Here is an 87,375-nt window from a genome sequence, read left to right as displayed (position 1 = left end):
AAATAATTTAGTAAATTATTTATTAGAATTACAGCTATCACATTATAAAATTGAAAAAATTTCTAAAGAAGAGCTTGAAAATGAGTTGCAATTTATTAGTTCTATTTTTTAAAATTAATTGGATGGTCTAAATAAGTGCAAAAACCAGGTAATTTTATTCACTTAGTTTTTTGTTGCTTTTTGGGATATATTAAAAATTAAAGTAATTATTTTTTGAAAAGTGGTTACCTATTTTGAAGCATGATTTGTTTATAAAATATTGTTTGTTAAAATAATATTTAAACCTCATTTAGACACATCGTGGTGAGCCTTATCATAAGCAGGGGAAAATACTAAGGGATTCGAGCGCACGCCTTAACGTTTCTGCCAATGAAAGTGGCTAATCCATAGAGGATGTATCAATTGGTGCAATGAAAATGAAATTAATGTCAGTCAATCTATGGCGAATTACTTCTGTGCTTCCTTGAAGGGACTCTAGAGTAAAATCAAAAATAAGATTAATTCGAGTCACTTGACGACTAGTACTTTCGATATAAACTGGAGTTTGCCTCTTAATGACTAAGCTGATTCCCACTAATAGTTCTGTTAGAAATCAATGTTACCTTTGATACTATACTGTGTGCCGATTGATTTAATTTGTCAAGATTGTTGGATTAAAATTTAACAATATGTCTTCACCTATAGATTACATCGTAATTGCTGTAAGCCGTTAGTTAGCAGATATTATTGGTTTTGATTTGTTCCAAGGTAAGAGCATATACCAGATGATGTGAGGGCGTTACCTAATAAGAGGTGGTAGTATGAACTGGGTTGAAAGGGTCAAGAAAAATATCTTTCCATTGAGTAATGAAAAGTATAATATTAGAAAAGCTCTTGATGAATGGGTATACGAAGGTAGTATGTATGATGTAGAAGTTGCAGATGAGACATGTGAGTTATGTGATCAGCCTAATATAAGATATCAATTTGAAATTGTTAATAAATTAAATAACAATTCTCTATTGATTGGATCAGAATGTATTATGAGATTTAAAATTTCGGTGATAGATAGGTCAGGTAAGAAACTATCATTTGATGATGCAAAGAAAAAAGTAATCAAAGACAAGAGTAGACTTGTTACTGAAGCAAAGGAAAAAAGTGTATTAAATACTTTAGTAGCTTTAGCTGCAAAAGATCATGAGTTTAACATAGAAAATTTTATCGAATATTTCAAGGAAAGAAAAGCGTTTACGCCGAATCAGTTAACGCTCCTTATATGGAGACTTGAAAGGGCAAATATTGACTTTAAAAAGGCCCATTTTAAATTAACAATAAGAAGAAATCGTGAAAAAGAACAATTATTGAGTTTAGAAAATTGGAAATTAAAGCGTATCTGGGATTGTCTATCAAGTAATCAGAAACAATTTGTTTTGGATAGGAAAAATGTATTCTGATTAAGAGGTATTTTGATAATATTAATTATTTATAAGCTAAATTATACTAAAATTAAAGGGAATAACCGTTACAAAGTTGAATTTAGTACATTAGAAATTATGATAGGAGGAGTTTTGAGAGTATCGCTGGACAATTCTTTGATATTAAATTTTTCCAAAAATCAAATCCTTTTATTGCTGATAATGTTCGTCTTTGGGAACCCCAAATATTAGCTTATTACGATATTTATACTCATTTCAAGTCATCTAAAGGCAATGAACATGCTGTGGTAATTTTACCCACTGGTACAGGGAAAACTGAAGTAATGGCATTAGCTCCTTTTGGAATTAGTGATGGACGGGTTCTTATCATTACCCCTCAACTAGTTATTAAGGATCATGTAGTTGATTCATTAGATCCAACTAACCCGACGAACTTCTGGATGAATCAACGTGTCTTTAATAGTTTTGATCAATTACCTATCGTAGTAGAATATGATAAATATATCAAACAGAGTGATCTTGATTATGCCAATATTGTAATTCTAAATGTACATAAACTACAATCTAGAAGTCGAAATAGTTTACTAGAACAGGTATCTAAGGACTTTTTCGATATGATTATTATTGATGAAGCTCATCATTCACCATGTCCCGTCTGATAGAACAGCCCGGAGGTGACTTTTTTCGTCTTCCAAAAGGCGCCAATCTCAGGATTTCCGGCTCGGTTCGGGCAGTGGGTTCACCTTGCGGATGGCGTCTACGAGTTCGTCGATCTCTCTGTCTTTGAGCAGATAGCCGTGGACATTGCCTTTGGTGGCTCGTTCGAAGTAGCCGGGCGGGCAATTGTTGTTAGAATGGTGATTTTGTTTTGCTAGCTCCCCTGACACCTCCAGGCTGCTTTTTGCCGACGTTTCAATATCTATTAGGAAAGATGGTCCACCATATCAACAAAAATCCTTGGTTAATAAAATGACAAGGAGTGTCTTAACCATTATTTTTAACCGGATACTTCCTCCCATTCTTCACAATCTTCTCTTCTACAATCTCTTTTACATCCAATCCAAGATCGTTACACAGCATGAATGAGTAGATCAAAACATCTGCGATTTCTTCACGGATGTTTTCTTTATTTGCTTTGAGTGCTTCTTCACTGCTGATCCATTGGAAGTCTTCGAGCAGTTCTGCTGCCTCGATGGAGATGGAGATGGCGAGGTCCTTTGGGTTATGATATTGTCTCCAGTTTCGTTCATCTCTGAATTCATTGATTGCGTTAATAAGGCTTTGAATATCACTCATGATCATTTTCCCCTTTCTAACTCAAGTAGTCTCTTTCTTAATTTAGGGTCTGTTGCATAAATATATAGGCCGTGGATGCCCCGTTTCATCAGGACATTTATTGAATTTAATACGATTTCTTCTTTAATTTGCTGGTTTTCTTCCGGCGACAAATCCGTACGTGAAATGAATGCACCTGTATCTTTGTATTTGGAAGTATCAATTAATAGTTCGTCTTTTTCTTCATCGTAGCTCACGGAGGGGCCAAGAACGACGCCGACGTAATTTAGGTCAAACCCTTGCACGGTATAAATGGAGCCGACTTCTTTAATGGTATTCGGATTTTCGGCCCATGAAACCTTACTCTGGGTGCTGTGCCATGGCATGTTAATTCCTTCTTCATCAACGATGTGTAAATAATCAAAGGTCGAGACAATCCGAGAGAGCCCGTCTTTGTTGTTTTTATTTTCAATGACTTTCTTAAACGCAGCAGCATCTTCGAATATTTTTAGCTCGAAGGAGGAGCCTTCAGTCGGCAAGGGAAGAACTTTCTTTTCAACAAAGCTGTCAATCCACTTCATCGTTTCTGGATTGGCGTTCATTCTCATTTGATCCGTAAGTTTCACAGTCTTTGCATCATACTGATTGATGATTTCTTCGAGCAATCTGTCGTTCCAATAACTTCTAATCTTTATAACTTGTTTTGGATCAAAGAAGGCAATTGTAATTCTACTGCGCTTAATGATCTCATCCAGTTGGTTTTGGCAGCGGAAATTGTTATAGGAATCTTCCTGTGTCAGAAGCAGATGAGCTTCGTCAACTAATACGATATCTGCTATTGCTCCCGTCTTAGTTTTCTCATTAATAAATGGTGTTGGCTTCAAGTAAATCTTTTTCTTGAAATTCGGTAAGCTGTTTGCGATGTTTTTATAAGTCTTCAGTATTTCGCTGTGATTCACCACCAAGTAATTATCTGTTTCTCCCAAAAAAGGGTCTTCGCTCTTAGCCAAATCTTGAATCGTATTAAACAGAGAGCTTAATAAGACACTTTTACCTGTACCGGCATCTCCTTCAATGACAATGACATGATTTCCTTCTTTCTGTATATTTTCTTTACAGAAATTAAGGATCTTATTTTTTATATCAAGCTGCTGGGGCGAGAGTTCCTTATAGGGAGATAACTTATAAATGTCTTTATTCCTAAGGTTTTCAAGGGAATCGCCCACAATTTTCTCTTCTCTAAGTTTCTCCCAAATGACTTGAAAGATCTCTTCATTATAAAAGGGTTTCTGATAGTAGTTGTGCATTTCCCTGGATCTGGTCTGGCTTACGTTTTGCAGCTGGTAGCGGTTATCGGCAATAAAATAGTTAATTAGATTTGACTCGATATTGTACGTCGCAGACTGATGAAATTTCTCATGGCCGATTAAAATAAAGCGATTCAAACTCTTTCGCTGTTCATCATCTATATGATTTTTCAAACGCCGTGCAGCTTGAACCGTTTGCCCAATATATGCAGTCGGTTTCTTTTGCTCATTATAAAGGATATATACAATCGGATAGTTATTTATATGCATTGCTTTTACAACATTCACATGGTCTGGAGTAAATTCTCTCTTTTCAAACACAAGTTCATTCATTGTTTCTGCCTCTAAATCTCCTTTTTAAAATAATAGTACCATATTTATGATAAATTAATCTAAATTTTAACAAACAGGAAGTTTTCTGAGGGCATATCGCATAGAAAGGCGGGGGACTGAAAGGAAACAGCAATCCTTATATTGACGCAATATTCCTTCAAGGATATAATATGGAAATCATTTAAGGGGGGATGGCAGGGTGTTTAAAAAACCAAAAGTTTTCATAACATCGGTTATCTTAGCTCTCAGCAGCTTTGCGGGGGCGGCTGCATATGCGCAATCAGGCTACTTTAATACGTATACCGATTATGTTTCCATGTCAAATCCGGGGTATTTCACGGCGATGCAGGGGATGTGCGTCGACCGTAATAACAATGTGATTTACGCTGCAAAATTGAATAATGCGAATCACACGACGCAGTTATTCTCTGTTAAAATGAGCGGTACGGCAAGCAATAGAACCGTTACACTTCTTAAAAATTCGGATACCAATACCACGAGCTATGATTTAGGACACGCCAATGACTTGGCTGTCAAAGCTTCTGCAGGCGATAAAAACGTCAGCGTTTATGTGGCGCCGATGTCTGACGGCACTAAGTATGCCGATAAAATCGTGAAGCTCAGCATCGATACAACGAAAAATACTTATAAAGTGGCTAAAACGTATGTGCTGAATTATCAAGGTTCGAATTTGTCGATTGGCGGTATCACATACTCGGTTGGGACAGATAAATTTATCGTAAGATCTGGAAAAAGGTTTTTTATTGGGACATTCAATGATACTACCGGAAAATTTGACTATGAAGCAACGTTTAAATTAAACTATTCGAAAGCGGTTGTGAATCATCAGACAATGGATGTTTCCAATTTCATTCAGCAAGGAATCTCCTTTTACCAGGGGACATTGTATGTGCCGCTGACAAAACCGGACAGCAATGGCAATGCTTCGAATGTGAGCATTATATTGACGTATCCTTTAAATATCAATGAAATGATTAAAGAGCAAAAAACAAACCTGATTCCGGATTTTTCGAAGGAACTGTTTACTCGCAGCGATTTATCTTTCAGAATTACAAGCAGTGCTTACACGCTTTTTGAGATAGAGGGTGTCGATTTTGATGACGGGACGCTTTACTTTAATACGAATCGCGGAAAAAGCGGGACGCAAAACGATATGATCGCGACATTTAATGATTATAATTATTATAAGTAAATGACGTGTTATTTTTGGTGCAAGGGAGTATTCTCTTGCACCATTGTAATATAGATGTAAGTTAAACTCACTTTGTTAAAAGAAAAAGTATCCCGCCTAACATACAAATGATGATAAAGAAAGCAGTTGAGTTCATAAAAGACTTTTCTTTTTCCATTTTAAGTAACCTCTATTCATGATGACTAATATTAACACTATTTATATCTATAGTACCAAATTATTTAGAAAGAAGATGAGAAAATGTATTCTATTGTAAGGGGTTATGACTACAAGATGATTACTTGCCGAGAGGACGCCTCCGTGCCGAGGTGCGCTGCTTGAGGGATGGCTTCCATTGGCATAATCTAATGAGCCGTGATTGCGGGAATACAGAAAAACGCTATGCTGAAACTTCAGCATAGCGTTTTTTATAGATTAATTCCGAATCAGGTAATCAAACGCTCCTAACGCAGCATTCGCACCAGATCCCATCGAAATGATGATTTGGTTATACGGGCTGTCTGTGCAGTCGCCTGCAGCGAACAGGCCTGGGATGGTTGTTTCGCCGCGTTTGTCGACTACGATTTCGCCGATGCGGTTGCGTTCGACGGTTTCAGGCAGCCATTCCGTGTTTGGTACGAGACCGATTTGGACGAAGACGCCTTGGAGTTCGACGTGTTTTTCCGCTCCAGTTTCGCGGTCTACGTACGTGATGCCGTTTACGTTTTCTTCGCCTGTGATTTCTTTTGTCTGTGCGTTTTTCACGACAGTCACGTTAGGGAGGCTGTAGAGACGTTTTTGCAGAACTTCGTCAGCTTTCAGCTCCGGCGCAAACTCAAGAACAGTGACATGATTGACGATGCCTGCGAGGTCAATCGCTGCTTCGATTCCGGAGTTGCCGCCGCCGATGACGGCTACGTCTTTGCCTTCAAACAATGGTCCGTCACAGTGAGGGCAGTATGCGACACCTTTGTTTTTGAACTCTTGTTCGCCGGGTACGCCGATATTGCGCCAGCGCGCTCCTGTTGAAAGGATCACGGTTTTGCTTTTCAGAACAGCGCCGTTTTCGAGTTCAAGCTCGAACAGATCTTTTTTCTCGAGATGTTTTGCGCGCTGAAGATTCATGACGTCAATATCATAATCCTTCACGTGTTCTTCAAGACTTGCTGCGAGCTTCGGTCCTTCGGTGCGTTTTACGCTGATGAAGTTCTCGATGCTCATCGTGTCAAGGACCTGACCGCCGAAGCGTTCAGCGACAATGCCTGTGCGGATGCCTTTGCGGGCCGCATAGATCGCTGCGCTTGCACCGGCCGGACCGCCGCCGACGACAAGGACATCGAACGGATCTTTGTCAGAAAGCTCAGAGGTGTCTGTGCCGCTGCCCATCTTCGCAAGAATCTCTTCGATTGTCATGCGGCCGCTTCCGAATGATTCGCCGTTCAGGAATACGGTCGGCACTGCCATGATGTTTTTGCTTTCAACTTCAGATTTGTATGCCGCGCCGTCGATCATGGTGTGTGTGATATTCGGGTTGAGCACGCTCATCATGTTCAAAGCTTGGACAACGTCGGGGCAGTTGTGGCACGTCAGGCTGATATAAGATTCAAAGTGGTATTCGCCGCTGATGTTTTTGATTTGATCGATGATTTTTTGATCGACTTTAGGCGGTCTTCCGCTCACTTGCAAAAGCGCCAGCACTAATGAAGTGAATTCGTGTCCGAGCGGTACACCGGCGAATGTGATGCCGGTTTCTTCTCCGGCACGATTGACGCTGAAGCTTGGCGTTCTGTTTAATTGCGCTTTTTCGACAGTGACTTTGGATGACATGGATGCCAGCTCTTCAACGAGAGCCAGCATATCCTTTGAGACGTCATCTTCGCCTGCGCTAACTTTGAGAACAATGTCATTCTCAATTAGCTGCATGTATTGGTTTAATTGTGCTTTGATATTTGCTTCAAGTACCAATTGAATGCACTCCTTAGATTTTGCCTACCAGGTCAAGGCTTGGCGTAAGGGTTTCAGAACCTTCTTCCCATTTAGCCGGGCAAACTTCACCTGGGTTTTGGCGAACGTATTGTGCCGCTTTGACTTTGTTGATCAGGATGCTTGCATCACGGCCGATACCGCCGGCGTTGATTTCAACAGCTTGGATCACGCCGTCTGGATCGATGATGAATGTTCCGCGGTCAGCAAGTCCTTCTTCTTCGTTAAGTACTTCAAAGTTGCGGGAGATCGTTTGAGACGGGTCACCGATCATCGCGTAAGTAATTTTGCCGATTTTTTCAGAGCTGTCATGCCAGCCTTTGTGTACGAAGTGAGTGTCAGTAGAAACAGAGTACACTTCAACGCCAAGCTCTTTTAGGGCAGCGTAATGGTTTTGCAGATCTTCAAGCTCAGTTGGGCATACGAATGAGAAATCTGCCGGATAGAAGCAGAAAATGCTCCATTGACCTTTCAGATCCTCGTGTGTTACATCGATAAACTCACCGTTTTTGTAAGCTTTCGCTGCAAATGGTTTTACTTCTTTTCCGATTAGAGACATAATATCGTCCTCCTATATGTTAATGTAATAAATAACAAAAGTTAAAACTTTAGTTATCTAAAATAATTCTAATCATGTACAAATTATTAAATAATATATTTTATTTGTCAAGGCAGAAAAACTATATTTTTATGTTTATTTCTGCATCTGTTTCTGTTTTATCTTGCGAAGTGAAAGGGTTGTACCGGGTTTCAGCTTTAATTGTTACAATCGTGTTAAAAATTATGATTCTCAATTAGTAAGTGTATTTGAGGTTACAAGAGGGATGATATGTACAGATCAACAAAGAAAAAAATCAGGGGCTGGAAAAGGCATAAAAGAAAAATTGACGTGTGGAAGGAGCGTCATCTTCGGCTGGATATGGAGCATGTCAGAGACCGTCACAGGGATTATGCAAAACTGTGGATATACCCTTTTTACGGTATTCCAAACGTGAATCCTCCTGTTTGGTATAGCCGTTTGTTAGTAAGAGCCATGATTGATGTTTATGATGAATGGCACAGGCAAATGGAGGCCGAGAATGAAGATTTCTATTTGAAAATCTGGCTGTTTGAACACGATTTTATCAGGTCGCAGATTGTGGTCGTCTATAAAGAAGCGATCGATTTTTACAGCGGTGCTTTTGACAAGCAGAAAAGAGGTCAATCGTTCCCTATGAAACGATTTGAACCGCTGCAACACGAGCTGAACCGTTTTGATTGGCAGCTGCATATTGATGCTCACCACTGCTGGCTTTCAGAAATGGAGGAAGACGCGGCAGCCGGGCTTATCGCCCGGGAAGATATTCTCGATATAAAAGACGCTTCTTATCAAAAAGTGACTTACGATCATGACGTGTTGTATAAAGTGAAGGCGGGAAATGTATGGATCGGCTCCTTAACGGAAGAGCCATCCTCTTAAGGATGGCTCTGGAATCTCTAAACGCCTTTAAATGCAGAGCGGTACACTTCAGCCAATTCGGATACTAGCGGAAGCTTTGGATTGGCTGTTGTGCATTGGTCCTCAAAGGCCCGGTCTGCCATGATATCGATCTTGCTTTCAAATTCAGCGGCATCTATGCCGTTTTGTTTGAGGCTCATCGGGATATCAAGCTCTTTGGCAAGCGAGATGACGGCCTGGATCAGACTTTCGACGCCTTCTTCGGTTGTTTTGGCCGGCAAGCCGAGCGTTCTGGCGATTTCCGCATAGCGCTGATCGGCTACGAAATGATTGTATTTCGGGAATGCCGTGAATTTTGTCGGTTTAGCCGCATTGTAGCGAATGACGTGCGGGAGAAGCACGGCATTTGCGCGTCCGTGGGCGATGTGAAACTCCGCGCCTAATTTATGGGCCAGGCTGTGGTTAATGCCCAGGAACGCATTGGAGAATGCCATGCCGGCGATTGTTGATGCATTGTGCATCTTTTCGCGGGCGATTTCGTCGCTGCCGTTTTTGTACGCTCTCGGCAAGTATTCAAATACAAGCTGGATGGCTTTCATTGCCAAGCCGTCGGTATAGTCGTTGGCCATGCAGGATACATAGGATTCAATCGCATGCGTCAAGACGTCCATTCCGGTATCAGCCGTGATATGCTTAGGCACGGTCATGACAAACTGCGGATCAATGATCGCCACATCCGGCGTTAGTTCATAGTCGGCCAATGGGTATTTCGTATTCGCCTCTTTATCTGTAACGACGGAGAATGAGGTAACTTCAGAGCCGGTGCCGGATGTCGTCGGAATAGCAACGAATTTTGCTTTTTCGCCTAATGGCGGATATTTGACGATGCGCTTGCGGATGTCTAAGAATTTTTGCTTTAAATCAAAGAATTCAGCATCAGGGTGCTCATAGAACATCCACATTCCTTTTGCGGCGTCCATTGCAGAGCCTCCGCCAAGCGCGATGATGACGTCAGGCTGGAATTTGGCCATCGCCAGGGCGCCGTTCATCACCGTTTCGATTGATGGATCAGGTTCTACGTCGGAGAAAATGTCGCAATGAACGTAATCCGGGCGTTTTCTTAAATAGTGAAGGACGCGGTCGACGTATCCAAGCTTCACCATTCCCGGGTCTGTCACGATAAACGCTTTTGAGATATTCGGCATTTTTGCTAAATATTGCGTTGCATGTTTTTCAAAATAAATTTTTGGCGGTACTTTAAACCATTGCATATTGACATTCCTCTTTGCCACTTTTTTCGTATTGATTAAATGAACCGCACCCACGTTTGTCGAAACGGAGTTCCCGCCGTAAGTGCCGCATCCGAGCGTCAAGGAAGGCATGTAGGCATTATAAATATCGCCGATCGCTCCTTGGGAAGACGGCGCGTTGACGATGATCCGCCCGGCTTTCATCCGTAAACCGAATTGCTCAATGGCTTCACGGTCGCTGGTATGGATGACCGCGGAGTGTCCGATGCCGCCGAATTCCAGCATTTCTTCGGCCCGTTTTAACCCTTCCTGGAGTCCGCTTACTTTGTAGCAGGCTAACACAGGACTTAATTTTTCCCTTGAAAGCGGGTATTCCGGTCCTACGCCTTTTAATTCGGCGACGAGGATTTTTGTATCCTCCGGAACCTTTATACCGGCCATTTCGGCGATTTTATAAGCCGGCATTCCGACGATGTCAGGGTTTACCGCACAGGTCGTTTCGTTGATAACCAATTTTTCCAATTTTGCTATTTCCGCCTCATTTAATAAATAGCAATTGTTGGAAGTCAGTTCTCTTTTCACGTCTGAATAAACGTCTTTATCGATAATGACTGCCTGTTCTGAAGCACAAATCATTCCATTGTCAAACGTTTTTGATAAGATCAGGTCGTTGACGGCTTGTTTCAAGTTCGCAGATCTCTCAATGTAGCATGGGACGTTTCCCGGTCCGACGCCGAGAGCCGGTTTGCCTGAGCTGTAAGCGGCTTTCACCATTCCGGCCCCTCCTGTGGCAAGAATCAGGGAAATCTTCGGATGAGTCATCAAAGCTTGGGTTGCTTCGCGCGACGGCGTTTCGATCCACTGAATGCAATGTTCAGGCGCCCCTGCTTGAACGGCCGCATCCCTCAAAATCCTTGCAGCTTCAATGCTGCATTTTTGAGCGGATGGATGGAAAGCAAACACGATTGGATTTCTTGTTTTTATCGAGATCAGGGATTTGAACATGGTCGTGGAAGTAGGATTTGTCACCGGCGTAACCCCTGCGATGACGCCGACAGGCTCGGCAATTTCAATGACTCCGTCGTGTTCATTTTCGCTGATGATTCCGACGGTTTTGTCGTATTTGATATTGTGATAGACATACTCTGTGGCAAACATGTTTTTAATGATCTTATCTTCGTATACGCCGCGTTTTGTTTCCTCTACAGCAAGCTTGGCAAGGTGCATATGCTGATCAAGGCCGGCAAGCGCCATCTGTTTGACGATATCATCGATCTGTTCCTGATCAAACCTGCGGAATTCTTCCAATGCTTTAAGACCCTTGTCGACTAAACGGTCAATCATTTTTGAAACGTTTATTTTTTGTTTAATTTCCTTTTCTTCAACTGCCATTGTATAACCCTCCAATGAAGTGATAGGATTTTCCGAAAAGAGTGCAACGGCTTAGATTTGTGAAACATTTCACAAATGGTGTTAAAAATTTTTATGGCGATATGGGGATTTGCTGTGAGAATATAAAGTTCCTCATGACACCTCACTTCTTGTTTTTTATGAATCTTATCATAGCACGGATTTAATATAATAATTTGTGAAATGTTGAACAAAGTATGAAACATGAGTAAAAACGGGAAGATTTACTTAAGAGTGTATTTTTTGGAAAGCGCTTTCGATTAGCACGACTAGATCATAAGTCATTAAAAAACTATTTTAAAATAATAAAAACTGCACTTCCGATTGTTAACACAATCGGGTGCAGTTTTATTTCAAAAAAGCTTACTCATTCCATTTTGTGTGAAACACACCTTCGATATCTGTCCGCTCATACGTATGGGCGCCGAAGTAATCGCGCTGTGCCTGCAGCAGGCTGGCGTTGGAGCGGCCCGTCCGGTAGCCGTCATAATAAGATAGAGCGGTGCTCAAGGCTGGGAACGAGATGCCTGAAGTGATACCTTCGCAGACGACTTTCCGAAGTCCTGTCTGGTAGTCTTTGAGCTTTTCTGCAAAGAAAGGTGCGATCAATAAGTTTGACAGGTCGGGCTGCTCGTTGTACGCTTCGCTGATCAGGTTTAAAAATTCGGCGCGGATGATGCAGCCGCCGCGGAAGATCAGAGCGATGTCCGAAAGCTTCAGGTTCCATCCGTAAAGCTCTGATGTCATTTTATACTGGGCGAAGCCTTGTGCATAGGCGCACACTTTTCCCATATATAATGCCTGTCTGACGTAGTCGATCCACACGTTTTTATCCAGATGCCAGTCTTCTTCCGCCGGACCGGCGAGAATTTTTTCCGCAGCCACCCGCTCTTCTTTTAAAGATGACAGGTAGCGGGCGAATAGCGATTCCGTGATAATGGACGACGGAATGCCGTTGTCGATCGCCTGCATGCTCGTCCATTTGCCTGTGCCTTTTTGGCCTGTTTTATCAAGGATGACGTCGATCAGCGGACCGCCTGTCCGGTCATCCTTTTTCCTTAAAATTTCGGCAGTGATTTCGATTAAATAGCTTTTCAGTTCGCCTTGATTCCACGTTTCAAAAATGTCGGCGATTTCATCGATGGACAGATGCAGTTTTTCTCTTAAAAATGTATAGGCTTCTGCGATCAGCTGCATATCCGCGTATTCGATCCCGTTATGGACCATTTTCACGAAGTGTCCGGCTCCTTTCGGCCCGATGTAGGTGCAGCAAGGGTCATTGCCGACTTGGGCTGCGATTTTTGTCAAGATCGGAGCAGCTTTTTCATAGACGTCCCGATCTCCCCCGGGCATGATCGAAGGACCTGTTAACGCTCCGACTTCGCCGCCGGAAATGCCGATTCCCAAATAGCCGATTCCTTCAGACTTCAGCCTGTCGTATCTTCGTTCTGTATCTTCGTAGTGGGAGTTGCCTCCGTCCATGATGACATCGCCTTCTTCAAGCAGCGGCACTAATGAATCGATCACTGAATCGACCGCTTTGCCCGCTGTTACCATGAGAAAGATTTTCCGCGGCTTTTCTAAAGACTGGACGAAATCCTTCAGCTCGTAGTACGGGCTGAGAGGCTGTCCTTCAATTTTCTCCATCAGTTTATCGGTTAAATCCCTTGTGTAATTGTAGACGGCGACTTGCTCTCCTTTGCCGGCCATGTTCAAGGCAATATTGCTGCCCATCACTCCAAGGCCGATGACGCCAATTGTATTGACCATAATTCCAGCTCCTTCAATAATGTTATACAAATAGACTTAGCAATAACGTAAATCCTAATCCGGCTACAGCGATGATCGTTTCGAGCAATGTCCATGTCGCAAATGTTTCTTTCATGCTTAAACCGAAGTACTCTTTGAACATCCAGAATCCGGCATCATTCACATGGGAAGCGATTACACTTCCGGCCCCGGTAGCGAGCACGACCAAGGCAAGGTTGACGTCAGAATGTCCAAGCATCGGAATGACGAGCCCCGTCGTCGATAAGGCTGCGACTGTGGCGGAGCCTAAAGAAATGCGCAGGATCGCCGCGATTAACCAGGCAAGCAGGATCGGCGACATCGACGTGCCTTTGAACAATTCGGCCACGTAGTCGCCTACCCCGCCGTTGATTAATACTTGTTTGAAGGCGCCGCCGCCCCCGATGATCAACAGCATCATCCCGATTTGCGAAATGGCTGTCGAACAGGAATCCATTACCGTTCTAATCGGAATGTTCCTGGCGATGCCCATCGTATAAACCGCGACTAATAAAGAAATGATCATTGACGTAGATGCATTGCCGATCAAACGAATACCTGCAAGAATGCTATTATCTGCAAACCCCATCGTTTCTTGAAGCAGCGTAATGATCGTAGAAATGGACATGATGATGACCGGAAGCATTGCTGTGAACACGCTGATTCCGAAACCGGGCGTATCTTCAAGTTTGAACGTTTTCTGCTCGCCTAAAGACGCGATATTTCCTGTTCTCGTAAACGAATCGGGTACGATTTTTTTCGCAAGCTTCGTAAATACAGGTCCGGCGATCAGCACCGTCGGAACTGCGATAATGAAGCCGTACAGTAGTACTTCCCCGATGTTTGCCCCGTATTCCCCGGCGATCGCCGTCGGCCCCGGATGCGGCGGCAGGAAGCCGTGCGTGACGGATAAGGCGGCCGCCATCGGGATGCCGAGGAACAGAATTGAAATTTTTAATTCTCTTGAGATCGCGAATACAATCGGAATTAATAATACCAGTCCTACTTCAAAGAATAAAGCCACACCGATAATGAATGAGGCGATCACGACCGCCCATTGGATATTTTTTTCGCCGAATTTGTTGACGAGAGTCATTGCAATGCGCTGCGCGCCCCCTGAATCTGCGATCAGTTTGCCAAGCATGGCGCCGAGTCCAAAAATCAAAGCGATGTGTCCGAGCGTTCCGCCCAATCCTTCCTCAATCGTGCTGACGATTTTGTCAAGCGGCATGCCGAGCGCTAAAGCAACGCCGAACGAAACGATGATTAAGGAAAGAAAAGTGTTAAGTTTTAATCCCATAATGAACAGCAATAATACGACAATCCCGATTGCTACAATGATTAATGGCATGATAGCGCCTCCATTCCCTTTATTCGTTTATTAAGCTTCTTTGATAGTTTGCAATTTGTGCATACTCGTTTTCCAATGATCTTGATAAATTGATGAAAATCGGCATCAATTTCCGGTACTCTTTCGCCGAAGCTTCAATTGGCGTATGCCGGTTGGTGCTGCCGATCATGCCGGATGCGACATCGAAAGATTCGATTTTTCCCATGGCGTACAGACCTAAAATGCACGCGCCGAGACAGGAGCTTTCATAGCTTTCCGGAACGACGACTTCAGACTCGAATATATCGGCCATCATCTGCCGCCAAACGGCAGACCTCGCGAATCCCCCTGTCGCTTGAATCCTTGCGACGGGACCGTCCATACATTCTGTCAGCGCCAAAAATACGGTATACAAATTGTAGATGACCCCTTCCAATGCGGCCCGGATCATGTGCTCTTTTTTGTGGGACATGGTCAGGCCGAAAAATGAACCGCGCACATCCGGATTCCATAAAGGAGCGCGTTCGCCTGCGAGATATGGATGGAACAGCAGGCCGTCGGCACCGGGTCTTACGCGCTCGGCGATTTTGGTCAGCACGTCGTATGGATCGATTCCCAGTCTTTTCGCCGTTTCGATTTCTGAAGAGGCAAATTCATCTCTGATCCAGCGAAGCACGATTCCTCCATTGTTAACCGGACCGCCGATGACCCAATGCTTTTCCGTCAAGGCGTAGCAAAAGATTCGCCCTTTTTCGTCGGTTTGCGGCTTGTCGATGATCGTGCGGATGGCGCCGCTTGTCCCGATCGTGACTGCGATCTCGCCCTTCTTAATGGCATTGACGCCAAGGTTCGACAGCACGCCGTCGCTTGCCCCGATGACAAAAGGCGTTTCCGGATCAATTCCCATCTGCCTCGCGATATCCGGGTTGCAGCTGCGAAAGATCTCTGTCGTTGGCACGAGTTTAGATAAATGGTCAGGTGTGATGCCTGCGATCGTTAATGCTTCTTCATCCCAATCCAGCTTTTTGAGATTCATCATCCCCATGGCCGAAGCAAGTGAATAATCGACCACGTATTGACCGAAAAGTTTATGAAAGATGTATTCTTTGATCCCGATATATTTTTTTGCCTTGGAAGCGATTTCAGGATGTTCATGCACAATCCAGGCAATTTTGCTTAAAGGCGACATCGGATGAATCGGCGTCCCGGTCCGTTTGTAGACTTCGTGCCCGTTCAATTCGTCCTTGATTTTGCGCGCCCAGCCTTCGCTTCGGTTGTCCGCCCATGTGATGCAGGGCGTAAGCGGCCGTCCGTCTTCATCCATGGCAATGACGCTGTGCATGGCGCTGCTGAATGAAATAAATGATATCTTTTTTTTCTGGTGATGTTTCATGATGCCGGCAACCGCTTGCATCACCGCCTGAAAAATCTCTTCCGGCTTTTGTTCAGCCGTTGAGATATCCGGTGTGTAAAGCGGATAGCCGATATTTTCTTTTTGGATCACGTCCCCGTTTTCGCTGAATAAAACGGCCTTCGTGCTCGTTGTGCCGATATCGATGCCTAACATGTAACTAGTCATTTTCCTGTTCAGCTCCCTTCGTCAGCATTTGTTGCGACAGCCAAAGATCTTCTACTTTATCTTGAACATCATCAAAATTTTGATGTAAGGACTTTATCATCAAAGCCCGATCTTTCGTTTCGATCGCTTGAATATAAAGCTCGTGATTATCAAAAATTCTTGTGAAATCTTCGTATTTTTCTTTTAAACGGGCCCGCATCGACAACAGAATAAAGCTCTCCATAACGGGTTTTAAATTATTCCATATCATCTGAATGTACGAATGATTGATGGAGCGGACGATCGTCTCATGGAACAAAACGTCCTGATATGAGAACTCATCAGCATCTTCGTATTTGATCGAGACTTTCATCATTTCCAGTATCTTGCGAAGATCCTTGACTAACTGATCGGTGTCTATTCTGACAAGCCGCTCAAAGACGAATGTCTCGATCAGAAGGCGGACATCGTAAATCTCTCTGATCTCTTTTTCCGTTAGGCCGATGACAACTGCGCCCATTCTTTCCAGCCGGATGATTTTTTCGGTTGCCAATGTCCGCAGAGCCTCCCGTACGGGGGAGCGGCTTACCGAAAAATCGGCAGCAATTTTATTTTCAGACAGAATGGTACCGCTTTCAATCATTCCGGAAATAATCCGCATCCTCAGTTCGCTCGCCACGCGAACCCCTGTTGAAGCTTTTGAAAGCCATTTGACGGGATATAAAAGGTCATTTGATTCGATCATAAACTCACCTTCCCACACAATGAGTATACTTGTATACAAGTATGATAACTCTAATTTTATATTTGTGCAAACACTTTCATTTCTAATTTTTCGAAAAATTTTTTCCAGAAGAGGAGACTTAAGTGATTCCAGCATCTATATTAATTGTAAAATAAAAGGTTGGAGAGGAGGGTGAATATTATAATAGAAAAATGAATACACAAAGCTGATAGGAGGCAAGGAGCAGGAAGGAAGGGGGCTTTTATGAAAGGTTAAGAATTAAAACTTTCGAGAGCATAGTGGTTGTGCTTCAGAATTCATTAGCAAGAAAGGTCCTGATCTCTCAAGTAAGTCGCGAAATCTTGTAATGGTTTCGACAGCCTTTTTAAAGGACTAGCAATTGATTATAAATATCCATTCATTAATTAAATTAACTAATTATGTTACAATAAATCCAATGATATGTTCACTTGGAGGTTTTCCATGCAGCGCGGCACATTTCAATTAATGAAATCAGTCAATAAATCGATCATTTTAAATAAAATTCGTACGTCGGAACCTATTTCACGGGCGCAAATCGCCAAAGAAACGGGCATCACGCCGCCTACGGTCAGCAGCATTGTCAAAGAGCTGATAGAGCAGGGCCTGGTCACAGAGAGCGCACTCGGCCATTCGAGCGGCGGGCGGAAGCCGACGATGCTGCATATCAACAGCGGCGCGTTTTACGTGATTGGGGTCGATGCGGGGCCCGAGACGGTGGAATGTATACTAACCGATTTAACCGGCGAGATTTTTCACCGAACGTCAAGTTTGCTGAAAAAACCGTTAACAAATGAGCAGTTTATCAGTATTCTAAAGGAAAATATCTATACCATCTTGCGTCTTTCCAATGCCGATCAGGAAAAAATCATCGGAATCGGGATCGCGATGCACGGGGTGGTCGACGTTGAAACGGGGACTTCGCTCGTCGCGCCTATTTTGCATTTAACCGACGTCCCGATCAAAGAAGCGCTTGAAGAAGAGTTTGGCTTTACGGTAAAGGTCGAAAACGATGCGCGGGCGATGGCATTGGGCGAATCGTGGTTTGGCGGCCACGGCGACGACGGCAGCATGGTTGCCGTCAACATCGGTCGCGGCGTTGGTGCAGGTGTTGTGATGAACGGAAAACTGTATCATGGGGCACACGGAATCGCCGGAGAATTTGGCCATATGATCGTTGATGTCAACGGCGACACTTGCGAGTGCGGCAACCGGGGCTGCCTTCAAACGGTCATAAGCGGCCCTGCAATTGCCGAACGGGGGAAAAAGCGGATAACGGACAGTGACGCCCGCCTTACGGCTAAAGAAATATTCGATTTGGCGCAAAACGGCAGCGAGGCTTGCATTGACCTGTTCCGCGAAACGGGCAGGATGATCGGGATCGGCTTAATCAACCTCATTCATCTCGTCAATCCGAACAAAATTGTGCTTGGAGGCGGGGTCATGAAGAGCGAGAAATTCATGATGCCGGCGATTCTTGAGACGATTCAGCAGCGGGCGTTGACAGCCGAAGCGAAGCAGACAAAGGTGGCCGTCACCCAGCTTGGCGATGATGCGACACTGCTCGGCGCCGTTTCCTTGCTGTTAATCGAATTATTTGATCCGGTTTGAAAAAAGGCTGAACCAAGCTTAAAGGTTCAGCCTTTATTGACCGTATCAATAAACCGGAGGTAAGCCTCACGGTCTTTTAATACCCCTGCGTCTTCGAGCGCTTTTACAAATTTCTTTCCGAGTTCTTCCCTTACGATCGATTCAGCCTCTTTGGGGTCGGAAACCGTCCCGTATTGATCTTTCAGCTGTTCGGCCCATTCCTCGTGATACGGTTCCACGCCGCTTGGACGGCCTGACAGAAATTCCTTGACCGCCGCCAACTCGTCTTTCAGCCTCGGCGGCAGAACGGCCAGCCCCATGACCTCGATCAAGCCGATATTTTCCTTTTTGATATGGTGAACGTCTGCATGCGGATGAAAAATGCCGAGCGGATGTTGAGCTGAAGTCCGGTTGTTTCTCAGAACGAGATCGAGTTCAAATATCCCGCTTCTGTTTCTCGCAATTGGTGTAATCGTGTTATGCGGCGTGTCACCAGTAAACGCAAGGACGTCTGCTTGTGCATCCGAGTAGTTTTTCCAAGCGTGCAGAATGTCACCCGCTGCATCGGTAAGGCGGTCGATTTCTCTTCCTTTTAAGCGGATGACCGACATCGGCCATTTTAAAACAGAAGCTGCAATCTCCGGATGTTTCTTCAATTGAAACGAAAATGCATCATCCGCGCGGGTCATGGCAAACTCGTAGCGTCCGGCCTGGTAATGGTCGTGGCTAAGGATCGATCCTCCGACGATCGGCAAATCGGCATTTGACCCGATGAAATAATGCGGAAATTTGTCGGTAAACACGAGCAATCGTTTAAATGCATTTTTGTCGATTTTCATCTCGCGGTGCTCTTCGGAAAACAAAATGCTATGTTCGGTATAATACGCGTACGGCGAATATTGAAAATACCAATTTTCCTCAAGCAGCGGAATCCTGATGATCCTGTGGCTGGCCCGCGCCGGATGTCCAAGACGCCCTGCGTATCCTTCATTTTCCTTGCACAACAGGCATTTCGGGTAGCTCCCTGCCTGCTTTGCCGCGCGCTCCCGTTTGATTTGTTCAGGGTCTTTTTCGGGCTTTGACAAATTGATCGTAATATCCATTTGACCGTAGAAGGTGTCCGCTTGATAAGAAATATTTTTGGCGATCTGCTTCGTTTGGATGTAATTGCTGTTTTTGCTGAGACGGTAAAAATAGCCGGTTGCCGCAAGGGGCGATTGATGATACTTTTGGTTGAAAATCGCATTGATCACGGAAGGTCTTGCGACAAAGCAATTCATGATATTTGCCGACAATATTTCTTTCGCCTCCGGGGCGTCTGTTATAACGCCCTGTTTGACGGCGCATGCGATTAAGCTTTCAAGCAGGTCGGGAATGGATTCATCGATTGTTTCAATCTTCTCTTCGGGGAACGACGCCAGCCCGAGCTGGTTCAATACTTGATTTCGCGCGTAATTGACGTCGGCCGGTTCGATTAATTCCGCTGCAAGCGCTTTTTGAATAAGGCTCTCAATATATTTGTAAACCAATGTTACTCTCCTTTTCCGTAGCCGTGTGGATGTGAGGAATGCCATTTCCAGGCGTCTTCGATGATTTTGGCGACGGACGTGCGCGACGGTTTCCAGCCGAGCACTCGTTTTGCTTTAGAGGAGCCTGCTATTAAAATGCTTGGATCGCCGGCTCTCCGGTCGCCGATGTTCGCGGGGATCTCTCTGCCTGTTACCGTTCTTGCGGCATCGATCATTTCTTTTACCGAAAAACCCCGGCTGCTTCCGAGGTTGAATACGTCGCTTTTGCCGCCGTTTCGCAAGTAATCCAATGCCAACAAGTGGGCATCGATCAGGTCTTCAACATGGACGTAGTCGCGGATGCAGGTTCCGTCGGGAGTGTCATAATCGCCGCCGAAAATGGTAATGTGTGATCTTTGTCCGAGAGTCGTCTGCAATATAATCGGGACGAGGTGTGTTTCAGGGCGGTGGTCTTCGCCGATATCCCCCGTTTCCCTTGCTCCTGCGACATTAAAATAGCGCAGAGAGACATAGTTGATGCCGTGGGCTTCGTCAGTCCGCTTGATCAACTTCTCCATGATCAGCTTCGTTTCCCCGTACGTACTGGTCGGAACGGCCGGCATCTCCTCTGTAATCGGTACAGATTCGGGTTCCCCATAGACGGCCGCGGTCGAGGAGAACACGATGTTCTTCACCCCGTATTCGATCATGACCTGAAGCAGAACCTGCGTCCCATACACATTGTTATCAAAGTATTTGAGGGGATGCTTCATCTATTCGCCGACAAGCGAATTAGCGGCGAAATGGATCACATCATCGATCTGTTCTTTTTGAAAAACCGAACGAAGAAAATCGATGTCCCGCACGTCTCCTTCATAAAAATGAGCCTCGGGGTGTACGGCTTTTCTTTGGCCCGTTTCAAGATTATCAACGATTACAACGCTTTCACCTTTGTCAATTAGCTGATAGACGGCATGTGAACCGATATAGCCGGCTCCGCCTAAAACCAACACGCTCATATGAATGCTCCTTTCTCGATTTCTTTTGCACCGTCGCTAATCTCTGCTGTATAAAACGCCGGCTCATATCCTACCTTTTCACGGTATACGGCATGAATGCTTTTCTTTACATCATCAGCTTTTTCCTTCTCAACGATCGCAATCGCGCAGCCGCCGAATCCGGCTCCGGTCATGCGGGCGCCCAGCACTCCCGGCTGGTCCCAAGCGGTTTCTACAATCGTATCAAGCTCAAGTCCTGTTACTTCATAATCGTGTTTTAAGGATAGATGAGACTCGTTCATCAGCTTGCCAAAACCGATGAGATCGCCTTCTCGAAGCTTTTCCAGCGCATCTAAAGTCCGGGCGTTTTCATATACGGCGTGCCTGGCGCGTTTTCGATTGATATCATCGCGGATCAGGTGTTGGAAGGCGTCAAATTCCCCGATTGTCAATTCGCCGAGGCTTTCGATGGCTCTCTCCTTTTGCAAATCGCTCAGCGCCGCTTCGCATTGAGTGCGCCTTTCATTGTACTTGGAGCCTGCCAGATCGCGCCGCTTATTCGTATTGATGATCAGAATCACATGGTCATTCAATACGACCGGTGCGTATTTGTATTCCAGCGTGCTGCAGTTCAAGAGGATGGCATGATCCTTTTTCCCCATGCCGATTGCGAATTGATCCATGATTCCGCTGTTGAGGCCGATGTATTCGTTTTCTACTTTTTGTCCAAGTTTAATCATGGGTACGGGTTCCATATTCAATTCAAAAAGTCCGTTCAACAGAACGCCTGTTGCAAGTTCAATCGAGGCAGAAGAAGAGAGCCCGGCTCCGTGCGGAATATTTCCGTAATACAAAATATCAGCGCCGTGAGAAATGCTGCAGCCCGCTTCTTTCATAAAAAGAAACATGCCCTTCGGATAATTTGCCCACTTGTGAGATGTGTCAAAAGCTAAATCGGACAGGTCGCATTCAATGACTCCGGCGTCGGGAAAATTCATCGAGTAAAAACGGATTTTCGAATCGTCCCGCTTCACACCAAGCGCATACGTACCATACGAAATAGAAGCGGGGAAGACATGACCTCCGTTGTAATCCGTATGCTCGCCGATCAAGTTGATTCTCCCCGGGGCAAAAAAAGTTCTGGGCGTCTTTGCCGTACCAAAAATAGAACGAAATTCGTTTAATAAAGAAGAAGCAGTATTCATAATTCCTCCTATTATTTTGACATTGGCCAAACTTAATAAATTAATTTAATTAAGTTAATCCAAGTGTACTATGTCTGATGAAGCGGCGCAATAAAAAGTGTTTTGTCAATTTGTAAAATTTTCAGCGGGAGGATCAGCACTTGACTTTTGGAGAAATACAAGTTAAATTAGTAAAATATTTTACTAAAGAGATCGGCTCATGGAGGTTAAAATCGTGGCGACTATTAAAGAAGTGGCAGAAGCGGCAGGGTATTCAATTTCAACGGTTTCCCGCGTTTTGAATAATGATTCGACCCTTTCTGTGCCTGATGAGACACGGAAAAAAATATTTGAAGTGGCGGAAAAGCTGAACTACCGGAAGAAAACGGTCAGAATGCTGGTGAAAAACATTGCCTTTTTATACTGGCTGACCGATAAAGAAGAGCTGGAAGACGTTTATTTTAAAACGATGAGGCTGGAAATCGAGAAGCTGGCAAGCAAGTTTAACGTGGAACTGACCACGTATAAAATTTCCGACGGCGTCGAGGCCATCCCCGAGGATATCGGGGGATTCATCGCAGTCGGGTCGTTTTCGGAAAAAGAACTCGCCTATTTGCGGAGCATTACGCCGCACGGAGTTTTTATTGATTCTTCCCCTGATCCCGATCATTTTGATTCGGTAAGGCCCGATTTATTGCAAATGACCAAAAAAACGGTCGATTTTCTTATTGAAAAGGGGCACGAAAAGATCGGGTTTATCGGCGGAACTTATCACAACCCGAACACAGACAAAGATGAGATGGACATACGGGAACGGACATTTCGCGCTTATATGAGCGAAAAAGGGCTGCTTGAGGAACATTATATGTTTTGCCGCAGAGGCTTTTCCGTCGAAAACGGCTACCATCTGATGGGCAAAGCGATCAAAGAGCTCGGCGAAAAGCTGCCGACGGCTTTCTTCACGGCGGCGGACCCGATTGCTGTCGGCTGTCTCCAAGCGTTGAATGAAAAAGGGATCGCCATACCGGGCAGGGTCAGCATCATCAGCATCAACAACATCAGCGTCTCCAAATATGTATCGCCTCCGCTGACGACGTTTCATATTGATATCGGAGAATTGTGCAAAAACGCCATTGAGCTTCTGCTCGAACGGGTATTAGAAAAGCGGAACATCGTGAAGACGCTGTATCTTGGGGCTGAACTGGTGGTAAGAAAAAGTACAAAATAAAACAAGGGCACGGCTTTCAATAAGCCGTGTTTTATTTTTCGTAAAATATTTTACCTTTTTAAGTAAAAAAGTTGTTTACAGTTTTTCTTGGCCGTGCTATATTGATTCTGTAAAGCGTTTTCAATTCATTTAAAGGAATGAGACAAACGATGAAATTGAAAAAGTACGTTGGAATGTTCAGTATCATGGCTTTATCCGTATCATTAGCTGCATGCGGCCCGAAAGAAAGCAGCAATGAAGCCTCAAGCTCGGATAAAAAGGAACTGGTAATCTGGGAGGATAAAGAGAAGGCGGAAGGCATTCAAGATGCTGTTGCCCAGTTTGAAAAGGAGCATAACGTCTCTGTCAAAGTCATTGAAAAACCATATGCCAAACAAATCGAAGATTTACGAATGGATGGACCGGCCGGCACGGGGCCCGATGTTCTGACGATGCCCGGAGACCAAATCGGCACGGCGGTAACGGAAGGTTTGATCAAGGAATTGTCGATCGGTAAAGACGTTCAATCGATCTATACCGACGCTGCGATGAAATCGCAAATGATAAACGGCAAAGTCTACGGACTGCCGAAAGCGGTCGAAACGACGATGCTCTACTATAATAAAGACCTGATTTCCGAGAAAGAACTGCCGAAAACGCTGGATGAGTGGTATGAATACTCGAAAAAAGTGACAGACGGCAAGAAATACGGCTTTTTGGCCTTATTCGATCAGATTTATTATGCCGAAAGCGTCATGAGCGGCTACGGCGGGTACATTTTTAAAAGCAAAGGCGACGGCAGCTATGATCCGGCTGACATCGGTTTGAACCAAAAAGGTGCAATCGAAGGCGCAGCGTACATAGAGAAGTTTTATAAAGAAGGATTGTTCCCGGCGGGCATCATCGGAGAGCAGGGCATAAATGTACTGGAATCGCTGTTTACGGAAGGGAAAGCGGCGGCGATCATTTCCGGCCCGTGGAATTTGGAGCCGTTCAAAAAATCGGGGATCAATTACGGCGTGGCGAAGCTGCCTGAGCTGCCAAACGGCAAAAATATGAGCGCTTTTATTGGCGTAAAAAGCTACAATGTCAGCGCTTACTCAAAAAATGCCAAACTTGCGGAACAATTGGCCGTCTTCCTCGCCAATAAAGAAAATTCGAAAAAGCGGTATGAGGTCACAAAAGAAGTCCCGGCCGTCAAAGCATTGGCGGATGATCCGGCCGTTACAAAAAGCGAAGCCGCCAAAGCCGTTGCCGAACAGTCAAAGTTCTCAGAATTGACGCCGAATATTCCTGAGATGAATGAAGTATGGACACCGGCCGATGCGGCGCTGCAAACCATCGCAACAGGCAAAGCAGAGCCGAAAAAAGCGTTGGATCAAGCTGTTGAAACGATTCAAGGACAAATCAAGGCCAAACACAGCGGCAAGTGATGGGGAATGGCGTCAGGCGAATTGGCGCCATTTCATCATAAGGACGTCCGTATAAAGAGGTGAAAGAGAAGGTGCAGCATCGCAAAACGGCTTTGCTATTATCGATTATTCCGGGCTTCGGCCAATTTTACAATAAACAATGGATAAAAGGTCTGCTATTCCTTATTTTAGGTGCAGCGTTCTTCGCGGTTTTTGGCGATCTGCTGAATATGGGACTGTGGGGCATCTTTACGCTTGGAACCGAAGTGCCGCGCGACAACTCGATTTTTCTTCTGGCACAAGGCATTATTGCCGTGATTGTCACGTGTTTCGGACTGGCCGTATATTACGTAAATTTAAGGGATGCGTATCAAAACGGAAAATTGCGCGATGAACATCAGGAATTAAGCTCCCTTAAAGAGCAATATCAAAATTTAATTTCTCAAGGCTATCCATACGTGATCAGCGGTCCGTCGCTGTTTATCCTAATTTTTGCCGTCGTTTTCCCGATCTTATTCAGCTTTGCATTAGCCTTTACAAACTATAATTTATACCATTCGCCGCCTGCACATTTAGTCGATTGGGTGGGACTGAAAACATTTTCTGAGATTTTCACCGTTGATATTTGGCGTTCGACCTTTTTTGATGTGCTGGCATGGACTGTCGTCTGGACGCTTGTCGCTTCTTCCCTGCAGGTCGGATTGGGGATTTTGCTGGCGGTCGTCGTCAACCAGAAAGACATTCGCTTTAAAAAATTGTTTCGTACGATTCTCGTTTTGCCTTGGGCAGTGCCCGGTTTCGTCACGATCCTTGTCTTTGCCGGTCTTTTTAATGACAGTTTTGGCGCGGTCAATCATACGATTCTGGCTGCTTTAGGAATCGATCCGATTCCTTGGATGACAAATGCGGGCTGGGCGAAACTGGCGCTGATCCTTATGCAGGGCTGGCTCGGTTTTCCGTATGTGTTCATCGTCACGACCGGCGTCCTTCAGTCGATCCCGGATGACCTTTATGAAGCGGCAACCATTGACGGTGCATCCGTTTTTGCTAAGTTCAGGCACATTACGCTGCCGCTGATCTTAATTGCCATGGCTCCGATTATTATTACGCAGTTCACCTTTAATTTTAATAACTTTAACATTATCTATCTCTTCAATGGCGGCGGCCCGGCAGTTCCCGGATCGACCGCGGGGGGAACCGATATTTTAGTGTCCTGGATTTATAAGTTGACGATGCAGTCGAGCCAGTATTCTTTGGCGGCGGCATTGACGATTCTATTGTCCGTCTTTGTCATTTCGATTGCACTGTGGCAGTTCAGGCGGACGAATTCTTTCAAAGAGGGGGCTTAAGACGATGCTGACAGACATGAGAAAAAGAAAGTTTTTCCGCCTTTTTTTCTCTTACGCGCTATTGATTTTCATGATCGTTGTCATCATTTATCCCCTGCTTTGGACCGTGGGAGCCAGTTTTAATCCAGGCAACAGCTTGATCAGCACATCGATCATTCCGGACAATCCGACATTGGATCATTATAAAGAATTATTTGCCGGAAAACAGAGCCTTCAATATGGGAAATGGTATCTCAATTCGCTGAAAATCAGCATATTTACGATGATCGGAGCGGTCATCAGCGTTTCTTTTACAGCTTATGCTTTTTCCAGATTCCGGTTTAAGGGCAGAAAAAACGCGCTGATGCTATTTTTGCTGCTGCAGATGATCCCGCAGTTTTCGGCTTTAGTCGCGCTCTTCGTTTTGGCGCAAATGCTGGGAATGATGAACAGCCACTGGCTGTTGATTTTGCTGTATATCGGCGGACAGATTCCGATGAACACCTATTTGATGAAAGGCTATATGGACTCGATTCCGGTTGATTTGGATGAAAGCGCCAAGATAGACGGCGCCGGCAACACAAGGATCTTTTGGCAAATCATCATGCCTTTATCAAAGCCGATGATTGCGGTAGTCGCCATGAACGGATTTACCGGGCCGCTCGGAGACTTCGTATTGTCGTCGACTATCTTGCGCTCGCCTGAATCTTATACGCTGCCGATCGGCTTATACAATTTAGTGAATGAGGTCATGGGAGCAAGCTATACGACGTTTGCCGCCGGAGCCATTCTGATCAGCATACCGGTCGCCGTCATCTTTATCATGCTGCAGAAGAATTTTGTGTCAGGATTAACGGCAGGCGGAACAAAAGGATAAACGAATGAAAAGGAGAGTATTATGTCTAAATCTTATACGACAGAGGCAAAATTCATGCTTCACGGAGGAGATTACAATCCTGAGCAGTGGCTTGATCGGCCCGATATTTTAGCGGACGATGTAAAATTGATGAAGCTTGCCCATGCTAATACGTTTTCTGTGGGGATTTTTGCATGGAGCGCACTTGAGCCTGAGGAAGGCTTCTATACGTTTGACTGGCTGGACGGGATTTTCGACAGCATCCACCGGATGGGGGGGCGGGTGATTTTGGCGACCCCAAGCGGAGCGCGCCCGGCCTGGCTGTCGCAAACATATCCCGAAGTGCTGCGCGTGAATGCAGCCAGGGTGAAACAGCTCCACGGTTCAAGGCATAATCATTGTTTTACTTCCCGCGTATACCGCGAAAAAACGAGAGACATCAATCGCTTGCTGGCCGAAAGGTATGGCAGGCATCCGGCGCTCCTCATGTGGCACGTGTCGAACGAATACGGCGGGGAATGCCACTGCGGGGAGTGTCAGAACGCGTTCAGAGACTGGCTTAAAAAGAAATACAACGATGATCTGAAGGCGTTGAATGACGCCTGGTGGGGGCCTTTTTGGAGCCATACGTACAGCGACTGGTCGCAAATCGAATCCCCTTCTCCGATCGGGGAAAGCGCCGTACACGGTCTGAATTTGGACTGGCGCCGGTTTGTCACCGACCAAACGATTTCGTTCTATCACAATGAGATCGCTCCTTTAAGGGAAATCACGCCGAACATTCCCATCACGACAAACTTCATGGCAGATACATACGATTTAATTCCTTTTCAGGGCCTCGATTACAGCAAGTTTGCCAAGCATGTTGACGTGATCAGCTGGGATGCGTATCCCGCATGGCACAATGATTGGGAGAGCACGGCCGATCTGGCGGCGAAAGTCGGTTTTATTAATGACTTATACAGGAGCCTGAAGCAGCAGTCGTTCCTGTTAATGGAATCCACGCCAAGCAGCGTCAATTGGCATGATGTGAACAAACCGAAGCGCCCGGGGATGAATTTGCTGTCATCGATGCAGATGGTCGCTCATGGATCTGACAGCGTCCTCTATTTTCAATGGCGGCAATCCCGCGGTTCTTCAGAAAAATTTCACGGAGCGGTCGTCGGCCACGACAATAGCCCGGAAAACCGCGTGTTTCAAGAAGTCTCCAAAATCGGTCAAACATTGGAACGCCTTTCCGATGTCGCCGGGACCAATCGTCCGGCGGAGACGGCCATTCTTTACGATTGGGAAAACAATTGGGCGATTCAGGATGCACAAGGGTTCGGGATGAAGACGAAGCGCTATCCTCAGACATTGCAGCAGCATTACCGGGCGTTTTGGGACCGGGATATTCCCGTCGATGTCATTACGAAGGAACACGATTTTTCATCATATCGATTGCTGATTGCGCCGATGCTGTATTTAGCAAGTAAAGAAACGATAGCCCGGCTCAAGGCATTTGTTGCAGACGGGGGCACATTGGTGCTGACTTATATCAGCGGGATCGTCAACGAGCATGACTTAACCTATTTATCCGGGTGGCCTCAGGATCTCCAAGAGATGTTCGGCATGGAGCCCGTAGAAACAGACACGCTGTACCCAAGCGATAAAAATGCAGTCCGTTATCAAAACAAATCGTATGAAGTGACGGACTATGCAACCGTCATTCGCACGCACACGGCGGTTCAGGAAGGCGTCTATGAGGACGATTTTTACGCAAATACGCCGGCCGTAACAAGCCATCAATACCAATACAAAAAAGGGAAAACATACTATATTGGTGCGAGGTTAAATGACGAATTTCACGGCGATTTTTACGGGCATTTGATGGAAGAGCTGTCGATCAAACCTCCATATTCGGTGAAGCATGAAAAAGGCGTGTCCGTTCAGGTTCGGTGCGACGGGGAGCATGACTATATTTTTGTCATGAACTTTACAGAGGAAAAACAGCCTGTTGTGTTTGAATCAAGCGTGAGAGATATGGTGACAGGGGAAGTCATTACGGATGATTTGACACTGGACAAATATGAAGTCAGAATCGTGGCGAACGCAAAAAAAGACTAGCTTCTGAGAAACATCCGCCCATAGAGAGCGGATGTATTTTTACTCATTTATGATAACGCTTTCATTATGAGGAGGGTGATTATGGGAGGAAAAGGGGTTAAAACGCTGTTTGCGGTTTTTTTCACGCTGATAATGATCATTGGTTCTTTTCAAGGATCGGCCCGGGCAGCCGCTCAGAAGCCGGTCAAGGCTGATATTTTTGTGGAAAAAGTGCCGGGTCTTAACAAAGATTTTATAAAGGGTGTGGACGTTTCAAGCATCATTGCCCTTGAAGAGAGCGGTGTAGCGTTTTACGATGAAGCCGGAAAAAAGCAGGACATTTTCAAAACGCTGAAACAAGCGGGCGTCAATTATGTAAGGGTGCGCATATGGCATAACCCTTATGATGCAAAGGGAAACGGCTACGGGGGAGGCAACAATGATCTGAAAAAAGCCATTGCCATCGGAAAAAGGGCGACTGAAAACGGTATGAAACTGCTGGCGGACTTCCATTATTCCGACTTCTGGGCCGATCCGGCTAAACAAAAAGCGCCAAAGGCATGGACAAACATGAATTTCGAAAACAAAAAAGCAGCGCTGTACAACTATACAAAAGAAAGCCTGCAAGCAATGAAGACAGCGGGAATTAACATCGGGATGGTGCAGGTCGGAAATGAAACGAACGGCGGGGTGGCCGGGGAAAATGATTGGTCAAAGATGTGCGAGCTCTTTAATGCTGGAAGCACAGCGGTTCGGGAAACAGATTCGAACATTCTCGTCGCCTTGCATTTTACGAATCCCGAGCGAACCGGAGGCTATGCTTCGATCGCCCGCACGCTCAACAACAATCGCGTCGACTATGATGTATTTGCAAGCTCGTATTACCCGTTTTGGCACGGTACGCTGCAAAATTTGACGTCCGTGCTCAAACATGTGGCCGGTACGTACGGCAAAAAAGTGATGGTGGCCGAGACATCGTACACCTACACGGCTGAGGACGGAGACGGGCATGCAAATACGGCGCCGAAAGACGGCCAGACGCTCCGCTATCCGATTACGGTTCAAGGCCAGGCAAATGCGGTAAGGGATGTCATTAAAGCTGTAGCCGATGCAGGCGATGCGGGAATTGGGGTTTTTTATTGGGAAGCGGCGTGGATTCCGGTCGGACCCGCGCGCAATCTCGAGAAAAATAAACGCATCTGGGAGACGTACGGTTCAGGATGGGCCACAAGCTATGCCGCAGAATACGATCCCGAAGACGCCGGAAAGTGGTATGGCGGCAGCGCCGTCGACAGTCAGGCATTGTTTGACTTTACGGGCCGTCCGCTGCCGTCCATTAACGTGTTAAAGTATGTCGATACAGGTGCGATTGTCCGTTGACCACGAATCGAAAGAGGCCGGGGCCATTAGCGTCAGGCCTCTTTCTAACTTAACGAGACGATTGAATGTGCATTTTCATGACAATCTGTTCTCCGATGGGGCCGATTTTTCTTTCTCCGGTATCGGCAAAACCGGCTTTCTCATACAAACGCCGGGCCGGAACATTTTTTTGATTGACAACCAACACGATTTCATCGCAGTGTTTGAATTCTTGTGTAATAAAGGACGCAAGTTTCAGCAATCCTTTTTTGGCAAAGCCTTTTCTCTGCTGTCTATGATCAATGGATAACGCGGTTAACAGCATGGCGTTCGGATTCGTTGAATAGTCTTTGACTCTTTCTGTTGAGTGAAGCAAAAAAAATCCGACAGGCGTTGCTTCACTGACAATGACGATCGGATATTGTCCGTCAGCCGCTTGCATAACATCGCGAGGAAACGCGGTGAAGCGTCTTTGTTCTTCCGGAAGCTCAAACCCTTTCAAAACGGGCAAATGCTCTTCAGAGCAATGCGCAAGTTCAATGCTCATTTAATAATCCCCTTTCGGCAGCGGGTAAGGTTCTTTCTTATAGAATAGAACATTTGTTTGCTGTTTGCAAAGAAAAAATGAAGGGGAGTGCCCCCTTCACCACGATCTATATCAAACAAATAAAAAGCTGACACTCGGCTTATTTCATCTCCGCCAAAGCGCCTTGAGGCACTTCCTCCCGCTCGATCTCAATCCAGCCTTTTCCGTAGGTTCCGACGGTATACATTTTGAGATAAGCTCCTGCCCGCAGCTTTCTGTCCATCACCCTGACGATTTTTTGCTTGTTTCCGTTTTTATCGTATCCGGTGAATGTGTAGCGGTATTTGCCGTTCCATAGCTTTTCGTAAGCGTCCGTCGTTTTGACGTAGTATGCTTCAACCGGAAGGCCTTTCAGAAAATTATCAGACAGCGGGGTGAGGCCCGCTGTCGTCTTTTGGAGGGCAAACAGTCCTCCAAAAACGATCAAAACAGAGGCGGCGAGTCCGATTCCCAGCTTTTTCATTGCATCTTCTCCCCTTTTCTATTGTTCAGTCCCATTTTATAAATTATCGGCGGGCTAAGACATTGATTCAAATTACAGTACGCTTACATTTTTGTAAGATTAGATTTTGTGAATCGCGGGGCAACGTGTCATAATAGACGCAAACAAAGGAGAGACGGAACATGCAAACCATTATGATTGTGGAAGACGATCCGAAAATCGCCGAACTGCTGCGGTCCCATATCATCAAATACGGCTATCGCGTACACGTCGTTCATGATTTTGACCGCGTGATGGACGAATTCAGAAATGAACGGCCTGACCTTGTACTCCTCGACGTCAATCTGCCGAGCTTTGACGGCTATTATTGGTGCCGGCAGATCCGGCAGGAATCGATCTGCCCCGTTTTGTTTATATCGGCGCGGACAGGTGAAATGGATCAGGTCATGGCGCTTGAAAACGGAGGGGATGATTTTATTACGAAGCCGTTTCATTCTGAAATCGTCATGGCGAAAGTTCGCAGCCAGCTGCGCCGGGCTTACGGCGAATATGCGTCAAAGGCCGATGAGCGGATGCTGGAAAGGGATGGGCTCAGGCTTTTCCCGGAAAGGCTTGAATTAGCATTTGGAGCAAAAACGGCTGCTTTGACGAAAAAAGAAGCCGATATAATCGAAAGCTTAATGGAGCGCTATCCGAGGGTCACCGGCCGCGAAGACCTGCTTGCCAAGCTTTGGGACGATCAGGCGTATGTCGACGAAAACACCCTCAATGTCAACATTACACGGGTCAGAAAGAAATTTTTGGAGCTTGGCATCGAAGACGCGGTAGAAACGGTCAGGGGCGCCGGGTATCGCCTGAATGTATCCTGGGTGAAGGCGGGAGAAGAATGAAGCTGTTTTTCAAGGAGCATTATCTGCTGATCGGCGTGCAAATCGTGCAGTTTACCGTCATGTTATCGGTGTATTGGCTTGATGGATACCGGAGCATCAAGCCCCTTTTGTATGCCGTTTTTCTCGGTTTTTTCTTTCTCGGCTGCTATCTTTTTTATCATTACTATACGCGCCGCAAATTTTACAGGCGCCTCGCAAGGCCCTTAGAGACGCTTGACGAATCCATTCAAAAAAACGGCGGGGCCCCTGCGGCAGAAGCGCTTGAGGAGCTTTTGAAAAGCCAGTACAGGCATTACCGGCACGAATTGAAAACGTTGGAACGTGCGCAAAAAGAGCATCTTACGTTTATGGAGCAATGGGTGCACCAAATGAAAACGCCGCTGTCCGTCATTGAGCTGACGGCCCAGGATCTCGATGAGCCGGAATCGTCGAGCATTCGCGAGGAGACCGAGCGGATGAAGACCGGATTGAACACGGTTCTGTACATGGCCCGCCTTCGGACGATTGAGCAGGATTTCCGCGTCAAGCCGGTCGTTTTAGCTGATATCGTCCATGAAGTCAACCGCGACAACAAACGGCTCTATATCCGCAGCCGGGTGTATCCGAAGTTCAAGGAAGAAAAGCAAGGCCTCACGGTTGAAACAGATGAAAAATGGCTGTTCTTTATGCTGTCTCAGCTCGTGAATAATGCGGTGAAATATTCTGCGGGAAAAAGCAGCACGATCATCATCTCCCTTTATGAAAAAGGAGCGGAAGCGGTATTGGAAGTGACGGATTTCGGCGTCGGAATTCCTGAAGCGGACCGGAAGCGGGTGTTTGATCCGTTTTTTACGGGCGAAAACGGCCGCAGGTTTAGAGAATCAACGGGAATGGGCCTTTATTTGACAAAGACGGCGGCCGATCAGCTCGGCCATCGCCTTGAGCTCGATTCAGAAGAAGGCAAAGGTACGACGGTCCGGATAATGTTCACTTCGACGCAAAACCTTACACCGATGTAAGGAAAGTGAAAGAAGAATCGATAGTTTTGACTTTGCTTTTTTAGATAGACTAAAGTCACAGATCGAAAGAGGAAAGGAGATCTTGTGATGCTTCAAGTTAAACAAGCGAGCAAAATATACGAAGGAAAAATCGCCTACAGGGCGTTAACCGATATTAACTTAACGATTGATGAAGGCGAGTTTGTCGGGATCATGGGGCCGTCCGGAAGCGGGAAAACGACCCTTTTGAATATGATCGCAACCATTGACGAGCCGACGACTGGAGAAATTCTGATCAACGGCAGGAACCCGCATGTGCTGAAAAAAGAACAGCTGGCCAAGTTCCGCCGCAGGGAACTGGGATTCGTCTTTCAGGACTTCAACCTTCTGCACACATTAACGGTTGAGGAAAACATCGTTCTTCCTTTGACGCTTGACGGGGAAAAGGTCAGGGAGATGAAGCGGAAAGCGAACAGCCTTGCTGAAAAACTCGGGATTACACACATTATGAAAAAGCGGACATTTGAGATATCAGGAGGGCAGGCGCAGCGTGCCGCTGTGGCAAGGGCAATGATTCATTCGCCGAAGCTGCTGCTGGCCGATGAACCGACGGGAAATCTTGATTCCAAATCGTCCAAAGACGTCATGGAAATGCTTGAATCGATCAATCGCCATGAGAAAACGACGATGATGCTTGTCACGCATGATCCCCAGGCGGCAAGCTACTGCCAGCGGGTGATCTTTATTAAAGACGGAAAGCTGTATTCGGAAATTAACCGCGGCGATCACCGCCAAGCCTTTTTCCAAAGGATTCTGGACACGCTTTCCTTATTGGGAGGGGATGCAAATGACTTTTCGTCAATTCGCGTTTAACAACGTCCTCCGCAATAAAAGGCTTTATGCCGCTTATTTTCTCAGCAGCATGTTTACGGTGATGGTGTTTTTTACGTTTGCCATGTTTACGTTCCATCCGGCGATCAATGGCGATGCAGGGCAGTCCGGAATGGGTCTTAAAGCGCTGTCAGGCATGTATGTATCGGGCGGCATCATCTTCGTCTTTTCGTTCTTCTTTATTCTGTATTCGATGAGCTCGTTTCTTCAATCAAGGAAAAAAGAGTTCGGGGTATTAATGATCCAAGGGATGTCGATGCGCCAAATCCGCATGATGGTTTTCCTGGAAAATATGCTGATCGGGTTTTTTGCCACCATCGGCGGAATTGCTGTCGGCCTTATATTCGCGAAATTGATCTTGCTCGCAGCCGAAAATGTGCTCATTATTGAAAACAGGCTTAATTTTTACTTCCCGCTGATGGCGGTCATTGTCACGTTCGTTTCGTTTACGGCTTTATTTTTGTTTATTTCGTTTCTCGTGACGTTCGTGCTCAGGACCGGGAAGCTGATCGACCTGTTAAAGGGAAATAAGAAACCGAAGGGAGAACCGAAGGCATCCGTCTTTTTGGCGATCTTAGCGGCCGTTCTCCTTGCATCGGGCTATTATGCAGCTTTGACCGCCAAAGGAAACGGCGTTTTTCTGGCCATGCTTCCGGTGACGGTTGTCGTAATTCTCGGAACGTACCTGCTCTTTACGCAATTAAGCGTCTATGTCATCCGCAGGATCAAAAAACGGGAAACTCTTTTCTGGAGAAAAACGAACATGCTCTTATTTTCCGACCTTTCCTACCGCATAAAGGATAACGCCCGGACGTTTTTTATGGTGGCGATCATTTCTACCGTGGCGTTCAGCGCAATCGGGACGCTCTACGGTGTGCAGTCGGTCTTGCTCGGAGCGACAAAAAGCGTGAACCCGAATACGTTCACATATCAGTCGCGGGGAGATGACAAAAAGGCAGAACAAGATACAGCTTTTATCAATCAGACGCTGCGAGACAGGAATGTGAAGGCGCAAAAGGCAGAAGCGGAATTCAAGTATGTGAAGATAAACGGTGAAGAGCAATTGCTCGTTAAGCTGTCCGATTACAATCGGCTTGCTGATCTGATCGGCGAGAAGCCCCTTAAGCTGGCTGAAGGAAAAGCCGCGGCGGTTGAATTCGACGGCTATGCCGGCAGCTATGAAATCGAGAGGAACAAAGAGACCATCGAGCTAAAAACAGGCAAACGGGTTCAGGCCGATCACGCCATGTATTCAAGGGCAGTGGGCAAGCCGGGAATGTATTATGTCGTTTCTGACGAAGATTTTGAACAATTGAAAAAGCCGGTATCAGAGGAACGGTTTTATGCGTGGCAGGCACAAGGGGAAGACGAGACGTCTTTGATTAAAACAGGAGAGATATTAAACAATAAGCTCGACCCGCTCAATTTCATGGCCGTTGATTACGAGGTTTATGATCTCAGCAGGGGATATGGCCCCATGTTGTTCATCGGGTTGTTTATCGGAATCGTCTTTTTCGTTTCTGCGGGAAGCTTCCTTTATTTCCGCCTGTACACCGATTTGGATGAAGACAAAGAGAAATTTAAAGCGATATCCAAGATGGGCTTGACCAGCCGCGAACTGAAAAAGGTGCTGACAAGGCAGATGGCGATCCTTTTCTTTGCGCCTATTATCGTTGCGCTGATTCATGGAGCGGTGGCGCTCACGGCATTATCGAATGCGTTTCGGTACAATCTCTTTACGGAATCTGCAATCGTTCTCGGCGTGTTTTTCGCGATTCAGGTCATCTACTTTTTCATCGTGCGTTTCTACTATACGAAGCAGATTAAAGCTGCGCTTCGTTAGGAGATTAGACCGCTGTCTAATCTCCTTTTTATATTTCATGCGGCCTGAGCACTTCGCCTCTTTTTTGATTTGGATGATTATGTTAATTTTAAAATATTTCAAATTTGAAAGAGGAGTGGTAGATGTGCAAGTGAAAGAAATTTTCGTCATTCGCTGTATATCCTGCTTAAGCGTCGTTTTGCTCCATACGATTTCCATGGTCCTTTTCTTTCGGGGAGACATGCTTAGTGATACCGTCCGCGTTGTTGAATCTTTCAGAACCCTCCTGATGTTCAGCACGCCGGCGTTTATTTTCATTTCCGAGTTTTTGCTGGCGCACGCATATCCCGGCGGTGTTCCGCAGGGGTTTTTGAAAAAGAGATTCAAGACGATTTTCGTTCCCTTTCTATTCATCGCCGTTCTTGATGCGTTTGTCATGACCGGCTTGATGATGCAGCAGTTTCATATGACGGCGATCGTAAACAAGCTGTTGGCCAACATTTTCTTAGGGAATTTCATCGGCTACTTTATTCTCGTCATCTTTCAGTTTTACCTTCTGCATATGTGCTTTCACTCTTTTTTGCAAAAGGCCTCCCCGAAATGGGTGCTTTCCGTTTCTTTTGCGGCCACCGCTATTTACTTAAGCTATTTTACATTCATCAACCCGCCCGTTTTAAAAGAGATGGCGCCGTTTCCGTTTTCATGGGTGCCTTTTCCCGGCTGGCTTTTTTACTTTTGCCTGGCGTATTATTGCGGAAAGAACTACAAGAGCTTTTTGGCTCTGTTGGACAAGTACAAGTATGCGGTGTACGGTACAGCTCTCATTTCGGCTGCTGCGATTGTCGCCATATCGTTTTTCGGGGAGAATATTGCTGTTAACTCAAAGCGCCCGGATATCATGTTTTACTCCACGAGCATCATTTTCTTGTGCTTTCACCTGTTTTCCAAGCTGAACGCAGTTCCGAGGCTGATCATGATGATCAGCAACTATTCTTTTTCCATCTATTTATTGCACGCCTTCCTGCTCATCTTCGGACTCGTGATTTTAACCGCCTTTGAGGGGCTCCATGCGGCGGCTGCCTGTGTGCTGCTTTTTGTCATTTGTACAGGCGGTGCGATGTTCATCTCATGGGCGGTCAACAAGTGTAAATACGGTTATATGTTCGTCGGCAAAATCTATCAGCCGAAACAGCGGAAAACAGAGCAGAACATACAGCATCACGCAGGGTAGAATCCAAGCGGAAAATCGACAGATTTTCCGCTGTTTTTTTTGCTAAAATATTCACTTGCTTTTTAAATGACGAGTTACCTATAATCATAATATGATAACGAGAATCATTTTCATCAATGGAGGCACCGATGATGGTTTTAGCAGAATTGAATCAAAGGGATAAAGCGAGAATCATAGATTTTTCAGACGTCAATGAGCTGGTGCAGCAGCGGCTGATTCATCTCGGAGTAAAAGAAGACACAGAGATTTGTATGAAGCGGAAACTGCCGTTCGGCGGGCCGTGTATGTTTGAAACATCCGGGCAATCGATCGGCATTCGATTAACCGATGCGAAAAAAATAAAGGTTGAAAAACGATGACTGGACAGCAAATTGCGCTTTTTGGAAACCCGAATACGGGAAAAACCTCATTATTTAATGCATTGACAGGTTCCTATGAATACGTGGGGAACTGGAGCGGCGTCACCGTCGAGAAAAAAGTCGGAATGATCCGCAATAAAAAAGGGATGATGATTGATCTTCCCGGCGTATATACGTTAAGCCCCCTGTCGCGGGATGAAGGGGTTGTCACCGATTTCTTATTGCACGAGCCGTTTACCGAAGTCTTAAATATTGTGGATGCTTCTCAATTAAAACGAAACCTCCATTTGACGGTACAACTTCTCGAATTCGGGAAACCGCTGACGATCGGTTTAAATATGACAGATGTGGCCAGGCAGCGCGGCATCATCGTCAATCATGCCGGCTTGTCAAAACAGCTTGGCGTTCCGGTCATTCCGATCATCGCCCGGAACGGCACAGGGTGCGACGAACTCAGCCGCCATCTGCTGTCGCGGAACGGCGAAGGGCAAAAGCCGCTGGTGATCGATTACGGCAGCGTGTTGGAGCAGGCAATTCGTCAGCTTGAAACAGTCATACCGGAACGGCCCGGCGTTCCGAAGCGCTGGATGGCCCTTCAATATTTAGAAGGTAATTCGAAAATGAAGGAGCAGCTGGAGTCTTCGGCTGATCAAGCCGCCTTGGAAAAGATCCGCCAGGCGGCCGAAGAAGAAATCGTGAAAGAGAAAACGGCGAAGCCCTTGCACCAGCACATTTACCATGTCAGGGAACAGTATATCGAACGCGTGATTTCGAACTCCGTTCAATTCGAATCAAGCGGAAAACGGACGTTAACCGAGCGGGTTGACGCGATTGTGACCCATCATGTGCTGGGGATTCCGATTTTCCTCGGATTCATGTATCTCATGTTTATGCTGACGTTCGACTGGCTCGGCGTCCCGCTGTCTGATGCGCTTGACGGATGGATGAGCGGTCCGCTGACAGACTGGACGTCTTCAGCTTTAGCGGCGGCTGGGGCGAGCACGTTCATCAAAGCGTTGATTCTCGACGGGATTATTGCCGGGGTCGGCGGTGTTCTCGTATTCGTACCGCAAATATTCATTCTGTTTTTCTTTATATCGCTCCTTGAAGATTCGGGATATATGGCGAGAGTCGCGATGGTGATGGACCGTCTGATGGAGGCGATCGGCTTAAACGGAAAAGCATTCATTCCGCTTATCATCGGCTTCGGCTGCAATGTGCCGGGCGTCATGGCGGCCAGAACCGTTGAGCAGCCAAAAGAGAGGCTGTTGACCATCATGCTGACGCCTTTTATGTCTTGTTCGGCGCGGCTTCCGGTATACGCGCTGTTTGCCGGAGCCTTTTTTGCGGCTCACCAGGCGCTGGTCGTGCTTTCCTTATACGTCCTTGGCATCGCAGCAGCATTGGCGCTGGCAGCCTTTTTATCTTCGTCCAAGCTGAAGGAAGAAAAGTCGTTCTTTGTCATCGAACTGCCGCCGTACCGTCTGCCGCAGGCCCGTACGCTATGGCGGTCGACGTGGGAAAAAGGAAAAGGATTTGTCCGCAAAGCCGGGACATATATTTTTGGCGGGTCTGTCCTCATTTGGATCTTGTCTTATACAGGACCGGGCGGAACGGGAGTAGAAATGGATCACAGCTTTTTGGCAATGATCGGCGGCGTAATTGCCCCGCTGCTTGCGCCGCTCGGCTTTGGAACGTGGCAGGCCGCCGCATCGCTGTTAACGGGATTTCTCGCCAAAGAAGTCGTCGTCGCTTCAATGAGCATTATTTACTTTGTGCCAGAATCACAATTGCAGGGGGTCATGGCGCATCAATTTTCGCCTTTGGCAGCGTACGGATTTATGGCATTTGTGCTGTTGTATGTTCCGTGCCTGGCGACAGTAGCCGTGATAAAAAAAGAGACAACCTCGAAAAAATGGATGTTTTTGTCGATTTTATACGGTCTGGCGACCGCTTACGCCTTGACATTCGTGATTTATCAGGGCGGAAAATTGCTGGGGCTATCATAAGGAGGGATCTGGCGGTATGCTGTTTAATATTACGGTCGGGACGCTCATCTTCGGATATGCGGCTTGGACGCTGTTTAAGTTTGTAAAAAGAAGCCGGAAAGGAAAATGTGCCGCCTGTGAGCTGAATCGCACATGCCAATCCGCCTGTGACGACGTGAAAATGAAAAACAGTTGAGATTGTCTCAGCTGTTTTTTTATGTCCGCACTTCGCTCATAAGGGCATGGGTATTTTCTTCCGAATCCTTGTAGTTCTCATTCCAAATTTTACGGTGTTTTAAATCCATTGCCATTATCCACTCCTATTAAAGTAATATAGGTATTATTAGGTTAACTTATATTAATTTCCTTTTTTTGCTTGAAAAATAAAAAAGCAGTGTGATTTCAATTGCGAAATCCACTGCTTTTATCATGTATCTTATACTAACAACGCAATATAGTTCGGTTGGAAGCGCCTTTTTTATTTTTTCTGATTTTCCTTCTCGCGCTTCACCAGCATATCAGTAATCAAATCGATCTGCCTGCTGACAGAGATCGGATCGTATGGATAGAAGGTGTCAAAGTCATTGATGAAAACGCGGTTGTTTTTAACGGCGTCAAGGTTTTTCCAAACTGCAGATTCCTTCAGCTTGTCGAGCGTTTTGCTGTCTCCGTTCGGATTGTAGTCGGTAACGAACATGTAGTCAGCCGCATATTCAGGCACGACTTCAAGCGAAAGTTCTTTCATTTCCCCGGTTTTGATGACGTCTTTTTCGATTTTTTCAGGGGCTTTTAAGCCGAGGGCATTATAGACGGCTTGGCCTCCGCGGCCTCCGCGGCCTCCGTTGTCGTTGAATACCCAGAACTTTCCTTTATCCGTGTTTTCGTAAATTCCGAATGTGGCGTTTTTATCGATGACTTTATCAATTTTTTTCCTTGCGCCCTTCGCTTTTTGATCAAAATCGGCAAGGAATTGTTCCGCTTCGGTTTTTGCACCCGCGATATCGCCGAACATCTTTACGGTTTCCTGAACGTTTTTGGCGGTGTTGTAAGGGATGACGACAGTCGGCGCGATTTTAGAAAGCTTGTCATAATTGTCATCTTTCATGACGACGATTAAATCAGGCTTCAGCTTCATCACTTTTTCGATGTTGATCGGGTCGCCCACATCAGTGACATCCTTCATTTTATCCTTTAAAAATGGGTTTGTAAAAGACCAGGACCCGGAGCCGACAACGTTCGCGCCTACTGAGAACAGCTCCCCTGCGTAAAAGTCTGTGACGATCCGTTTTGGCTTGACGGGAATTTTTACATTGCCGCGTGTCGATTTATAGGTTCTTGTCGCCGCCTCGGCAGCCCCTTTTTCACTGCCGGTGTTCCCGTTGGACTGTGACGAGCTGCAAGCGCTGACGAACAAACATAATATCATAATCAATCCGATAATAAACGAACGCTTTTTCATTTGACCCTCCGTATATATGTATATAATTGATAATGATTCGCATTATCAAAGTAAATATAGCAGAAAAAGTCCTCATTCGTCCATCACTTTTTTTGCTTTGTATGATGATTATTGTTTTGGATAATTTGTTACTATAAACAGAAAAGGATTGATCAAGAGATGGCGGAAACACATCCGATTATAAAAAAATTGCAGTTTAAGGACTTCGGGCAGCCTGTGCTCATCGTAAACGCGCCAGAGCCTTACAATGAAATCAAGGCAGCATTTCAAGGTGAAGTGCATGACAGGGCTGAAAATGGCAAATATGACTTTGTGCAAGTTTTTGGCACGGCAAATGAAGATCTGCAGGCATCAGCCCGGGAAGCGGAGCATCATGTGGCAGAGGATGGATTATTTTGGCTTTGCTATCCGAAAAAATCCTCCAAAGTGTACAAGGGTTCGGATTGCAGCCGCGAGACGGTAGCCGCATTGCTTGCTGATCAAGGCTATGAGCCGGTTCGCCAGATCGCAATTGATGATGATTGGTCTGCCCTGAGGTTTCGAAAAGCGGAAAAGATCAAGAAAATGAAACGGAAATTTGCCGTGACGGAAAAAGGGAAACAGCGTACTGGGAAAGAATCATAAACACTTGACGATGTATTTTTAGCCCGGCAGGAATGTTCACCTTGTGAAATAAAGGACACAAAAAAGAAATATCATCATGTTCAATATTTCACAAACTTCTGTATAATATATCTTATATTTTAAATTCCATAGAGAAAAGAGGTATGCAGCATGAAGGAATGGGCATTTGTATCAGACTTTGACGGGACGATTTCCAAACAGGACTTTTATTGGATGGTCATTGATAAATATTTTCCTGAAGGCCATGAATTGTTTAAAAAGTGGAAGGCGGGAGAATTAAAAGATATTGAATTTTTAGGCACCGTTTTCGCTTCAATCAATCAAAGCGAACAAACAATCATCGATGACATCCATTCCATTCCGATTGATGAGTATGTACCAGACTTCATTCAGCATGTCCGGGAAAATGGCGGCGACTTTTTCATTCTAAGCGCAGGAACAGATTATTATATTCATTATATTTTGAAAAAATACGGCATTAAAAATGTCGAGGTTTATTCAAATAAAGGCTTTTTTAAAGAAGACAACGTCCATACGACAATTGATAAAAACCATTGGCACTACTCTGAACGATATGGCATTGATAAATCAAAGGTTATACAAAGGTTGAAGGAACAGTATCAGACGATTTATTTCGCGGGTGACAGCGAACCTGATTCCCATCCGGCAAAGTTTGCGGATGTTACGTTTGCAAAAGACGCGCTCCAGGATATATTGCGTGAGCAGGATGTGCCGTTTGTAGCGGTTGAGACTTTCGAGGATATCGAACGGCACTTAAAGCAAAAAGGAATGATCGTCTAATGCCGCGCCGGGTGACGAATATCGCCATTCCATCGGTTTTGGATATTAGTGAAGGCGTATTTGGCCGGTTGGAGGCGATCTTGGAAAAGCACCAGTTTGATAAGGCCATTATGTTTTTTGATGACTTTTCATATCAGCAATATGAGAATTCATTAAAATCCGCTTTTCAAAAAGTCAAAGTCGAAGCCGTTAAACTGCCGTCCGGCCTCGATCTTCAGCAGCTGATTCAGAAAGCATTTTCCATCGGGAATTATGATGTCATGATCGCCATGGGCGGTGGATATGTCGTTGATTGCGGAAAATATATCGCTTTTTCAAAACGCACCCCGTTCATCAGCATTCCGACATCGGCATCCAACGACGGGTTTGCGAGCAGCAATTGCTCTCTTCTGGTCGAGGGCAAAAAAACGACGGTGCCGGCCCGGGTTCCTTATGGGATTATTGCCGATTTGAATATCATTCAAAAAGCACCAAAATGCTTTATTTTAGCCGGGATTGGAGACCTGATGTCCAATATTACCGCCCTTTATGATTGGGAATTTGAAGAGCGGCACGGAGCCGGCAATGTGAATGCGTTCGCGTCTATGCTCAGCAAAAAGGCAGTGAACAGTTTCGTCCGTACGCCGATGAAGGATATTAAACAGCCGATCTTTTTGAAAGAGTTGGTCAGTTCATTAACAATGGGCGGCATCGCCACGGAAATCAGCGGGAACAGCGCACCCATCAGCGGTTCAGAGCACCTGATATCACATGCGCTCGATAAAATCTCAAAAAAACCGCAGATGCACGGTATACAAGTAGGGTTGGCCACCTATATAATGGCCCATGTCCAGGATCACCGTGCTGAGAGAATTGAAAAGGTGTTTACAAGAACGAGTTTTTTCGATTATGTAAAAACGCTTCATCTTGACAAACATGAATTTCGTGAAGCGATCAGCCTTTCCCACACGGTGAAGCCAAATCGTTATACATATTTGCATGAAAAGGCATACCGTGAAAAAGCGCTTCGTTTGCTTGATGAAGACCCCATTCTTCAAGACATATTTTAAGACATGCAAACAGTCTCCGCGAGAGGCTGTTTTTTTGCTGTGGGGGGTTTTCCGGATGATGTCATAAAGGAAAAGGCAAGGACTGTGGTAAAATAAAGGAGAAATAGGTCATAGGTATGAGTTTGAGGCACGATTTTAATCAGGGAGAGTGGAACATGTACAAACTAATCGCGATAGATATGGATGGAACATTGTTGAATGACCTTCATGAGGTAACAGAGGAAGTGCGTGATGCCCTTCATGCGGCGAAAGCGCAAGGCGTGAAGATCGTCCTTTGTACCGGACGCCCTCTCGGCGGAGTAAGCCGCTATCTGGAAGAACTGAATTTAAATGAAGATGGCGATTATGTTATCGCCTATAATGGCGCGCTTGTTCAAAATACGCATACACAGGAGGTCGTATCAGAGCTGACGCTTCGCTATGAAGATTTGAAATCTTTATATGAACTCAGCCAAACCCTTGATACCCCGATGCACTTTTTCGACTCATCTTATTTATATACGCCAAACCGCGATATCAGCCCCTATACAGTCTATGAATCAAACGTCACCCAGGTTCCGCTCCGTTTTCGGACGATGGAGGAGATACCGGAAGACATACTGGTGACGAAGGCGATGTATATTGATGAGCCGGGGAAGCTTGACAGGACCATCGCCGCTATACCGGAGGAAGTAAAGGAACGTTACACAATGGTGAAGAGTTCGCCGTTCTTTTACGAAATTCTTCATCCTGCGGCCAGTAAAGGAAATGCCGTTCGGCAGCTCGCCGATCTGTTAGGCGTCGCAAGAGAAGAGGTGATGACGATAGGTGACAACGGCAATGATCTGACAATGATCGAATGGGCAGGCTGCGGAGTTGCGATGGGGAATGCCATACCTGAGGTGAAGGCCTCTGCAAATTATGAAACGAAATCAAATAATGAAAACGGCGTTGCCCACGCCATTCACGAGCTTGTATTATCCAAATAAAAAAGCCGGCCTTTCGAAAAGGCCGGCTCTTTCTTTACTTGCGCCGCCAGTCTTCAATCTGCCAGACGTGCGTCACCCAGTCTTCATAAAAGGACGGTTCATGGGACACGAGCAAAATCGTTCCGCTATAGTTCGAGAGCGCTTTTTTTAAAGCGTGCTTTGCCGATCTGTCAAGGTGGTTCGTCGGTTCGTCAAGGACGAGCAGGTTGCTTCTTGAAAGCATCAGCTCCGCAAGCCGGACTTTTGCCTGTTCGCCTCCGCTGAGCGTGGCAAGCGGCTGGCTGATATGCTCCTGTGTCAAACCGGACATCGCCAGCGTCTGCCTGATGTCTTTTTCTGCTACATTCGGAAAGAGCGCCTGTACTTTTTCAAGCGGCGTCTCGCGTGAGGCGAGGCTTTCCTGTTTAAAATAAGCGGCCTGCAAATGCTGTCCTGCCGTGACAATGCCGCTTAAGGGCTTAAGCTCGCCTAGCAGCGTGTTGACAAGCGTCGATTTTCCGGCGCCGTTTTCTCCGACGATGGCGATTTTATCGCCCCGCTTTACAGTCAGGGAAAGCGGTTTGAATAATGGCACCGCATAACCGGCCTCAAGCTTTTCCGTCTTGAGCACGGTCATCGCCGGATTTCGCCCTGTCTGAAATGCAAAGCGGGGGGCGGGAGGATCTGCCGGTTTTTCGATTCGCTTGATTTTGCGCAACGTTTTTTCCCGGCTTTTTGCCTGCTTCGCCTTCCGGATTCGATTCCGGTCAATAAATGCTTCCAATTTTTCGATTTCCCTGCTTTGTTTGGCGTAAGCAGCTTCCATTTGCGCCCTGCTTTGTGCATATTCCTTCTGAAAGTATTGATAGTTCCCAGGGTAGCGCTTGATCGTTTGATGCTCCAAATGAAATGTCACCGTCGTGATCTCATTTAAAAAACGTTCGTCATGCGAGATGACGAGAAACGCGTGTTCATAGTGCTTCAAATATCCGGTAAGCCAGTCAATATGCGCTGCATCCAAATAGTTGGTCGGCTCATCCAATAAGAGCACATCTGGTTCCTCGAGCAAAAGCCTGGCCAGCAGCAGCTTTGTTCGCTGACCGCCGCTTAATGCCGTGACATCCTGATGAAGCCCGATCTCCGTCAGTCCGAGTCCTTGGGCCGCATCCTCGATTTTTGCGCCGATACGGTAAAACCCCGAAGCATCCAGTTCAGCCTGAAGCTCTCCGTATGTTTTCAGCATGGCGTCCAAGCCGTCTCCGGCGTTCGCCATCTTTTCGGCAAGCATATTCATTTTCTTTTCAGTTTCAAAAAGCCGTTCATAGGCTTTTTCCAGGTATTCCATGATGGTGGTGCCCGCCGTCAGCTCGGCGTGCTGCTTGAGAAAACCGGCCCGGATATTCGGATGCCATTCGATGTACCCGTCATCAGGCAGCAGGCTTCCGGTCAAAAGCCGGAACAATGTCGACTTTCCGGCGCCATTTGCCCCGACGAGGCCGGCATGCTCGCCTTTCAGCAAGCGGAAGCTGACATTCCGGAATATGATCCGGTCTCCGTACATATGGGTAAGGTTCGTTACATTGACAATACTCATGATCATTCTCTCCTTCAGGCTTATTTTTGAAAAACAAGCCATCTAAAGAGAACAGCGCGAAGCATCGCCATCCTGCCGGCAAAAAAAGCGGGTAAGGCAAATACACCTCACCCGCTACATATGAACATACAGCAAGAAAGGATGTGAAATCGTATCAAACTGTTCCCGAGATGGCTTGTCTAAAAAAGGGCAGACTTCTCCCGTCTTTAAGCCAATTCTCTTTTAAGAACAGTTGATAAGATTTTCATTCCTTTCCACCTCATGCAGTCAAAATTTCCTTCATTATCAAATTATATGAAGGACGGGTACGGATGTCAAATTGCTCATTTCCATTACATATTGACATCAATCAGACGGTATGTTATTTAAGATGTGAATAGGAAGGATATTGAAAAATCGTTTTCATCACAAAAAGGAGAGAGAAAAGATGGCTAAAAAAGAATTCAAAGCAGAATCCAAAAGATTGTTAGACATCATGATTAACTCAATTTACTCCCAAAAGGAAGTCTTTTTAAGGGAGCTGATCTCCAACGCGAGCGACGCCATCGATAAAATCTACTACAAAGCGCTCACGGATGATTCTTTAACATTTCACAAAGATGACTATTACATAAAAGTGAAGGCCGATAAGGAAAACAGAACATTGACCGTATCAGATACCGGGATCGGCATGACAAAAGAGGAGCTGGAAGAGCACCTCGGAACGATCGCAAAGAGCGGTTCGCTTGCGTTTAAGCAGGAAAATGAACTGAAAGACGGGCACGATATCATCGGCCAGTTCGGCGTCGGATTTTACGCCGCGTTTATGGTGGCTGATGTTGTCACCGTTATCACAAAGGCGCTTGGCAGCGATGAAGCGTATAAGTGGGAATCTGCGGGAGCCGACGGGTATACGATCGAGCCCTGCCAAAAAGATAACGTCGGTACAGACATCATTCTGAAACTGAAAGAAAATACGGATGATGAAAGTTATGATGAATACCTTGACGTGCACCGTTTAAGATCAATCATTAAATCGTATTCCGATTTCATCCGCTATCCGATCAAGATGGATGTCACCGTCAATAAGCCGAAAGAAGACGGCGAAAACGAATTCGAAGAAGTCCAGGAAGAGCAGACAGTCAACAGCATGGTGCCGATTTGGCGGAAAAATAAAAACGAGCTCACAAAAGAGGATTATGAAGCGTTTTATGCGGAAAAGCACTACGGTTTTGACAAACCGCTCGCCCATATTCATACGAGCGTCGACGGTGCAGTCAGATACCATGCCATATTGTTCGTACCGGAGAACATTCCGTTCAACTATTATTCAAAAGAATTTGAGAAAGGCCTGGAGCTGTATTCAAACGGGGTCTTGATCATGAACAAATGCCCGGATCTGCTCCCTGACCACTTCAGCTTTGTGAAGGGAATGGTAGATTCAGAGGATCTATCCCTCAACATTTCAAGAGAGATGCTCCAGCATGACCGCCAGCTCAAGCTGATCGCCAAAAACATCAGCAAGAAAATCAAAAATGAGCTGAAAAGCCTGCTGAAAAATGACAGGGAAAAATACGAGTCTTTTTATCAATCGTTCGGCAGACAGCTCAAGTTTGGCGTCTACAACGAATTCGGCGCCAACAAAGACATGCTGAAGGACTTGCTGCTGTTCTACTCTTCCAAAGAGAAAAAGCTTGTCACGCTGGATGAGTACGTATCGAGAATGCCTGAAGATCAGAAATTTATTTACTACGCGTCAGGAGACTCGTATGCCCGGATCGAAAAGCTTCCGCAAACTGAGCTCGTTTCGGAAAAAGGATACGAGATTTTATACTTTACCGAAGACATTGACGAGTTTGCCATTAAAATGCTGGGGCAGTATCAGGAGAAAGAATTCAAATCCGTCTCAAGCGGCGACCTCGGAATCGAGGCAGACGAAGACCAAAACAAATCTGATGCGGACGAGAAAGAGCACAAAGCCCTTTTCGATGAAATGAAAAGCATACTGGCCGACAAAGTCAAAAGCGTAAGGGCGTCAAAACGCCTGAAAACCCACTCTGTATGCCTTGCTGCCGACGGCGAAGTCACGATCGAAATGGAGAAAATTTTAAACGCCATGCCTGACAATCAGCATGTCAAAGCCGACAAAGTACTGGAGATCAATACAAATCACGACGTTTTCAAAACGCTTCAGGACGCTTTTGAAAGCGATAAAGAAAAATTCAAACTGTACACAGGCCTCCTGTACAACCAGGCCCTTCTCATCGAAGGTCTGCCGATCGAAGATCCTGTCGAGTTTACGAACGATATCTGCAAAGTAATGTCGTAAAAATAAGCTGCGTCTCGAGAAGCCTCGAGACGCAGCTTTTACTTTGCTTTTTTTTACGTCTTTGCCAAGGACAAGAATGCACCGGAAGTCTTGAAACTCTTCAGCAGCCAGCTCTTTGATATTGGGGGATCACCCATTTCTATCCTTTCACTTAATGCTTGACGACCTCCTGTCCACGAACATTCCAAGTCATCGCAAAGATGAGGGCAGCAATCGCGCAGGAAGCCGTTAATAAAGTAAATCCTGCGTTCCAGCCGGCTGCATCAACGATGGCTCCCATTAAAGCGTTGGCTGTCATCGTTCCGCCAAGGTAGCCGAACAGGCCTGTAAGCCCTGCGGCGGTTCCGGCTGCTTTTTTCGGTACAAAGTCAAGCGCCTGCAAGCCGATCAGCATGACCGGGCCGTAGATGAGAAATCCGATCGCAATCAAGGAAATCATGTCGACCAACGGATTTCCCGCAGGGTTGAACCAGTATACGAGCACGGCGATCAACACGCCGAGCATAAAGACAAAGCCGGCAGGTCCGCGGCGTCCTTTAAACCATTTATCAGAGATCCAGCCGCATAAAAGCGTTCCCGGAATACCCGCCCATTCATACAGAAAATAGGCAACGCTTGATTTGCTCATATCAAACCCTTTTTCTTCGCTTAAATAGGTAGGCGCCCAGTCCAATACGCCGTAGCGGACGAAATAGACAAAAATGTTCGCAAGTGCGATCGCCCAAACCCATTTATTATTTAATACGTATTTAAACAGGATTTCCTTTGTCGATAATTCGGTTTCAAACGTTTTTTTCGTTTTTGTTGAATAATCGTTGCGATATTCTTCAATCGGCGGCAGTCCGACAGACTGCGGCGTATCGCGGATTAAGAAATATGAGATAAATGCGATGACGATTGCGACGAGTGCAGGCAATATAAACACGCCTTCATATCCTGAAGAAGATGTGCCGGCGATTCCGGCGAATACTGCAACACCCGCAATGGCAATTGGAGCCATCAATCCGCCTCCGACATTGTGGGCGACGTTCCAGATCGCCGTTTTATTTCCCCTTTCGCTCACGCTGAACCAGTGAACGAGGACGCGTCCTGACGGAGGCCAGCCCATCCCCTGAAACCAGCCGTTTAAAAACAGCATAATAAACATGACGGCTACAGAAGAAGTAAAGAAAGGAACAAACCCCATAAGCAGGCTGATGATGGCGGAAAGAATCAAACCTGCCGGCAGGAACATTCTCGGATTGCTTCTGTCCGATATCGTCGCCATCACAAACTTGCTGATGCCGTAAGACAGCGAAAGGGCTGACAAGGCCAGGCCCAGCTGTGATTTTGAAAACCCTTCTTCGATAAAATACGGCATGGCGAGCGAGAAATTTTTGCGAATTAAATAGTATGCTGCATATCCGATGAAAATGCCGAGAAACACTTGCAGTCTGAATTTCTTATATTCAGCATCGATTTTTTCATCAGGCAATCTGTCAATCGGCGGTGCAGGTTTAAAATGCTTAATCATGTTGTCCTCCTGTGTCTGTATTACTTGTTTTCGTTTAACACTTCATGCAGGCGATCGGGAAAGTTGGTGAACATTCCGGTGACGCCCCAATCGAACAGTCTCTGCATGTCTTCTTTTTCATTGACAGTATAAGGGTGAACGAGCAATCCGTGTTTGCGCACCTTTTGGACGTATGCTCGATCAATTTGATCAAAGTTCATCCCGAGACCGACGCTGTAAGATTGATACGCCTCAAGCTCGTCATCCGAAACGGCCGCCGGCCCATCGTACCAAAGCAGCTGCACAAGAGGGATGCCAGGGTCCAGGCGGTGAATGATCTTTAAGCTTTCAGTGCTGAACGATTGGATGATGACTTTGTTCGAATGAACGCTTGGCCCCGTTAATTTATATTTTTTTAGGATTTGCAGCAGCTTTTCTTCCATTTTTGGATAGACTTCGGGCGATTTTGTTTCAATATAATAGCGGGCGTTTCTGCCGAACTTTTGAATCACCTCTTCGAGCGTTGGAACCTTCAACCCGGCGTACTCATCTTTCGCCGATTCGGGATATTTTTTATTAAACCACGAGCCGGCATCCAGTTTTTTGATTTCTTTTAATGTATGATCTTTGACCGGTCCCGTTCCGTTTGTTGTGCGGTCCAGTGTTTCATCATGCATGGCAATCAATCGGCCGTCTTTTGTCATTTGCAGATCGATTTCTATGTAATCTCCTTTCATACGCTGTCCAAGCTCATAGGCTGATAGAGTATGTTCAGGGGCATGGCCCGATGCACCGCGGTGGGCGATGTTTAGTATTTTATTAGGATTGAGCGGTTTGGCGGCCGGTTGCGCAGCCTCCGCCTGAACGCCCGCTCCTAAGCCGGTTCCGATCAGAGCGGCGCACATGAATACACTGCGTAAAAGTCCTTTCACTTTGTTCGTTTCCCCTTTCTTTTTTTGGATCAAAAATTCACTTTCCCCCTTTGGATATGAATCTGCTAATAAAGCGACATAGAAAAAAGACCCCAAAAAAACCTCTGAAACTAAAGGGTTTTTCTGTGGATCTCCTGAATCTCCGTCACTATTATTAACTTAATCCCTATCATATCAGAGTTGGAAGCGCTGTCAATATTTTTTGTAAAAAAACCTATCATGGAAGATAGGTTTTTTAAATGTTTATTTTGCAAACAATTGGTCGATGTCATCGATATCGTCTTGAGACAGTTTGACATCAGCCGTTTTTAAGTTATCCAGCAGCTGGTCTGCGCGTTTTGCTCCCGGAATCAACATGTCAATCTCCGGTCTTGCAAGGTACCAGGCTAATACGACGTGAGCGATGTCAACATTGTGCTTCTCAGCGATCGGGACCAGCTCGTTCACTTTTCTGATATTTTCTTTAAAACGGTCGCTTTGGAAATGTTCCATCTCCCTGCGGAGGTCGCCTTCAGGGAATGTCGTGTCTTCTGTATATTTACCTGCGAGCAGTCCTGATACGAGCGGGAAGTACGGAACAAACGAAATATCATGCTCCTGGATATACGGGAAATAGGTCGTTTCCGCTTCCCTGTTCAACAGGTTGTATTCGCCTTGGAAAACATCAACAAGTCCGTCTTTATTCGCTTCTTTAAGCTGTTCGAGAGAGAAATTGGAGACGCCGATCGCCCGGATTTTCCCCGCTTTTTTCAGCTCGTTGAGCGCTTGGACGGCTTCATCTTTCGGCGTATGTTCGTCTGGGAAGTGAATGTAGAAGAGATCGATGTAATCTGTTTGCAGACGCTGTAAGCTCTCGTCCACAGACTTCTTCAAAAATGCCGGAGAGTTGTCAAAGACAAAATCGTTTCCTTCTTTCCTGTGAGCCGCTTTCGTTGCAATCACAACATCTTCGCGGTTGAATTCGCGGAGGACTTCACCGATCAGCTCCTCAGAACGGCCGATTCCGTATATGTATGCAGTATCCAGCATCGTCACGCCGTTTTTGAGCGCTTCCCTAACCAGTTCTTTTCCCGTTTCTTCATTCAGGTTCGGATAGAGGTTATGGCCGCCGACTGCATTTGTTCCCAAACCGATCGGAAATACGTGAAGATCAGACTTGCCCATTCTTACTTTTTTCATCGTTTCCCCTCCAAAAAATTAATAGACAGACTTGACCGGCCCGGCCGGCCAAGTTGTTCTCTTTCACTATAAACGCTATGCAAGATGGATTTCAATTTTATGCTCTTGGCAGAACTGATTGTAATCCTCATCAAGAGGCTTGGATGTTACAATGGCGTGCAGCCTGTCAAAGCGCGCATACGTCAGCAAGGTTGATTTGCCGAATTTGGAGTGGTCAGCCAGCAAATAGACTTCCTTTGCTTTTTCAGAAATCTTCTTTTTGATTTCATATTCGAGCAAATCGGAGTTTGTCAGCCCGTGTGTCAAAGTTGCTCCTGTGGCCGACATGAAGGCTTTGTTGATGTTGTATTTATCCAATGTCCCCGGATCATCCATCCCGACAAAGGACTGCGTTTTCCGCTTAAAGTTGCTGCCGATGATAATAAGGTTTATGTTTTTCAAGGCTGCCGCGGCATTGATAATATCAAGACTGTTCGTTAAAACGGTTACATTTTTATTTGGATCAAGCGTTTCTAAAATGGACCGCGTCGTCGTCCCGGAATCGATAAAGACGAGATCGTGATCTTCGATAAACCGTGAAGCGTAATGTGCGATTTTCGTTTTGGCGTCTTTATTTTGGATTGTGCGATTTTCGAAAGGGATCAAAACCGTTTTTTCAATCGCCGTCACGCCGCCGTATACCTTTTTGATAACCCCTTTCTCAGTCAATTTGTTGATATCGCGTCTGACCGTGTTTTTAGAAACATTAAAGACCTGGCACAGTTCGTCTAATGAAACGGTGCCATTTGTCAAAATATACTCTTCCATCTCCTTTATCCGCATCAATTTCATATTTTAAAATCTCCTTCATGGAATCTTTAATTAAAATATAGATAAAAACCAAGAGTTAATCAATAATTGCTTAAGAAATGATAACATTGGTGATTATTTTTTGCAAGGATTGGCTGTATTCCATATTATTACACATATATTATACTAAGATTTTCAAGGAAAAATTTATTTTTTTAATGATTGACTTATGGGTATGATCGGATTAGAATATAACCAAGAAGTGACCAAAACGTGATAATTTTTATGAAATGTTGAGCTTAAAAAGGCTTTACATATCGTTTTCGGTTCTTTTATTGTAGCGAAGTTAGTTGTTTTTTTGTAAGCGTTTAATTTTTTTCGAATCGGTCATGCATGCCGTCTATGACGCCCTATCTGTACCAGAGGATTAATAATTAAGGAGGTTATAAGAATGGCAGAAATCAGAAAGTTAAGAAACTATATTAATGGCGAATGGGTTGAAAGCAAAACCGATAAATACGAAGATGTCGTCAATCCTGCAACGAAAGAAGTACTGTGCCAGGTGCCGATCTCCACGCGGGAGGATATAGAATACGCCGCCCAAACAGCGGCGGAAGCGTTCAAAACTTGGTCGAAAATAGCCGTGCCGCGCCGGGCGAGAATCCTATTTAACTATCACCAGCTTTTGACTCAGCATAAAGAAGAGCTTGCCCGCCTGATCACGATCGAAAACGGAAAAAACACAAAAGAAGCGCTTGGCGAAGTGGGACGCGGGATCGAAAATGTCGAATTTGCCGCGGGGGCTCCGTCTTTAATGATGGGTGATTCGCTCGCAACGATCGCAACTGACGTTGAAGCGGCAAACTATCGCTATCCGGTTGGTGTCGTCGGCGGAATTGCCCCGTTCAACTTCCCGATGATGGTTCCGTGCTGGATGTTCCCGATGGCGATTGCTTTAGGAAACACGTTTATTTTGAAACCGTCCGAGCGCACGCCGCTGTTGACGGAGAAGCTGGTTGAGCTGTTTGAAGAAGCCGGACTTCCAAAAGGCGTATTCAATGTGGTATACGGCGCGCATGATGTCGTCAACGGCATCTTGGAGCACCCGGAAATTAAAGCAATTTCATTTGTCGGCTCCAAACCGGTCGGAGAGTATGTTTATAAAAAAGGAAGCGAGCATTTGAAACGCGTTCAATCGTTGACGGGAGCCAAAAACCATACGATTGTGCTGAACGACGCCAACCTGGAGGATACGGTGACAAATATCATCGGCGCAGCCTTCGGTTCTGCCGGAGAACGCTGCATGGCCTGTGCGGTTGTAACCGTAGAGGAAGATATCGCCGATGCATTTATGGAAAAATTGGTTGAGAAAGCGTCCGAAGTCAAAATCGGAAACGGCTTGGATGACGGTGTATTCTTAGGCCCGGTCATTCGCGAAGAAAACAGAAAGCGCACGCTCGGATATATCGAAAAAGGGATTGCAGAAGGCGCCAGACTCGTCTGTGACGGACGCGGAAACGTATCTGACGAAGGTTATTTCGTCGGCCCGACGATCTTCGACAATGTGACAACCGATATGACGATTTGGAAAGACGAAATTTTCGCGCCGGTTCTGTCGGTTATCCGCGTGAAAAACTTAAAAGAAGCGATTGAGATCGCCAACAAATCTGAATTTGCAAACGGTGCATGCCTGTTTACCTCAAATTCCAACGCGATCCGCTATTTCCGCGAAAACATTGATGCGGGCATGCTCGGGATCAACCTTGGCGTTCCGGCTCCAATGGCATTCTTCCCATTCTCAGGCTGGAAGTCATCGTTCTTTGGAACGCTGCATGCTAACGGAAAAGACAGCGTCGATTTCTATACGCGCAAAAAAGTCGTAACTGCAAGATATCCGGCGCCTGATTTCAACTAAACAGATCATTTCCGAACGGCGTGAATCCCGCGCTGTTCGGTCCATGTTTCAAGATATAAAAAGGAGGCTGTTTCAATGAGTCATTTGCTGCGCAAGCCGCAGGCGGTTGAGCTTTCTCAAGGCGTGAAGGTTGTACACGAAGTCAAAACGTCAAATTCGGATCTTCAATATGTGGAATTTAAAGTCATCGATCTCGCACCCGGCGCCCGCTACTCGGAGGAATTAAACAAACAGGAATGCTGCATCGTCGCGGTTACCGGAAAAATCACGGTGTCTGATCGAGATGTGACATTTGAGAACATCGGCACGAGGGACAGCGTGTTTGAAAAAAAACCGACGGACAGCGTCTATGTGTCAAATGACCGCACGTTTGAAGTGACAGCGGTTACACAGGCGAGGATCGCCCTTTGTTATTCCCCTTCAGAAAAACAGCTGCCGACGAAATTGATTAAAGCGGAAGACAACGGCATTGAGCACCGCGGAAAATTCAGCAACAAACGGACCGTCCATAACATTCTTCCCGATTCAGACCCTTCGGCGAACAGCCTTTTGGTCGTCGAAGTCTACACCGAAAGCGGAAACTGGTCCAGTTATCCGCCGCATAAACACGATCAAGACAATCTGCCAGAAGAATCGTTTTTAGAAGAAACGTACTATCATGAGCTTGACCCTGCACAGGGCTTTGTATTCCAGCGCGTGTATACGGATGACCGCTCCATTGACGAGACGATGACCGTCGAGAATGAAAACGTTGTCATCGTGCCGGCGGGATATCATCCGGTGGGGGTTCCTGACGGCTATACATCCTACTATTTAAATGTCATGGCAGGACCTGTGCGCAAGTGGAAGTTTCATAACGATCCAGACCATGAATGGATCCTGGAACGCTAACAATCAGGCGAGGAGTGGCTGTTGAAGATGAAATATACGTTTAACGAAGAGAAGGAATTTGACATTGTGGCGATCGGCCGCGCATGCATTGATTTGAACGCTGTCGAATACAACCGGCCGATGGAAGAAACGATGACGTTTTCGAAATATGTCGGCGGCTCGCCGGCCAACATTGCGATCGGCAGCTCAAAGTTGGGATTGAAAGCCGGCTTTATCGGCAAGATTCCGGATGACCAGCATGGCAGATTTATAGAATCATATATGAGAAAAACGGGCGTCGACACCTCTCAAATGGTCGTTGACAAAGAGGGGCATAAGGCGGGTCTTGCCTTTACCGAAATCAAAAGCCCCGAAGAGTGCAGCATTTTAATGTACCGGGATGATGTTGCAGACCTTTACCTCGAACCTTCAGAGGTAGACGAAGGCTACATCGCCAAATCGAAGATGCTCCTTGTCTCCGGTACGGCGCTGGCAAAAAGTCCGTCGCGCGAAGCGGTTTTAAAAGCGGTGAATCTTGCGAAAAAACATCGCGTCAAAGTCGTATTTGAGCTTGACTACCGCCCGTATACATGGACATCACAGGAAGAGACTTCGGTTTACTATACGCTGGTTGCCGAGCAGTCTGACATCGTTATCGGTACGCGCGATGAATTTGACGTGATGGAAAACAAGAGCCGGGGAAGCAACAAAGAGTCTGTCCAGCATTTATTCGGGCACTCTGCAGACCTCGTCGTCATCAAGCACGGTGTGGACGGCTCATACGCCTACAGCAAATCGGGTGAGGTCTTCCGCGCAAAAGCCTATAAAACAAAGGTCTTGAAAACATTCGGGGCGGGCGATTCGTATGCTTCGGCCTTTATCTACGGCCTCGTGACAGGAAAGACAATCGAAACGGCTTTGAAATACGGAAGCGCCTCAGCCTCTATTGTCGTCAGCAAGCATAGCTCATCAGAAGCCATGCCGACCGTTGAAGAAATCGAACAGCTTATTGCGGCACAGTCTTAAAAAAGAACGAATAAAGGTGGGATCGTTTGTGGGTAAGAAAATACGTTTAACAACGGCACAAGCGTTAATTAAGTTCTTGAACCAGCAGTATATCAATTTCGACGGCGAAGAAACACCGTTTGTCGAAGGAATCTTCACAATTTTCGGACACGGGAACGTCGTTGGAATCGGTCAGGCGCTTGAACAGGATGCCGGCCGCTTAAAAGTGTTTCAAGGCAAAAATGAACAGGGAATGGCGCATGCGGCAATGGCTTACAGCAAGCAGATGCTGAGAAGGAAGATATATGCCGTGTCGACATCTGTTGGACCGGGAGCGGCTAACCTGGTGGCCGCCGCAGGTACGGCGCTTGCGAACAACATCCCCGTCCTCTTGATTCCGGCTGATACATTTGCGACAAGGCAGCCTGATCCGGTTCTTCAGCAAGTTGAACAAGAATACAGTGCGGCGATCACGACAAACGATGCATTAAAGCCGGTTTCGCGGTATTGGGATCGTATTACGCGTCCCGAACAGTTGATGAGCAGTTTGATCCGCGCTTTTGAAGTGATGACAGATCCTGCAAAAGCTGGTCCGGCAACGATTTGCATTTCTCAAGACGTTGAAGGCGAAGCATTTGATTTTGATGAGAGCTTCTTCCGGAAGCGCGTTCACTACATCGACCGCATGGAGCCGAGCGAACGCGAGCTAAAGGGAGCGGCAGAGCTGATCAAATCAAGCAAAAAACCGCTTATTTTAGTCGGCGGCGGTGCGAAGTATTCCGGCGCACGCGACGAATTAATCGCGATGTCTGAAGCTTACAACATTCCGCTGGTTGAAACCCAGGCCGGAAAGTCTACGGTAGAAGCCGATTTCGCCAACAATTTGGGAGGAATGGGGATCACAGGTACACTGGCAGCTAACAAAGCCGCACGCCAGGCCGATCTGATCATTGGAATCGGCACGAGATACACCGATTTTGCAACATCCTCCAAAACGGCATTTGACTTTGACAACGCAAAATTTTTGAACATCAATGTCAGCAGAATGCAGGCTTATAAACTGGATGCTTTCCAGGTTGTCGCGGATGCGAAACTGTCGCTCGGCAAGCTGCACGGCTTATTGGAAGGCTACAGTAGCGCGTTCGGTTCAACCATCAAGGAGCTGAAAGACGAATGGCTGGCTGAACGCGACCGCCTAAGCAAAGTAACATTTAAACGCGAAAACTTTACGCCTGAAATTAAAAACCACTTCTCCCAAGAAGTGATGAACGAATATGCAGATGAACTGCAAACCGAACTGCCGCAAACAACGGCATTGCTCGCCATCAATGAAACGGTTGATCCAGACAGCGTCGTCATTTGTTCAGCGGGCTCTCTTCCGGGCGACCTGCAGCGGTTGTGGCATGCAAACGTGCCGAATACGTACAACTTGGAATACGGCTATTCATGCATGGGATATGAAGTATCGGGCGCGCTCGGCCTGAAATTGGCCCATCCGGATAAAGAAGTCTATTCACTGGTTGGGGACGGAAGTTTTCTGATGCTTCACTCCGAACTGATTACGGCCATTCAATACAACAAAAAAATCAATGTCCTGCTCTTTGACAACTCAGGCTTCGGCTGCATCAATAACCTGCAGATGGACCATGGAAGCGGCAGCTACTATTGCGAGTTCAGAACAGAGGATAACCGGATTTTGAATGTGGACTATGCAAAGGTTGCCGAAGGCTACGGCGCCAAGACGTACCGCGCCAACACGGTCGAAGAGCTAAAAGCGGCAATTGAAGATGCGAAGAAACAAGATGTCTCTACATTGATCGAAATGAAAGTGCTGCCAAAGACGATGACGGACGGCTATGACAGCTGGTGGCACGTAGGTGTTGCAGAGGTTTCAGAACAGGAAAGCGTTCAAAAAGCGTATGAAGCCAAAGAAAAAATGCTCGAATCTGCAAAGCAGTATTAAAGGAGGCACCAGGATGGTCAAATCGGAAATTCTATGGGGCATCGCCCCCATAGGATGGCGGAATGATGACATGCCGGAAATCGGAGCGGGCAATACCCTTCAGCATTTGCTGAGCGATATCGTCGTTGCAGGCTTTCAAGGGACAGAGGTTGGGGGCTTTTTCCCGGAACCTGTGATTTTAAATAAAGAGCTTGAGCTGAGAAATTTAAGGATTGCAGGAAAGTGGTTCAGCAGCTTTATTCTCCGCGACGGCATTGAGGAAGCTGCCAAAGAATTCAAGGCCCACTGCCAGTACTTGAAAGAAGTCCGTGCGGATGTTGCGGTCGTGTCTGAACAAACGTACAGTGTTCAGGGACTGGATAAGAACGTGTTTAAAGAAAAGCCGCATTTTTCTGATGAAGAATGGCAGCGTCTTTGCAAAGGGATGAATCATCTCGGGGAAATCGCCGGCGAATATCAGCTCAAGCTTGTTTACCATCACCATCTCGGGACGGGAGTGCAGACGGAAGAGGAAGTCGACCGCCTGATGGCAGGCACTGATCCGACGCTCGTTCATCTTCTTTATGATACGGGGCATGCCTATATTTCCGACGGTAATTACATCAATATCCTTGAAAAACATATTGACCGCATCAAGCATGTTCATTTTAAAGACGCCCGCCTTAATGTCATGAAGAAATGCAAAGAGGAAGGAAAATCGTTCAGGCAATCGTTTTTACAAGGCATGTTCACAGTTCCCGGCGACGGCTGCATCGACTTTACGGAAGTGTATCAAATGCTTTTAAAGCACGGCTATTCCGGATGGATCGTAGTAGAAGCCGAGCAGGACCCTGAAGTTGCAAATCCTCTTGAATACGCGCTGATCGCCAGAAAATATATCGACCGTCATTTGTTAAATCCCGCAGCAACCAATTAAGGGGGCTTTACATTGAGCAATGGAAATGCAGCAGTTTCACCATTCAATAAACGAACCATAGCAGCAGCTTTGGCAAACTACATCGACGCGGGTTCCATTGTAGCAGGATCAGCCGGTTTATCTTTATGGGTCAGTTATTTAAAGCTTACGGATACACAGATCGGACTGCTCGGCGCGTTGAGCGCAAACGCCATCTCAGCAGCAATCGGAGCGCTGCTCGGCGGATTTCTTGCTGATAAAATCGGGCGCAAGGCTGTCTATACGAACAGCATGTTAATTTACGCGCTTGGGATTTGTCTGGTTTTATTCGGCTTCAACTTCCCCATTTTGTTAAGCGGTTACATTATCATCGGTTTATCAGTCGGAGCTGATATTACAGCTTCTTGGACGATTATCGCAGAGAATGCTCCGAGAACAAACAGGGCCCGCCACTGCGGCGTTGCCCAAGTCGCCTAGGCTGCCGGAGCGGTTGTCGTCCTCCTGCTGTCAGTATTGCTGGGCGGGTTTGGCTTATTGGGCAATAAGATTGTCTTTGCACATCTGCTTGTTATTGCATTGATCACTTATGTACTTCGGATGAAACTGCCGGAATCTGACGCCTGGCAGGATAAATCCGAGACGGTGCAAGTCATTCACAAAACTTCTTATTTGGATCTGCTTCAGCCTAAGTTTTTAAAAAGCATTCTGTTTTTAATGGGCGTGTACTTAGTCTGGAATCTCGCGGCCGGCGTGATGGGATTCTTTATGCCTTACATTTATCAGCAAGTCGGCGGTGTTTCGGCAAACATGGCAAACATTCTGCAGATGGGGCTGTTTATTTTCACCGGGCTTGGCGTCGCTTTTATATTCATGCCTTTCGCAGACAAATATAGAAAGACGGTTTTTGGTATTGCGGCATCAATGGCCGTCATCGGCTGGTCGTTGTTTTTGCTTCCGGCAGAAGGATTGCCGATTCTCGTTCTGTTTATCGTGATGATCGGCATTAACAACGGAGCCGGACAACAGGCAAACTACCAACTATGGGCCAGCGAGATCTTTCCTACGGAGTACAGTGCATCTGCACAAGGATTGATGTTCTTTCTTGTTCGTATCTCAATAGGAGCCTGGAGCCTTTTTGTCCCGATGGTTATCACGAATATGGGCATTGGATTCATGGCTGCCATTCTCCTCGGGTGTGTGACTGTCAGCATGATCATCGGGCTCGCTTTCGCACCGAATACATCAGGCAAATCGCTTGAACAAATTCAGGAAGAACTGTACGGAACTCCGCCAGCTCAAGCTGAACAAGGACAAACAAGAAAAATTATGTAACTACTTTTGAAGGAGTGGCTATCAATGAAATTACGCATAGGTGTTATTGGTACAGGAGCAATCGGAAAAGAGCATATCAACCGCATCACGAATAAATTAGCCGGCGGAGAAATCGTTGCGGTTACAGATGTGAATCAAGAGGCAGCTCAACAAGTCGTAAGTGACTACAGCTTGAATGCCAAAGTCTATCCGGATGATGACAGCCTGATCGCAGCCGAAAATGTAGATGCGGTTTTAGTGACAAGCTGGGGACCGGCTCACGAGACCAGCGTCTTAAAAGCCATTAAAGCGAAGAAGCATGTATTCTGCGAAAAGCCTCTCGCAACAACCGCCGAAGGATGCATGCGCATTGTCGAAGAGGAAATCAAAGCGGGAAAACGCCTCGTGCAAGTCGGTTTTATGCGCCGTTATGACAGCGGTTACGTCCAGCTGAAAGAAGCGATCGACAACCGGATAATCGGCGAGCCGCTGATGATCCACTGTGCGCACCGCAACCCGTCTGTAGCGGAAAACTACACGACGGATATGGCTGTCGTTGATACACTTGTTCATGAAATCGATGTCCTGCACTGGCTGATCAATGATGATTATGAGTCTGTCCAAGTGATCTATCCGAAAAAATCGAAAAATGCACTTCCTCATTTACGGGATCCGCAAATTGTTGTCATCGAGACAAAAGGCGGGATCATTATTAATGCGGAAATCTATGTCAACTGCAAATACGGCTACGACATTCAGTGTGAGATCGTCGGGGAAGACGGCATCATCAGGCTTCCTGAACCGTCAAGCATTTCTTTGAGAAAAGACGGGAAATTCTCTACAGATATCCTGATGGATTGGCAGCGCCGCTTTGTGGATGCGTACGATGTGGAAATTCAAGACTTCATTGATTCGATTCAACAGAAAGGCGAGGTCAGCGGACCGAATGCATGGGATGGTTATATCGCCGCCGTGACAACGGACGCTTGCGTAAAAGCCCAGGAATCCGGGCAGAAAGAACCTGTGGCGCTTCAGGAGAAACCGGAATTCTATCAAACGTTTACAACTGTTAAAAAATAAAAACTTTTCGAGGAGTGAAAACTATGAAGTTAGCATTGGATCCATCGATGTATCGTGATGATTTAACTTTGGAGGAAACGGTCTATAAAACGGCGGAGCTTGGCTACGAATATATCGAACTATCGCCGCGCGAAGATTTTTGTCCATTCTATAAATATCCGAAAGTCGATTCAGCAAAGATCAAACAACTCAAGCGGCTTTTAAGAGATACCGGTGTTAAGCTTTCATCGCTCCTTCCGCTTTACCACTGGGCAGGTCCTGATGAAGATCGCCGTCAGGCAGCCGTGCGCAATTGGAAAAGGGCGATCGAAATTGCGGTTGAGCTTGAAGTCGACTTGATGAACAGCGAATTCAGCGGTTCAAAATACGATCCTTTAACAAGTGAAGAGAAATTTATCAAATCCATGGATGAGCTTCTGCCAATCTTTGAAAAAGAAGGCATTAAACTCAATCTTCAAGCCCATCCATATGATTTTATCGAAACACACAAAGGTGCGATGGATATGATCCGCGCGCTTGACAAGGATTGGATTAATCTTGTCTACTCGACTGCGCATACATTCTTCTATGATGACGGCAAAGGCGACATCGAGACAATGTTTGACGAAGCCGGCGACCGCCTCACACATGTTTTATTTGCAGATACCTATAATCATAAAGCGGCTCATGGTCTTCGCTACATCGTCAATCCGCCTGACGCAAAAGTTACGGTTCACCAGCATTTGGACATTGGTCAAGGTGAGGTCGATTTTGATACGATTTTCAGAAAGTTGAGAGAAATGAAGTTCGACGGAATTGCAACTAATGCCGTTTTTGCTTGGGTCGACGAAAGAGCGGATGAATCAAGCAGATTTATGCTTGAAAAATTGAAACAAGAACTATTAGGCTAAGCCCCTGGAGTTCGGCGCCCTGCCGAACTCATCTTCACAAGGATATGAGAGAAGGAGAATCTAATATGAAGCTATGCTTTAATGAAGCAACGACGTTGGAAAATTCAAACCTTGCAAAGGATCTCGAATACTGTGAGAAGCACGGATACGATTATATCGAAATCCGGACGATGGATAAGCTGCCTGGGTATTTAAAAGACCATTCTCTCTCAGAGTTAGCCGAGTATTTTCAAACTCATCATATTAAGCCGCTGGCCTTGAATGCGCTTGTCTTTTTCAACAACCGCGATGAAAAAGGGCACCGTGAAATCATCGAAGAATTTAAAGGCATGATGGAAACATGCAAAACGCTTGGTGTGAAATACGTGGTCGCGGTACCGCTTGTCACCGAACAAAAAATCTTAAAAGAAGATATTAAAGCAAGCTCCGTCGAAGTGCTGACAGAGCTGTCAGACATCGCTGAGCCGTACGGCGTTAAGATTGCTCTTGAGTTTGTCGGGCATCCGGAATGTACGGTCAATACTTTCAAACAGGCTTATGACATCGTCAGCACCGTAAACCGTGATAATGTCGGGCTTGTGTTTGACAGCTTCCACTTCCATGCAATGGGCTCAAGTCTTGAGGATTTGAAGAAGGCGGACGGCAAGAAAATCTTCATTTATCATATCGATGACACGGAGGATTTTCCGATCGGCTTTTTAAGAGATGAAGACCGTGTTTGGCCGGGACAGGGAGCCATTGATTTGGATGCACACTTATCCGCGTTAAAAGAAATCGGCTTTTCAGACGTTGTCTCTGTTGAACTGTTCAGGCCGGAATATTATAAGATGAGCGCTGAAGAAACGATTAAAACCGCAAAGGAAACAACAGTTGATGTCGTTTCAAAATACTTTAAGATGTAACACGAGAAGGAGGGGTGAACGTGGCTTTCGTTTCCATGAAGGAGCTTCTTACAGAAGCAAAGGAACAGCATTATGCAATCGGACAGTTTAATATTAACGGCCTTCAGTGGACAAAGGCGATTTTACAGGCGGCGGAAGAGGAACGCTCACCCGTCATTGCGGCCGCCTCAGATCGCTTAATCGATTATTTGGGCGGATTCAAAACGGTTGCCGCCATGGTCGGCGCGCTCGTTGAAGAGCTGTCGATTACAGTTCCCGTCGTGCTGCACCTTGATCACGGAAGCAGTGCGGAACGCTGCAGACAGGCGATTGACGCGGGGTTCAGTTCAGTGATGATCGATGGTTCGCATTTTCCGATCGACGAAAACATTGCCATGACAAAAGAAGTCGTGTCATATGCCCGGCTATACGGCGTTTCGGTTGAAGCTGAAGTAGGGACGGTAGGCGGTATGGAAGACGGCCTTATCGGCGGGGTGAAATACGCCGACCTGCATGAATGTATCCGCCTTGTCAAAGAAACGGATATCGATGCGCTGGCTGCCGCTCTCGGATCGGTTCATGGCAAATATCAAGGCGAGCCAAAGCTTGGATTCAAGGAAATGGAGGAGATTTCGGAAGCGACGGATGTTCCGCTCGTTCTTCACGGGGCCTCGGGAATCCCGGCTGATCAAATTGCAAGAGCGATCAGGCTCGGCCATGCGAAAATCAACATCAATACCGAATGCATGGTCGCCTGGACCGAAAAAACCCGAACCATGTTTAAGGAAAACTTGGATTTATATGAACCGCGCGCGTATATGACGCCTGGGATCGGCGCCGTAAAGGAAACGGTGAAAAATAAAATGAGGGAATTCGGTTCAGCCGGAAAAGCGGCAGGTGCCCGCGAAATGAAAGTATAAAACACTCACAGCTTCATAGTGAGTGTTTTTTATTATATTGTTAAGAGATTTTAAATGTTGTTGACTGGTATTGATATAAAAGTTATAATTTCCCTCATAATCCATTTTGATCAGATTTTTCAGAAAATAAACCGCAAGACGATAACAAACAAGGTGAAGTGTGTGATATGTTGACAAACGTTTTAAAGTACCGCGTGCATGTGCTGTTTGGACTTTTATGCTTGATCGGCGGAACGACGTGGGCTGTGCAAAAAGCGGGGCTCAAGGACAGCCTGCCGTTTTGGTCGGCCGGCATGCGCTTTATGATCGCCAGCGTCATGATCGCCGTCTTTCTGTTGATCCGCAAACAATTTGTTGTTTCAAAGGAGCTGCTCGTACTATCCTTCTTCAACGGCATCATGTATTTTTCGATCCCTTTCGGTTCCGTCTATTGGGCTTCTCTGTATTTGCCAAGCGGGCTGGTCTCCATTCTGGCCGCAAGCATCTCCGTCTTCGCCCTGATCATCAATCGGCTTGTCAAAGGAACCCCGGCTACAAAGATTCAAAAGTGGGGCATCTTCCTCGCGTTGCTCGGCATTACGATCGTATTCGGCAATCAGCTGTTTATCAAGGTTGAAGTCATCGAAATCATCTCCATGGCTGCCATCTTATGTGCAATGTTCGGATCTGCCTTTATACAAATTAAAGTGCAGCAGAAAATCCAAACCCTTCCGATACTAAGCTTCAATTCTCTGTCCATGCTCTCGGGCGGAACGATTTTGCTCATCAGCAGCTTAGTAGTAGAAAGCGGAACGCGGACATTTTCCGGCATCAGTCTCTACTCATTGTTGTACTTGGCGATTATCGGTTCTATATTGGGATTTTGGATCAATATTTACTTGCTTAAAAACTGGCACATCTCAAAAGCGACTTCCCATCTGTTTATCTCTCCAGTCATCGCCCTTTATATCGGCTTTCTGTTTTTGGACGAAACATTAAACGCAAATATTTACTTAGGGACGTTGTTTGTGATTTTCGGAGTCATGTTTATCAACATTAAAAAAGAAGAGAGGGCAGAAAAAATTGACAAAGCTAAACAAACGCTTGGCCATCATTTGCCAAAATAAGCAATTGCCGTTTATTTTTGAAGAAGCTGAACATTTAGGCCTCGATGTTACATTTTTCTACAACTCGCAAGAAAATTGCCCGGGAAATCTCCCGGCAGTTGACCGAAGCGTTCCGATCCCGCTGTTCGAGGATGAAGAGAAAGCAATGAATATCGTCAAGCAAACATTTGTCGAATCTCCTTTTGATGGAGTGGTGACATTGTTCGAGCCGGCGCTTCATTTCACTGCAAAAGCCGCGGCGGAATTAAATCTTCCCGGACTTCCTTTACAAACGATTGAAAACTGCCGGAATAAAAGCGAAACCCGCAGGATTCTTCGGCAGCACGGGTTGAATATCCCTTTCTTCCAAGAAGCTGCTGCTTATGAAGACTTGGAACATGTTCAGCTGACGTTTCCTTTGGTCGTGAAACCGATCAACGGTTTTTCAAGCCAGGGGGTCGTTCGGGCCGATGACCGCAAACAGCTTAAGGAGGCGATGCGCAAAGCAGAGGATATCAATAAGGGCGATCTTAGCCGGTTTGTCACAGGAAAAAAAGGCATCATTGTTGAGCAATTTGTCGACGGCCCTGAATTTGCGATTGAAACATTGTCAATTCAAGGAAAAGTCCACGTATTGTCGATCGGTTATAAAGGCGATTGTAAAGGGCCGTTTTTTGAAGAAGGCGTCTATATTGCACCGGCTAAATTGGATGAGGAGGCGCACGATTCGATCATACGGGAAGTGACGGCGGCCGTTTCAGCTTTAGGCATTCATCAGGGGCCGGCTCATACCGAACTAAGGCTCGATAAAAGCGGACAGCCTTATGTCATCGAAGTCGGGGCGAGAATCGGCGGCTCGGGTATCTCCCATTACATCGTTAAAGAGAGTACGGGCATCAACTTCATGCAACTGGTCATTCAAAATGCCCTTAAACTGCTGGACAGGCATCTAGAAGACGGGATTCGCGCCAAGAGGACGGCCGGCAACTACATCATTCCCGTGCAGGGCTCGGGGACGTTTGAAAAAATCGACGGTCTTGAAGACATCAAACAAAGGCCGGAAGTCAAACGGGTTTTTCAATTTATCAAACCAGGAGCCGAAATTCTTCCGTATCCGCATTTTTCCGGATACCCGGGGTTTATTTTAACAAGCCATGATTCATATGAAGAATGCGAAGCTTTTTACCGGAAATTAGATGGTGACCTTGCCATCATCTATAAAAATAATCTGACGGGTACAATGGGAGGTTAAGATGATCTCGACAAAAGTGCAGGAAGATCAAGCGGTGATGGTTGTTCACACATTGGGTCCGAAAGGTACAAACTGTGAAAAAGCGGGTTTTTTATGGCTTGAGAACCAAGGGCTTCAAGGTGAGGTCAAGCTTTATGAAACGCTGGAAGAGGCGCTGCTTCATGTAAAAGAGACTGAAAATTCAGTCCTTTTGGACTGCGCGGTGTATCCGTTTTTGCACAATATCGTATTTGAGAATTTGCTCGATTTACAAATCATAGATAGCTTTGTCATGCCGACATACAATATGGTGTTTGCCGTGAAGCAAAACACGAGGGAACCGGATGTCAAAATAGTCGCATCACATCCTGCACCTGCTCATCTTGCAAAACTGTTCAGCGATCATGTGGATTTGGTCAGCAGCAATTCCCAAGCAGCGCTTGCCTGCGCATCAGGAGCAGCCGACGGCTGTATTACGACGATTAAGGCAGCCCATGAAAACCATTTGCATGTCATAAAGGATTTCGGCGAGGTGCCGATGTGTTTTACCATTCACGGAAAAAGCGAGGGAGGAAGCCGATGAAGACGTTGACGCGTGGCATCGTAAATATGGTAAACGAACAAATTGTACCGCAGGTTCATGAATTGCAAATGTATCAAAACGAAAAAGGACAGATTACAGAGCAGCAGGTCAGGGCGAAACAGCTTCTCCTTCAATTAGCCGAAGCTGCCGGAATCATATATGAGGCGGTACATGTGCCTGAGGCCGGCGCAGCGTTTAAAGAGGATGTCTTGGACTGGATCGGCCGCGGATTGGACGACACGCCGTATTTTGACCGTTTATTAACGGCATATCGCCCTCCGCAGGATCAGGAGACGACCTTCTTTCTCGCCCCTGTCGTTACGCCTAACGGGCCGCATACGAAAGGCTGCTTTTTTGAGGCTTTCCTGGCCGTTCGCGATGAGCCGGCGATGATGAAGCCGATTGAGGTGGAGATGCCTCACCCGGAAAACGGCTGCCAGTCGCTGAAGCTGATAGCGGGAACCAGGGGGTTCACAGAAGAAAAATGCATTGTATTTTTTCCTGAAAATGTGAAGACAAAAGAAAAAATAACAGAGCAGACGTTTGCGATTTTTTATTTCAATAAGTTCTACCAAATCTACCATGAGGATACGCTGAAGAGGGCGCGGGCCATTTTTGAACATGTTCCTTTCAAGTCGGCGCACATTTCTCCTGAAAACACGTATGAAGCAAGGGTCCTTTGGGGTTATTTGCACGACTATTACCATCACTGCGGCAACAAGCCTTTTCACAAGCACATTCAAGCGAAAATGAATTTTTTTGCGGGAATATTGGAGGAAATCAAAGTGGATTGCCAGTCTATCCTCGCTTTAGCAGAACGAAAGTACGATTATTGGGAGGAAATTATCGAATTTGTCCTGTTTGAACGTCTGCTGCGCTACCCGAGCCAGCATAATGCGACACACAACTTTGATTCCGGGACGGGATTTTTTCTGTTCAGCTGGATCATCGACAACGGCCGCTCCATCCAAAAGGGAAAAGATAAGCCGGCATCGCTCGATCTTTCATTATGCATGGACGACTTGAAAAAACTCGTTGCCGAAATCGAAGAGCTGGAAGAAATAGAGGATGATTCGGTTTATAAAAGAGAGGCTGAACGCTATGTGAGGAAATATTTGCCTCCCGGAAATGAGGGAGGGCGGTTCGGCGTCCCGACGCAGTATTTTATCCATGATATAAACAACGCCGTCAAAACGGACCGTATCATGTTTAGGGGGTAAAACATTGAAGCCGAAGCTCAGCATCATAGGCGAAAAAATGAATGAGAAGACGGGGATCAGGGCGGTGATGGGCGATATTCAGGAAATCCTTCATGTCGGCTCGCGTGAATATCTCAATTTGAGCGCCGGCAATCCGATGATCCTTCAGGAAACGGCCGCGATGTGGCAAGCAGTTTTAGAGAGACTGCTTGAGAATGGTACGTTCCTTTCGGCCATCAGCCAATACGGATCAAGCTATGGAACGGACGAGCTGATCAACAGCGTCGTCCGGTTCTTTTCACACCGCTATGGTCATGACATTGAGAAAGAAAATGTGCTGATTACGGCGGGAAGCCAGCAGTTGTTGTTTTTTGCGATCAATTCATTTTGCGGCATGGGAAGCGACGGTGTCGTGAAAAAAGCTTTGATTCCGATGCTTCCGGATTATGCGGGGTACAGCGGTGCGGCGTTGGATATGGACACGGTCGAAGGCATCCCGCCGTTAATTTCAACATTGGATGATCACATGTTCCGGTACGAACTGGACCGGGAACGCTTTTTAAAGAGGATGCAAGGCGCTTGCGATATCGGCGCCGTCGTGCTGTCCCGGCCGAATAATCCATCAGGAAATGTTCTTTCTGAAGAAGACGTGCTGCTTATTTCTGACGCCTGCCGTGACGCCGATGTACCCCTTCTCATCGATTCCGCATATGCGCCGCCTTTTCCGGCTATCAACTTCATCGAAATGGAGCCCGTTTTTACCGATCAAATTATCCATTGCATAAGCCTTTCAAAGGCGGGCCTCCCCGGTGAAAGGGTCGGGATCGCCATCGGTCATCCGCGTTACATGAAGGTGATGGAGGCTTTTCAATCAAATGCGGCGATTCATTCTTCAAGGCTGGGGCAATATATGACGGCAGCTGTGTTGGATGACGGGCGCCTCGCCGCCGTTTCGCAGCATGAGGTGCGGCCTTACTACCATAACAAATTTTTGCTGCTGAAGGACGCTTTGCTTCGAGAAATGCCGGGCGATATCAAATGGCATTTGCACAGAGGGGAAGGCTCGCTTTTCGGTTGGCTGTGGATCGAGGATCTCCCTGTTGCTGATATCGAGCTGTACGCCCGGTTGAAAGCAAACGGCGTCATCATCGTCCCCGGTGCGTCTTTCTTTCATCATGTTCCGTGGGATTCGCCGCATGTCCGGCAGTGCATTCGCATCAGCCTGACGGCAGCCGATGAAGATATTAAAAAAGGAGTCGGCATTTTGGCCGGTGTCGTCGAAGGCGTGTGTCAAGATGAGAAACTAATAAAAAACAGGGGCTGATCGTTAGCCCCTGTTCTTTCCGTTGTCAGTCTTCCGTTTTCTGCGTCTTGCCATGATCCAAATCAGAACGGCCGCTACCGCTATGATCAATGCGATGACGCCGAAATATATCATATTCTGCTGACCGTTTTCCTTCGTTTTTTCGGTCTGTGTTCCGCTTGGTTTTTCTGCAAGCTGCTGATGGTTTGTGAAGAGCTGACTGCTGTCCGTTTCATTGATGACGGTCGCTGTGTTATCGTTGCTGTTCAGAAAGCTGATCATTTCTTTTGTGACGGCAGCGCCTTGCCCGTTAAACGGTGCAAACACGGCCATCGAGTAGTTTGAATCCCACGGCGATGTCTGTGTAAACGCAACTTGTTTTGCCGTTTCGTTCAGCATTTGGAAGGATGACACGTCGAGCGTCCCGTTTTTCGCTGCCGGCACGGCCAAGTCCGATGCTTTCTCTTTCAGAAGAGGAAACTGGCCAATGCCGCCGATGAACATGACGTTCCGGCCTTTCATATCATCTGCTTTCACTTCAGAGGATTTTTTGACCGTGAATGAATGCTGGGATTCACTGCCGAATGAATCTGTCACAAGCGAAAGCTCCTGAAGCTTCGATTGATCGACTTTGTCAGGCAGGACAATCAGCGTTGTCTTAGCTTGAATTCCCGCGAAGGGAAGCGGCCATTCCTGAAAGTCGGCTGACGCTGTCGTGCTGCTGACAGGGTACGTGAGTGCGCTGCTTTTATCAATGAATACCCATTTGTCATCGTCTGTTGCATAGCAGGGATTGTTCTCCTTCAAGCCGGAAGTGGCAAATTGAATATCGATGTAGCGGTTTTTTTGCAAAAGCTTCGGATCGACTTTTAAGGTCACATGATAAAAGCCGTTTTTGTCTTCTTTTCCTAAATCGTCAAGCCGGACGGAGTGAGGCTGGCCGTTGATCATGACCTTCAGCTCCGCCTCTTCGGCGGATAAATCGCTTTGGGACGTTAGCTTTTGAATCGTTTTTGATTTTTTTAATGCAAGGGACAGCTTCGCCGATTGATCCTTGTCCAAAATTGCAGGTGCAGGATAATAATAATGCTCAGAAGAAGATTGCCCTGCGCCGATTGTCAAATCGCCCGCTCCGAAATCCTCAAGCGTCAGCTTACCCGCGTCCCGTTTTGTTTGATATTGCAGCTTCCCGATTGCGAGCGTTTCGCCGCTGAGCTGGCCGGCGTATGTTTTATCGGTGATGACGCTGATTTTCCCGGAAAGCACGTCATCAGACGCCGCGTTGACAAACAGAACAGGCTGCTGTTTACCGTTTGCCGTGAGCACCCGTTCCGCAAGCAGAAGCTTATCTTCTTGCGCTTTTATATCGCTTTGTGCCAAAAGCTTTTCCACTTTGCCTTTCCAATGCTTTTGAACGCCGATTAAAATCGACGGCCTGTCGATGCGCTTCATGTCTGATTCGTTCAAAGTCGTGATGCTGATGCTGCTGTCAATCGTTTTTAGATAGCTTTCCGTTTTAACAGCCGCTTCTATTTCTGCGGAACTCGGATCGTCCGGAATGACGATTGCCGTTTTTTCCACGGTGTTTCCTGATTGGGCAAATGGATACGGATAGTGCTCAAGCGCCGCTCCCTTTGCTTCGTTCTTGTCCCCCAATGTCAGATGGCTGTCCGGATAAATTTTGATCCAGTTCCCGGAGGAATCCTGCCGGACGCAGACGCCTTCCTTCACCACTCCGTAAAACTTCAATGACAGGCTGTGAAAACCCTGAGACGCTTGGCTTTTGTTCAGCGTCAGCTTTAATGTTTTGCGCTCTGCATTCCCTGTAAGCTTTACCGTTTTGACCGGTTCGTTATCGATCTCAACCGTCAGGGAAGAAGGGGAGATTAACAGGTCAGAGGCTTCATATTCAAGCGCAAGCTGCTGATGGGAGGAAGAGGCGCCGGCTGGAATTTGATACGTCAGCTCCGTGCTGTCCTTTGTACCATACATTGTGATGAGATCGCTCGTAAGCACTTGCTGCTTTGCTTGTTCACGGCTGTTTTCTCCGAGGATCGAGCCGTCCACCTTTACTTCTTTGGCTAAAGCGGCTTCCCCTGTCACTGCCGCCAGCATGAAGCCTACGAGACATATGATTGCATATTTCAAAAACGTCACCCGCTTTTCTTTTGATTGTATCGTTCTGTCTTGTACCATTTAACCTCCTGCTTGAACAGACGGTGCTTGATTTCCACGAATAACGAATAAATGACAAGCACGATCCATGCCTGCGAGTATGTAAAGTACATCAGAAAAACGATAAAAAAGTTTTGCCTGTTCATTTCCGTTTTTTCGATGCTCAACGTTATCATGACCTCCGTCATAAAGAGAAAGAAAGCCAAAATCCACAGGATCATCGACAAAAAGCCGACAGACAAGTGCAAATCGTAAAATAAATTAATAACAAAAATCGCATTTGACATGATCACGCCGAAGAAAAACAAAAAATACGTAAAGAAGAAATAAAACAAATCAAAGATAATCCGTTTTCGTTTCAGCTTAAAAAACTGCGATAAAAATTTCAGGACGACGTATTGGTTGCCGCGCGCCCATCTTGTCCGCTGGCGCCACCAGACCTTCCACGTTTCCGGTTCCTGCTCCCATGTAACAGCCGCCGGAAAGAAACGGATATGGTAGCCGAGGTTGTACACCCGGATCGTCAGCTCGGTATCCTCAGCCAGCGCTTTATCATCCCAGCCGCCGAGCCGTTCGATAATGCTTCTGCGGATGGCAAAATTCGTGCCGGGGATCGTGGCAATTTTGAACCATTTCCAGCGCCCGCCCTGCGCCATCCACTGAAAGCAGATCGTTTCAATGTTGATGAATTTTGTCAGCAGCGTCTTCGCCGCATTGATGACGCGGAATTTTCCCACAACGGCGCCCGCCTTCGGATCGTTCATCAGGCCGAGAACGAGGTAATAGACAGCCATTTTCTCCGGTGTGTTGTCGGCGTCATAGACGCAAATGACATCACCGTTCGATTCGGCAAAACCGCAGTTGAGAGCCGAGGATTTTCCTTTTCCGGCATGCGGCGGTTTCGTTACGACCATTTTAATAAAGTCGTATTGTCTGGAAAATTCGGTCACGATCTCACCCGTTCGGTCGGACGAATTGTCGTTTACGACGATAATCTCCAGCCTGTCCTTCGGATAATAGAGGTTCACCATCGCCTTCAGTGTCTGCCGAATCACGACCTCTTCATTATGTGCCGGGATCAGAACGCTGACCTTCGGAAGGTTCTTCACATTTTCTTTCCACTTCGGAATGTTCAGTTCGTAGGTCATGTAATGGCGGAAGCCTCCCTGCATCAGAAACATGTGATACAGCAGCATGACCCATATTAAGCTTAGCGAGGCAAAGAACAGAACATTACCCACGGCTTTTTCTCTCCTTAAAGATTCGTTTTTTTAGTGTGGCTCTCAAATAAAGGGTGTAGATAACGAACATCACCACAAACAGGAGCACAATCGCTGAGAGAATCCACAGCGCCTTTTCCAGCGGACTTTGCTGATGATGGTCGAAAAACTCCTCAACGGCATTCACCTTATTGTTAACGTGAATCGTTCCGTCTCCGTTTGTATGGATTTCCACTTTGTCCGTTTTTACGGTTTGTTTTGTTTTCTTTATATCGAGCCATTCGCTGTTCGGAATGCGTTCCATTTGATCGACAAGCTCAGGCAAATATTTCATGCCGAGATAAGGGTGGTAAAATGCTCCGGCTACCCCGCCTTCGAAATCGATCATTTGAGAAATGCTCTCATCCACGCCACCGAGCGGATTCTCGGCTGATGCATCGACATAGCCCAGCGTTTCAGGGTACAGCGTCATCCCGTGCAGCATGGCCGGCTTTGTCACGAACGGTGCCGTACCCGACGTTTTCCACGTTGTATCGCTGAGCTGAACCTGGCCGAAAATGCTTGAGAAATACTCGGAGGTGATCTGATAGCCGTGCTCTGACATCGTATAGTGAGGCGCTTCAAATCCGAGCGGATAGAGTCCTTCCGCAGTTAAATCCTCAATGGCGTGCGTCAGCTTTTGCCGTGTGTACGTTTCTTCGTTTTTTCTAAACGGCTTCAAATAGCTGTTATAGGCTGCTTCATTCGGAAAGTCCTGTGCTTTTTTTAAAATCGACGGCGGATCATCTGCATTTTGCGATGTGATCGGCTGATCAGCCTTGGCATCCCAAAATTCGAATCCTTCTCCGGTTTCGCTGTAGCGGTAAGCATGGGTATATCCGTGGACGATCACGCTTCCGCCCATGTCTTGCAGTTTTCTCAACACTTTGACAAGCTTCGGCTTATCAGACATATAGACTTTTTCGCCTGTTTCAGGGTTCACGTATACCGGGATGACAGCCAGAATAAAAGGAATATTCCTTTTATGCAGATACGAACCCGCTTGAAGCAGCAATTTTTCGTCTGCCATCGGACTGATATCCTCAAGCCGCAAGTATAAAAGCGTGCTGTCCGCTTTCTCTCCGAACGCTTGTCTCAGCTCCTTCGCCGTGAGCTGGCTGTCGTTTAACAAATTCGTTAAGCCGATGTATACGTTTGACTTGTCCGTTTTCCACATAAAAGGGTGCGTTTTCCCATCGTCGGATTGATGGGTGTACAATGCCTTCCCCTTCAGTCCCGAGACTTCGAGCACATGAAGCGCGCTTTCCAATGAAACCTCGCTTTTCTCACTGCTGCTTTTGATCTCGTACACGTTTTCTTTGCTTTTTAAGGAAAGGCCGGAAAACTGGCTGAATTGCCCGGCATTAAAGCCGATCGCAATCACGGGTTTTTTGTATGAGCCGATCAGGGATACGAGCTTCCTGCCGAGCTTTCGTTTCGTTTGGCCGTAATAGATGACGCGCATTTTGCCCGACAGGTCCGCTGCTTTGACATCCTCGTCTTTTTTGACGGTTACGCTGGATGAGAAATGGCCTGAGATCAAATCGAGCATTTTTACATGAGCCGATTCTGTTCCGTCCAACGTTGAATAGATGATAAGAATTCCGTTCTCCTTCTCTTTCGCTGCGGCGGAGTCCGGCTGATATAAAGCCGCTGCGATTATGAGCAAGGCCGCCCATAAAAGGCATATTCTTTTACAATTCATTCATCATCATCTCGTTTTCCAGTTCTTCTAAAAATTGCTCAGCCGTCTTGATATCGTTGCGATACGGCAGGTAACACACATGGAAGGTTAAGGTTACATATTTGCCGTTCTGAAGCTGATACGTTTCAAGCTGTGTTTTCAGCTTGGACAGGACGGCGGGCATATGCTCAACCGGCGTATGGGTCAGCACAATGCCGAACCGTTCTTCAGAGGGACGGAATTTCTTGTCCGTCTCCCGTACGCTTGACCTGATTTGACTGCCGACAAATTGGAAGAGCCTGTCGGTTTCTTTTTCTCCGTACAACGATTTAAACTCTTTGAAATAATGCATTTGAAGCAGCAGAAAAACAAACGAATTGCCGTACCGTTCTGCCCGTTTGATCTCTTCTGAAAGCTCAAGCTGCATTCGCTGTTTATTATCAAAACCCGTCACTCTGTCAATCGCGACAAAGCTGTTGATTTCAGACTGGAGCCGTTTGACAGAACGGTGAAGCTCTGCCGCGATATCGTGGATTCTTCCGGACATAAAGGAAAACACGATAAGCGCAATTCCCCAGATGACGAGCGTCCACAGCCCTTCTTCAGACGGAAACACGACTTGCCCCGCTTGAAAAAACATCATTAAAGTCCCGAGAACAAACAGGACGACGATGGTGCCGGACAGTGCATAGATCGGTCCGAGCCATATACCTGCTCCGATCACGGCAAAGGTGATGCAGGTGATTAAAGTCCCTTCCGATTGCTGGGTGGAGACATAAAAGATAAACAGAGAAAGGGCTGCTGCGAGCCCTATCGTATAAGCAAACAGTTGTTGTTTGTCATTGAATGATATTTTCATCGAAAAGCTTCCTTTCAGCCAGCAGCGGCAGCAGGTTGTCAAATGAGTGCGTCTCATTGCCGCTCATATATCCCCCGTAATACGTCTTGGTCGGGTCAAGAATTTCAAAATCATTCATTCTTTCATATATCGCCTTGATCACGGTGCTGTCTGCATTTTGCTTTGTTAAAAACATAATGGCTAAAGCGTAAACGGATGGGGACTCATATTGGACTGCCGGTTTTTTTGTATCCGCCAAATATCGTCCATAAAGCTTTCCGTTCGTCTGAAATTCGTGAATGATCCAATCAGCCAAAACAGCGGCATTTTCATCTCCCGGCCGCAAATGCCAAGCCGCATACAGCTGATCGATGATATTGACTTCGCTGTCATAGCTGTATTCCTTTGTTTCCGTATTGTATGTTTTCGGCAGAAAACCGTTTTTCAAAGGAGCCGAGAAAAGGATATTTTTGTTCCGCTGCAGGGTTTCTTTATCTATGATTCCGTTCTTTTTTAAGACTGATAGTGCATCAGGCATGATATACGAAAGCGTAATATCCTTAGATGCTGCCTGTGAGGCGGAATCGTAAAAATCAGTGAATACCCCGTTGTTCATGTTGTACGTTTTTAATGCGTCTCCGATTTTCTGAGCGGTTTGCTCATACTGGCTGTTTCCCCAAAGAGCGGCAGCTTGATCAAAGCTCCGCATGATTCTGAGATCATCGATCAGGGCGTTCACCCCGCTTGCTTCTCCGTTTTGAATTTCCCAAGAAACCAGGCCGTTCTTCATGAGAAAGGATTCGGTCAGACGCTGGTATTGCTCCTGAAAATGCGGGGCGTCTTTTCTGTTGACCAAAAATTCCATCCATAAGCCGAGAGATTCCGATAAGTAAACCGGCTGATCAGAGAGATCGGTTTTGATGAGCCCTTGATCATTCATTAAATGATGATAGACAAAGTACTCGGCAGGCTGTAGCGGCTCATTGGCTGCATCAGCGGCCGACCGTTTTTGGAGATTGCTTTCGGCTGTGAAGCCGCCGGCGGAAAGACCGATGAATAAACAGCATAAAATCAGACCCATCAATACATGCCTCACGGGCACATCCCTCCTGTGTCAGATCTGTGACTAATGAAATATATTATAAATGAAAAAACGAAGATTGCTATCTTTTTTGCGCCTTTTTGATTATTAAACAACGGGACTATAAGACTGATAAAAGTGGGGGATATTTGTGGAATGTCAGCATAACTAATGAGAACAAGAAAAAAAGGCGTTGTGATAACACAACACCTTTTTCCTGAATACTACTGCCCGAATCAACCAAAACCGGCGTTTTCCGTGACTTTGACCGGAATTTGGCTTACCGCCTTATGATCCGATACCTCATGGGTAGTGAGCCCCGCTGCCAGTATACCCAATAGCAAAGTGACGCCTGTCAGCTTTTTCATGAAATCGCCTCCGTTAATTTGAATATTTGATCTTTCGCATAGCACGCTTTCTCAAAGTATTTTGCTGAATGCTCATAGTTGTTTTGGTTTTTGAAGTATTTTGCACAGTTGATGGCGAGGTCGGCTACGTCTGACCAATGCTGTTTCATTTCCAGATACTTGAGGCCTTGATCGATTCTGTCTGGATCGTTTTTCTCATAAAGGGAATGTATGATGAAGAGTTTTGACTGACATTCAGTCTGCTGTTTTTTCGCAGCGCGGGCTGCAGCTTGTTGATACCACTCGCGCGCCTCGGCATACAACTCCATCTTGTACAGAACGCGGCTCAGCATATACTTCGTCCGCAAAGAAAAGACGGATTGCCTGTGTTCGGGGATGCTCAATGCTTTTTCCAGGCACCGCCTCGCTTCTTGCAGCTGATCATGGCGCTCATAGCAAATCCCCAGGTTCATGCAGGCAAGTCCGGCCGAACGGAAATCGCCGTCTGCGGACGCGCCCTCATACACCCTCTGATAAAGCGCCTCTGCTTCTTGAAACCGCTGAAGATCTACATAGTTGGCCGCGATCACCATTTTGCTTTTGAGCGTTTTGCTCGTATATTCGTCGTGTGCCTTAAACGATTCCAGCGCTTTTTCAGCATGGTTTAATGAAAAGATATTTTGTCTGATTTCATAATAGGCAATGGCCAGATGATAATGGAACTCGGCTAATTCGATTTCATCAGGGATTTTGTGGAGTGAAAGTTCAGCGATTTTATAGAAATTAATAGCGGTGATGAAGTTCTTTTTGTAAAATTCATACATTCCGCTGAAGAAATAAAAATAGTATTGAATCATGTTGTCCGTGCCGATTTCTTCCGGTGTTTTATTGATGTTTTGTAAGAGTGTCCCGGATTCCTCATACCGTTCTGTCAACAGTTTGAATCGTGAATCGATGAGGTTGAAATACAAAAGCACATCCTGATTTTCTTCCATTGCATCAAGCGTCCTTTTAATTTCTTCCCTCATGGCGGCTGCCTCGGTAATGTTGTTCTGTCTGATCAGCCCGTACCATTGATTCAAGCTGTTTCCCACTGCCTCGAACGCGATTTTTGCTGCCACTCTTCACCCTCCGTTCACCGATATGGTAACCTGCCCTACATTACCCATTTTATCATAATAATGGTATATGAATAGTTATAAATAGTACAAGTTTACTATAGTCAACATGGCATACAACTTGATTTCCTGCCGGAGCATATCTGCGCCTTCCAGCCCCCCAAAGGGCTAAAGCAGGTTGAAAAAGTCCGCCGGTCTATATATGATTGTATGAAGCGATAACGATAGGGGAGGCTTGTGATGGACAGGGAAAAACAGCAATTGAGCATTGAAGCTGCCAGGCTTTACTATCAGTCCGATTACAGCCAGCGGCAGATCGCCGAACAGCTTCAAATTTCAAGGCCGACGGTATCCAGGCTGCTCCAATTTGCAAAAGAAAAGGGGTATGTCCAGATCCGCATCGTCGATCCGTTTGAGGACATGGGCGCACTCGGGGCGATGCTGGAGGAGAAATACGGGCTCCTTGAGGCGCATGTCGTCTTTTCTCCGACTGAGGATGATTCGACCATCACGCACTACCTCAGCCGCTATGGTGCGGAATATATGCACGATACCGTTAATGACGGCGACATCGTCGGGGTCAGCTGGGGAATGACGATGTACCAAATTGCGCAGCACCTTGAAGCCAAACAAGTGAAAGGCGTAGAGGTCGTCCAGCTGAAAGGCGGTATCAGCCACTCACAAGTCAATACATATTCGGCAGAAACGATTCAGCTGTTTGCCGAGGCCTTTCAAACCATGCCGAGGTATCTCCCGCTCCCGGTAGTGTTTGATAACGCAGAGGTCAAACAGATGGTGGAGCAGGACCGCCATATCAAACGCATTATTGAGATGGGCAAACAGGCAAACATCGCGCTCTTTACGGTTGGAACGGTTCGCGACGAAGCGCTGCTGTTCAGGCTGGGCTATTTCAGCGAGAAGGAAATAAAGCTGCTCCAAACGCAGGGGGTCGGCGATATTTGCTCCCGCTTTTTTGACGCCGACGGGAACATTTGCAGCGAAGCCATCGACTCCCGGACGATCGGCGTGGAACTGGCTGATCTAAGGCAAAAAGAAAAATCAATCCTCGTCGCCGGCGGCATTAGAAAAACGGCTGCCATTCACGGAGCGCTCAAAGGAAAGTATGCCAATGTGCTGATTATCGATCAGCATACGGCAAAGGAACTGCTAAAAGAGGAGGAAGATTAAACCTTTTTCTGGGCTATTTCCCATTGAACAAAATTTCATATCGTAATTTACATTTGTTCAAAAATCAGTTATGCTGAAACTATCATAGAACAAAGGAAGTGCTCGTATATGACGATTGCAAAACAAATTGATCATACAGCATTGAAACCGCATACAACAAAATCAGACATCAAAAAATTAATAGAGGAAGCAAAAACATACCAATTCGCTTCAGTCTGCGTCAATCCGACATGGGTCGAATTTGCCGCTAAAGAATTGGCCGGTACCGGCATTGACGTTTGTACCGTCATCGGCTTTCCGCTCGGAGCGAATACAACTGAAACGAAGGCGTTTGAGACGAAAGACGCCATCGCAAAAGGCGCGACAGAGGTTGACATGGTCATCAACATCGCCGCTCTAAAAGACGGCGACGACGAATTGGTCGAAGCCGATATCCGCGGTGTCGTAGAAGCGGCAGCCGGAAAAGCTCTCGTCAAAGTCATCATTGAAACATGCCTTTTGACAGATGAAGAAAAAGAGCGTGCATGCCGTTTGGCAGTTGCGGCGGGAGCAGATTTCGTAAAAACGTCAACAGGATTTTCAACAGGCGGCGCAACGGCGGAAGACATCGCTTTAATGCGTAAAACCGTCGGACCTGACATCGGTGTAAAAGCATCCGGGGGCATCAGAACGAAAGAGGATGTTGAAAAAATGATCGAAGCGGGAGCAAGCCGCATCGGCGCAAGCGCAGGGGTTTCAATTGTCGGCGGTGAAGCCGGGAAAAATGAAGATAATTATTGATATGATATGAGAGCGGGAAGCTTTTAAGCTTCCCGCAGAATATTGAAGATATATTTGTACAAAATTGTAAGCGAATACAATTTCAGGAGGACGCAACATGAAGTTTTTAATTGGGATCGCAGGATTAATCGTATTCTTGGCCCTTGCATGGGTGGTATCTAGCGCGAAAAACCGGGTGAAGTACCGCCCTGTCATCGTCATGATTGTTCTGCAGTTTGTTTTAGGGTATGTTTTGCTGAATACGGGTGTCGGTAATTATCTTGTCGGCGGCTTTGCTCAAGGCTTTGGCTATCTCCTTCAATATGCCGGAGAAGGGGTAAACTTTGTTTTCGGCGGGCTGGTGAATGTGAATGAATCTACATTCTTCATGAATGTTCTCCTCCCTATCGTGTTTATTTCGGCTTTAATCGGAATTCTTCAATATTGGAAAATACTACCGTTTATTATTAAATATCTTGGGCTTGCGCTCAGCAAAGTAAACGGAATGGGAAAACTGGAATCATTCAATGCCGTTGCGTCAGCGATTTTGGGCCAATCTGAAGTGTTTATTTCTTTGAAAAAGCAATTAGGTGGGCTTTCTAAACAGCGCCTCTACACATTGTGCGCTTCAGCAATGTCTACGGTGTCCATGTCAATCGTCGGTTCCTATATGACGATGCTGAAGCCTGAATACGTTGTAACCGCCCTTGTCTTGAACTTATTCGGCGGATTTATCATTGCTTCCATTATTAACCCTTATGAGGTGACAGAGGAAGATGATGTCGCAGAGACGGTAGAAGGAGAAAAACAGTCCTTCTTCGAAATGCTCGGCGAATACATCATGGACGGCTTTAAAGTTGCGGTCGTCGTGGCAGCTATGCTGATCGGATTCGTTGCCATTATCGCTATGATTAACGGTATTTTCAATGCGGTTTTAGGAATATCCTTCCAGCAACTGCTCGGGTACGTATTTGCTCCATTTGCTTTCTTAATGGGCATTCCATGGAACGAAGCAGTTAATGCAGGAAGCATCATGGCAACGAAAATGGTGTCGAACGAATTTGTCGCTATGCAGTCGCTTGCACAAGGCCATTTCGGTTTCAGCGGCCGCACGGAAGCAATTGTCTCCGTCTTCCTTGTCTCTTTCGCCAACTTCTCATCAATCGGCATCATTGCCGGCGCGGTGAAAGGCTTGAATGAAAAACAGGGGAATGTCGTCGCACGTTTCGGATTAAAATTATTGTACGGTGCAACACTCGTTAGTTTCTTGTCAGCGACAGTCGTCGGTTTGATTTACTGAACATTATAGAAAAGGATCGGTGATGATCATGAGAATGGTCGATATCATTACGAAAAAGCAGAGCGGTCAAGAGCTGTCTACGGAAGAAATCAACTTCTTCGTCGACGGCTATACGGACGGCAGCATTCCCGACTACCAAGCCAGCGCACTGGCTATGGCGATCTATTTTCAAGATATGACAGACAGAGAGCGGGCTGATTTAACGATGGCGATGGTCAACTCGGGGGAGACGATTGACCTCTCCGCCATCAAAGGCATCAAAGTCGACAAACACTCGACCGGAGGCGTCGGCGACACGACGACGCTCGTCCTCGCGCCGCTAGTCGCCGCTCTTGATGTGCCGGTTGCCAAAATGTCAGGCCGCGGGCTCGGACATACGGGAGGAACGATTGACAAGCTGGAAGCGATTGAAGGGTTCCACGTGGAACTTTCGAAAGACGAATTCATAGAGCTTGTGAACCGCGACAAGGTCGCCGTCATCGGGCAAAGCGGTAACTTGACTCCTGCCGATAAAAAGCTGTACGCCCTTCGCGATGTCACGGGAACGGTTAATTCTATCCCGCTGATCGCGAGCTCGATCATGAGCAAAAAAATCGCCGCCGGGGCGGACGCCATCGTCCTTGACGTAAAAACGGGTGCAGGCGCCTTCATGAAAACGGAAGAAGACGCCGTCAACCTTGCAAAAGCGATGGTTCGCATCGGCAACAATGTCGGCCGCCAAACGATGGCTGTCATCTCCGACATGTCCCAGCCGCTTGGGTTTGCAATCGGAAATGCCCTTGAGGTGAAAGAAGCGATCGATACATTAAAAGGCGAAGGTCCTGAAGACCTGCATGAGCTCGTCTTAACGCTTGGCAGTCAAATGGTCGTCCTCGCCAAAAAAGCGGACACACTCGATGAAGCCAGAGAAAAATTAATCGAGGTCATGAAAAACGGCAAAGCGCTGCAAAAATTCAAAGACTTCCTGCAAAACCAAGGCGGCGACAGCTCTGTCGCAGATGACCCGTCAAAACTGCCGCAGGCCGCTTACAAAATCGACGTCCCTGCAAAAGAAGCAGGCGTCGTCTCAGAGATTGTCGCCGATCAAATCGGAGTCGCAGCCATGCTGTTAGGCGCCGGACGCGCAACAAAAGAAGACACAATTGATCTTGCTGTCGGCATTATGCTCCGCAAAAAAGTCGGCGACCGTGTTGAAAAAGGCGAACCGCTTGTCACGCTTCACGCCAACCGCGAGAATGTCGATGATGTCATTGCCAAAGTGTATGAAAATATCCGGATCGCAGAAAAGGCGGAAGCGCCGAAGCTGGTGCATACGGTGATTACGGAATAGAGAAATGGGAAACAGCACATACCCTGTGGGTGTGTGCTGTTTTTATATCAAGTGGGCCTTTTTTCTTATTTACCTATTTTAATCTTTCTTGTAGCATGAAACAGGTCTTAGGTGTCATCTTTTTACATGGACGGAAAGGTATAGATAAATAGGAGGTTTTTTAAAACGTGGCCAAACGTATTCTGGTATCTTCTGGAATTAATGTTTTAATCTTTATCATTGTTGGTATATTCTCGCTTATTCTATATGCTGTACTGTCGTTTTTTTTCATGCAATCTTTTGCGACGGGAGAACCATCCCAGGATGAAGCGCTGGGATGGGGGTATTTGGGTTTCTTGTTTATTTCAATTATATTGGCAATTTTGACAGGTATAATTGGCGGAGTCATTTCCTTTTGTATATGCTTCAAAAAATTTAGGAAATGGAGCAGTTAAAGAGGAACTGCCGGAAAATCCGGCGGTTTTTTTAAACGAATATTTTGAGAAAATCGTGGATGAATTTTTTGATTTATAGAAGAAAGGGTTCCTGTCTATGTGCTCTTTCAGAAAAAGCTTCTTTTTTTGGCTTAGAAGCAACACAGTTCTTTTGTTGATTGTATTGCTTCTGCTGACGTTTTCCATGCTGGAAACCGGCATTAAAACAAGGAGGCACGACTGTCAACAGGGCCAAATGAATGGATGAACGATTTTCAAGGTAAAATCATTTATCCCGCCTTCTTTTGGTGCTGCAGGGTCTCTTGGACGTTATGTTCATGTACGTGCTTACGACAGTACAGTTTTAAGGGCTGTGTTTATACAGCCTCTTTTTCATGTCTTTTTGAAATCAAGGATCATTAGCGTATAATCACATTCATAACACCATCATTCACTGGAAATCATATGACCAAAAGGAGTCCGTTCATGAGCAAAGCCAGTTTTAGAGACTATGCATTAAGCGGTGATATTACGAAAGCGCTCGATCATTTAGGGTATAAGCAGCCGACTGTTGTGCAGAGCAAAGTGATTCCCGAGGCGCTTAAGAAGCGGGATGTTGTGGTGAAATCGCGGACGGGGAGCGGGAAGACGGCCGCGTTCGGAATTCCGCTTTGCGAACTGGCCGAATGGGAAGAGAACAAACCGCAAGCCTTGATTTTGACACCGACGCGCGAGCTTGCCGCTCAGGTTAAAGAGGATTTGACCAATATCGGCCGATATAAAAGAATAAAAGCGGCGGCTGTTTACGGGAGGTCGTCCTTTGAACGGCAAAAAACGGAGCTCAAGCAAAAATGCCATATCGTTGTCGGGACGCCGGGACGCGTATTGGATCACATTGAAAAAGGAACCCTTCCATTAGAAAAACTGAAATGCCTTGTCATCGATGAGGCCGATGAAATGCTGAACATGGGATTTATCGATCAAGTGGGGGAGATCATCCGCCATTTGCCAGGAGAAAGGATGACGATGCTGTTTTCAGCGACCTTTCCTGAGGATGTGGAGCATTTTTCCCTTCAATATATGAAAACCCCTTTGAAAATCGAGATCAAAGCAAGCGGTATGACAACCGCAGACATCGAGCATCAACTGATCATTGTAAATGAAAATGATCCATTTTCGCTTTTAGTGGATCTGTTAATTGTTGAAAACCCGGACAGCTGCATCGTTTTTTGCCGTACACAGGAGCGTGTGAATGAGCTGCATCGGCGCTTAGCCGGTTTGGGTTATCCGTGCGCGAAAATTCACGGCGGCATGCCTCAGGAGGACCGTTTTGCCGTGATGAACCGCTTCAGACGGGGAGCGTTTCGCTATTTAATCGCGACAGATGTGGCGGCAAGAGGCATCGACATTGAGAACATCACACATGTGATCAACTATGAACTGCCATTAGATAAAGAAAGCTATGTGCATCGTACCGGAAGAACAGGCCGGGCCGGCAGGCGGGGGAAAGCGATTACCTTTGCCAGTCCGCGTGAAAAAAGGATGGTCGCTGACATTGAAGAATATATCGGTTTTTCCATTCCTGTCATTCAGGCGCCGTCAAAAGAAGAAATTGCGCGGGCAAAAGCGGCCTTTCTTAAGAAAATCAATAGGAAGCCGGAGCCCAAAAAGGATAGGAGTGAACCGTTAAATAAGGAAATCATGAGGCTCTATTTCAACGGGGGAAAAAAGAAGAAGCTGAGAGCCGTTGATTTCGTTGGAACGATTGTGAATATTGACGGCGTCTCTGCTGAGGATATCGGGATTATCACGATACAAGAGCAAGGTTCATTCGTTGAAATTTTAAACGGCAAAGGTCAGTTAGTCTTAGACGCGATGAAAAAGACGACTGTGAAAGGGAAATTGCTGAAAGTGCATAAAGCAAGGTAATAAACTTAGGCTGCCGACTTTGTCGGGAGCTTTTTTGCTCGTAATAAACCTTGGATAAGCAGCATATGATGGATTGTCAAAAAATGAAAGCGCTTCAAAAGAGAGGAGAACAAATGAAGATGAGAAAGTGGTTCATCCAAGTCCTTGCATTGCTTTTCATCATTGCTGCATGTTTTGCGCCAAGCCAAGCCTCTGCACAAACTCAAAAACCTGGTTTTTCAGAAGTGACGGTTCATGATCCATCTATTATTAAAGCGAATGGGACATACTATGTCTTCGGCTCCCATTTAGCTTCGGCCAAATCGACGGACCTTATGAATTGGACGCAAATTTCCTCGAGTGTCCACGACGGCAATCCCCTGATTCCGAATGTATATGAAGAATTAAAAGAAACCTTTGAATGGGCTGAATCTGATACGTTGTGGGCGCCTGATGTCACCCAGCTTGAGGACGGCAAATTTTATATGTATTACAACGCCTGCCGCGGGGATTCTCCGAGATCTGCCCTCGGGCTTGCTGTCGCAGACGACATTGAAGGTCCATACAAAAATAAAGGCATTTTTCTGAAGTCGGGAATGGACGGGATCAGCAATGACGGCACCCCGTATGACGCGACAAAGCATCCGAATGTCGTCGACCCGCATACATTCTTCGATAAAGACGGCAAGCTGTGGATGGTCTACGGCTCCTATTCGGGCGGTATTTTTATTTTGGAAATGGATCGGAAAACCGGGTTCCCTCTTCCGAATCAGAGGTACGGAAAAAAGCTGATCGGCGGCAACCACAGCCGGATTGAAGGCGCATACATTCTCTACTATCCTGAAACACAGTATTACTACCTGTATATGTCCTTCGGCGGACTCGCCGCTGACGGCGGGTACAACATCCGCGTCGCACGCTCCAAAAACCCTGACGGCCCATACTATGACGCTGAAGGCCATCCGATGATCAACGTGCGCGGCAAAGAAGGAACTCTTTTCGATGACCGCTCAATCGAACCGTACGGCGTCAAGCTCATGGGGAATTTTCTGTTTAAAAATAAAGGCGGATCAGACGCCGGCTACGTCTCACCGGGCCATAACTCAGCCTATTACGATGAAAAAAGCGGCAAATCGTATTTAATCTTTCACACCCGCTTCCCGGGAAGGGGCGAGGAGCACGAAGTCCGCGTCCATCAGATGTTCATGAACAAAAACGGCTGGCCCGTTGTCGCGCCTCATCGCTATGCTGGAGAGAAGCTCATGAAGGTAAAAAAATCGAAGGTGATCGGGAACTACAAATTGGTGCGGCACGGAAAAGACATCTCTGCGGAGATCAAAGAGTCAGAAGAGATCCGATTAAATCGCAATGGCAAAGTATCCGGCGCAGTGTCCGGCACCTGGAAGAAGACCGGGCATAACAGGATTGAGCTGACGCTGGATGGAAAGCGGTATGACGGTATGTTTTTAAAGCAGTGGGATACAAGGACCGGGAGGAAAGTGATGACGTTTAGCGCGTTGTCTCGTGAAGGTGATGCGGTTTGGGGGAGTACGTGGTAAAAATAGTCTAAGTAATTTGCTCAAGTGTACTTCATTGCAAAGGATAAACAAATAAGATTGGTCCATAGGAATATACTTAGTGTACAGTGAGATGGATAAAAAAGGGTGGTTTCATATCCACTCTTTTTTATTGAACAAAGCTATGAACTTTAAAACTGTATGCGGCTTTTAAACAAACTTATATTGAAATATAAAGATGAACAACCGATAATATAGATATACTTGTCTTTAATGGAATAAGAAAGATTTTTTGATGGGTTTCTGTAAATCGGTTTTAATGTCTAACATATGTTTTTTGAATATTATAAGCGCTGTTAAGTAGACCTAATTTATAAATATTTATTTAAGATAAAGGG

At 46.3% G+C, this 87,375-nt stretch carries 71 protein-coding genes and 2 pseudogenes; 46 read left to right on the top strand and 27 right to left on the bottom strand.

Going from position 1 to position 87,375, the window contains the following annotated elements:
- Positions 1-800: 800 nt before the first annotated feature.
- Together V7126_RS01280 and V7126_RS01275 are read left to right on the top strand one after the other, a co-directional pair.
- Complete coding sequence (locus tag V7126_RS01280) at positions 801-1,433, top strand: hypothetical protein (RefSeq protein WP_335496109.1); 633 nt, start codon at positions 801-803, stop codon at positions 1,431-1,433.
- Between the two features lie 89 nt (positions 1,434-1,522).
- A complete protein-coding gene (locus V7126_RS01275) occupies positions 1,523-2,074 on the top strand; it encodes a DEAD/DEAH box helicase (protein WP_335496159.1) in 552 nt (183 codons plus the stop codon).
- Positions 2,075-2,399: 325 nt separating this feature from the next.
- Here the strand turns inward: V7126_RS01275 and V7126_RS01270 are convergent, their stop codons facing one another.
- On the bottom strand, positions 2,400-2,711 hold the full coding sequence (locus V7126_RS01270) for a nucleotide pyrophosphohydrolase (protein ID WP_006639775.1): 312 nt from the start codon (positions 2,709-2,711) through the stop codon (positions 2,400-2,402).
- 2 nt (positions 2,712-2,713) lie between these two features.
- Entirely contained in the window at positions 2,714-4,330 is a 1,617-nt protein-coding gene (locus tag V7126_RS01265) for a DUF2075 domain-containing protein (RefSeq protein ID WP_175075922.1), read from the bottom strand.
- Between the two features lie 199 nt (positions 4,331-4,529).
- Between V7126_RS01265 and V7126_RS01260 the strand changes: the two genes are divergently transcribed.
- The gene (locus tag V7126_RS01260) at positions 4,530-5,543 is read left to right on the top strand and encodes a hypothetical protein (protein WP_335496104.1); all 1,014 of its coding nucleotides are present in this window, start codon (positions 4,530-4,532) and stop codon (positions 5,541-5,543) included.
- Positions 5,544-5,957: 414 nt separating this feature from the next.
- Here the strand turns inward: V7126_RS01260 and ahpF are convergent, their stop codons facing one another.
- Together ahpF and ahpC are read right to left on the bottom strand one after the other, a co-directional pair.
- On the bottom strand, positions 5,958-7,487 hold the full coding sequence (ahpF, locus tag V7126_RS01255; RefSeq protein WP_046130567.1) for an alkyl hydroperoxide reductase subunit F: 1,530 nt from the start codon (positions 7,485-7,487) through the stop codon (positions 5,958-5,960).
- 13 nt (positions 7,488-7,500) lie between these two features.
- Entirely contained in the window at positions 7,501-8,064 is a 564-nt protein-coding gene (ahpC, locus tag V7126_RS01250) for an alkyl hydroperoxide reductase subunit C (protein ID WP_046130566.1), read from the bottom strand.
- 270 nt (positions 8,065-8,334) lie between these two features.
- Here ahpC and V7126_RS01245 point away from each other — a divergent pair, with 270 nt between their 5' ends.
- Positions 8,335-8,964, top strand: coding sequence for a hypothetical protein (locus V7126_RS01245; RefSeq protein ID WP_046130565.1), 630 nt, complete (start codon positions 8,335-8,337; stop codon positions 8,962-8,964).
- Between the two features lie 17 nt (positions 8,965-8,981).
- Here the strand turns inward: V7126_RS01245 and adhE are convergent, their stop codons facing one another.
- From adhE to V7126_RS01220, 5 genes are all read right to left on the bottom strand, one after another.
- On the bottom strand, positions 8,982-11,585 hold the full coding sequence (gene adhE / locus V7126_RS01240; RefSeq protein WP_046130564.1) for a bifunctional acetaldehyde-CoA/alcohol dehydrogenase: 2,604 nt from the start codon (positions 11,583-11,585) through the stop codon (positions 8,982-8,984).
- Between the two features lie 381 nt (positions 11,586-11,966).
- Complete coding sequence (gnd, locus tag V7126_RS01235) at positions 11,967-13,373, bottom strand: decarboxylating NADP(+)-dependent phosphogluconate dehydrogenase (protein WP_175075927.1); 1,407 nt, start codon at positions 13,371-13,373, stop codon at positions 11,967-11,969.
- Between the two features lie 22 nt (positions 13,374-13,395).
- On the bottom strand, positions 13,396-14,742 hold the full coding sequence (locus tag V7126_RS01230; protein WP_046130562.1) for a GntP family permease: 1,347 nt from the start codon (positions 14,740-14,742) through the stop codon (positions 13,396-13,398).
- A 19-nt stretch (positions 14,743-14,761) separates the two neighbouring features.
- The gene (gene gntK, locus V7126_RS01225; RefSeq protein WP_175075928.1) at positions 14,762-16,300 is read right to left on the bottom strand and encodes a gluconokinase; all 1,539 of its coding nucleotides are present in this window, start codon (positions 16,298-16,300) and stop codon (positions 14,762-14,764) included.
- Entirely contained in the window at positions 16,293-17,024 is a 732-nt protein-coding gene (locus tag V7126_RS01220; protein WP_175075929.1) for a GntR family transcriptional regulator, read from the bottom strand. The genes gntK and V7126_RS01220 overlap by 8 nt, the downstream gene beginning before the upstream one ends.
- Before the next feature lie 462 nt (positions 17,025-17,486).
- Here V7126_RS01220 and V7126_RS01215 point away from each other — a divergent pair, with 462 nt between their 5' ends.
- Positions 17,487-18,653, top strand: a complete 1,167-nt coding sequence (locus V7126_RS01215) for an ROK family transcriptional regulator (protein ID WP_046130559.1) — start codon at positions 17,487-17,489, stop codon at positions 18,651-18,653.
- A 26-nt stretch (positions 18,654-18,679) separates the two neighbouring features.
- Here V7126_RS01215 and V7126_RS01210 read toward each other — a convergent pair whose 3' ends face one another.
- From V7126_RS01210 to V7126_RS01200, 3 genes and pseudogenes are all read right to left on the bottom strand, one after another.
- Positions 18,680-20,206, bottom strand: coding sequence for a UDP-glucose--hexose-1-phosphate uridylyltransferase (locus tag V7126_RS01210; RefSeq protein WP_373688008.1), 1,527 nt, complete (start codon positions 20,204-20,206; stop codon positions 18,680-18,682).
- A pseudogene (gene galE, locus V7126_RS01205) lies at positions 20,164-21,159 on the bottom strand (UDP-glucose 4-epimerase GalE). Before galE ends, V7126_RS01210 begins: the two are co-directional and overlap by 43 nt.
- Entirely contained in the window at positions 21,156-22,343 is a 1,188-nt protein-coding gene (locus tag V7126_RS01200) for a galactokinase (protein WP_046130556.1), read from the bottom strand. Before V7126_RS01200 ends, galE begins: the two are co-directional and overlap by 4 nt.
- Before the next feature lie 214 nt (positions 22,344-22,557).
- Here V7126_RS01200 and V7126_RS01195 point away from each other — a divergent pair, with 214 nt between their 5' ends.
- From V7126_RS01195 to V7126_RS01170, 6 genes are all read left to right on the top strand, one after another.
- Entirely contained in the window at positions 22,558-23,550 is a 993-nt protein-coding gene (locus tag V7126_RS01195) for a LacI family DNA-binding transcriptional regulator (protein ID WP_335496094.1), read from the top strand.
- 149 nt (positions 23,551-23,699) lie between these two features.
- Positions 23,700-24,962: a sugar ABC transporter substrate-binding protein gene (locus tag V7126_RS01190; protein ID WP_046130555.1), complete on the top strand. Its 1,263-nt coding sequence runs from the start codon at positions 23,700-23,702 to the stop codon at positions 24,960-24,962.
- A gap of 71 nt (positions 24,963-25,033) precedes the next feature.
- Positions 25,034-26,290: a carbohydrate ABC transporter permease gene (locus V7126_RS01185; RefSeq protein WP_046130554.1), complete on the top strand. Its 1,257-nt coding sequence runs from the start codon at positions 25,034-25,036 to the stop codon at positions 26,288-26,290.
- Between the two features lie 4 nt (positions 26,291-26,294).
- Positions 26,295-27,146 carry a sugar ABC transporter permease gene (locus V7126_RS01180; protein ID WP_099047083.1) on the top strand — a complete coding sequence of 284 codons (852 nt, stop codon included), beginning with the start codon at positions 26,295-26,297 and terminating at the stop codon, positions 27,144-27,146.
- Between the two features lie 21 nt (positions 27,147-27,167).
- A complete protein-coding gene (locus V7126_RS01175; RefSeq protein ID WP_272901827.1) occupies positions 27,168-29,231 on the top strand; it encodes a beta-galactosidase in 2,064 nt (687 codons plus the stop codon).
- Positions 29,232-29,363: 132 nt separating this feature from the next.
- Complete coding sequence (locus tag V7126_RS01170; RefSeq protein WP_231947520.1) at positions 29,364-30,590, top strand: arabinogalactan endo-1,4-beta-galactosidase; 1,227 nt, start codon at positions 29,364-29,366, stop codon at positions 30,588-30,590.
- A gap of 49 nt (positions 30,591-30,639) precedes the next feature.
- Here the strand turns inward: V7126_RS01170 and V7126_RS01165 are convergent, their stop codons facing one another.
- Positions 30,640-31,116 carry a GNAT family N-acetyltransferase gene (locus V7126_RS01165; protein WP_175075933.1) on the bottom strand — a complete coding sequence of 159 codons (477 nt, stop codon included), beginning with the start codon at positions 31,114-31,116 and terminating at the stop codon, positions 30,640-30,642.
- Between the two features lie 139 nt (positions 31,117-31,255).
- A complete protein-coding gene (locus V7126_RS01160; protein ID WP_046130550.1) occupies positions 31,256-31,618 on the bottom strand; it encodes a YxeA family protein in 363 nt (120 codons plus the stop codon).
- Positions 31,619-31,779: 161 nt separating this feature from the next.
- On the opposite strand from V7126_RS01160, the gene V7126_RS01155 reads away from it, so the two are divergent.
- The 8 genes from V7126_RS01155 (at position 31,780) to V7126_RS01120 (ending at position 39,951) form a co-directional block, all read left to right on the top strand.
- Positions 31,780-32,487: a response regulator transcription factor gene (locus V7126_RS01155; RefSeq protein WP_046130549.1), complete on the top strand. Its 708-nt coding sequence runs from the start codon at positions 31,780-31,782 to the stop codon at positions 32,485-32,487.
- Positions 32,484-33,485 carry a sensor histidine kinase gene (locus V7126_RS01150; RefSeq protein WP_046130548.1) on the top strand — a complete coding sequence of 334 codons (1,002 nt, stop codon included), beginning with the start codon at positions 32,484-32,486 and terminating at the stop codon, positions 33,483-33,485. Before V7126_RS01155 ends, V7126_RS01150 begins: the two co-directional genes overlap by 4 nt.
- An 87-nt stretch (positions 33,486-33,572) precedes the next feature.
- Positions 33,573-34,337 (top strand): ABC transporter ATP-binding protein, encoded by a 765-nt coding sequence (locus V7126_RS01145; RefSeq protein WP_046130547.1) that lies wholly within the window; start codon positions 33,573-33,575, stop codon positions 34,335-34,337.
- Positions 34,312-36,198 (top strand): FtsX-like permease family protein, encoded by a 1,887-nt coding sequence (locus tag V7126_RS01140; protein WP_175075934.1) that lies wholly within the window; start codon positions 34,312-34,314, stop codon positions 36,196-36,198. Before V7126_RS01145 ends, V7126_RS01140 begins: the two co-directional genes overlap by 26 nt.
- Positions 36,199-36,322: 124 nt before the next feature.
- Positions 36,323-37,408 carry an acyltransferase family protein gene (locus V7126_RS01135; RefSeq protein WP_046130595.1) on the top strand — a complete coding sequence of 362 codons (1,086 nt, stop codon included), beginning with the start codon at positions 36,323-36,325 and terminating at the stop codon, positions 37,406-37,408.
- A gap of 128 nt (positions 37,409-37,536) precedes the next feature.
- Positions 37,537-37,767, top strand: a complete 231-nt coding sequence (locus V7126_RS01130; protein WP_373688007.1) for a FeoA family protein — start codon at positions 37,537-37,539, stop codon at positions 37,765-37,767.
- Entirely contained in the window at positions 37,764-39,776 is a 2,013-nt protein-coding gene (gene feoB / locus V7126_RS01125; RefSeq protein ID WP_046130544.1) for a ferrous iron transport protein B, read from the top strand. The genes V7126_RS01130 and feoB overlap by 4 nt, the downstream gene beginning before the upstream one ends.
- 16 nt (positions 39,777-39,792) lie before the next feature.
- Positions 39,793-39,951 (top strand): FeoB-associated Cys-rich membrane protein, encoded by a 159-nt coding sequence (locus tag V7126_RS01120; protein ID WP_046130543.1) that lies wholly within the window; start codon positions 39,793-39,795, stop codon positions 39,949-39,951.
- A gap of 282 nt (positions 39,952-40,233) precedes the next feature.
- Here V7126_RS01120 and V7126_RS01115 read toward each other — a convergent pair whose 3' ends face one another.
- Complete coding sequence (locus tag V7126_RS01115) at positions 40,234-41,214, bottom strand: iron-hydroxamate ABC transporter substrate-binding protein (protein ID WP_335496086.1); 981 nt, start codon at positions 41,212-41,214, stop codon at positions 40,234-40,236.
- A gap of 159 nt (positions 41,215-41,373) precedes the next feature.
- Here V7126_RS01115 and V7126_RS01110 point away from each other — a divergent pair, with 159 nt between their 5' ends.
- From V7126_RS01110 to yidA, 4 genes are all read left to right on the top strand, one after another.
- Positions 41,374-41,838, top strand: a complete 465-nt coding sequence (locus V7126_RS01110; protein ID WP_046130541.1) for a hypothetical protein — start codon at positions 41,374-41,376, stop codon at positions 41,836-41,838.
- Between the two features lie 150 nt (positions 41,839-41,988).
- On the top strand, positions 41,989-42,639 hold the full coding sequence (locus V7126_RS01105) for an MtnX-like HAD-IB family phosphatase (protein ID WP_175075937.1): 651 nt from the start codon (positions 41,989-41,991) through the stop codon (positions 42,637-42,639).
- Positions 42,639-43,688, top strand: a complete 1,050-nt coding sequence (locus V7126_RS01100) for an iron-containing alcohol dehydrogenase family protein (RefSeq protein ID WP_335496083.1) — start codon at positions 42,639-42,641, stop codon at positions 43,686-43,688. The genes V7126_RS01105 and V7126_RS01100 overlap by 1 nt, the downstream gene beginning before the upstream one ends.
- Positions 43,689-43,843: 155 nt before the next feature.
- Positions 43,844-44,656 carry a sugar-phosphatase gene (yidA, locus tag V7126_RS01095; protein WP_175075939.1) on the top strand — a complete coding sequence of 271 codons (813 nt, stop codon included), beginning with the start codon at positions 43,844-43,846 and terminating at the stop codon, positions 44,654-44,656.
- Positions 44,657-44,690: 34 nt separating this feature from the next.
- Here the strand turns inward: yidA and V7126_RS01090 are convergent, their stop codons facing one another.
- Complete coding sequence (locus V7126_RS01090; RefSeq protein ID WP_175075940.1) at positions 44,691-46,229, bottom strand: ABC-F family ATP-binding cassette domain-containing protein; 1,539 nt, start codon at positions 46,227-46,229, stop codon at positions 44,691-44,693.
- Positions 46,230-46,656: 427 nt separating this feature from the next.
- Between V7126_RS01090 and htpG the strand changes: the two genes are divergently transcribed.
- Positions 46,657-48,537: a molecular chaperone HtpG gene (gene htpG / locus V7126_RS01085; protein ID WP_046130536.1), complete on the top strand. Its 1,881-nt coding sequence runs from the start codon at positions 46,657-46,659 to the stop codon at positions 48,535-48,537.
- 151 nt (positions 48,538-48,688) lie between these two features.
- On the opposite strand, the gene glpT is transcribed toward htpG, so the two are convergent.
- The 4 genes from glpT to V7126_RS01065 form a co-directional block, all read right to left on the bottom strand.
- Positions 48,689-50,050 (bottom strand): glycerol-3-phosphate transporter, encoded by a 1,362-nt coding sequence (glpT, locus tag V7126_RS01080; RefSeq protein ID WP_335496079.1) that lies wholly within the window; start codon positions 50,048-50,050, stop codon positions 48,689-48,691.
- Between the two features lie 20 nt (positions 50,051-50,070).
- Entirely contained in the window at positions 50,071-50,934 is an 864-nt protein-coding gene (locus V7126_RS01075) for a glycerophosphodiester phosphodiesterase (RefSeq protein WP_175075983.1), read from the bottom strand.
- 270 nt (positions 50,935-51,204) lie between these two features.
- Positions 51,205-52,140: an aldo/keto reductase gene (locus tag V7126_RS01070; protein ID WP_046130534.1), complete on the bottom strand. Its 936-nt coding sequence runs from the start codon at positions 52,138-52,140 to the stop codon at positions 51,205-51,207.
- A 75-nt stretch (positions 52,141-52,215) separates the two neighbouring features.
- Positions 52,216-52,971: a DeoR/GlpR family DNA-binding transcription regulator gene (locus V7126_RS01065; protein WP_046130533.1), complete on the bottom strand. Its 756-nt coding sequence runs from the start codon at positions 52,969-52,971 to the stop codon at positions 52,216-52,218.
- A 409-nt stretch (positions 52,972-53,380) separates the two neighbouring features.
- Between V7126_RS01065 and iolA the strand changes: the two genes are divergently transcribed.
- The 15 genes and pseudogenes from iolA (at position 53,381) to V7126_RS00990 (ending at position 70,081) form a co-directional block, all read left to right on the top strand.
- Positions 53,381-54,844, top strand: a complete 1,464-nt coding sequence (gene iolA, locus V7126_RS01060) for a methylmalonate-semialdehyde dehydrogenase (RefSeq protein ID WP_046130532.1) — start codon at positions 53,381-53,383, stop codon at positions 54,842-54,844.
- Positions 54,845-54,919: 75 nt separating this feature from the next.
- Positions 54,920-55,735: a 5-deoxy-glucuronate isomerase gene (iolB, locus tag V7126_RS01055; RefSeq protein WP_046130531.1), complete on the top strand. Its 816-nt coding sequence runs from the start codon at positions 54,920-54,922 to the stop codon at positions 55,733-55,735.
- A 27-nt stretch (positions 55,736-55,762) separates the two neighbouring features.
- Positions 55,763-56,740 carry a 5-dehydro-2-deoxygluconokinase gene (iolC, locus tag V7126_RS01050; RefSeq protein WP_046130530.1) on the top strand — a complete coding sequence of 326 codons (978 nt, stop codon included), beginning with the start codon at positions 55,763-55,765 and terminating at the stop codon, positions 56,738-56,740.
- 28 nt (positions 56,741-56,768) lie between these two features.
- Positions 56,769-58,682, top strand: a complete 1,914-nt coding sequence (iolD, locus tag V7126_RS01045; protein ID WP_046130529.1) for a 3D-(3,5/4)-trihydroxycyclohexane-1,2-dione acylhydrolase (decyclizing) — start codon at positions 56,769-56,771, stop codon at positions 58,680-58,682.
- A 13-nt stretch (positions 58,683-58,695) separates the two neighbouring features.
- Entirely contained in the window at positions 58,696-59,598 is a 903-nt protein-coding gene (gene iolE / locus V7126_RS01040; protein ID WP_046130528.1) for a myo-inosose-2 dehydratase, read from the top strand.
- Positions 59,599-59,610: 12 nt separating this feature from the next.
- Positions 59,611-60,909, top strand: a pseudogene (locus V7126_RS01035) (MFS transporter).
- Positions 60,910-60,933: 24 nt separating this feature from the next.
- Positions 60,934-61,968 carry a Gfo/Idh/MocA family protein gene (locus V7126_RS01030; RefSeq protein WP_175075942.1) on the top strand — a complete coding sequence of 345 codons (1,035 nt, stop codon included), beginning with the start codon at positions 60,934-60,936 and terminating at the stop codon, positions 61,966-61,968.
- Positions 61,969-61,991: 23 nt separating this feature from the next.
- Positions 61,992-62,858 carry a sugar phosphate isomerase/epimerase family protein gene (locus tag V7126_RS01025; RefSeq protein WP_046130526.1) on the top strand — a complete coding sequence of 289 codons (867 nt, stop codon included), beginning with the start codon at positions 61,992-61,994 and terminating at the stop codon, positions 62,856-62,858.
- 65 nt (positions 62,859-62,923) lie between these two features.
- Complete coding sequence (iolI, locus tag V7126_RS01020) at positions 62,924-63,760, top strand: 2-keto-myo-inositol isomerase (RefSeq protein WP_335496073.1); 837 nt, start codon at positions 62,924-62,926, stop codon at positions 63,758-63,760.
- Positions 63,761-63,780: 20 nt separating this feature from the next.
- Positions 63,781-64,659 (top strand): class II fructose-1,6-bisphosphate aldolase, encoded by an 879-nt coding sequence (fba, locus tag V7126_RS01015; protein WP_046130524.1) that lies wholly within the window; start codon positions 63,781-63,783, stop codon positions 64,657-64,659.
- A 167-nt stretch (positions 64,660-64,826) separates the two neighbouring features.
- The gene (locus V7126_RS01010; RefSeq protein ID WP_048406471.1) at positions 64,827-65,765 is read left to right on the top strand and encodes a DMT family transporter; all 939 of its coding nucleotides are present in this window, start codon (positions 64,827-64,829) and stop codon (positions 65,763-65,765) included.
- Positions 65,722-66,996: an ATP-grasp domain-containing protein gene (locus V7126_RS01005; protein ID WP_335496070.1), complete on the top strand. Its 1,275-nt coding sequence runs from the start codon at positions 65,722-65,724 to the stop codon at positions 66,994-66,996. The genes V7126_RS01010 and V7126_RS01005 overlap by 44 nt, the downstream gene beginning before the upstream one ends.
- Position 66,997: 1 nt before the next feature.
- Positions 66,998-67,558 (top strand): hypothetical protein, encoded by a 561-nt coding sequence (locus tag V7126_RS01000; RefSeq protein WP_335496067.1) that lies wholly within the window; start codon positions 66,998-67,000, stop codon positions 67,556-67,558.
- Positions 67,555-68,778: a DUF6421 family protein gene (locus tag V7126_RS00995; protein ID WP_175075945.1), complete on the top strand. Its 1,224-nt coding sequence runs from the start codon at positions 67,555-67,557 to the stop codon at positions 68,776-68,778. Before V7126_RS01000 ends, V7126_RS00995 begins: the two co-directional genes overlap by 4 nt.
- 4 nt (positions 68,779-68,782) lie before the next feature.
- Complete coding sequence (locus tag V7126_RS00990) at positions 68,783-70,081, top strand: valine--pyruvate transaminase (RefSeq protein WP_335496065.1); 1,299 nt, start codon at positions 68,783-68,785, stop codon at positions 70,079-70,081.
- Positions 70,082-70,084: 3 nt separating this feature from the next.
- Here V7126_RS00990 and V7126_RS00985 read toward each other — a convergent pair whose 3' ends face one another.
- The 7 genes from V7126_RS00985 to V7126_RS00955 all read right to left on the bottom strand — a co-directional run bounded on the left by V7126_RS00985 (position 70,085) and on the right by V7126_RS00955 (position 78,565).
- Positions 70,085-72,208 carry a cellulose biosynthesis cyclic di-GMP-binding regulatory protein BcsB gene (locus tag V7126_RS00985; protein ID WP_373688011.1) on the bottom strand — a complete coding sequence of 708 codons (2,124 nt, stop codon included), beginning with the start codon at positions 72,206-72,208 and terminating at the stop codon, positions 70,085-70,087.
- Positions 72,209-72,213: 5 nt separating this feature from the next.
- Positions 72,214-73,476 carry a glycosyltransferase family 2 protein gene (locus V7126_RS00980; protein ID WP_046130519.1) on the bottom strand — a complete coding sequence of 421 codons (1,263 nt, stop codon included), beginning with the start codon at positions 73,474-73,476 and terminating at the stop codon, positions 72,214-72,216.
- On the bottom strand, positions 73,469-75,199 hold the full coding sequence (locus tag V7126_RS00975; RefSeq protein WP_335496063.1) for a DUF2334 domain-containing protein: 1,731 nt from the start codon (positions 75,197-75,199) through the stop codon (positions 73,469-73,471). Before V7126_RS00975 ends, V7126_RS00980 begins: the two co-directional genes overlap by 8 nt.
- Positions 75,189-76,037: a diguanylate cyclase domain-containing protein gene (locus tag V7126_RS00970; RefSeq protein WP_048354205.1), complete on the bottom strand. Its 849-nt coding sequence runs from the start codon at positions 76,035-76,037 to the stop codon at positions 75,189-75,191. The genes V7126_RS00975 and V7126_RS00970 overlap by 11 nt, the downstream gene beginning before the upstream one ends.
- Entirely contained in the window at positions 76,018-77,112 is a 1,095-nt protein-coding gene (locus V7126_RS00965; RefSeq protein ID WP_048354206.1) for a hypothetical protein, read from the bottom strand. The genes V7126_RS00970 and V7126_RS00965 overlap by 20 nt, the downstream gene beginning before the upstream one ends.
- A 221-nt stretch (positions 77,113-77,333) precedes the next feature.
- The gene (locus tag V7126_RS00960; RefSeq protein ID WP_269082038.1) at positions 77,334-77,465 is read right to left on the bottom strand and encodes a hypothetical protein; all 132 of its coding nucleotides are present in this window, start codon (positions 77,463-77,465) and stop codon (positions 77,334-77,336) included.
- Positions 77,462-78,565 (bottom strand): tetratricopeptide repeat protein, encoded by a 1,104-nt coding sequence (locus tag V7126_RS00955; RefSeq protein ID WP_048354207.1) that lies wholly within the window; start codon positions 78,563-78,565, stop codon positions 77,462-77,464. Before V7126_RS00955 ends, V7126_RS00960 begins: the two co-directional genes overlap by 4 nt.
- Before the next feature lie 237 nt (positions 78,566-78,802).
- On the opposite strand from V7126_RS00955, the gene V7126_RS00950 reads away from it, so the two are divergent.
- The 7 genes from V7126_RS00950 (at position 78,803) to V7126_RS00920 (ending at position 87,019) form a co-directional block, all read left to right on the top strand.
- Complete coding sequence (locus V7126_RS00950) at positions 78,803-79,750, top strand: sugar-binding transcriptional regulator (RefSeq protein ID WP_046130514.1); 948 nt, start codon at positions 78,803-78,805, stop codon at positions 79,748-79,750.
- 108 nt (positions 79,751-79,858) lie between these two features.
- On the top strand, positions 79,859-80,530 hold the full coding sequence (deoC, locus tag V7126_RS00945) for a deoxyribose-phosphate aldolase (protein WP_046130513.1): 672 nt from the start codon (positions 79,859-79,861) through the stop codon (positions 80,528-80,530).
- A gap of 97 nt (positions 80,531-80,627) precedes the next feature.
- Positions 80,628-81,809 carry a NupC/NupG family nucleoside CNT transporter gene (locus tag V7126_RS00940; protein WP_046130512.1) on the top strand — a complete coding sequence of 394 codons (1,182 nt, stop codon included), beginning with the start codon at positions 80,628-80,630 and terminating at the stop codon, positions 81,807-81,809.
- 28 nt (positions 81,810-81,837) lie between these two features.
- Complete coding sequence (locus tag V7126_RS00935; RefSeq protein ID WP_175075984.1) at positions 81,838-83,139, top strand: pyrimidine-nucleoside phosphorylase; 1,302 nt, start codon at positions 81,838-81,840, stop codon at positions 83,137-83,139.
- 167 nt (positions 83,140-83,306) lie between these two features.
- A complete protein-coding gene (locus V7126_RS00930) occupies positions 83,307-83,573 on the top strand; it encodes a hypothetical protein (protein WP_175075949.1) in 267 nt (88 codons plus the stop codon).
- Between the two features lie 465 nt (positions 83,574-84,038).
- Positions 84,039-85,481: a DEAD/DEAH box helicase gene (locus V7126_RS00925; protein WP_335496058.1), complete on the top strand. Its 1,443-nt coding sequence runs from the start codon at positions 84,039-84,041 to the stop codon at positions 85,479-85,481.
- 113 nt (positions 85,482-85,594) lie between these two features.
- Complete coding sequence (locus tag V7126_RS00920) at positions 85,595-87,019, top strand: glycoside hydrolase family 43 protein (protein ID WP_175075951.1); 1,425 nt, start codon at positions 85,595-85,597, stop codon at positions 87,017-87,019.
- Positions 87,020-87,375: the final 356 nt, after the last annotated feature.

This window comes from Bacillus sp. JJ675 (assembly GCF_036963165.1).
In the GTDB taxonomy this organism is placed as follows: domain Bacteria; phylum Bacillota; class Bacilli; order Bacillales; family Bacillaceae; genus Bacillus; species Bacillus glycinifermentans.
The sequence above is the reverse complement of the archived record's forward strand: the minus strand, read 5'-3'. Positions and strand labels throughout refer to the sequence as shown.

Coding starts and splice junctions, on each gene's coding strand:
- V7126_RS01280 (WP_335496109.1), top strand. CDS start 801: ATGAACTGGGTTGAAAGGGTCAAGAAAAATATCTTTCCATTGAGTAAT.
- V7126_RS01270 (WP_006639775.1), bottom strand. CDS start 2,711: ATGAGTGATATTCAAAGCCTTATTAACGCAATCAATGAATTCAGAGAT.
- V7126_RS01265 (WP_175075922.1), bottom strand. CDS start 4,330: ATGAATGAACTTGTGTTTGAAAAGAGAGAATTTACTCCAGACCATGTG.
- ahpC (WP_046130566.1), bottom strand. CDS start 8,064: ATGTCTCTAATCGGAAAAGAAGTAAAACCATTTGCAGCGAAAGCTTAC.
- V7126_RS01245 (WP_046130565.1), top strand. CDS start 8,335: ATGTACAGATCAACAAAGAAAAAAATCAGGGGCTGGAAAAGGCATAAA.
- adhE (WP_046130564.1), bottom strand. CDS start 11,585: ATGGCAGTTGAAGAAAAGGAAATTAAACAAAAAATAAACGTTTCAAAA.
- gnd (WP_175075927.1), bottom strand. CDS start 13,373: ATGGTCAATACAATTGGCGTCATCGGCCTTGGAGTGATGGGCAGCAAT.
- V7126_RS01230 (WP_046130562.1), bottom strand. CDS start 14,742: ATGCCATTAATCATTGTAGCAATCGGGATTGTCGTATTATTGCTGTTC.
- gntK (WP_175075928.1), bottom strand. CDS start 16,300: ATGACTAGTTACATGTTAGGCATCGATATCGGCACAACGAGCACGAAG.
- V7126_RS01220 (WP_175075929.1), bottom strand. CDS start 17,024: ATGATCGAATCAAATGACCTTTTATATCCCGTCAAATGGCTTTCAAAA.
- V7126_RS01215 (WP_046130559.1), top strand. CDS start 17,487: ATGCAGCGCGGCACATTTCAATTAATGAAATCAGTCAATAAATCGATC.
- V7126_RS01210 (WP_373688008.1), bottom strand. CDS start 20,206: ATGGCATTCCTCACATCCACACGGCTACGGAAAAGGAGAGTAACATTG.
- V7126_RS01200 (WP_046130556.1), bottom strand. CDS start 22,343: ATGAATACTGCTTCTTCTTTATTAAACGAATTTCGTTCTATTTTTGGT.
- V7126_RS01190 (WP_046130555.1), top strand. CDS start 23,700: ATGAAATTGAAAAAGTACGTTGGAATGTTCAGTATCATGGCTTTATCC.
- V7126_RS01180 (WP_099047083.1), top strand. CDS start 26,295: ATGCTGACAGACATGAGAAAAAGAAAGTTTTTCCGCCTTTTTTTCTCT.
- V7126_RS01175 (WP_272901827.1), top strand. CDS start 27,168: ATGTCTAAATCTTATACGACAGAGGCAAAATTCATGCTTCACGGAGGA.
- V7126_RS01170 (WP_231947520.1), top strand. CDS start 29,364: ATGATCATTGGTTCTTTTCAAGGATCGGCCCGGGCAGCCGCTCAGAAG.
- V7126_RS01165 (WP_175075933.1), bottom strand. CDS start 31,116: ATGAGCATTGAACTTGCGCATTGCTCTGAAGAGCATTTGCCCGTTTTG.
- V7126_RS01160 (WP_046130550.1), bottom strand. CDS start 31,618: ATGAAAAAGCTGGGAATCGGACTCGCCGCCTCTGTTTTGATCGTTTTT.
- V7126_RS01155 (WP_046130549.1), top strand. CDS start 31,780: ATGCAAACCATTATGATTGTGGAAGACGATCCGAAAATCGCCGAACTG.
- V7126_RS01150 (WP_046130548.1), top strand. CDS start 32,484: ATGAAGCTGTTTTTCAAGGAGCATTATCTGCTGATCGGCGTGCAAATC.
- V7126_RS01145 (WP_046130547.1), top strand. CDS start 33,573: ATGCTTCAAGTTAAACAAGCGAGCAAAATATACGAAGGAAAAATCGCC.
- V7126_RS01140 (WP_175075934.1), top strand. CDS start 34,312: ATGACTTTTCGTCAATTCGCGTTTAACAACGTCCTCCGCAATAAAAGG.
- V7126_RS01130 (WP_373688007.1), top strand. CDS start 37,537: ATGATGGTTTTAGCAGAATTGAATCAAAGGGATAAAGCGAGAATCATA.
- feoB (WP_046130544.1), top strand. CDS start 37,764: ATGACTGGACAGCAAATTGCGCTTTTTGGAAACCCGAATACGGGAAAA.
- V7126_RS01120 (WP_046130543.1), top strand. CDS start 39,793: ATGCTGTTTAATATTACGGTCGGGACGCTCATCTTCGGATATGCGGCT.
- V7126_RS01115 (WP_335496086.1), bottom strand. CDS start 41,214: ATGAAAAAGCGTTCGTTTATTATCGGATTGATTATGATATTATGTTTG.
- V7126_RS01110 (WP_046130541.1), top strand. CDS start 41,374: ATGGCGGAAACACATCCGATTATAAAAAAATTGCAGTTTAAGGACTTC.
- V7126_RS01105 (WP_175075937.1), top strand. CDS start 41,989: ATGAAGGAATGGGCATTTGTATCAGACTTTGACGGGACGATTTCCAAA.
- V7126_RS01100 (WP_335496083.1), top strand. CDS start 42,639: ATGCCGCGCCGGGTGACGAATATCGCCATTCCATCGGTTTTGGATATT.
- yidA (WP_175075939.1), top strand. CDS start 43,844: ATGTACAAACTAATCGCGATAGATATGGATGGAACATTGTTGAATGAC.
- V7126_RS01090 (WP_175075940.1), bottom strand. CDS start 46,229: ATGAGTATTGTCAATGTAACGAACCTTACCCATATGTACGGAGACCGG.
- htpG (WP_046130536.1), top strand. CDS start 46,657: ATGGCTAAAAAAGAATTCAAAGCAGAATCCAAAAGATTGTTAGACATC.
- glpT (WP_335496079.1), bottom strand. CDS start 50,050: ATGATTAAGCATTTTAAACCTGCACCGCCGATTGACAGATTGCCTGAT.
- V7126_RS01075 (WP_175075983.1), bottom strand. CDS start 50,934: ATGTGCGCCGCTCTGATCGGAACCGGCTTAGGAGCGGGCGTTCAGGCG.
- V7126_RS01070 (WP_046130534.1), bottom strand. CDS start 52,140: ATGAAAAAAGTAAGAATGGGCAAGTCTGATCTTCACGTATTTCCGATC.
- V7126_RS01065 (WP_046130533.1), bottom strand. CDS start 52,971: ATGAAATTGATGCGGATAAAGGAGATGGAAGAGTATATTTTGACAAAT.
- iolA (WP_046130532.1), top strand. CDS start 53,381: ATGGCAGAAATCAGAAAGTTAAGAAACTATATTAATGGCGAATGGGTT.
- iolB (WP_046130531.1), top strand. CDS start 54,920: ATGAGTCATTTGCTGCGCAAGCCGCAGGCGGTTGAGCTTTCTCAAGGC.
- iolC (WP_046130530.1), top strand. CDS start 55,763: ATGAAATATACGTTTAACGAAGAGAAGGAATTTGACATTGTGGCGATC.
- iolE (WP_046130528.1), top strand. CDS start 58,696: ATGGTCAAATCGGAAATTCTATGGGGCATCGCCCCCATAGGATGGCGG.
- V7126_RS01030 (WP_175075942.1), top strand. CDS start 60,934: ATGAAATTACGCATAGGTGTTATTGGTACAGGAGCAATCGGAAAAGAG.
- V7126_RS01025 (WP_046130526.1), top strand. CDS start 61,992: ATGAAGTTAGCATTGGATCCATCGATGTATCGTGATGATTTAACTTTG.
- iolI (WP_335496073.1), top strand. CDS start 62,924: ATGAAGCTATGCTTTAATGAAGCAACGACGTTGGAAAATTCAAACCTT.
- V7126_RS01010 (WP_048406471.1), top strand. CDS start 64,827: ATGTTGACAAACGTTTTAAAGTACCGCGTGCATGTGCTGTTTGGACTT.
- V7126_RS01000 (WP_335496067.1), top strand. CDS start 66,998: ATGATCTCGACAAAAGTGCAGGAAGATCAAGCGGTGATGGTTGTTCAC.
- V7126_RS00995 (WP_175075945.1), top strand. CDS start 67,555: ATGAAGACGTTGACGCGTGGCATCGTAAATATGGTAAACGAACAAATT.
- V7126_RS00975 (WP_335496063.1), bottom strand. CDS start 75,199: ATGAATTGTAAAAGAATATGCCTTTTATGGGCGGCCTTGCTCATAATC.
- V7126_RS00970 (WP_048354205.1), bottom strand. CDS start 76,037: ATGAAAATATCATTCAATGACAAACAACAACTGTTTGCTTATACGATA.
- V7126_RS00960 (WP_269082038.1), bottom strand. CDS start 77,465: ATGAAAAAGCTGACAGGCGTCACTTTGCTATTGGGTATACTGGCAGCG.
- V7126_RS00950 (WP_046130514.1), top strand. CDS start 78,803: ATGGACAGGGAAAAACAGCAATTGAGCATTGAAGCTGCCAGGCTTTAC.
- deoC (WP_046130513.1), top strand. CDS start 79,859: ATGACGATTGCAAAACAAATTGATCATACAGCATTGAAACCGCATACA.
- V7126_RS00940 (WP_046130512.1), top strand. CDS start 80,628: ATGAAGTTTTTAATTGGGATCGCAGGATTAATCGTATTCTTGGCCCTT.
- V7126_RS00935 (WP_175075984.1), top strand. CDS start 81,838: ATGAGAATGGTCGATATCATTACGAAAAAGCAGAGCGGTCAAGAGCTG.
- V7126_RS00925 (WP_335496058.1), top strand. CDS start 84,039: ATGAGCAAAGCCAGTTTTAGAGACTATGCATTAAGCGGTGATATTACG.
- V7126_RS00920 (WP_175075951.1), top strand. CDS start 85,595: ATGAAGATGAGAAAGTGGTTCATCCAAGTCCTTGCATTGCTTTTCATC.